Annotated in this window: 100 protein-coding genes and 1 pseudogene (2 of these 101 cut by a window edge); 48 read left to right on the plus strand and 53 right to left on the minus strand. The window is 58.6% G+C overall.

Annotation, left to right across the window (positions count from 1 at the left end; all coding sequences use genetic code 11):
- Both AD668_RS04345 and yejK read right to left on the minus strand, forming a co-directional pair.
- Positions 1-112 carry the start of a glutaredoxin family protein gene (locus AD668_RS04345; RefSeq protein WP_053155076.1) on the minus strand. It extends 239 nt beyond the left edge of the window, so 112 of the gene's 351 nt are visible here — the first part of the coding sequence; its start codon is at positions 110-112; the stop codon falls past the left edge of the window.
- Positions 112-1,116, minus strand: a complete 1,005-nt coding sequence (yejK, locus tag AD668_RS04350) for a nucleoid-associated protein YejK (RefSeq protein WP_053155078.1) — start codon at positions 1,114-1,116, stop codon at positions 112-114. Before yejK ends, AD668_RS04345 begins: the two co-directional genes overlap by 1 nt.
- Before the next feature lie 396 nt (positions 1,117-1,512).
- On the opposite strand from yejK, the gene AD668_RS04355 reads away from it, so the two are divergent.
- Entirely contained in the window at positions 1,513-1,794 is a 282-nt protein-coding gene (locus AD668_RS04355; RefSeq protein WP_007905514.1) for an HU family DNA-binding protein, read from the plus strand.
- A gap of 235 nt (positions 1,795-2,029) precedes the next feature.
- Positions 2,030-2,467 (plus strand): DUF3757 domain-containing protein, encoded by a 438-nt coding sequence (locus tag AD668_RS04360; RefSeq protein WP_053155079.1) that lies wholly within the window; start codon positions 2,030-2,032, stop codon positions 2,465-2,467.
- A gap of 89 nt (positions 2,468-2,556) precedes the next feature.
- Here AD668_RS04360 and rlmF read toward each other — a convergent pair whose 3' ends face one another.
- The 5 genes from rlmF to AD668_RS04385 all read right to left on the minus strand — a co-directional run bounded on the left by rlmF (position 2,557) and on the right by AD668_RS04385 (position 10,551).
- Positions 2,557-3,588 carry a 23S rRNA (adenine(1618)-N(6))-methyltransferase RlmF gene (gene rlmF / locus AD668_RS04365; RefSeq protein ID WP_053155081.1) on the minus strand — a complete coding sequence of 344 codons (1,032 nt, stop codon included), beginning with the start codon at positions 3,586-3,588 and terminating at the stop codon, positions 2,557-2,559.
- 166 nt (positions 3,589-3,754) lie between these two features.
- Positions 3,755-6,601, minus strand: a complete 2,847-nt coding sequence (locus AD668_RS04370) for a valine--tRNA ligase (protein ID WP_053155084.1) — start codon at positions 6,599-6,601, stop codon at positions 3,755-3,757.
- 232 nt (positions 6,602-6,833) lie between these two features.
- Positions 6,834-8,150, minus strand: a complete 1,317-nt coding sequence (locus AD668_RS04375) for an MFS transporter (protein WP_053155086.1) — start codon at positions 8,148-8,150, stop codon at positions 6,834-6,836.
- 334 nt (positions 8,151-8,484) lie between these two features.
- On the minus strand, positions 8,485-9,726 hold the full coding sequence (locus AD668_RS04380) for an HlyC/CorC family transporter (RefSeq protein WP_053155087.1): 1,242 nt from the start codon (positions 9,724-9,726) through the stop codon (positions 8,485-8,487).
- 12 nt (positions 9,727-9,738) lie between these two features.
- Positions 9,739-10,551 (minus strand): inner membrane protein YpjD, encoded by an 813-nt coding sequence (locus tag AD668_RS04385; protein WP_053155089.1) that lies wholly within the window; start codon positions 10,549-10,551, stop codon positions 9,739-9,741.
- Positions 10,552-10,761: 210 nt separating this feature from the next.
- Here AD668_RS04385 and ffh point away from each other — a divergent pair, with 210 nt between their 5' ends.
- The 5 genes from ffh to rplS all read left to right on the plus strand — a co-directional run bounded on the left by ffh (position 10,762) and on the right by rplS (position 14,333).
- Positions 10,762-12,138, plus strand: coding sequence for a signal recognition particle protein (gene ffh, locus AD668_RS04390; protein WP_053155091.1), 1,377 nt, complete (start codon positions 10,762-10,764; stop codon positions 12,136-12,138).
- 250 nt (positions 12,139-12,388) lie between these two features.
- Positions 12,389-12,640: a 30S ribosomal protein S16 gene (rpsP, locus tag AD668_RS04395; RefSeq protein WP_003198088.1), complete on the plus strand. Its 252-nt coding sequence runs from the start codon at positions 12,389-12,391 to the stop codon at positions 12,638-12,640.
- Positions 12,641-12,645: 5 nt separating this feature from the next.
- Complete coding sequence (gene rimM / locus AD668_RS04400) at positions 12,646-13,182, plus strand: ribosome maturation factor RimM (RefSeq protein WP_053155094.1); 537 nt, start codon at positions 12,646-12,648, stop codon at positions 13,180-13,182.
- 2 nt (positions 13,183-13,184) lie between these two features.
- Complete coding sequence (trmD, locus tag AD668_RS04405; RefSeq protein WP_053155096.1) at positions 13,185-13,937, plus strand: tRNA (guanosine(37)-N1)-methyltransferase TrmD; 753 nt, start codon at positions 13,185-13,187, stop codon at positions 13,935-13,937.
- Positions 13,938-13,982: 45 nt separating this feature from the next.
- Entirely contained in the window at positions 13,983-14,333 is a 351-nt protein-coding gene (rplS, locus tag AD668_RS04410; protein ID WP_003175895.1) for a 50S ribosomal protein L19, read from the plus strand.
- A gap of 154 nt (positions 14,334-14,487) precedes the next feature.
- Here rplS and AD668_RS04415 read toward each other — a convergent pair whose 3' ends face one another.
- On the minus strand, positions 14,488-16,290 hold the full coding sequence (locus tag AD668_RS04415; RefSeq protein WP_053155098.1) for a sodium:proton antiporter: 1,803 nt from the start codon (positions 16,288-16,290) through the stop codon (positions 14,488-14,490).
- 107 nt (positions 16,291-16,397) lie between these two features.
- On the opposite strand from AD668_RS04415, the gene xerD reads away from it, so the two are divergent.
- The 6 genes from xerD (at position 16,398) to AD668_RS04445 (ending at position 23,041) form a co-directional block, all read left to right on the plus strand.
- Positions 16,398-17,294: a site-specific tyrosine recombinase XerD gene (xerD, locus tag AD668_RS04420; RefSeq protein ID WP_053155100.1), complete on the plus strand. Its 897-nt coding sequence runs from the start codon at positions 16,398-16,400 to the stop codon at positions 17,292-17,294.
- Between the two features lie 191 nt (positions 17,295-17,485).
- The gene (gene dsbC, locus AD668_RS04425; RefSeq protein ID WP_053155102.1) at positions 17,486-18,217 is read left to right on the plus strand and encodes a bifunctional protein-disulfide isomerase/oxidoreductase DsbC; all 732 of its coding nucleotides are present in this window, start codon (positions 17,486-17,488) and stop codon (positions 18,215-18,217) included.
- Positions 18,218-18,349: 132 nt separating this feature from the next.
- Positions 18,350-19,654: a homoserine dehydrogenase gene (locus AD668_RS04430; protein ID WP_053155104.1), complete on the plus strand. Its 1,305-nt coding sequence runs from the start codon at positions 18,350-18,352 to the stop codon at positions 19,652-19,654.
- A gap of 68 nt (positions 19,655-19,722) precedes the next feature.
- Complete coding sequence (gene thrC / locus AD668_RS04435; protein WP_053155106.1) at positions 19,723-21,132, plus strand: threonine synthase; 1,410 nt, start codon at positions 19,723-19,725, stop codon at positions 21,130-21,132.
- A 118-nt stretch (positions 21,133-21,250) separates the two neighbouring features.
- Positions 21,251-22,591 carry a transporter substrate-binding domain-containing protein gene (locus AD668_RS04440; RefSeq protein WP_053155108.1) on the plus strand — a complete coding sequence of 447 codons (1,341 nt, stop codon included), beginning with the start codon at positions 21,251-21,253 and terminating at the stop codon, positions 22,589-22,591.
- A gap of 162 nt (positions 22,592-22,753) precedes the next feature.
- Positions 22,754-23,041 carry a DUF3509 domain-containing protein gene (locus AD668_RS04445; RefSeq protein WP_053155110.1) on the plus strand — a complete coding sequence of 96 codons (288 nt, stop codon included), beginning with the start codon at positions 22,754-22,756 and terminating at the stop codon, positions 23,039-23,041.
- A gap of 170 nt (positions 23,042-23,211) precedes the next feature.
- Here the strand turns inward: AD668_RS04445 and AD668_RS04450 are convergent, their stop codons facing one another.
- Both AD668_RS04450 and AD668_RS04455 read right to left on the minus strand, forming a co-directional pair.
- Complete coding sequence (locus AD668_RS04450; protein ID WP_053155112.1) at positions 23,212-24,180, minus strand: TIGR02285 family protein; 969 nt, start codon at positions 24,178-24,180, stop codon at positions 23,212-23,214.
- Positions 24,134-25,333 carry a CaiB/BaiF CoA-transferase family protein gene (locus AD668_RS04455; RefSeq protein WP_053155115.1) on the minus strand — a complete coding sequence of 400 codons (1,200 nt, stop codon included), beginning with the start codon at positions 25,331-25,333 and terminating at the stop codon, positions 24,134-24,136. The genes AD668_RS04450 and AD668_RS04455 overlap by 47 nt, the downstream gene beginning before the upstream one ends.
- 147 nt (positions 25,334-25,480) lie before the next feature.
- Between AD668_RS04455 and AD668_RS04460 the strand changes: the two genes are divergently transcribed.
- The 3 genes from AD668_RS04460 to AD668_RS04470 all read left to right on the plus strand — a co-directional run bounded on the left by AD668_RS04460 (position 25,481) and on the right by AD668_RS04470 (position 29,175).
- A complete protein-coding gene (locus tag AD668_RS04460; RefSeq protein WP_053155117.1) occupies positions 25,481-26,023 on the plus strand; it encodes a YaeQ family protein in 543 nt (180 codons plus the stop codon).
- A gap of 57 nt (positions 26,024-26,080) precedes the next feature.
- A complete protein-coding gene (gene recJ / locus AD668_RS04465; RefSeq protein WP_053155119.1) occupies positions 26,081-27,790 on the plus strand; it encodes a single-stranded-DNA-specific exonuclease RecJ in 1,710 nt (569 codons plus the stop codon).
- A 278-nt stretch (positions 27,791-28,068) separates the two neighbouring features.
- On the plus strand, positions 28,069-29,175 hold the full coding sequence (locus AD668_RS04470) for an NADH:flavin oxidoreductase/NADH oxidase (protein WP_053155121.1): 1,107 nt from the start codon (positions 28,069-28,071) through the stop codon (positions 29,173-29,175).
- Positions 29,176-29,241: 66 nt separating this feature from the next.
- Here the strand turns inward: AD668_RS04470 and glpD are convergent, their stop codons facing one another.
- From glpD to AD668_RS04490, 4 genes are all read right to left on the minus strand, one after another.
- A complete protein-coding gene (gene glpD / locus AD668_RS04475; RefSeq protein WP_053155123.1) occupies positions 29,242-30,780 on the minus strand; it encodes a glycerol-3-phosphate dehydrogenase in 1,539 nt (512 codons plus the stop codon).
- Between the two features lie 260 nt (positions 30,781-31,040).
- Complete coding sequence (locus AD668_RS04480; protein ID WP_053155124.1) at positions 31,041-31,796, minus strand: DeoR/GlpR family transcriptional regulator; 756 nt, start codon at positions 31,794-31,796, stop codon at positions 31,041-31,043.
- A 95-nt stretch (positions 31,797-31,891) separates the two neighbouring features.
- Entirely contained in the window at positions 31,892-33,397 is a 1,506-nt protein-coding gene (gene glpK / locus AD668_RS04485; protein WP_053155126.1) for a glycerol kinase GlpK, read from the minus strand.
- A 75-nt stretch (positions 33,398-33,472) separates the two neighbouring features.
- A complete protein-coding gene (locus tag AD668_RS04490) occupies positions 33,473-34,324 on the minus strand; it encodes an MIP/aquaporin family protein (protein WP_053155129.1) in 852 nt (283 codons plus the stop codon).
- Positions 34,325-34,675: 351 nt separating this feature from the next.
- On the opposite strand from AD668_RS04490, the gene ybaK reads away from it, so the two are divergent.
- Together ybaK and AD668_RS29390 are read left to right on the plus strand one after the other, a co-directional pair.
- Positions 34,676-35,146, plus strand: coding sequence for a Cys-tRNA(Pro) deacylase (gene ybaK / locus AD668_RS04495; protein WP_053155131.1), 471 nt, complete (start codon positions 34,676-34,678; stop codon positions 35,144-35,146).
- Between the two features lie 3 nt (positions 35,147-35,149).
- A pseudogene (locus tag AD668_RS29390) lies at positions 35,150-35,245 on the plus strand (isomerase); the annotation flags it as partial.
- Between the two features lie 87 nt (positions 35,246-35,332).
- Here AD668_RS29390 and AD668_RS04500 read toward each other — a convergent pair.
- Both AD668_RS04500 and argF read right to left on the minus strand, forming a co-directional pair.
- Positions 35,333-36,442, minus strand: a complete 1,110-nt coding sequence (locus tag AD668_RS04500) for an ABC transporter ATP-binding protein (RefSeq protein WP_053155132.1) — start codon at positions 36,440-36,442, stop codon at positions 35,333-35,335.
- Positions 36,439-37,359, minus strand: coding sequence for an ornithine carbamoyltransferase (gene argF / locus AD668_RS04505; RefSeq protein WP_053155134.1), 921 nt, complete (start codon positions 37,357-37,359; stop codon positions 36,439-36,441). The genes AD668_RS04500 and argF overlap by 4 nt, the downstream gene beginning before the upstream one ends.
- A gap of 452 nt (positions 37,360-37,811) precedes the next feature.
- On the opposite strand from argF, the gene AD668_RS04510 reads away from it, so the two are divergent.
- Both AD668_RS04510 and grxD read left to right on the plus strand, forming a co-directional pair.
- A complete protein-coding gene (locus tag AD668_RS04510) occupies positions 37,812-39,920 on the plus strand; it encodes a molybdopterin oxidoreductase family protein (protein ID WP_053155136.1) in 2,109 nt (702 codons plus the stop codon).
- Positions 39,921-40,017: 97 nt separating this feature from the next.
- Positions 40,018-40,359 carry a Grx4 family monothiol glutaredoxin gene (gene grxD / locus AD668_RS04515; RefSeq protein ID WP_053155138.1) on the plus strand — a complete coding sequence of 114 codons (342 nt, stop codon included), beginning with the start codon at positions 40,018-40,020 and terminating at the stop codon, positions 40,357-40,359.
- Positions 40,360-40,554: 195 nt separating this feature from the next.
- On the opposite strand, the gene bfr is transcribed toward grxD, so the two are convergent.
- Positions 40,555-41,031: a bacterioferritin gene (gene bfr / locus AD668_RS04520; RefSeq protein ID WP_053155140.1), complete on the minus strand. Its 477-nt coding sequence runs from the start codon at positions 41,029-41,031 to the stop codon at positions 40,555-40,557.
- 198 nt (positions 41,032-41,229) lie between these two features.
- Complete coding sequence (locus AD668_RS04525) at positions 41,230-41,448, minus strand: bacterioferritin-associated ferredoxin (RefSeq protein ID WP_008053520.1); 219 nt, start codon at positions 41,446-41,448, stop codon at positions 41,230-41,232.
- 302 nt (positions 41,449-41,750) lie between these two features.
- Between AD668_RS04525 and AD668_RS04530 the strand changes: the two genes are divergently transcribed.
- Complete coding sequence (locus tag AD668_RS04530) at positions 41,751-42,353, plus strand: peroxiredoxin (protein WP_008057532.1); 603 nt, start codon at positions 41,751-41,753, stop codon at positions 42,351-42,353.
- Between the two features lie 181 nt (positions 42,354-42,534).
- On the opposite strand, the gene rnt is transcribed toward AD668_RS04530, so the two are convergent.
- Positions 42,535-43,212 (minus strand): ribonuclease T, encoded by a 678-nt coding sequence (gene rnt, locus AD668_RS04535; RefSeq protein ID WP_053155142.1) that lies wholly within the window; start codon positions 43,210-43,212, stop codon positions 42,535-42,537.
- The gene (gene pyrC, locus AD668_RS04540; protein ID WP_053155144.1) at positions 43,209-44,255 is read right to left on the minus strand and encodes a dihydroorotase; all 1,047 of its coding nucleotides are present in this window, start codon (positions 44,253-44,255) and stop codon (positions 43,209-43,211) included. The genes rnt and pyrC overlap by 4 nt, the downstream gene beginning before the upstream one ends.
- A gap of 159 nt (positions 44,256-44,414) precedes the next feature.
- Between pyrC and AD668_RS04545 the strand changes: the two genes are divergently transcribed.
- A complete protein-coding gene (locus tag AD668_RS04545; protein WP_053155146.1) occupies positions 44,415-45,320 on the plus strand; it encodes an OmpA family protein in 906 nt (301 codons plus the stop codon).
- A 129-nt stretch (positions 45,321-45,449) separates the two neighbouring features.
- A complete protein-coding gene (locus tag AD668_RS04550) occupies positions 45,450-46,667 on the plus strand; it encodes an argininosuccinate synthase (protein ID WP_007938916.1) in 1,218 nt (405 codons plus the stop codon).
- 142 nt (positions 46,668-46,809) lie between these two features.
- Here AD668_RS04550 and AD668_RS04555 read toward each other — a convergent pair whose 3' ends face one another.
- On the minus strand, positions 46,810-47,496 hold the full coding sequence (locus tag AD668_RS04555) for a hypothetical protein (protein WP_053155147.1): 687 nt from the start codon (positions 47,494-47,496) through the stop codon (positions 46,810-46,812).
- A gap of 533 nt (positions 47,497-48,029) precedes the next feature.
- Here AD668_RS04555 and AD668_RS04560 point away from each other — a divergent pair.
- Positions 48,030-48,656 carry a response regulator transcription factor gene (locus tag AD668_RS04560; protein ID WP_053155149.1) on the plus strand — a complete coding sequence of 209 codons (627 nt, stop codon included), beginning with the start codon at positions 48,030-48,032 and terminating at the stop codon, positions 48,654-48,656.
- Between the two features lie 87 nt (positions 48,657-48,743).
- On the opposite strand, the gene AD668_RS04565 is transcribed toward AD668_RS04560, so the two are convergent.
- The 8 genes from AD668_RS04565 to metG form a co-directional block, all read right to left on the minus strand.
- Entirely contained in the window at positions 48,744-48,923 is a 180-nt protein-coding gene (locus tag AD668_RS04565) for a PA3496 family putative envelope integrity protein (protein WP_053155151.1), read from the minus strand.
- Positions 48,924-49,028: 105 nt separating this feature from the next.
- Positions 49,029-49,667: an endonuclease III gene (gene nth / locus AD668_RS04570; RefSeq protein WP_053155153.1), complete on the minus strand. Its 639-nt coding sequence runs from the start codon at positions 49,665-49,667 to the stop codon at positions 49,029-49,031.
- 21 nt (positions 49,668-49,688) lie between these two features.
- Positions 49,689-50,276: an Rnf-Nqr domain containing protein gene (locus AD668_RS04575; protein ID WP_053155155.1), complete on the minus strand. Its 588-nt coding sequence runs from the start codon at positions 50,274-50,276 to the stop codon at positions 49,689-49,691.
- Complete coding sequence (locus AD668_RS04580; RefSeq protein ID WP_053155157.1) at positions 50,269-50,880, minus strand: RnfABCDGE type electron transport complex subunit G; 612 nt, start codon at positions 50,878-50,880, stop codon at positions 50,269-50,271. Before AD668_RS04580 ends, AD668_RS04575 begins: the two co-directional genes overlap by 8 nt.
- A complete protein-coding gene (locus AD668_RS04585; RefSeq protein WP_053155160.1) occupies positions 50,877-51,863 on the minus strand; it encodes an RnfABCDGE type electron transport complex subunit D in 987 nt (328 codons plus the stop codon). The genes AD668_RS04580 and AD668_RS04585 overlap by 4 nt, the downstream gene beginning before the upstream one ends.
- Entirely contained in the window at positions 51,850-52,857 is a 1,008-nt protein-coding gene (gene rsxB / locus AD668_RS04590) for an electron transport complex subunit RsxB (protein ID WP_053155162.1), read from the minus strand. Before rsxB ends, AD668_RS04585 begins: the two co-directional genes overlap by 14 nt.
- Positions 52,854-53,423, minus strand: a complete 570-nt coding sequence (locus tag AD668_RS04595) for an electron transport complex protein RnfA (protein WP_053155164.1) — start codon at positions 53,421-53,423, stop codon at positions 52,854-52,856. Before AD668_RS04595 ends, rsxB begins: the two co-directional genes overlap by 4 nt.
- A 182-nt stretch (positions 53,424-53,605) precedes the next feature.
- Positions 53,606-55,657: a methionine--tRNA ligase gene (metG, locus tag AD668_RS04600; protein WP_053155166.1), complete on the minus strand. Its 2,052-nt coding sequence runs from the start codon at positions 55,655-55,657 to the stop codon at positions 53,606-53,608.
- 250 nt (positions 55,658-55,907) lie between these two features.
- Here metG and apbC point away from each other — a divergent pair, with 250 nt between their 5' ends.
- Positions 55,908-57,002, plus strand: a complete 1,095-nt coding sequence (apbC, locus tag AD668_RS04605; RefSeq protein ID WP_053155168.1) for an iron-sulfur cluster carrier protein ApbC — start codon at positions 55,908-55,910, stop codon at positions 57,000-57,002.
- Positions 57,003-57,119: 117 nt separating this feature from the next.
- On the opposite strand, the gene AD668_RS04610 is transcribed toward apbC, so the two are convergent.
- Positions 57,120-57,878, minus strand: coding sequence for an SDR family oxidoreductase (locus AD668_RS04610; protein WP_053155169.1), 759 nt, complete (start codon positions 57,876-57,878; stop codon positions 57,120-57,122).
- Between the two features lie 152 nt (positions 57,879-58,030).
- Between AD668_RS04610 and AD668_RS04615 the strand changes: the two genes are divergently transcribed.
- The 4 genes from AD668_RS04615 to groL all read left to right on the plus strand — a co-directional run bounded on the left by AD668_RS04615 (position 58,031) and on the right by groL (position 61,539).
- Positions 58,031-58,762 carry a HugZ family protein gene (locus AD668_RS04615; protein ID WP_053155171.1) on the plus strand — a complete coding sequence of 244 codons (732 nt, stop codon included), beginning with the start codon at positions 58,031-58,033 and terminating at the stop codon, positions 58,760-58,762.
- A 66-nt stretch (positions 58,763-58,828) separates the two neighbouring features.
- Positions 58,829-59,305, plus strand: coding sequence for an FxsA family protein (locus tag AD668_RS04620; protein ID WP_053155173.1), 477 nt, complete (start codon positions 58,829-58,831; stop codon positions 59,303-59,305).
- Positions 59,306-59,550: 245 nt separating this feature from the next.
- Positions 59,551-59,844: a co-chaperone GroES gene (locus tag AD668_RS04625; RefSeq protein ID WP_047532658.1), complete on the plus strand. Its 294-nt coding sequence runs from the start codon at positions 59,551-59,553 to the stop codon at positions 59,842-59,844.
- Positions 59,845-59,892: 48 nt separating this feature from the next.
- Positions 59,893-61,539 carry a chaperonin GroEL gene (gene groL, locus AD668_RS04630; RefSeq protein WP_008053540.1) on the plus strand — a complete coding sequence of 549 codons (1,647 nt, stop codon included), beginning with the start codon at positions 59,893-59,895 and terminating at the stop codon, positions 61,537-61,539.
- Between the two features lie 174 nt (positions 61,540-61,713).
- Here the strand turns inward: groL and AD668_RS04635 are convergent, their stop codons facing one another.
- Positions 61,714-62,457 carry a phosphatase PAP2 family protein gene (locus AD668_RS04635; protein WP_053155175.1) on the minus strand — a complete coding sequence of 248 codons (744 nt, stop codon included), beginning with the start codon at positions 62,455-62,457 and terminating at the stop codon, positions 61,714-61,716.
- A 218-nt stretch (positions 62,458-62,675) separates the two neighbouring features.
- Here AD668_RS04635 and colR point away from each other — a divergent pair, with 218 nt between their 5' ends.
- The 5 genes from colR (at position 62,676) to AD668_RS04660 (ending at position 66,401) form a co-directional block, all read left to right on the plus strand.
- Complete coding sequence (gene colR / locus AD668_RS04640; protein WP_053155177.1) at positions 62,676-63,359, plus strand: two-component system response regulator ColR; 684 nt, start codon at positions 62,676-62,678, stop codon at positions 63,357-63,359.
- Positions 63,349-64,629, plus strand: a complete 1,281-nt coding sequence (locus AD668_RS04645; protein WP_053155179.1) for a HAMP domain-containing sensor histidine kinase — start codon at positions 63,349-63,351, stop codon at positions 64,627-64,629. The genes colR and AD668_RS04645 overlap by 11 nt, the downstream gene beginning before the upstream one ends.
- 155 nt (positions 64,630-64,784) lie before the next feature.
- The gene (locus AD668_RS04650; RefSeq protein WP_053155181.1) at positions 64,785-65,453 is read left to right on the plus strand and encodes a class I SAM-dependent methyltransferase; all 669 of its coding nucleotides are present in this window, start codon (positions 64,785-64,787) and stop codon (positions 65,451-65,453) included.
- 4 nt (positions 65,454-65,457) lie between these two features.
- Positions 65,458-66,171 (plus strand): lipopolysaccharide kinase InaA family protein, encoded by a 714-nt coding sequence (locus AD668_RS04655; protein WP_053155183.1) that lies wholly within the window; start codon positions 65,458-65,460, stop codon positions 66,169-66,171.
- Between the two features lie 2 nt (positions 66,172-66,173).
- Entirely contained in the window at positions 66,174-66,401 is a 228-nt protein-coding gene (locus AD668_RS04660) for a hypothetical protein (RefSeq protein ID WP_053155185.1), read from the plus strand.
- 147 nt (positions 66,402-66,548) lie between these two features.
- Here the strand turns inward: AD668_RS04660 and AD668_RS04665 are convergent, their stop codons facing one another.
- The 10 genes from AD668_RS04665 to AD668_RS04710 all read right to left on the minus strand — a co-directional run bounded on the left by AD668_RS04665 (position 66,549) and on the right by AD668_RS04710 (position 80,590).
- Positions 66,549-69,587: a multidrug efflux RND transporter permease subunit gene (locus AD668_RS04665; RefSeq protein WP_053155187.1), complete on the minus strand. Its 3,039-nt coding sequence runs from the start codon at positions 69,585-69,587 to the stop codon at positions 66,549-66,551.
- A 13-nt stretch (positions 69,588-69,600) separates the two neighbouring features.
- On the minus strand, positions 69,601-70,749 hold the full coding sequence (locus tag AD668_RS04670) for an efflux RND transporter periplasmic adaptor subunit (RefSeq protein ID WP_053155190.1): 1,149 nt from the start codon (positions 70,747-70,749) through the stop codon (positions 69,601-69,603).
- 201 nt (positions 70,750-70,950) lie between these two features.
- The gene (locus tag AD668_RS04675; RefSeq protein ID WP_053155192.1) at positions 70,951-72,051 is read right to left on the minus strand and encodes a DUF1513 domain-containing protein; all 1,101 of its coding nucleotides are present in this window, start codon (positions 72,049-72,051) and stop codon (positions 70,951-70,953) included.
- A 14-nt stretch (positions 72,052-72,065) separates the two neighbouring features.
- A complete protein-coding gene (locus tag AD668_RS04680; protein ID WP_053155194.1) occupies positions 72,066-73,130 on the minus strand; it encodes an imelysin family protein in 1,065 nt (354 codons plus the stop codon).
- Between the two features lie 27 nt (positions 73,131-73,157).
- Positions 73,158-74,585, minus strand: a complete 1,428-nt coding sequence (locus AD668_RS04685; protein WP_053155196.1) for a di-heme oxidoredictase family protein — start codon at positions 74,583-74,585, stop codon at positions 73,158-73,160.
- Between the two features lie 238 nt (positions 74,586-74,823).
- Positions 74,824-76,179, minus strand: coding sequence for an imelysin family protein (locus AD668_RS04690; protein WP_053156044.1), 1,356 nt, complete (start codon positions 76,177-76,179; stop codon positions 74,824-74,826).
- 242 nt (positions 76,180-76,421) lie between these two features.
- Complete coding sequence (locus AD668_RS04695) at positions 76,422-78,473, minus strand: bifunctional diguanylate cyclase/phosphodiesterase (protein ID WP_053155199.1); 2,052 nt, start codon at positions 78,471-78,473, stop codon at positions 76,422-76,424.
- A gap of 333 nt (positions 78,474-78,806) precedes the next feature.
- A complete protein-coding gene (locus tag AD668_RS04700) occupies positions 78,807-79,403 on the minus strand; it encodes a superoxide dismutase (protein WP_027619760.1) in 597 nt (198 codons plus the stop codon).
- A 176-nt stretch (positions 79,404-79,579) separates the two neighbouring features.
- The gene (locus AD668_RS04705; protein ID WP_053155202.1) at positions 79,580-80,182 is read right to left on the minus strand and encodes a LysE/ArgO family amino acid transporter; all 603 of its coding nucleotides are present in this window, start codon (positions 80,180-80,182) and stop codon (positions 79,580-79,582) included.
- Between the two features lie 6 nt (positions 80,183-80,188).
- Entirely contained in the window at positions 80,189-80,590 is a 402-nt protein-coding gene (locus AD668_RS04710; RefSeq protein ID WP_053155204.1) for an ACT domain-containing protein, read from the minus strand.
- A 95-nt stretch (positions 80,591-80,685) separates the two neighbouring features.
- On the opposite strand from AD668_RS04710, the gene AD668_RS04715 reads away from it, so the two are divergent.
- The 4 genes from AD668_RS04715 to AD668_RS04730 all read left to right on the plus strand — a co-directional run bounded on the left by AD668_RS04715 (position 80,686) and on the right by AD668_RS04730 (position 84,562).
- Positions 80,686-81,579 (plus strand): LysR family transcriptional regulator ArgP, encoded by an 894-nt coding sequence (locus AD668_RS04715; RefSeq protein WP_053155206.1) that lies wholly within the window; start codon positions 80,686-80,688, stop codon positions 81,577-81,579.
- Between the two features lie 54 nt (positions 81,580-81,633).
- Entirely contained in the window at positions 81,634-82,626 is a 993-nt protein-coding gene (locus AD668_RS04720; protein ID WP_053155207.1) for an NAD(P)-dependent oxidoreductase, read from the plus strand.
- A 117-nt stretch (positions 82,627-82,743) separates the two neighbouring features.
- On the plus strand, positions 82,744-83,616 hold the full coding sequence (locus tag AD668_RS04725; RefSeq protein ID WP_053155209.1) for an ATPase: 873 nt from the start codon (positions 82,744-82,746) through the stop codon (positions 83,614-83,616).
- A 97-nt stretch (positions 83,617-83,713) separates the two neighbouring features.
- The gene (locus AD668_RS04730; RefSeq protein WP_053155212.1) at positions 83,714-84,562 is read left to right on the plus strand and encodes a cache domain-containing protein; all 849 of its coding nucleotides are present in this window, start codon (positions 83,714-83,716) and stop codon (positions 84,560-84,562) included.
- Between the two features lie 90 nt (positions 84,563-84,652).
- On the opposite strand, the gene AD668_RS04735 is transcribed toward AD668_RS04730, so the two are convergent.
- Both AD668_RS04735 and pobA read right to left on the minus strand, forming a co-directional pair.
- On the minus strand, positions 84,653-86,170 hold the full coding sequence (locus AD668_RS04735; RefSeq protein WP_053155214.1) for an MDR family MFS transporter: 1,518 nt from the start codon (positions 86,168-86,170) through the stop codon (positions 84,653-84,655).
- Positions 86,171-86,248: 78 nt separating this feature from the next.
- Positions 86,249-87,442, minus strand: a complete 1,194-nt coding sequence (pobA, locus tag AD668_RS04740) for a 4-hydroxybenzoate 3-monooxygenase (protein WP_053155216.1) — start codon at positions 87,440-87,442, stop codon at positions 86,249-86,251.
- Between the two features lie 181 nt (positions 87,443-87,623).
- Here pobA and AD668_RS04745 point away from each other — a divergent pair, with 181 nt between their 5' ends.
- Positions 87,624-88,520, plus strand: coding sequence for a helix-turn-helix domain-containing protein (locus AD668_RS04745; protein ID WP_053155218.1), 897 nt, complete (start codon positions 87,624-87,626; stop codon positions 88,518-88,520).
- 327 nt (positions 88,521-88,847) lie between these two features.
- Here AD668_RS04745 and AD668_RS04750 read toward each other — a convergent pair whose 3' ends face one another.
- Positions 88,848-89,753 (minus strand): LysR family transcriptional regulator, encoded by a 906-nt coding sequence (locus tag AD668_RS04750; RefSeq protein WP_082344423.1) that lies wholly within the window; start codon positions 89,751-89,753, stop codon positions 88,848-88,850.
- Positions 89,754-89,964: 211 nt separating this feature from the next.
- Between AD668_RS04750 and AD668_RS04755 the strand changes: the two genes are divergently transcribed.
- Positions 89,965-90,849 carry an MBL fold metallo-hydrolase gene (locus tag AD668_RS04755; RefSeq protein ID WP_053155221.1) on the plus strand — a complete coding sequence of 295 codons (885 nt, stop codon included), beginning with the start codon at positions 89,965-89,967 and terminating at the stop codon, positions 90,847-90,849.
- A gap of 201 nt (positions 90,850-91,050) precedes the next feature.
- Here the strand turns inward: AD668_RS04755 and AD668_RS04760 are convergent, their stop codons facing one another.
- Complete coding sequence (locus AD668_RS04760; protein WP_053155223.1) at positions 91,051-91,932, minus strand: LysR substrate-binding domain-containing protein; 882 nt, start codon at positions 91,930-91,932, stop codon at positions 91,051-91,053.
- A 161-nt stretch (positions 91,933-92,093) separates the two neighbouring features.
- Here AD668_RS04760 and AD668_RS04765 point away from each other — a divergent pair, with 161 nt between their 5' ends.
- The 6 genes from AD668_RS04765 to AD668_RS04790 all read left to right on the plus strand — a co-directional run bounded on the left by AD668_RS04765 (position 92,094) and on the right by AD668_RS04790 (position 99,549).
- The gene (locus AD668_RS04765; protein ID WP_053155224.1) at positions 92,094-93,731 is read left to right on the plus strand and encodes a 5-guanidino-2-oxopentanoate decarboxylase; all 1,638 of its coding nucleotides are present in this window, start codon (positions 92,094-92,096) and stop codon (positions 93,729-93,731) included.
- Positions 93,728-95,176 carry an aldehyde dehydrogenase family protein gene (locus AD668_RS04770; RefSeq protein WP_053155226.1) on the plus strand — a complete coding sequence of 483 codons (1,449 nt, stop codon included), beginning with the start codon at positions 93,728-93,730 and terminating at the stop codon, positions 95,174-95,176. Before AD668_RS04765 ends, AD668_RS04770 begins: the two co-directional genes overlap by 4 nt.
- Positions 95,177-95,472: 296 nt before the next feature.
- Positions 95,473-96,576, plus strand: coding sequence for an extracellular solute-binding protein (locus AD668_RS04775; RefSeq protein ID WP_053155228.1), 1,104 nt, complete (start codon positions 95,473-95,475; stop codon positions 96,574-96,576).
- Between the two features lie 147 nt (positions 96,577-96,723).
- Positions 96,724-97,632: an ABC transporter permease gene (locus tag AD668_RS04780; RefSeq protein WP_053155230.1), complete on the plus strand. Its 909-nt coding sequence runs from the start codon at positions 96,724-96,726 to the stop codon at positions 97,630-97,632.
- Entirely contained in the window at positions 97,629-98,477 is an 849-nt protein-coding gene (locus AD668_RS04785) for an ABC transporter permease (RefSeq protein ID WP_053155232.1), read from the plus strand. Before AD668_RS04780 ends, AD668_RS04785 begins: the two co-directional genes overlap by 4 nt.
- Positions 98,478-98,493: 16 nt before the next feature.
- Complete coding sequence (locus AD668_RS04790) at positions 98,494-99,549, plus strand: ABC transporter ATP-binding protein (protein WP_053155234.1); 1,056 nt, start codon at positions 98,494-98,496, stop codon at positions 99,547-99,549.
- A gap of 132 nt (positions 99,550-99,681) precedes the next feature.
- On the opposite strand, the gene AD668_RS04795 is transcribed toward AD668_RS04790, so the two are convergent.
- Positions 99,682-100,611 (minus strand): AraC family transcriptional regulator, encoded by a 930-nt coding sequence (locus tag AD668_RS04795; RefSeq protein ID WP_053155236.1) that lies wholly within the window; start codon positions 100,609-100,611, stop codon positions 99,682-99,684.
- Positions 100,612-101,022: 411 nt separating this feature from the next.
- Here AD668_RS04795 and AD668_RS04800 point away from each other — a divergent pair, with 411 nt between their 5' ends.
- Positions 101,023-101,376, plus strand: coding sequence for a putative quinol monooxygenase (locus AD668_RS04800; protein ID WP_053155238.1), 354 nt, complete (start codon positions 101,023-101,025; stop codon positions 101,374-101,376).
- 40 nt (positions 101,377-101,416) lie between these two features.
- Entirely contained in the window at positions 101,417-101,647 is a 231-nt protein-coding gene (locus AD668_RS04805; RefSeq protein ID WP_053155240.1) for a hypothetical protein, read from the plus strand.
- Here the strand turns inward: AD668_RS04805 and AD668_RS04810 are convergent, their stop codons facing one another.
- From AD668_RS04810 to AD668_RS04840, 7 genes are all read right to left on the minus strand, one after another.
- Complete coding sequence (locus tag AD668_RS04810; protein ID WP_053155242.1) at positions 101,648-102,277, minus strand: flavin reductase family protein; 630 nt, start codon at positions 102,275-102,277, stop codon at positions 101,648-101,650.
- A gap of 233 nt (positions 102,278-102,510) precedes the next feature.
- Positions 102,511-103,830, minus strand: coding sequence for an MFS transporter (locus tag AD668_RS04815; RefSeq protein WP_053155244.1), 1,320 nt, complete (start codon positions 103,828-103,830; stop codon positions 102,511-102,513).
- Positions 103,831-104,120: 290 nt separating this feature from the next.
- Complete coding sequence (locus AD668_RS04820; protein WP_053155246.1) at positions 104,121-105,446, minus strand: sigma-54 dependent transcriptional regulator; 1,326 nt, start codon at positions 105,444-105,446, stop codon at positions 104,121-104,123.
- Positions 105,440-107,206, minus strand: a complete 1,767-nt coding sequence (locus tag AD668_RS04825) for an ATP-binding protein (protein WP_053155248.1) — start codon at positions 107,204-107,206, stop codon at positions 105,440-105,442. The genes AD668_RS04820 and AD668_RS04825 overlap by 7 nt, the downstream gene beginning before the upstream one ends.
- A 90-nt stretch (positions 107,207-107,296) precedes the next feature.
- The gene (locus AD668_RS04830) at positions 107,297-110,041 is read right to left on the minus strand and encodes an RHS repeat domain-containing protein (RefSeq protein ID WP_053155250.1); all 2,745 of its coding nucleotides are present in this window, start codon (positions 110,039-110,041) and stop codon (positions 107,297-107,299) included.
- A complete protein-coding gene (locus AD668_RS04835; protein ID WP_053155252.1) occupies positions 110,026-114,660 on the minus strand; it encodes a SpvB/TcaC N-terminal domain-containing protein in 4,635 nt (1,544 codons plus the stop codon). The genes AD668_RS04830 and AD668_RS04835 overlap by 16 nt, the downstream gene beginning before the upstream one ends.
- A gap of 150 nt (positions 114,661-114,810) precedes the next feature.
- Positions 114,811-115,343, minus strand: the 3' end of a protein-coding gene (locus AD668_RS04840) for a fumarate hydratase (RefSeq protein ID WP_053155254.1). It continues 991 nt past the right edge of the window; the window shows 533 of its 1,524 coding nt (coding positions 992-1,524); its start codon lies off the right edge, out of view — the gene reads right to left on this strand; the stop codon is at positions 114,811-114,813.

A 115,343-nucleotide genomic window follows, 5' to 3' on the forward strand; every position in this document is an offset into this window, starting at 1 on the left:
GCTCGGACACCACTTGCGAGGGGTTGAACGCCCGCTCGATCTTGCCCCAGTTCTGATAGACCACGACCACCAGCAGGATCAGCAGGAACTTCTTCAGTATGCCGGCGAGCATCAGTTGCGTCGCTTGAGCTGGTCGGTGAGCGAGGTCGGAAGGCCCTTGATGATCAACGTGCCGGCTTCTTCGTCGTACTCGATCTTGGAGCCCAGCAAGTGCGCCTCGAAGCTGATCGACAGGCCTTCTGCGCGACCTGTGAAGCGGCGGAACTGGTTGAGGGTGCGTTTGTCGGCCGGAATCTCGGGCGACAGGCCGTAGTCTTTGTTACGGATGTGATCATAGAAGGCTTTCGGACGTTCCTCGTCGATCAGCTCGGAGAGTTCTTCCAGGCCCATCGGCTCGCCGAGCTTGGCCTGGCTACTGGCGTAATCCACCAGGGTCTTGGTTTTCTCACGGGCGTCTTCTTCAGGCAGGTCTTCGCTTTCGACGAAGTCACTGAACGCTTTGAGCAAGGTGCGGGTTTCACCTGGACCGTCGACCCCTTCCTGGCAGCCGATGAAGTCGCGGAAATACTCCGAAACTTTTTTCCCGTTCTTGCCTTTGATAAAGGAAATGTACTGCCTGGACTGTTTGTTGTTTTGCCACTCGGACACGTTGATCCGCGCCGCCAGGTGCAATTGGCCAAGGTCCAGGTGACGGGAAGGCGTGACGTCCAGTTCGTCTGTCACAGCCACGCCTTCACTATGGTGCAGCAGGGCGATGGCCAGGTAATCGGTCATGCCTTGCTGATAGTGGGCGAACAGCACGTGGCCACCGACCGACAGGTTTGACTCTTCCATCAGCTTTTGCAGGTGCTCCACTGCCACGCGGCTGAATGCCGTGAAGTCCTTACCGCCCTCGAAGTATTCTTTCAACCAGCCGCTGAAGGGGTGCGCTCCTGACTCGGCATGGAAGAATCCCCATGCCTTGCCTTGTTTGGCGTTGTAGCTCTCGTTGAGGTCGGCAAGCATGTTTTCGATGGCGCCGGACTCGGCCAGTTCAGAGTCGCGGGCGTGGAGAACTGCGGGCGTGCCGTCGGGTTTTTTGTCGATCAGGTGGACGATGCAATGACGGATCGGCATGGGCTTCTCGGCTGAATGAAGAGAGGAGGGCGTGCTCCCCCGAAAAAGCGCCCAGTGTACCGCAACCACTGGTTTTGGCGCGGCGTGGAGGGTGATTCAGGGCTGACCGGCGGCGTGGAGGCTGTTTTTTACTGTTTTAGCACAATAAAGCTGACCAATCGGGTAGCTAGAGGCGGATATTTCCACGTCTGTGTGCTAGCTTTGCCCGGTCTTGCGCGAAGTCACTGCGTTAAGCCTGCAGTCAGCATGTGTCAGGTCGAACCAAACCCTGATTTCGGTATCTATAACCCCGATCCCGAGGTTATTTGGCCGAGGGTGCCGGATCCAAAAGATCGGGCTCGATGGCTGACATTGCACTCTGCAATCCATATGAATTTGATAGGGAAGGAACACTAAATGGCTCTTACTAAAGACCAACTGATCGCCGACATCGCTGAAGCTATCGACGCGCCGAAAACCACCGCGCGTAACGCTCTGGACCAACTGGGCCAAATCGTTGCCGATCAGCTGGAAAACGGCGGCGAAATCACTCTGCCAGGTATCGGCAAGCTGAAAGTGACTGAGCGTCCTGCCCGTACTGGCCGCAACCCTTCGACTGGCGCTGCCATCGAAATCGCTGCCAAGAAAGTGATCAAGCTGGTTGTGGCCAAAGGCCTGACTGACGCTGTTAACAAGTAAGACTTGTTAAAAAAAACCGTGCGCCGGAGCAATCCGGGCACGGTTTTTTTGTGGGCGTTGATAAATGGAGTCACGTTCGAAGAATGTCGGCACTTTCTCTATGTAAGCGTTGAACTTTCCTACAGCCTTATTGATTGCTCATGCGCCATGGATAAGTAATATCAATGGGGTGCGGCGCTAGGCTTTGCGTAAAAAGCTGAACCTTAATTTCGCTGTTGGTTACAGGGAAGTAATTATGAGAGTCAAACAGTTAGTAATGTGTGTGCCATTTCTTTTTTCCGGTCATGTTCTGGCTGATGAGGGCGAACATTGTCCGAACCCTTCGGTCATCAAGGAGTTCACCGCTGGAACCTACAAAGCGCCAACAACCAGCGGCGGCGGGGAGTGGTATGGCGTTTCGCAGAGCGGCCGGGGTCCGGTGGGTGAGTTCGATGTCGCCATTTTCAGGCCTCACGAAGAGGTTGAGGGCGGCGCTGTCGTCGGTGAGATCCTGCGCTGTGGATACCGACTGCAGGGAGGCGGTGCGCTGGACATGAAGTTCAAGAACGAAGGAACACTGGTGCGTATCGGTACCAATGGGCCGTGGGCCGAGTGGTATAACCAGTACTATTGCGATAACAAGGAAGAGCGAGCCTGTCTGTTCAAGGAAATCGTACGACCGACGAGGCGTTGATGTATTCGATATTTAAATGTTTTTTCAAACCGTGCGCCGAACTCATCCGTGCACGGTTTTTTGTTGGCGCAGAAAAAGCCTTCTGCTGATTATTCAGTCGTTGTCTTGCTCCAGCGTACCTGACGCCAGGTTTGTTGTTGTGCCTGGGTATGGAAAGTCCAGGCGACGAAGCGGCTTTGTTTCTGGCCCTGGGACATCTCCACGACCTGGCTCTGTAGTGCGCCGGCCTTTTTCAGCGCGACCTGGATCGCGGGCAAATTTGAAGCCTTTGACACCAGCGTGCTGAACCACAAGACTTGCTGGCCCACCTGCGCGCTCTCACTGATCAGTTGCGTGACGAACCGTGCCTCGCCACCTTCGCACCACAATTCGGCGGCCTGTCCGCCAAAATTCAGCACCGGCAGTTTTCGCTTCGGATCGGCCTTGCCCAGGGCGCGCCATTTGCGTGTGCTACCTCGAGTGGCCTCATCCAGTGAGGCATGGAACGGTGGATTGCACATGGTCAGATCAAAACGCTCGGCGCTTTCCAGCAAGCCCAGCAGGATCTGTTTGCTGTTGGTCTGTTGGCGAATCTGGATGGCCTTGCTCAAGCCATTGGACTGAACAATTGCTTTGGCCGCGGCAATGGCGGTGGCATCAATTTCAGACCCCAGGAACTGCCAACGATAATCGCTATGTCCGATCAGCGGATACACGCAGTTAGCGCCCATCCCGATGTCAAGAACCTTCACTGCAGCGCCTCTCGGGACCACGCCCTCGTTGACACTGGCCAGCAGGTCGGCAAGAAAGTGCACGTAATCGGCGCGCCCGGGAACCGGTGGGCACAGGTAGTCAGCAGGAATGTCCCAATGGGCGATTCCATAGAAGGACTTGAGCAGTGCTCGGTTGAACACCCGTACCGCGTCCGGGCTGGCGAAGTCGATGCTTTCCTTGCCATACGGATTGATGATCACGAACTTTTTCAGTTCCGGAGTACTTTTGATCAGTGCCGGAAAGTCGTAGCGACCTTGGTGGCGATTGCGTGGGTGCAGGCTGGCTTTCTCGCGCGGCTCCAGAGCTTTGGCCGGGGTGGCGGGTGAGGGCTTTTTGCGCGCAGGTTTGGGGGGGCGAGGAGCGGTCATGGCGGTGGTCGATTCGGGTATGGCCAAAAGTGGCGAGCATTGTCCCACATTGATAGCCCATGCGCCGAACCTGTGTAGGAGCGCCTTCGGCAGCTCCGGGGGATTGGTGGCGTTTGAACAAAAAAGGGAGGCCACCCGGGCCTCCCTTTTTCATTGCGATTTGCCGTTACAAACTGGCAATCCGCGCATGCTGCTCGGCCAGCTTGCCAAGAGCCTGTTCGGCTTCGGCCAGTTTGGCGCGCTCTTTCTCGATGACTTCAGCTGGCGCCTTGTCGACGAAACCCGCGTTGGACAGCTTGCCGCCGACGCGTTGTACTTCGCCTTGCAGGCGCTGGATTTCCTTGTCCAGACGCGCAAGCTCGGCGCCTTTGTCGATCAGGCCGGCCATCGGCACCAGCACTTCCATCTCGCCGACCAAGGCGGTGGCGGACAGCGGTGCTTCTTCGCCAGCAGTCAGCACGGTGATCGATTCGAGGCGGGCCAGTTTCTTTAGCAGCGCTTCGTTTTCGGTCAGGCGACGCTGGTCTTCGGCGCTCACATTTTTCAGGAACAGCGGCAACGGTTTACCTGGGCCGATGTTCATTTCGCCTCGGATGTTACGGGTGCCGAGCATCAGGCCCTTGAGCCATTCGATGTCATCTTCGGCCGCCTGATCGATGCGCGCTTCATTGGCCACTGGCCAAGGTTGCAGCATGATCGTCTTGCCTTCGATGCCGGCCAGCGGCGCGATGCGCTGCCAGATTTCTTCGGTGATGAACGGCATGAACGGGTGCGCCAGGCGCAGGGCGACTTCCAGTACGCGAACCAGGGTACGACGGGTGCCGCGCTGGCGTTCGACCGGAGCGTTTTCGTCCCACAGCACTGGTTTGGACAGTTCCAGGTACCAGTCGCAATATTGGTTCCAGATGAACTCGTACAACGCTTGTGCGGCCAGGTCGAAACGGAACTGGTCGAGTTGACGGGTCACTTCGGCTTCGGTGCGTTGCAGCTGCGAAATGATCCAGCGGTCAGCCAGAGACAGCTCAAAGGCTTCGCCGTTCTGGCCGCAGTCTTCGCCCTTGTCCAGCACGTAGCGCGCCGCGTTCCAGATCTTGTTGCAGAAGTTGCGATAGCCTTCGACGCGGCCCATGTCGAACTTGATGTCGCGACCGGTGGACGCCAGCGAGCAGAAGGTGAAGCGCAGAGCGTCGGTGCCGTAGCTGGCGATGCCTTCGGCAAATTCGTCGCGGGTCTGCTTCTCGATCTTCTTCGCCAGCTTCGGCTGCATCATGCCGGAGGTGCGTTTCTGTACCAGGGCTTCGAGTTCAATGCCGTCGATGATGTCGAGCGGGTCCAGGACGTTGCCCTTGGACTTGGACATCTTCTGGCCCTGGCCATCACGCACCAGACCGTGAACGTAGACAGTCTTGAACGGAACCTGCGGCGTGCCGTCTTCGTTTTTCACCAAGTGCATGGTGAGCATGATCATCCGGGCGACCCAGAAGAAAATGATGTCGAAGCCAGTCACCAGGACGTCGGTAGAGTGGAATTTCTTCAGGAATTCGGTTTTTTCCGGCCAGCCGAGGGTGGAGAACGTCCACAAGCCCGAGCTGAACCAGGTGTCGAGAACGTCGTTGTCCTGTTGCAGCGCAACGTCCGGGCCGAGGTTGTGCTTGGCACGCACTTCGGCTTCATCGCGACCGACGTAGACCTTGCCCGACTCGTCGTACCAGGCCGGAATCCGGTGGCCCCACCACAGCTGACGGCTGATGCACCAGTCCTGGATGTCGCGCATCCACGAGAAGTACATGTTTTCGTACTGTTTCGGCACGAACTGGATACGGCCGTCTTCAACGGCGGCAATCGCAGGCTCGGCCAGAGGCTTGGTGGATACGTACCACTGGTCGGTCAGCCACGGCTCGATGATGGTGCCGGAGCGGTCGCCTTTCGGTACTTTCAGGCCGTGATCGTCGACGCTGACCAGCAGGCCCGCGGCTTCGAACGCAGCAACGATCTGCTTGCGCGCTTCGAAACGGTCGAGGCCGGCGTATTCGGCCGGGATCTTGCCGTCGATGGTCTCGTTCAGCGTCCCGTCGAGGTTGAACACCTGGCAGGCCGGCAGAACGGCGGCGTTCTTGTCGAAGATATTCAGCAGCGGCAGGTTATGGCGCTTGCCGACTTCGTAGTCGTTGAAATCGTGGGCCGGGGTGATTTTCACGCAGCCGGTGCCGAATTCAGGATCGCAGTAATCGTCGGCGATGATCGGGATGCGGCGGCCAACCAGTGGCAGCTCGACAAATTTTCCGATCAGGGCTTTGTAGCGCTCATCGTTCGGGTTAACGGCCACGGCGGAGTCGCCGAGCATGGTTTCCGGGCGGGTGGTCGCGACGATCAGGAAATCGTTGCCTTCGGCGGTTTTGGCGCCGTCGGCAAGCGGGTATTTCAGGTTCCACAGGAAACCTTTCTCGTCGTGGTTCTCCACTTCGAGGTCGGAAATCGCCGTGTGCAGCTTGGTGTCCCAGTTGACCAGGCGCTTGCCGCGGTAGATCAGGCCGTCTTCGTGCAGGCGTACGAACGCTTCCTTAACGGCTTCCGAGAGGCCATCGTCCATGGTGAAGCGCTCACGGCTCCAGTCGACGGACGAGCCGAGGCGGCGGATCTGACGGCTGATGTTGCCGCCGGACTCATCCTTCCACTCCCAGACTTTCTCGAGGAATTTCTCGCGGCCCAGGTCGTGGCGGCTCTGGCCCTTGGCTTCGAGCTGACGCTCCACCAGCATCTGTGTGGCGATGCCGGCGTGGTCGGTGCCCGGCTGCCACAGGGTGTTGCGACCCTGCATGCGGCGAAAACGGATCAGGGCGTCCATGATCGCGTTGTTGAAGCCGTGACCCATGTGCAGGCTGCCGGTGACGTTCGGCGGCGGGATCATGATGGTGTAGGACTCGCCCGCGCCTTGCGGGGCGAAGTAATTCTCAGACTCCCAGGTGTTGTACCAGGAAGTTTCAATGGCGTGCGGCTGGTAGGTCTTATCCATGCGCGGCGGGACCCTATTGGCATTTATTCAGGAAAAGCCGGGAAGTATAGCGGGGATGAGCCGATGCGCGTAGAGCGAGGTGACAGTGGGCGGGGGAAAAGTTGAGGTTTTGTGTTTTGTCAGCGCAGGCCCCTTTGCGGGCAAGCCAGCTCCTACAGGTTATGTGTCGTACAGCTATTTTGTGATCGACACCAAACCCTGTGGGAGCTGGCTTGCCAGCGATGGCGGTCTATCAATCGATGCGATTCAAATCGTTATGCCGCGTTTCCTTCAGGCACAGCACGGCAATCAAGCTCAGCACTGCCGCCGCGGACACATACCCGCCGACATAACTCAACCCACCCATCGCCACCAGCTTCTGCGCGAAAAACGGTGCAGCGGAAGCCCCGACGATACCGCCCAGGTTGTAGGCCGCCGAGGCGCCGGTGTAGCGAACTTGGGTGGGGAACAGCTCTGGCAGCAACGCGCCCATCGGGGCAAATGTCACGCCCATCAGGAACAGCTCGATGCACAGGAACAGCGCCACTCCCCAGGTCGAGCCGTGGGTCAGCAGCGGCTCCATCAGGAATCCGGACAAAATCGCCAGCACGCCTCCAATGATCAGCACCGGCTTGCGCCCGTAACGGTCACTGGCCAAGGCTGACAACGGAGTAGCGGCCGCCATGAACAGCACGGCAATGCACAGCAGTCCGAGGAACGTTTCGCGACTGTAGCCAAGCGTCGACACACCGTAACTCAGCGAAAATACGGTGGAAATGTAAAACAGCGCGTAGCACACCACCATCGCACCGGCTCCCAGCAATACAGGCAGCCAGTATTGACCGAACAGTTCGAACAGCGGGATTTTCACTCTCTCCTGGCGTGCCACGGCGTTGGCGAACACCGGTGTTTCATGCAGCTTGAGGCGCACGTACAGGCCGACCATCACCAGCGCTGCACTGAGCAGGAACGGGATGCGCCAGCCCCACGAGCGGAACTGTTCGTCGTCGAGCAGCATGGCCAATGTCAGGAACAAGCCGTTCGCGGCCAGGAAGCCGATGGAAGGGCCGAGCTGCGGGAACATGCCGAACCATGCGCGTTTGCCTTTGGGGGCATTTTCCGTGGCCAGTAGCGCCGCGCCGCCCCATTCACCGCCCAGTCCCAGGCCTTGGCCGAAACGCAGCACGCAGAGCAATATCGGCGCCCATGCCCCGATACTGTCGTAGCCCGGCAGCACGCCGATCAGCGTGGTGCACACGCCCATCAGCAGGAGGGAGGCGACGAGGGTCGATTTGCGCCCGATGCGGTCGCCGAAGTGGCCGAACAGGGCAGAACCCAGGGGGCGCGCGAGGAAAGCGATGCCAAAGGTAAGAAACGCCGAAAGCATCTGGGCAGTCCCGGACGTTTGCGGAAAGAACACCGGCCCGATGACCAGCGCTGCTGCGGTGGCATAAACGTAGAAATCGTAGAACTCGATGGCGGTGCCGATGAAACTCGCCGTGGCCACGCGGGTGGCGGAGTTGGTCGGTTGTGCAGGAGCGGAGTCGCTGTAAGTCGTGCTGGTCGTCATGCGGTTATCCCTGACAGTCATGTGCTCCGATGGAGCGAATTATTATGGTCGAGAACCCAGGGATGTGGGTGGGGGCGCGGTCGCTGTTCCAGGTAGGAGCAATCGTCGGCTTGCTGCGGATGTGGCTGATGGTCAGGCCGGAAGCTGCGCGGTGCGGGGTAAGCACGGGCCCGGCGAGGCTTGGGTAAGCGAATCGATTATAGGAAGGTAGCTAACGATCAAACAAGTGAGAAGTTTTGAGAGGTTTTGAGAGGATCGCAGCCTCGCTTCGCTCGACAGCTCCTACGGTGAGCGGCGTTGTAGGAGCTGTCGCGGGCTGCGATCTTTTGGCAACTCAGCGGATAGAAACCGCGGGGGGTGAACTGGTCTGCCAGATGAGCACCCGCGTAACACGATTGTCTTCGGTCTCGAGGATTTCCAGGCGATAGCGGCCGATCTTCAGGCATACGGTGCTTTCGGGAATGGTTTCCAGGGCTTCGGTCACCAGGCCGTTCAGGGTTTTCGGGCCGTCGCTCGGCAGGTGCCAGCCGAGGCTCTTGTTCAACTCGCGGATTGACGCAGCGCCGTCGATCACCAGGCGTCCATCGGCTTGAGGGTGAATGTGCGGATTATCGAGCCTGTGCTGGCTTTCGAACTCCCCGACGATTTCCTCAAGAATGTCTTCCAGTGTGACGATGCCCAGCACTTCACCATATTCGTCGACCACCATGCCTAAACGCCGCTGTTGCTTGTGGAAGTTGAGCAGTTGCAGTTGAAGAGGGGTGCTTTCCGGGACGAAATACGGTTCGCGACTGGCTGCCAGCAGCGCTTCTCGGGTCAGGCTCGCATCAGGTAGCAGGTGGAGGATGTGCCGGGTGTTGAGCACGGCTTCGACCTGATTGATATCGCTGTGGAATACCGGCAAACGAGTGCGTCTGTTGTGTCGCAATTGTTCGATGATTTCGTCGATGGGGTCGTCAAGGTTGATCCCGTCGACATCGCTGCGAGGGACGAGAATGTCATTGACCGTGATGTTGTCCAGGGCGTGGATGCCCGACAACGGGTGAGGGCGGCAGATAACATTTTCGGCGGTGTCCTGCCGTTCAGTCAGTGCCTCCTCTTCACTTTGTTGTACCACTTTGACTTTGCGAGCAAATGGCCGCACCAGTAACTGGCTGATGCCTTTAAGCAACCAGGCGGCGGGATAGACGATTTTCAGGGGGACGCGAAGCAGGTTGTTGCCTTGGGCCAGGATCGCCTCGGGATAGCGGGCAGCAAGGGCGCGGGGCAGGTAATCGGCGAACATCAGCACGACTGCGCCCGCTCCCAGACAGGCAATCCATGGGCCGTTTTCGGACCAGGTAAAAATCGCCAGCAGGGTGCTGATGACCACCACGAGAGCGCGGCACAGGGTATTGCAGAAGATCAGGCTGTCGAGGGGGAAGCTCAGTTTCGCCAGTGGCTTATCGCTGGAACGCGTTGCCGTGCGCTGGGCCAGCAGATGCTGGTGCGCCGTTTCGATGGCCGTAAACAGCCCCGACCATAAAATCAGCAGGGCCACTACTGCGAGCATCGGCCCTATGGGCAAGTCGTCCATTAATGCCGCCCGTCAGATATGCAGGATGTATTCACGAACCAGCTTGCTGCCGAAGTACGCCAGCATCAGCAGGCAAAACCCGGCCAGGGTCCAGCGAATGGCTTTGTGACCGCGCCAGCCGAGACGGTTGCGACCCCATAGCAGAACACTGAAGACAATCCAGGCCAGGCACGCCAGCAAGGTTTTATGCACCAGGTGCTGGGCGAACAGGTTCTCGACGAACAGCCAGCCAGAAATCAGCGACAGCGACAGCAGCGTCCAGCCGGCCCAGAGGAAACCGAACAGCAGGCTTTCCATGGTTTGCAGCGGCGGGAAGTTTTTGATCAGCCCGGACGGGTGTTTGTGCTTGAGCTGGTGATCTTGTACCAGCAGCAGCAAGGACTGGAAAACCGCAATGGTGAACATGCCGTAGGCAAGGATCGACAGCAGGATGTGCGCGAGGATGCCCGGCTCCTCGTCGATGATCTGTACCGTGCCGGCCGGGGCGAACTGCGCCAGCAACACGGTCAAGGCGCCGAGCGGGAACAGCAACACCAGCAGGTTTTCCACCGGAATTCGCGTGCAGGCCAGCAGACTCAAGGCAATGACGGCGGCGGCAATCAGGCTGGCGGCACTGAAAAAGTCCAGGCCCAGACCGATCGGGGTCAACAGATGGGTGAGCAGGCTGGCGCTATGGGCCAGCACGGCAAGCACGCCGAGCGTAACCAGCAGGCGCTTGTTGGCCTTGGCGCCGGAAGCCAGGCGAGTGCCCTGGTAAATGGTCGCAGCGGCATATAAGCAGGCGGCGGCGAGGGTCGTAAGCAAGCTGGGTGACAAGGGGAGCATAAATCCTGTTAGGCAAGCCCGAAAGTCGCTGAGTTTGGCATAGAACCCCCGCCACACGAAAGACCGCGCAAGCTGACAGCGAGGTGTCCGTTGGCCGCAGTCTTCGCTATAATCCGCGACCTGCCCACGCCGCAGGCTCGCCGAGCACACGTTTAGTCCGGTCCGGGCCGCCATTATCCCGGTCTACACAGGGCCTGAAAGGATCGCGCAATGTTTGAAAACTTAACCGACCGTCTCTCGCAGACGCTGCGCCATGTCACCGGCAAGGCCAAGCTGACCGAAGACAACATCAAAGACACCCTGCGTGAAGTGCGCATGGCGTTGCTCGAAGCCGACGTCGCCCTGCCGGTGGTGAAGGACTTCGTCAATTCGGTGAAAGAACGCGCTGTCGGCACCGAGGTGTCGCGCAGCCTGACGCCGGGCCAGGCCTTTGTGAAGATCGTCCAGGCCGAACTCGAAAGCCTGATGGGCGCGGCCAACGAAGACCTGAACCTGAGCGCAGTGCCGCCAGCGGTCATCCTGATGGCCGGCTTGCAGGGTGCGGGTAAAACCACCACCGCCGGTAAACTTGCGCGCTTCCTTAAAGAGCGCAAGAAGAAGACCGTCATGGTCGTGTCCGCCGACGTTTACCGTCCTGCGGCGATCAAGCAGCTGGAAATGCTTGCCGGTGAGGTTGGCGTTACCTTCTTCCCGTCCGACCTGAGCCAGAAGCCGGTCGAGATCGCGCAAGCGGCTATCAAGGAAGCAAAACTCAAATTCATCGACGTGGTCATCGTCGATACCGCCGGTCGTCTGCACATCGATGAAGAGATGATGGGCGAGATCAAGGCGCTGCATGCCGCGATCAATCCGGTCGAAACCCTGTTCGTGGTCGACGCCATGACCGGCCAGGATGCCGCCAACACGGCCAAGGCTTTCGGCGACGCGCTGCCGTTGACCGGTGTGATCCTGACCAAGGTCGACGGCGACGCCCGTGGCGGTGCTGCGCTGTCGGTCCGTGCAATCACCGGCAAGCCGATCAAGTTCATCGGTATGGGCGAGAAGAGCGAAGCGCTCGACCCGTTCCACCCTGAGCGTATTGCCTCGCGTATTCTCGGCATGGGCGACGTGCTCAGCCTGATCGAGCAGGCAGAAGCGACTCTCGACAAGGACAAGGCCGATAAACTGGCCAAGAAACTGAAGAAAGGCAAAGGCTTCGACCTTGAAGACTTCCGCGATCAGCTGCAACAAATGAAGAACATGGGCGGCCTCGGCGGCCTCATGGACAAGCTGCCGAACATGGGCGGCGTGAACCTGGCGCAAATGGGCAACGCTCAAGGTGCGGCAGAGAAGCAATTCAAGCAGATGGAAGCCATCATCAACTCCATGACCCCGGCCGAGCGCCGCGACCCTGAGATGATCAGCGGTTCGCGCAAACGTCGGATTGCCATGGGTTCCGGCACTCAGGTGCAGGACATCGGTCGCTTGATCAAGCAGCACAAGCAGATGCAGAAGATGATGAAGAAATTCTCCGCCAAAGGCGGAATGGCCAAGATGATGCGCGGCATGGGCGGTATGTTGCCCGGCGGCGGCATGCCGAAGATGTAAAGAATCCGCGCCGGCCATCGGGTCGGCGCTGCCCCACACGGACGTGGGATACACAGCAAACCCGCACTTGGCGGGAGCTGATCGGCCGTTTTCAACGACGGCTCTATAGCAAATCTGCATGGCGACCGATAGGCCGCCAGAAAAAGACATTTGCAAAAGTCCGGATATTCCTTAGAATATGCGGCCTTTCGGGCACCTATGCCCGCTGTGCCTTTAGATTTGCAGCACCGACTACAGGAACGATGTTCACATGCTAACAATCCGTCTTGCCCTTGGCGGCTCCAAAAAGCGCCCGTTTTACCACTTGACCGTAACCGACAGCCGCAACCCGCGCGACGGTTCGCACAAGGAACAGGTTGGTTTCTTCAACCCTGTTGCTCGTGGTCAAGAAGTCCGTTTGTCCGTGAACCAAGAGCGCGTAGCCTACTGGCTGAGCGTTGGTGCACAACCTTCTGAGCGCGTTGCTCAGTTGTTGAAGGAATCTGCTAAGGCTGCGGCCTGAGCAATATGAACGCGACGCCAGCTGTTGCTGATGATTTGATCGTTATCGGCAAGATTTACTCGGTTCACGGCGTTCGCGGCGAAGTGAAGGTGTACTCCTTTACTGATCCGATTAAGAACCTGCTGGAATACAAAACCTGGACGCTCAAGCGTGACGGCAATGTAAAGCAGGTAGAGCTGGTCAGCGGACGCGGGAACGACAAGTTCCTGGTCGCAAAGCTCAAGGGTCTCGATGATCGCGAAGAAGCTCGTCTTCTGGCCGGTTATGAGATCTGTGTGCCGCGCAACCTGTTCCCTGAACTCACCGACGGCGAGTACTACTGGTACCAGCTGGAAGGTCTCAAGGTCATCGACACCCTCGGACAATTGTTCGGGAAGATCGATCACCTGCTGGAGACCGGCTCGAATGATGTAATGGTGGTCAAGCCATGCGCTGGCAGCCTGGATGATCGCGAACGCCTGTTGCCCTATACCGAGCAATGCGTGTTGGCCATCGACCTGGCAGCAGGTGAGATGAAGGTGGATTGGGATGCGGACTTCTAAGCGTGGCTAACTTGCGCGTAGAAGTGATCAGTTTGTTTCCCGAGATGTTCTCCGCCATCAGCGAGTACGGCATCACCAGTCGTGCGGTGAAACAGGGGCTCTTGCAGCTGACCTGTTGGAATCCGCGAGACTACACGACGGATCGACATCACACTGTGGACGATCGCCCGTTTGGCGGTGGTCCGGGCATGGTGATGAAGATCAAACCCCTGGAAGATGCTCTGGTTCAGGCCAAGGCAGCAGCCGGGGAGGCGGCGAAGGTGATTTACCTGTCCCCCCAAGGCCGTCAACTGAATCAGTCGGCGGTACGCGAGTTGGCGAATCTGGATGCACTGATCCTGATTGCCGGCCGCTATGAAGGCATTGACGAGCGTTTTATTGATGCTCATGTCGATGAAGAGTGGTCGATTGGCGACTATGTACTGTCTGGCGGCGAGCTGCCGGCGATGGTCCTGATCGATGCGGTTACACGACTGCTGCCTGGAGCTTTAGGGCATGCGGACTCCGCAGAGGAAGATTCCTTTACGGATGGTTTGCTGGATTGCCCGCACTACACCCGACCGGAGGTGTATGCGGATCAGCGTGTTCCCGACGTATTGCTAAGTGGCAATCACGCGCACATCCGGCGTTGGCGTTTACAGCAGTCCCTTGGTCGGACCTATGAACGACGCGCCGATCTTCTGGAAAGCCGCTCGCTTTCTGGAGAAGAGAAGAAGCTGCTCGAGGAATACATCCTCGAGCGGGACGATAGTTAACAACGTATCGATGGTAGATCCGACGATTTACCTTAGGAGCACAGCATGACTAACAAAATCATCCTTGCACTCGAAGCAGAGCAGATGACCAAAGAGATCCCTACCTTTGCCCCGGGCGACACCATTGTCGTTCAGGTGAAAGTGAAGGAAGGCGACCGTTCGCGTCTGCAAGCGTTCGAAGGTGTTGTTATCGCCAAGCGTAACCGCGGCGTAAACAGTGCATTCACCGTTCGTAAAATCTCCAACGGTGTTGGCGTAGAACGTACTTTCCAGACCTACAGCCCGCAAATCGACAGCATGGCCGTTAAACGTCGCGGTGACGTACGTAAAGCCAAGCTGTACTACCTGCGTGACCTGTCTGGTAAAGCAGCTCGCATCAAGGAAAAACTGGCTTAAGTCCAGCTTCCGATGCAGAAAAAAGCAGCCTACGGGCTGCTTTTTTGTTGCCTGCGATTTGGTGCCTGGTTGAAAAGATCGCAGCCTGCGGCAGCTCCTACAGATTGAATTCAGATCTCCCGTGGGAGCTGCCGAAGGCTGCGATCTTTTGGATTTACGCCGTCTCCGGCTGGATCAGCGCCAGCAGCGTCCACCCAGCCGCAAGCTTGAGCGTACTGTCGGGTGTCACCACATGCACCCAGCCACTGTCATCGCGCACGAACAGCAAGGTCGCCCGATCACCATGCAGTGCGCGGTAGTCGTTCCAGCCAAAGCCATCCGTCAACGTCGTGCTGTACAGTTCGGAACCCTGACTCAACTGACTCGCAAGCTTGGCGTAGGTCAGTGCTTCACTGCCCAGTTGATTGCCCCGATGTTCCAGGCTGGTGCGATGTTTGTCTGTGCGACGGTTTTCCTGGCCGCTGGCCAGACCGAACATCCGCTGATGGCCCAGTTCATGACGAAAGCGCATCAGCGCCAGCGTGTTCATTTCACCGGACGGTGAGAGGGCCAGAAGATGTCCCAGTCCGACCAGATCCAGATGGGCATCGGCGTGTTGCGAGGCCGGGTTGCCGAAGTAGGTGGGCAAGCCCTCCATTCGCGCGGCGCGAATGTTCTCCCAGCTTGAGTCTGTCAATAACACTCGGCTGCCCAATTGTTGCAGTGCTTTGCCCAGCGTGCGCGCAGGTCCGTTGGCCCCAATGATCAAAAAACCGCTCGGTGCCGGTTCCGCGACGTTCAGCAAGCGCGCCAGCGGCCGGGCTGTCGCACTTTGCAAAACAACGGTGCCGATAATCACCGCGAACGTCAGCGGCACCAGCAGCAACGCACCTTGATGTCCTGCCTCGTGCAAGCGAATGGCGAAGATTGCCGACACGGCCGCCGCAACAATCCCCCTCGGAGCAATCCACGCCAACAGTGCGCGTTCGCGCCAGCTCAGGCTCGACCCGGCCGTACTGAGCAGCACGTTCAAAGGGCGCGCGATGAACTGGATGATCAGCAGCAGAATCAGCACCAGAGGCCCGAGACCGATCATCGCGTTCAGATCCAGTCGTGCCGCCAGTAGAATGAACAGCCCCGAAATCAGCAGGACGCTGAGGTTCTCCTTGAAATGCAGGATATGCCGCACGTCCACGCCTTTCATGTTGGCCAGCCACATGCCCATCAGCGTGACGGCGAGCAAGCCGGATTCGTGCGTGACTTCGTTGGAGGCGATAAAAATCCCCAGAACGGCGGCGAGCGCTGCCAGGTTATGAAGGTATTCCGGCAGCCACTGGCGGCGCATCAAAGTACCGAGCAACCACCCACCAAATATCCCGAAAAGACTGCCACACAGAATCACGCCGCCGAAAGTCAGCAAGCTCTCTTTAAGGCCGTTACCTTCGGTGTTGGCAATGATGAAGCTGTAGACGACCACGGCGAGCAGCGCGCCGATAGGATCAATGACGATACCTTCCCAGCGAAGGATGTTGGCAATCGACGCCTTGGGCCGTACGACGCGCAACATGGGTACGATCACGGTCGGCCCGGTGACCAGGGTCAGGCTGCCAAAAAGAATCGACAGCATCCAGTCGAAACCCAGCAACCAGTGTGTGGCGACGGCAATTACAATCCAGGTTGAGAGCGCGCCCAGTGTCACCAGTCGATGAACGACACTGCCGATTTCACGCCATTCCGACAGATGCAGCGTCAGGCTGCCTTCAAACAGAATCAACGCTACCGCCAGCGACACCAATGGCATCAGCAATGGGCCAAACATTTCCTGCGGGTCGAGCAAGTGCAGCACCGGCCCGGCCAGAATGCCGGTCAACAGCAAAAAAAGAATCGCCGGCAGCTTCAGGCGCCAGGCTAACCACTGGCAGCCCAGTGCCGCCGCACCGATACCGCCAAACGCCAACAATATTTGCTGCTCGCTCATTGCTGCTCCCTGTTCCTTGAGATGGCGGCCTATGAAAGACTAGCGGCCAATTCCCTGTCCATTTTTAATTTTGTGCGCAGCTTTGAGGCTACGCGACTTGAGTGCCCATGCCTGCCATCGATCATCCGCTGATAGACCAATTCCTCGATGCCCTGTGGCTGGAAAAAGGCCTTTCCGATAACACCCGCGATGCCTATCGCAGTGACCTGGCCCTGTTCAACGGCTGGTTGCAGGAAAAAGGCCTGGAGTTGATCAATGCCGGGCGCGAGCTGATTCTCGATCACCTTGCCTGGCGGCTGGAGCAAAACTACAAGCCTCGGTCCACGGCACGATTTCTCTCCGGTGTGCGTGGCTTTTATCGCTATCTGTTGAGGGAAAAACTGATCTCGGTCGATCCCACCTTGCGTGTGGATATGCCGCAACTCGGTCGTCCATTGCCAAAATCCCTGTCGGAAGCCGATGTGGAAGCACTGCTCAAAGCGCCGGATCTGAGCGAAGCCATCGGTCAGCGTGATCGCGCCATGCTCGAAGTGTTGTATGCCTGTGGCCTGCGTGTGACGGAGCTGATCAGCCTGACACTGGAGCAGGTCAATCTGCGCCAAGGGGTTTTGCGGGTGATGGGCAAGGGCAGCAAGGAACGCCTGGTGCCGATGGGCGAGGAAGCGATTGTCTGGGTCGAACGCTACATGCGTGATGCACGTTGTGAGCTACTCGGCGGACGCCCCAGCGATGTGTTGTTTCCCAGCTTGCGTGGCGAGCAGATGACCCGCCAGACCTTCTGGCACCGGATCAAGCATCAGGCCAAGGTGGCGGGGATCGGCAAGTCGTTGTCGCCGCACACGCTGCGCCATGCCTTCGCCACGCATCTGCTCAATCACGGCGCTGATTTGCGGGTGGTGCAGATGCTGTTGGGACACAGCGATTTGTCGACGACACAGATTTATACCCACGTTGCCAGGGCGCGGTTGCAAGACCTGCACGCCAAACACCATCCCCGCGGCTGACGACGTACTCTACAGGGGAACATCATCCATCTATGCGTCATGCGTCGAGCTCGTGTTGTCTGGCGACAGGCGCATTCGGCCACACGGACCTTATGTGATAGGCTTTGCCGGTTTGCACGATGGGCGGTTATGACCCGGTGTTTCGGCACGGGTGTTCTAGTCGTCCCATATGTTCGCCTTCAGGAGTTCTCATGCGTCTGACCCAGATTATCGCCGCCGCAGCCATTGCGTTGGTCAGCACCTTTGCCGTCGCCGACGACGCGGCCGACAAAGCCATTCGTAAGAGTCTGGAAAACCTCCAGCTCGAAGTGCCGGTAGAAACCATCACCGCCAGCCCGCTGCCGGGCCTGTACGAAGTCAAACTCAAGGGCAGCCGCGTTCTCTACGCCAGCGCCGACGGCCAATACGTGGTTCAGGGCTACCTGTTCGATCTCAAGGGCGGTAAGCCAGTCAACCTGACCGAAAAAACCGAACGCCTGGGCATCTCCAAACTGGTCAACGATATTCCGGTCGCCGAAACCGTGGTGTACCCGGCCATTGGCGAAACCAAGTCGCACATCACCGTATTCACTGACACCACTTGCCCGTACTGCCACAAGCTGCATGCGGAAGTGCCTGAGTTGAACAAGCGCGGCATTGAAGTGCGCTACGTCGCGTTCCCGCGCCAGGGCCTGGGTTCGCCGGGTGACGAGCAACTGCAAGCAGTGTGGTGCTCCAAAGACAAGAAAGCGGCCATGGACAAAATGGTCGATGGCAAGGAAATCAAGGCCGCCAAATGCGATAACCCGGTTTCCAAGCAGTTCGCTCTGGGTCAGTCGATCGGCGTGAACGGCACACCGGCCATCGTTTTGGCCGACGGTCAGGTCATTCCGGGCTACCAGCCTGCGCCACAAGTCGCCAAACTGGCGCTGGGCGCGAAATAGATTCGCATTGTCAGGGCCAGCCTTGACGATCATGGTCCGGCAGCGACATCGCCGGGCCATTAATAGAGAGCCGCGAGCACGCGGTTGTTTTCACGGCCGGCCTTGAGTCGGTCGTTTTATGGGGAGTTCACAGTGAAACCGGTCAAAGTAGGCATCTGTGGGTTAGGAACCGTCGGTGGCGGTACCTTCAACGTACTTCAGCGCAACGCCGAGGAAATTGCTCGTCGTGCCGGGCGTGGGATCGAAGTGGCACAAATTGCCATGCGCACGCCAAAGCCTCAGTTCCAAACGACCGGTATTGCGATTACCAACGATGTCTTCGAAGTGGCCACGAACCCTGAGATCGACATCGTGATAGAGCTGATGGGCGGCTACACCGTTGCCCGCGAGCTGGTACTCAAGGCCATCGAGAATGGCAAGCATGTGGTCACCGCGAACAAGGCTCTGATTGCCGTTCACGGTAACGAAATTTTCGCCAAGGCTCGCGAGAAGGGCGTGATTGTCGCGTTCGAAGCGGCCGTGGCCGGTGGCATCCCGGTGATCAAGGCGATCCGTGAAGGCCTGTCCGCCAACCGCATCAACTGGGTGGCCGGCATCATCAACGGCACCGGCAACTTCATCCTCACGGAAATGCGCGAGAAGGGTCGCACCTTCGAAGACGTATTGGCCGAAGCCCAGGCACTGGGTTATGCCGAGGCTGATCCGACCTTCGACGTTGAGGGTATCGACGCCGCTCACAAGCTGACGATCCTGGCATCCATCGCGTTCGGCATTCCGCTGCAATTCGACAAGGCCTACACCGAAGGCATCACCAGGCTGACCACCGCTGACGTGAACTACGCCGAAGCGCTGGGCTACCGCATCAAGCACCTGGGCGTGGCGCGCAGCACTGCAGCCGGTATCGAGTTGCGCGTGCACCCGACGCTGATCCCGGCCGATCGCCTGATCGCCAACGTCAACGGCGTGATGAACGCGGTGATGGTCAACGGCGATGCTGCCGGTTCGACCCTGTTCTACGGCGCCGGCGCCGGCATGGAGCCGACCGCTTCGTCGGTGATCGCCGACCTGGTGGACGTGGTTCGCGCCATGACGTCGGACCCGGAAAACCGCGTGCCGCACCTGGCATTCCAGCCGGATTCGCTGTCGGCTCACCCGATCCTGCCGATCGAAGCCTGCGAAAGTGCCTACTACCTGCGCATTCAGGCCAAGGATCATCCGGGTGTGTTGGCACAGGTCGCGAGCATCCTCTCGGAGCGCGGCATCAACATTGAGTCGATCATGCAGAAGGAAGCCGAGGAACACGACGGCCTGGTGCCAATGATCCTGCTGACCCACCGCGTGCTGGAACAGCACATCAACGATGCCATCGCTGCTCTGGAAGCCCTGGCGGGTGTGGTCGGTCCGGTTGTACGGATTCGTGTCGAGCACCTGAACTAAGTCGTAGTCGTTACCGGGCGTCGTTGCAGGCGCTCGGCATTGCGAACACTGTCCCAATGGAGTCAGTCATGCGTTACATCAGCACTCGCGGCCAGGCACCGGCCCTTAATTTCGAAGACGTCCTGCTGGCAGGTCTTGCCACCGACGGCGGTCTGTACGTCCCGGAAAACCTGCCACGTTTCACCCAGGAAGAAATCGCTTCCTGGGCCGGCCTGCCGTACCACGAGCTGGCTTTCCGAGTCATGCGCCCGTTCGTGACCGGCAGCATTCCGGACGCCGATTTCAAAAAGATTCTTGAAGAAACCTACGGTGTGTTCGCCCACAGCGCCGTTGCGCCGCTGCGTCAACTGAACGGCAACGAGTGGGTGCTGGAGCTGTTCCACGGCCCGACCCTGGCGTTCAAGGACTTCGCCCTGCAACTGCTCGGTCGCCTGCTCGACTACGTGCTGGAAAAGCGCGGCGAGCGTGTGGTGATCGTCGGCGCCACCTCCGGTGACACCGGCTCTGCCGCCATCGAAGGCTGCAAGCACTGCGAAAACGTCGACATCTTCATCCTGCACCCGCACAACCGGGTGTCTGAAGTGCAGCGTCGGCAGATGACCACCATTTTCGGTGAGAACATCCACAACATCGCCATCGAAGGCAACTTCGATGATTGCCAGGAAATGGTCAAGGCGAGCTTCGCCGACCAGGGCTTCCTCAAGGGCACTCGCCTGGTCGCTGTGAATTCGATCAACTGGGCGCGGATCATGGCCCAGATCGTTTACTACTTCCATGCAGCCCTGCAACTGGGCGGTCCGGCGCGTTCGGTGGCGTTCTCGGTGCCGACCGGCAACTTTGGCGACATCTTCGCCGGTTACCTGGCCCGCAACATGGGCCTGCCGATCAACCAGTTGATCGTCGCAACCAACCGCAACGATATCCTGCACCGCTTCATGAGCGGCAACCAGTACGTCAAGGAAACCCTGCACGCCACTCTGTCGCCGTCGATGGACATCATGGTGTCGTCGAACTTCGAACGCCTGCTGTTCGACCTGCACGGTCGCAATGGCGCGGCAATCGCCGGGCTGATGGATTCGTTCAAGCAGGGCGGTGGTTTCAGCGTCGAGCAAGAGCGCTGGACCGAAGCCCGCAAATTGTTCGACTCGTTGGCTGTGGATGACGCGCAAACGTGCGAAACCATCGCCGAAGTCTACGAGCAGACCGGTGAAGTACTCGATCCGCACACCGCGATTGGTGTCAAAGCCGCACGTGAATGCCGTCGCAGCCTGGACATTCCAATGGTGATCCTGGGCACTGCCCATCCGGTCAAATTCCCGGATGCCGTGGAAAAGGCCGGTGTAGGAAAATCGCTTGAACTGCCTGCACATCTTTCTGATTTGTTTGAGCGAGATGAGCGTTGCACCGTATTGCCGAATGACCTGAAAGCCGTACAGGCCTTTGTCAGTCAGCATGGCAACCGTGGCAAGCCGTTGTAACGGTCAAAGCTGTCACATTTTGAAGCCCGTCTCCTGACGGGCTTTTTCATTTCTGCATGCACACTTGTCGTGTTGTCGCCCAGAAAGGAGGGGCGAGTCAATCACGAAGGATGTGGCAATGCTGTTTTCAAAAGAGGTTAAACCGGCCGCGTATTGGCTATTTCTGCTCGCAGTCATGAGCATCGGCCAATGGGGTATTGCGGCGCCGATGGACATGCAGGAGAGCGATGCGACGGTCACGCTGGATGCGCAGGAGTTGCAGTGGATCGCGACTCACCCGCGCGTCGTCGTCACGGCACTGGATTATCCGTTGTATCTGTTCAAGGACAAGCAGGGTCAATGGAGCGGCTTGCACTCTGATGTACTCAAGCGCATCAGCGTGATGACGGGGTTGCAGTTCGTTTTCGAGGAGTCGTTTTCTACCGATCAGATGCTGGTGAAGCTGGAAGGTGGCAGGGCGGATTTGAGTTCAATGCTGTCGATGAACGACGAGCGCAAGACGTTACTGGATTTCAGTCATGCGTTTGGTGGTGCCGGTTGGGTATTTGTCGGACGAGTCGGGGCGCCGCAGGTGCAATCGCTGGAAGAACTGGCGAAACGGGTGCTGGTGCTGCCGGCCCGGCATGCACTGGAAGCGGCGATCCGTCGCGACTACCCGGCCATTGAGTTGCGTACGGTGAAAACCAACGCCGAGGCACGTGCCTGGGTTGAAAGCGGTGACGCCTACGCCACCATCGAAAATGAAGTTGGAGCGCAGCTCTATCCCTCCGGATTGTTGCAGGTCGGTGCCGTGGTACCGGGCATATGGGACGCGGATTACCTGTCGGTGCGCAAGGGGCAGCCGCAATTGTTAAGCATCCTGAACAAGGCCCTGAATGCTTTTCCTCCCGAAGAATTGCGTGCCATTCGCCTGAAGTGGTTCAGTGGCGTCACGCCATCTGAGGTGCCCGGTCTGTGGCAGAAGCTGCGCCATTGGATGTGCGAAGGAATCGTTATCGCCAGCGTATTCGGCCTGTTGTCGCTGCTGTGGAACCGGCGTTTGACGGTGCTGGTCAGGCAGCGGTTCGAGGCCGAAAAGAGCCTCAGTGATCAACTCGCCTTCCAGCACGCATTGCTGGACGCCATGCCTGATCCAATGTTTGTCCGTGACCTGCAAGGGCGATTGGTTATGTGCAATAAAAGCTATGAGGAGGTGTTGTCGACCCGGTTTGATCAGGTTCAAGGTCGACAGTTGATCGAGGTCGACGTCTTGCCGAAACGCACCGCTGAGCTTCTGCATGCCGAATTCATGAGCCAGCTGGAAACACGCCGGACTCGTTTTATTGAGCGGCAATTAAGGTTCAAGGACGGTATCAGGGATGTCTACCAGTGGACGGTGCCGTTTTATGGCGCAGACGGGCAGTTGCGTGGGTTGCTGGGCGGTTGGGCCGAAATCGATCGACGAAGCCGACAGGCGTGACGGCGGCGTTTTTTCTCTGTCATGTTCGCCGTGCATGCTCACTTGACTTGATTCGCGGGTGCGCCCTGCGGTCAATCTCCAGAACTTTCTTCTCGGGCCCGTGGTCATTTATTGCAGACACGCCCAAGGCACGTTGTTTCGGACTATTGAGTGGAGATCGGGATGGAAAGTATCAGTCTATTGCTCGGTGAGGCGCTGAGCCCGTATCAAGTCACAATGACCCCTTCAGGCATTCATGGCGAATGTTTGGTAACCCTGAAGAATTCGATGGGCGCCACGGTCGTCAAGCGTGTGTTCAATCAGGCCCAGTTGAACGACAAGCGCTTGCTGACGGACGTGGTCGATGGATTGCATCGCGACGTGCTGATTGCGGAGGGACGCCTGGAGCCCTGTGTCATCGCAGCGTTGCGCAATGCTGCTCAGGACAAGTTGATGGCCAGCCGCAATTGAAGGGATTTCGCTGGGAACCTTCCTGCGCGCAGGTCTGTCAGATCGGGTAATAGCAGGATCAAGCATTGTGCTCCGGTGCTTGTAGCTTGCTACTACGGGTCTTTATGTAGGCCACGTTTAACCCCGGGTAGTCTCCCCACTGCTCGGGGTTTCTTTTTGCCCGCGATTAATCAGTGCCTGTCCTGTTCCTCAAAAAATGCCCTGGCAGCCTTCAGATAATCGCTGCGGCTTTCCGGATCGAGCCAGGCCGCGTACGCCTCGCTCAATGGCTCACGGGACAGGGCGCGTAGCAGTCGATTGATCTCGATAATCGCCTGTCGGCCCTGTGGCGTGTCGGTACAGCCGATGTAGCCTGACAGGTACTTACCTGTGCCGCGAATCGGGTAGAACTGCAATTCATCCTCTGCGATCCCCTCCTGCTGCGCCTGGTAGCGAATCTCCGGACGATAGCCCAACAGCAGTTGCAAGCGTCCCAGGCGTTGCATTTGCAGCAGGCTGCCCAAAGCGTCGTTGCCGTAATGGAGTGCAAGCGACTGGGGCGGCGCTTGTTTCAAGAGTGCGTCGAGGTATTCGCCGTAGTTGCGCTCGGCAACAATTCCCAGAGTGACGCTGCCGGTCGCCAACAGCGCCGACAGGTCCACCTCGCCGTCCTTGATGAACGGGGTCAATACGTCGCGATCAGCACGCCGCACGGCCAGACCATTGCTCATGGCACGAAAGACCGGGCTGGAGAACGCGATCCAGGTTTCGCGCTCCTTGCTCCAGTTCAGCGCCGCATCGCACGTGAACGTTGACTCATGGAGCATTTGCAGGCCGCGTGCGCGATTGACCATCATCACGCTGTGTTGGTATTGAGGCATGCTGGTAATCAATTGCGTTAACAGCTGATCGATGACGCCCTGATCTTTTTTTGGTCCTTCGAAAATGAACAGCGGCGGCAAATCGCGCTTGAGCCAAACCAGGGTTTCCCTGGGTTGCGCCAGCGTCGAGGGAGGCAGGGCGGCGATCAGGAGCGCGCCTGCCATGGCGCACATCGCCGGTCCGTTTCGCCACCGGCAGTGCTTGATGACTCTCGCAAACAGACGCTTCAGCTCAGATGGCTCCGTCTTTGCGCAGTTGTGTGATCTGCGACGCGTCATAGCCAAGTTCCTGGAGTACCTGCGCGTTGTGCTCGCCCAGTTGAGGCCCTACCCATTCACAATCACCGGGTGTCTCAGAGAGTTTCGGCACAATTCCCGGCATCTTGAAATCTTTGCCATCCGGCAGCTTGGCTTGCAGGAACATTTCCCGGGCGAGGTACTGCGGATCGCTGAACATGTCTTCGGCACTGAAGATCCGGCTGGCCGGTACTTCGGCTTGATTCAAACGTTCGATGACAGTGTCCAAGGGCAGCGAGTTGACCCAGCGATCGATGACCCCGTAAAGCTCATCGCGGCGGGTATCACGGCCGTCGTTGCTGGCAAGTAGAGGATCGTTGGCCAGGTCTTCGCGGCCAATGATCAGCATGAAGCGTTTGAAGATCGCGTCGCCGTTCGCGCCGATCTGCACGTGCTTGCCGTCAGCGCTGGTGTGAATCGAAGACGGAGTGATGCCGGGCATGATATTGCCAGTGCGCTCGCGGATGAAGCCGAATACGTCGAACTCCGGGACCATGCTTTCCATCATGGCGAAGATCGCTTCATACAGCGCCACATCGACCACCTGGCCTTGGCCACCGTTGACTTCTCGATGACGCAAGGCCATCAGCGCCCCGATCACGCCCCACAGTGCGGCTATCGAGTCCCCGATGGAAATACCGGTGCGCACCGGTGGTCGGTCCTCGAAACCGGTGATATAGCGCAGGCCGCCCATGGATTCACCGACGGCGCCAAAGCCTGGCTGGTCTTTCATCGGGCCGGTCTGGCCGAATCCCGAGAGCCGCACCATGACCAGTTTCGGGTTCAACGCGTGCAGGACCTCCCAGCCCAGACCGAGTTTTTCCAGTACACCAGGGCGAAAATTCTCGATCAGGATGTCCGCTTCGCCCAGCAGCTTTTTCAGAATCGCCAAGCCTTCCGGATGCTTCAAGTTCAGGGTCAGGGACTTTTTGTTGCGTGCCTGAACGAACCACCACAACGAAGTGCCTTCATACAGCTTGCGCCATTTTCGCAGCGGATCGCCGCCATCCGGGGATTCGATCTTGATCACATCGGCGCCGAATTCAGCGCAAATCCGCGACGCAAAGGGACCGGCGATCAGTGTCCCCAATTCGATGACTTTCAGACCTGAGAGCGGTTTGGCGGTGAGCGGCATGCTGGTTCCTGTAGGACAAAGGTTGAGCGAGTACAGCGTTTTAACATAGCCGACTGTCAGGCGCCCAAGGTTGATCGCCATCTATTCGTGGAATGCTTGCCGCATCGGTTAGACTTGCCGCCTTTCCCCGTATCAAGAAGCCCGTTCATGGCCCAGCCGTCCACGACCTACAAGTTTGAATTGAACCTCACCGACCTCGACCGCAGCGTCTACGAGAGCGTCAAGCAGACCATCGCCCGACATCCTTCGGAAACCGAAGAACGCATGACCGTGCGCCTGCTGGCCTACGCCCTCTGGTACAACGAACAGCTGTCTTTTGGCCGTGGTCTGTCAGAAGTGGATGAACCGGCCCTGTGGGAAAAAAGCCTGGATGACCGTGTCCTGCACTGGATCGAAGTCGGCCAACCCGATGCCGATCGCCTGACCTGGTGCTCGCGCCGCACTGAGCGCACCAGCCTGCTGGCCTACGGCAGTTTGCGCGTCTGGGAAGGCAAGGTAATCCCGGCGATCAAGAATCTGAAAAACGTTCATATTGCGGCAGTCCCTCAGGAAGTCCTGGAGACCCTGGCCAAAGACATGCCTCGCGTGATCAAGTGGGATGTGATGATCAGCGAAGGGACGATTTTCGTCACCGACGACCGTGGTCAGCATGAAGTCCAGTTGCAATGGTTGTCGGGTGAGCGCGGCTGATCCCTCGCCGCTCATCCGGTTTTACCCTACCTAATCAAGAGAAGCCCCTGTCACCCCATGCGCATCGAACCCCGCCTGCTGCCCGACACCCTGCCATTTCTCGGTGATATTCCGCCGCTGCTGACCCGCCTGTATGCCGCGCGGGGCGTGCAGTCTGAAGCCGAACTGGACAAGAGCCTGGCGCGACTGATTCCGTTCCAGAAGCTCAAGGGCATCGAGGCGGCGGTGGATTTGCTGGTGATTGCGCTCGAGCAGCGTCAGCGGATCCTGATCGTTGGCGACTTCGACGCCGACGGCGCCACGGCCAGTACCGTGGGGACCTTGGGTTTGCGCTTGCTGGGTGCGGCGCATGTCGATTACCTGGTCCCGAATCGCTTCGATTACGGCTACGGCCTGACACCGGAGATCGTTGCCGTGGCGCTGGAACGTCAGCCTCAGTTGCTGATCACCGTGGACAACGGCATCTCCAGTGTCGAGGGTGTAGCGGCGGCGAAGCAGGCCGGGCTCAGTGTACTGGTCACCGATCACCACTTGCCCGGTGACGAACTGCCTCTGGCCGATGCCATCGTCAATCCGAATCAGCCCGGCTGCGAGTTCCCGAGCAAGGCGCTGGCGGGTGTCGGGGTGATTTTCTATGTGCTGATGGCCTTGCGTGCGCGATTGCGCGAGCTCGGCTGGTACGCGAACACGCCGCAGCCGAACATCGGCGAATTGCTTGATCTGGTGGCTTTGGGCAGCGTCGCCGACGTGGTTCCACTGGATGCCAACAACCGGATTCTGGTGCATCAGGGCCTGGAGCGCATTCGTGCTGGACGTGCCCGGCCGGGGATCAAGGCGATCCTCGAAGTGGCCAAGCGTGACCACACGCGCATCACTTCGACCGACCTGGGCTTCATCGTCGGCCCGCGCCTGAACGCGGCGGGGCGACTGGATGACATGAGCCTGGGCATCGAATGCCTGCTGACCGACGACGCCGGGCTGGCACGCGAAATGGCGGCTCAACTGGATGGCATGAACCAAGACCGCAAATCCATCGAGCAAGGCATGCAGCGTGAGGCGCTGGCGCAGCTCAAGGATTTGCCGGTGGAATCGATGCCGTTCGGTTTGTGTCTGTTCGATCCCGAGTGGCATCAGGGCGTCATCGGCATCCTCGCGTCGCGCATGAAAGAGCGTTACTTCCGACCGACCATTGCCTTCGCCGATGCTGGCGATGGCTTGCTCAAAGGCTCGGGACGTTCGGTCCAGGGCTTTCACATTCGTGATGCCCTGAGCGTGGTGGCGGCGCAGCATCCGAACCTGATCACCAAATACGGTGGTCATGCGATGGCGGCCGGCCTGACACTACCGGAAGCGAATTTTCCGCTGTTCGTCGAAGCCTTTGATGCTGAAGTGCGTCGGCAACTGCGCGAAGAAGACCTGACCGGGCGCTTGCTGTCGGACGGCACGCTGGCGGTGGAAGAGTTTCACCTGGAACTGGCCCGCGCCCTGCGCCATGCGGGTCCTTGGGGCCAGCATTTTCCTGAACCGTTGTTTCACGGTGTGTTCCAGTTGGTCGAGCAGCGCGTTGTCGGTGAACGGCATCTTAAAGTCGTGCTGAAGAGCGAGTGCGGCTCGGTCAAACTCGATGGCATTGCCTTCGGGATCGACCGCGACATCTGGCCCAATCCAACGATCAAATGGGTAGAACTGGCCTATAAGCTCGACCTCAACGAGTTTCGTGGGAACGAGACGGTTCAACTGATGATTGCCCACATCGAACCGCGTTGACCCCACACCTGTAGGAGCGAGCTCGCTCGCGATGGACGTGAACGATGGCGCTGGGAACCTGATACACCGCGGTGTCCTGTCGTCCATCGCGAGCGAGCTCGCTCCTACAAGGGGGCGACATCCCCCGATGTCGACTAGGCTCTAAGCACTGCTTGATTATCCTTGTGACGTTTTGTCCATTTTTTGCCCGCGGGGGCGGGTGCTGTAGCTTTTTCCTGTCACTCGTCGACTTTTCAAACAGAACCCTGGAGCCTGCCCACTGATTCGAGAGGTGCCCCATGAGTCTGCTGCTTGAACCCTATACCCTTCGCCAATTGACCCTTCCCAACCGTGTCGCGGTCTCACCAATGTGCCAATACTCAAGTGTTGACGGCCTGGCCAATGACTGGCATCTGGTCCACCTCGGCAGCCGCGCGATCGGCGGGGCCGGGCTGGTGTTTACCGAAGCCACGGCGATCACTGCCGACGGGCGCATCACCGCGCAGGACCTTGGCCTGTGGAACGATGAACAGATCGAGCCTTTGCAACGCATCACTCGCTTCATCGCGGCGCAAGGCGCCGTAGCCGGTATTCAACTGGCCCATGCCGGTCGCAAGGCCAGTACTTACAGACCGTGGCTGGGCAAGCACGGCAGCGTCAAACCCGACGAGGGTGGCTGGGTTCCGGTCGGCCCTTCACCGATTGCTTTCGATCCCCAGCACACCCAGCCCAAGCAGCTGGATGAAGGCGAGATCGCCACCGTCATCCAGGCCTTTGTCGAAGCGGCCAAGCGCGCGCTGACTGCAGGATTCAAGGTGGTCGAAGTCCATGCCGCCCACGGTTACCTGTTGCATCAATTTCTTTCACCCTTGAGTAATCAACGCCGCGATCAGTACGGCGGTTCGTTCGAAAACCGCATCCGGCTAGTGCTCCAGGTCACCGAAGCGGTGCGTGCGGCGTGGCCGGAAGAGTTGCCAGTGTTTGTCCGCGTCTCGGCGACCGATTGGGTGGAGGACGGTTGGAACCCGGATGAAACCGTGGAGCTGGCACGGCGCCTCAAGAACCTGGGTGTGGATTTGATCGATGTTTCTTCGGGTGGCACAGCGGTGAACGCCGAAATCCCCACAGGCCCCGGCTATCAGACCCGATTCGCCGAGCGTGTGCGCAAAGAGTCAGGCATCGCCACCGGCACCGTCGGCATGATTACCGAGCCGGCCCAGGCCGAGCACATTCTGCGCACCTGTCAGGCGGACATCATTTTCCTGGCGCGTGAATTGTTGCGCGATCCGTACTGGGCGCTGCATGCGGATGACGATCTGGGCGGACGCAAGGCGGTCTGGCCGGCGCAGTACCAACGAGCGACCCATCGCGAGCAGCCGATCCACGAGTCGGATCTGCGCGACTAAAACCATCGGCATGAAAAAGCCCCTGAATCGAGAGATGCAGGGGCTTTTCTTTGCGCCGAATGCCAATCAGGCCGCTTGAATTTTGCTGCGGTTCTGCTCGACTTTATTCAGGTAGTCCTTGAGTTTTTCCTGCTCCGCGGCGGTGGTGAACAAACCGAGCTTGCTGCGACGCCACAGGATGTCGTGGGCGGTGGTGGCCCATTCTTCGCTGCACAGGTAATCGACTTCGCGGGTGTAGAGACCGCCGCCGATGTGTTCGCCCAGATCCCTCAGACTCTCAACGCCTTCGAGCATGCGCCAGGTGCGGCTACCGTAGGTCGTGGCCCAGCGGCGCGCGATTTCGCTTGGGACCCAGTCGAACTGGTCGCGAATGCGCGAGCTCAGGGCTTGCGGCGTGGTCATGTCTTCACCGCCCGGCAGCGTGGCGTTGGCGGTCCAGCTCGGCTGGATGTGCTTGAAGTACGGTGCCAGTTGCGTCAGCGCCGACTCGGCCAGTTTGCGGTAGGTGGTGAGCTTGCCGCCGAACACCGACAACAAAGGTGCCTCTTCGCCGGCGCCGGACAGTGCGAGGGTGTAGTCGCGGGTCACGGCGGACGGGTTATCGGATTCGTCGTTGCACAGCGGCCGTACGCCGGAATAGCTGTGCAGGATATCGTCGCGGCCGATCTGCTTTTTGAAGTGTGCGTTGACCACCTTCAACAGGTAGTCGGTCTCGCCGTCGGTAATCGCCACTTTCGCCGGATCGCCGGTGTACTCGCGGTCAGTGGTGCCGATCAGGGTGAAGTGGTTCAAGTACGGAATGGTGAACACGATGCGCTGATCTTCGTTTTGCAGGATGTGCGCGTGTTCGCCTTCGTACAGCTTCGGAACGATCAGGTGGCTGCCCTGAATCAAGCGAATGCCGTAAGGCGATTCCATCTTCAGATCGTCGCGAATGAATTTGGCAACCCATGGGCCGGCGGCGTTCACCAGTGCCTTGGCGCGGATGGAAAACAGGCTGCCGTCGGCACGCTCCAGATGCAGATGCCATAGGCCTTTGGTGCGGCGCGCGCTGACGCAACGGGTCAGGGTATGAACGTGAGCGCCTTTTTCCCGGGCCGCCATGGCGTTCAATACCACCAGACGCGCATCGTCGACCCAGCAGTCGGAATATTCGAAGCCTTTGGTGATCTCACTTTTGAGCGCGCTGTCCGGTCCGAATTTCAGGCTTTTCGAACCTTCAAGCTGTTCGCGCTTGCCCAGGTTGTCATAGAGGAACAATCCGGCGCGGATCATCCAGGCCGGGCGCAGGTGAGGGCGGTGTGGCAGCACGAAGCGCATTTGCTTGACGATGTGCGGTGCCTTGGCCAGCAGCACTTCGCGCTCAGCCAGGGCTTCGCGAACGAGACGGAATTCGTAATGTTCCAGGTAACGCAGGCCGCCATGGATCAGCTTGCTGCTGGCTGAAGAGGTGTGGCTGGCCAAATCATCCTTTTCGCAAAGGAACACCGAAAGCCCTCGGCCGGCAGCATCCGCTGCGATCCCCACGCCATTGATCCCGCCACCGATGACAGCGATATCGTAGACCTCGGAAAGAGGGGGCGTAGGCAAGGTAGAAGTGGGCATCGGCTCGGGCCTCGGAATTCTTTGGTGTTCTGTATTTGAATTCGAACATTTATGTTCATTTGCGAAAATACTAGCCCATAAAGACGCGCACAGCCAGCCGGCTTCGATTGAAAATACTCATCAAAGGGCCATTAAAGGAAAATTTACGAACATTGTCTTGAGGGGGATTGATTGTAGGAGTTGGCTTGCTGGCGATGGCGCTCTTGAAAACGCCATCGCGAGCAAGCCGGCTCCTACAGGTTGTTTAACCGCCTTCGGCGTTAAACAACTTCCAGCCGAACCTTGTGCTGGTTCAACAACTGCGCCAGCGCCGGGGACGGCTGCTGATCGGTCACCAGGCAATCGACCAGGCTGATCGGCCCCAGGCGAATCATGGCGTTGCGCCCGAATTTGCTGGAGTCGGCCGCCAGGATCACCTGCCGAGCGTTAGCGATGATCGCTTGGGATACCCGCACTTCCTGATAATCGAAGTCCAGCAGGCTGCCGTCTTCATCAATGCCGCTGATCCCGACCAGGGCGAAATCGACTTTGAACTGGTTGATGAAATCGACGCTGGCCTGACCGACGACACCACCGTCGCGCCGCACGTTGCCCCCGGTCAACAGAACGTCGAAGTCGTCCTTGGCACTGAGCATGGAGGCGACATGCAGGTTATTGGTGATGATCTTCAGGTGATTGTGATTGAGCAGTGCACGGGCAATGGATTCTGTGGTCGTGCCGATGTTGATGAACAACGAGGCATGGTCGGGAATCTGTGCGGCAATCGCTTCGGCGATTCGCTGCTTTTCATCGCGCATCTGATCGGCGCGCATGGCATAGGCGGTGTTTTCGACACTGGAGTCGTAAGCCGCGCCGCCATGGTAGCGCCGCAACAGATTGGCTTCCGCGAGCTGGTTGATATCGCGGCGAATGGTCTGCGGAGTGACAACGAACAGCGTGGCCATTTCCTCGATGCTGACGTAGCCGCGTTCACGGACCAGTTCGAGGATTTGCTGCTGACGGGGAGGCAGATTCATGGGGCGTCCTTTGGGCTGCCGTGCAAAATTTGCCCATGATGCCGCAGGAATCGGCTCCCGACCAGTTACATACAGATACGAGTCTGCATCCTGCCTTATTCAGCTTCGTCTTCGGCCGCCCAATCGCGGGTCCGGCTGACGGCTTTTTTCCAGCTGGCGTAGAGTTTTTCCTTCGCCGATTCGTCAAGGGTGGGTTCGAATTGACGTTCAATCACGGCCTTGCCACGCAACTCTTCCAGGCTGCCCCAGAATCCACAAGCCAGGCCCGCCAGGTATGCGGCGCCCAACGCGGTGGTTTCGCGCATTTGTGGTCGTTCGACTTGGGTGCCGAGGATGTCGGCCTGGAACTGCATCAGGAAATTGTTCGCCACGGCGCCACCGTCTACGCGCAGGGCCTTGAGTCGTTCGCCGGAGTCCTGCTGCATGGCATCGAGAACGTCGCGAGTCTGATAGGCGATCGATTCCAGCGCTGCACGAATAATGTGATCCACTCGAACGCCGCGGGTCAGGCCAAACAGTGCGCCACGTGCATACGGATCCCAGTAGGGTGCGCCAAGGCCGGTGAAGGCCGGCACCAGGTATACGCCATTGCTGTCCTTGACCTTGTTGGCAAAGTACTCGGTGTCGTGGGCGTCGTTGATGATCTTCAGTTCGTCGCGCAACCACTGCACGGTGGAGCCGCCGTTGAACACCGCGCCCTCCAGGGCATAGGCCACTTCGCCGCGGGGACCGCAAGCGATGGTGGTGAGCATGCCGTGCCGGGATTTCACCGCTTTGTCGCCGGTGTTCATCAACAGGAAGCAGCCGGTGCCGTAGGTGTTTTTCGCCTGGCCGGGCTCGACGCACATTTGCCCGAACAGGGCGGCTTGCTGGTCACCGGCGATACCGCCGATGGCAATGCCGCTTTTGGTACGGCCATAAATCTCAGAAGACGACTTAACTTCCGGCAACATTTCGCGGGGAATATCCAACACCTCCAGCATCTTCGCATCCCACTCCAGCGTGTGGATGTTGAAGAGCATGGTGCGCGAGGCGTTGGTGTAATCGGTGACATGCACCTTGCCGCCGGTAAATTTCCAGATCAGCCAGCTGTCGACAGTACCGAACAGCAGCTCGCCGTTGCGCGCACGCTCACGGCTGCCTTCGACGTTGTCGAGGATCCACTTGAGTTTGGTGCCGGAGAAGTACGGGTCGGTGACCAGGCCAGTGGTGTCGCTGATGTATTGCTCGTGGCCATCGCGTTTGAGCTGCTGGCAGATTTCGGTGCTGCGCCGGCACTGCCAGACGATGGCGTTGTAGATCGGACGACCGGTGTTCTTGTCCCAGACCACGGTGGTTTCACGCTGGTTGGTGATGCCGATGGCCGCGACCTGATCGTGATGCAGGCCGGCTTGCGCCAGGGCCTCAACCATCACTGCGCTTTGGGTGGCGAAGATTTCCATCGGGTCGTGTTCGACCCAGCCGGCTTGTGGGTAATGCTGTGCGAACTCCCGTTGGGCGGTGCAGACCACGTTTGCGTCACGGTCGAAAATGATCGCACGGGAGCTGGTCGTACCCTGATCGAGGGCAATGATGTAGTTCTTATTCTGTGTGTCGGTCATGTCGATTGCCTTGGACGAAATAAGGGAGTGAGGTCTGGCGCGTGATCAAAGGGCAGGGGGCACGCGCCAACGGTATCAAGAAGTTCTGGGTTTGCCGTCAATGGCAGCTGTTGCTTCCTTTGTAGCAGGTACGGCGCTCGGCAGATGGCGGGCAATCAGCCCGCGATAGGCGGCGGCACCCAGGCAGGCGCCGACAATCGGCGCGAAAACCGGAATCAGGAAGTAAGGAGTATCGCGTCCGCCAGTGAGGGAAATTTCACCCCAGCCAGCGAAGAATGTCATCAGCTTTGGACCGAAGTCCCGCGCCGGGTTCATCGCGAAGCCAGTCAGTGGTCCCATTGAGCTGCCGATCACGGCAATCAGCAGACCGATCAGCAGCGGCGCCAGCGGGCCTTTTGGCAACCCGTTGTTGTCGTCGGTCAGGGACATGATCACGCCCATCAGGATGGCGGTGATGATCACTTCGACCAGAAATGCCTGGGCAGTGGTCAGAGCAGGGTTCGGGAACGTGGAGAAAACCGACGCCAATTCAAGGCTGGCCTGGCTGCCGCGAACCATATTGTGAAGCTGTTCGAAATCGAAGAACAGGTTGCTGTAGAGCGTATAAACCAACAACGCTCCACAGAAGGCTCCCGCGACTTGGGCGAGAATGTAGAAAGGCAATTTGCGCTTTTCAAAGCCGGCGAAAATGCTCAGTGCGATGCTGACGGCGGGGTTCAAATGAGCACCGGAAACCCCGGCGGTCAAGTAAATCGCCATGCTCACGCCGACGCCCCAGATAATGCTGATTTCCCAAAGGCCAAAACTGGCACCCGCGACCTTGAGCGCAGCAACGCAGCCTGTACCAAAAAATATCAGCAGCGCGGTACCCAGAAACTCGGCCATGCACTGGCTCGAGAGCGACGGTTGTTGTAAAGCGGTCGTCATTGAAACCTCGTTGTTTTTGTTGTCTGACGCTTTCTAGCCATCATGGTCGAAGCGCGTTTTCACCGTGGCAGGAATCCCATCCTAGTCGCGGTTAACTGCCGTGTATTGCTGTAGGAAATTTCGCTTTGTTTCATAAACGAAAAAATATAGACAAGAAACGCTGCTGTCAAAGGTCGAAAGTGAACTGTCGGTCATAAAGAAACTATTCGTCGCGTGAATGAACGAATGACTGGATGGCCGTGAGTGCGAAGTACACAAGCTGAAACAAAGCCGCCATAGAGCCTTTTGTGGACCAATGTCCTAGAATCCGGCGCAGTGTTTTTCATCTGCCGACCCGTCTGGAGCTGTCTCATGACCCCTGCATTGGATTTGTTGAAAAAGGTTCGGGCCGAACACCGCGTGCACAGTTACGCACATGACCCGAAGGCTGCGTCCTATGGCCTGGAAGCTGCGGAAAAACTGGGTCTCGACCCGGCTCAGGTGTTCAAGACACTGTTGGCAGCCAGTGAAAAAGGGGAGTTGTTGGTGGCGGTTGTCCCGGTGGTAGGAACGCTGGATTTGAAGGGGTTGGCTCAGGCGGCTGGCGTGAAAAAAGTTGAAATGGCCGACCCGGCGGCGGCACAGCGATCCACCGGCTACCTGCTGGGCGGCATCAGTCCGCTGGGCCAGAAGAAGCGCTTGCGCACGTTTATCGACAATTCGGCCCAACCGTTTGCGAGTATTTATGTCAGTGCAGGCCGGCGGGGGCTGGAAGTTGAATTGGACCCCGCGGTGCTGGCTGAGCATACCCAGGCGAAGTTCGCTGATATTGGTCGTGCCTGAAGGCGGGGCGGGGAGCTGTTCTGTCGGCTGGAAGGTGATCGGGTGAAGATTGGCGGGAATGCGACGCTGGTGGCCAGCGCAACCCTGATGTTGGGCTGAAAGCAAAAGATCGCAGCCTTCGGCAGCTCCTACAGGTGTGCACAATCCAGGTAGGAGCTGCCGAAGGCTGCGATCTTTTAATTCGTATCAATTAGCGGTGCTGTACCGCCGGACACCTGACTCGACGACCGGAATCTGCGCCGCCGTGCTGCCGGACGCCTGGAACAGCACCAAATGTTCCGCCGCGACACGGATACCGACCTCAGCGCCAATCAAATGATCGACATGACTCGGAAAGATCGACTCCAGTTGCGCGCCGGTTGGCAACTGCAGGCGATAGAGCGTCGACGCGCCCTGGAACGACTTGCCGACAATTCGCGCCTTCAGTGCGCTGTCCGGGGCATAAACGATGTCGTCCGGACGCAATAACACATCCACCGCACCGCCGACCGGCCAGGTGTAGGCGCGGTTACCGCGCAACTCTCCCAACTCGGTCTGCACCGACTCCGGGCTGCTCAACTGACCACGAATGAAGTAACCCTGGCCGATGAAGCTGGCCACATATGGTGTCAGCGGTTCGTGATACAGGTTGTAGGGCGTATCCCACTGCTCCAGACGACCTTCCTTGAACACGCCGACATGATCGCTGACGGCAAAGGCCTCTTCCTGATCGTGGGTCACCAGAATCGCACTGGTGCCACGAGCCTTGAGAATATCGCGAACCTCGTGGCTGAGTTTGCGGCGCAATTCGCCATCGAGGTTGGAGAACGGTTCGTCGAGCAGCAGCAATTGCGGCTCCGGCGCCAGGGCGCGGGCCAGGGCGACACGTTGCTGCTGACCACCGGATAGTTCATGGGGAAAGCGTTTGCCGAGGCCTTTGAGGTTGACCAGTTCCAGCAGCTCTTCGGTCACGCGATCCTTTTGCGGATGCTTGCGAATGCCGAAGGCGATGTTGTCGGCCACGCTCAGGTGCGGAAACAGCGCGTAGTCCTGGAACACCATGCCGATGCGACGCTTCTCCGGCGCGAGGGTGAAACCGGCGCTGGAGATGGTCTCGCCCGCCAGTTGGATATCACCTTCGTGCACCGGTTCGAAACCGGCAATCGCCCGCAGGGTGGTGGTCTTGCCGCAGCCCGAAGAGCCGAGCAGGCAACCGATGTCACCGGCGTTCAAATGCAGGTTGAGGTTCTGTACCACGCGCTGGTCTTGATAGCCGCAGGCTAGGTTTCGCAGGTTCAACAGTAATGGCTGGCTCATGCGTGGTGGTACGCCGGTTCAACGAGAAATTCCAGCAGCGCCTTTTGTGCGTGAAGACGGTTTTCTGCCTGATCCCAGGCCACCGAGCGCTTGTCGTCGAGCAGGTCGAGGCTGATTTCTTCGCCACGGTGGGCGGGCAGGCAATGCATGAACAGTACGTCATCAGCCGCCAGGTCGAGCAGCGCGCGGTTCACCTGGTACGGTGCGAAAAGCTCAAGGCGCTTGGCGGTTTCTTCTTCCTGACCCATGGAGGTCCAGACGTCGGTGCTCACCAGATGGGCGCCCCGTACGGCGTCCTTCGGGTCACGAACGATGGTGACGCGGTCACCGGCCTTGGCCACGAACTCGGGGTTGGGCTCATAGCCTTCCGGACAGGCAACGCGCAACTGGAAGTCGAACTGGATCGCCGCTTCTATATAGCTGTTGCACATGTTGTTGCCGTCGCCGATCCAGGCCACTGTCTTGCCCTGGATGGAGCCGCGGTGTTCGAGGAAGGTCTGCATGTCGGCCAGCAACTGGCACGGATGCAGGTCATCGGACAGACCGTTGATGACCGGTACGCGCGAGTTAGCGGCAAATTCGGTCAGGTTGCTGTGGGCAAAGGTACGGATCATCACCGCGTCGAGCATGCTCGACATGACGATGGCGCAGTCGCCGATTGGCTCGCCACGGCCCAGTTGGGTGTCACGGGGCGACAGGAAAATTGCCTGGCCACCGAGCTGGATCATGCCGGCTTCGAACGAGATACGGGTGCGGGTCGAGGACTTCTCGAAAATCATCCCGAGCACGCGGTTTTTCAGAGGCTCGAACAGTACGCCGCGGTTACGCAGGTCCTTGAGCTCAACGCCTCGACGGATCACGCTGACCAGCTCTTCGGGCGTGCAATCCATCAGGGAGAGAAAGTGCCTTGCGCTCATCATTGACTACCTTTTTGTTACAAACCGCAGATGCTCAAAGCCTTGTTTAACGGAACAACGGGCGAGACCTGCGGCGTAAGCCGCACGGGGCGACGAAATAGGGGAAGGCGCGATCTTATAATTAAATGTCGCGTCTTACCAATAGGGCTACAGTTTTAGGGGAATTCAGAGGGGCTACGGGATCACCGCAATAGCACTTTTGAAGCCTTTTTCCTGACAGCAGTGGCTCATTTGTACACCGGCCTCTCAGGGCTTGGCAATCCAACGGCGCGGGGATGACGTCTGGCGGGTCGTTTTCTGACCTTTCGTCCGGGTTGTTGGCCGGTGGTCATCGGCTCTCCTGATAGTCGCCGATTCACAAGACGAACGTCGCTGGCGTGGTAGCAGGGCAGGCGCCATAGTTTTGTTCCCGCGGCAAATACTGCCCGCCCAGAACAAGACAGAGACTGGCCATGACCAAGACTCTCCATCACCGTGCGTGCCATCTGTGTGAAGCCATTTGCGGGTTGACCATCGAGACCACCGAGGTCGACGATGGCAGCGTGCAGATCACTTCGATCAAGGGCGACGCCCTGGATACCTTCAGTCGCGGGCATATCTGCCCCAAGGCTGTCGCCTTGCAAGACATCCAGAACGATCCGGACCGGTTGCATCAGCCCATGCAGCGGGTGGGCAACGAATGGCAGCCCATCGAGTGGGAGGCAGCCTTCAATTTGATCGCCGAGCGTCTGGCGCAGATTCAGGAACATCACGGGCAAAACGCCGTGGCGGTCTATCAGGGCAACCCCAGCGTGCACAACTATGGGCTGATGACGCACAGCAATTATTTTCTCGGCCTGCTGAAAACCCGTAACCGGTTTTCCGCCACTTCGGTCGACCAATTGCCCCATCATTTGACCAGCCATTTGATGTACGGCCACGGTTTGCTGTTGCCGATTCCCGATATCGATCACACCGACTTCATGCTGATTCTGGGCGGCAATCCGCTGGCTTCGAACGGCAGCATCATGACGGTGCCGGACGTGGAAAAACGCTTGAAAGCGATTCAGGCCCGGGGTGGCAAAGTGGTGGTGGTCGATCCCCGTCGCAGCGAAACGGCGGCAATCGCCGATCAGCACCTGTTCGTGCGCCCCGGTGGCGATGCGGCGTTGTTGTTCGGTCTGCTCAATACGCTTTTCACAGAAGGGCTGACCCGCAACAGTCATTTGCCGGTGGACGGTCTGGATTACGTGCGCGAAGCCATCGCATCGTTCACTGCCGAGGCCATGGGACCGCTGTGCGCCGTACCGGCCGAACAGATTCGCCAGTTGGCGCGAGACTTCGCCGCAGCGCCGAGCGCGGTTTGTTACGGCCGCATGGGGGTCTCGACCCAGGCTTTCGGTACGCTGTGCCATTGGCTGGTGCAGTTGATCAACCTCGTATCCGGCAACCTCGACCGCGTTGGCGGTGCGTTGTGCACCGAGCCGGCGGTGGACCTGGTGGCCTCGACATCGGGCGGGCATTTCAATCTGTGGCAGAGCCGGGTGTCCGGTCGCCCGGAATATGCGGGCGAATTGCCGGTGTCGGCACTGGCCGAGGAAATGCTCACCGAAGGGGAAGGGCAGGTCCGCGCACTGATCACCGTGGCGGGCAACCCGGTGCTGTCCACGCCCAACGGTCGAAAGCTCGAACAGGCGCTCGATGGCCTCGAGTTCATGGTCAGTATCGATCTGTACATCAATGAAACCACGCGTTATGCCGACCTGATCCTGCCGTCTACCTCGGCGCTGGAGAACGATCATTACGACACGACGTTCAATATGTTTGCGGTGCGTAACGTCAGCCGCTTCAACCGCGCGATCCTCGCCAAGCCTGAAGGCGCGCTGCACGATTGGGAGATCTTCGTCGGGCTGGCCAAGGCGTTTGCCGCTCGAACCAACAAGGAGCTGAAACCCACCATTGCTCCGGCGCAAATGATCGATCGCGGCCTGCGCATGGGCATGTATGGAGACGCGTCGGCGCACAAGCTGTCGCTGGATACTTTGTTCGATCATCCCCATGGTGTCGATCTGGGGGCGCTCAAACCCAACCTGGTGCCACGCCTGAAAACCGCCAATCAGCGAGTCCAGGCGGCCCCTGCCGCGATCCTTGCCGACCTGGCTCGTTTCGCCGCCTTGCAGGCACCGGCTGCCGATGAGTTGCTGATGATCGGTCGACGCCATGTGCGCAGTAACAACTCGTGGATGCACAACTATCATCGTCTAGTGAAGGGCAAGCCGCGTCACCAGTTGCTGATGCACCCGGACGATCTGGTCAGTCGCGGGCTCAATGACGGGCAGCGAGTGCGGATCAGTTCGCGGGTTGGCGTGATCGAGGTCGAAGTGCTCGGCAGTCTGGACATGATGAAAGGTGTGGTCAGCCTGCCGCATGGTTGGGGGCATGCCAGGCCCGGCGTGCAAATGGCGATTGCCAGCAGTCAGCCGGGCTCCAGCGCCAATGACCTGACGGACGAATGTCAGCTGGATGAGTTGTCCGGGAACGCGGCGCTCAACGGCGTTCCGGTGACAGTGGTCGCCGCGTGATTTAGTCTGACGGAGAGACCGAGCAGGGGGCTCGGCTTTCCGTTACAATGCGCCACCGTGCCGACCCGTGAGTCGGAAAGTTCAGCCGAGGTGCTCCATGGATATCATCGAAACGATTAAAGAGCAGATTGCCAACAACACCATTCTGCTTTACATGAAAGGTTCGCCGAATGCCCCGCAGTGTGGCTTCTCCGCGAAAGCTGCGCAGGCCGTGATGGCGTGTGGCGAAAAGTTTGCGTACGTGGATATCCTGCAGAACCCGGAAATCCGCGCCAACCTGCCAAAATATGCCAACTGGCCAACCTTCCCGCAGCTGTGGGTCGGCGGTGAGCTGGTCGGCGGTAGCGACATCATGATCGAGATGGCTGCAGACGGTTCCCTGCAAACCACCATCAAGGCTGCTGTTGAAGCCGCTGCGGCTAACAAGTCCGAAGCCTGATTCGGTCCCTGCTTCCTGTAGGAGCGAGCATGCTCGCGATGGTAGTCAACGGTAACGCTCGGACTCTGGTTCTCCGCGGCGTTCTCTAGTTCATCGCGAGCAAGCTCGCTCTTACAGTAAAAGCAGGCACAAAAAAGCCCCGCCTCTTCAAAAGAGAGCGGGGCTTTTTGTTGTATCGAGATTAGCGGTACGACGTTATTCGTCTTCGCCCATCTGCGATTGCAGGTAATTTTCAAGACCCACTTTATCGATCAGGCCCAGTTGGGTTTCCAGCCAGTCGATATGTTCTTCTTCGGACTCAAGGATATCTTCAAGCAATTCACGGCTACCGAAGTCGCCAACTTTTTCGCAATGGGCGATGGCCACTTTCAGATCGGCGTGGCCGATTTTCTCGATGCGCAGGTCACACTCAAGCATTTCCTTGGTGTGTTCGCCGATGTGCAGCTTGCCCAGATCCTGGACATTCGGTAGGCCTTCAAGGAACAGGATGCGCTTGATCAGCTTGTCCGCGTGCTTCATCTCGTCGATGGATTCGTGGTACTCGTGCTTGCCAAGCTTGTTTAGGCCCCAATCTTCGTACATGCGTGCATGCAGGAAATATTGATTGATCGCGACCAGCTCATTGGCAAGGATCTTGTTGAGATGCTGGATGACTGTAACGTCGCCTTTCATGATGGGGTCCTGCCCTTTATTAACTGTCTATAAGGCAGAGTTTGAGCCGCCTATTTAATAGTGTCAAACCTAAGTTATTGAAACTTATATGAAAATTAATCGGAATAAGAATGTTTGTGTTCCGCGTCTAGCGCTTAACTAGTTGATTTTCAGGCATAAAAAAACCGGACTAGAGTCCGGTTCTTTGACATTCTGTATTTAGGCGGCGGTAAATTCAGCGGGAAAGGGAATCGCTGCTTGAGCCGTTTGCAGTTTGGTCAGCGTTTCGCGGACCACTTCCTTGGCAAGGCAGGCACATTTACCGCATTGGCTGGCAACGCCGGTGGCCACGCGGACTTCCTTGTAACTGCAGCATCCTTCATAGATCGCATCGCGGATTTGACCGTCGGTGACACCAGTGCAGAGGCAAACATACATAAGGGAAGACCGTCGCTTGTTTATGTCTCGAATGCGATGGATCTTAATGTTAACGAGAATGATTGTCAAAGTGCTTTGCCGTCACTTTAGCCCAAGGCTGACGAACGGTTTTCCTTCAGGGTGCGGCTGCCATTATGCAGCGGCGATTTTGCGTCCTCGGGAAAAACCGTTGAGGACAGGTCAAACGCGCAGTGTATGATGGCCGGTCTTTGCGACCCGGGTTCGTGTCACAGGGCTGCCATCTGAGGGTGGCAGGCTGACGCGAACCTTGTTCTTCACGCTATTACACCAGGAGATATCCAATGAGCGTACTCGTAGGCAAACAAGCCCCTGACTTCACCGTACCGGCCGTACTCGGCAATGGCGAAATCGTTGACAGCTTCACCCTGTCGTCGGCCATCAAAGGCAAATACGGCCTGGTGTTCTTCTATCCGCTGGACTTCACCTTCGTTTGCCCGTCCGAGCTGATCGCTCTGGACAACCGCATGTCCGAGTTCAAGGCGCGCAACGTTGAAGTGGTCGCTGTGTCGATCGACTCGCACTTCACCCACAACGCCTGGCGCAACACCCCGGTCAATGATGGTGGTATCGGCGCAGTCCGTTACACCATGGCTGCCGACATCAAGCAGGAAATCATGAAGGCCTACGACGTTCAGTCCGCTGACGGCGTGGCTTTCCGTGGCGCGTTTCTGATCGACGACAAAGGCGTTGTCCGTTCGCAGATCATCAACGACCTGCCGCTGGGCCGTAACATGGAAGAGCTGCTGCGTCTGGTCGACGCTCTGCAATTCCACGAAGAGCACGGCGAAGTCTGCCCTGCCAACTGGAAAAAAGGCGACAAAGGCATGAACGCTTCACCAGAAGGCGTTGCTGCTTACCTGACCGAGCACGCTGCCGCGCTGTAAGGCACGTTCCAGGTACAAAAAAACCGGCCATCGAGGCCGGTTTTTTTATGGGTGGAATTGGTCAGATTTCTGTGGGAGCGAGCCTGCTCGCGACGGACTCTGGAACGCCGTGGGGTATCAGGCACCCAGCGTCATCGTTGACGACCATCGCGAGCGTGCTCGCTCCTACAGACAAGCCAGATCAATCGTCGAAATCTTCCCATCCGCCCATTTGTTTCCAGCGATTGACGATGCCGCAGAAAAGCTCTGCCGTCTTCTCGGTGTCATAGCGAGCCGAGTGAGCCTCGCGACCGTCGAAGTCGATATCGGCGGCCTGACAAGCCTTGGCCAGCACGGTTTGACCGTAGGCCAGACCGGCGAGCGTCGCGGTGTCGAAGCTGGAGAACGGATGGAACGGGTTGCGTTTCATGTCCAGTCGCGCAACCGCGGCGTTCAGGAAGCCCAGGTCGAAGCTGCTGTTGTGCCCGACCAGGATTGCCCGTTTGCAGCCGTTGGCTTTCAATGCCTTGCGCACGCCACGGAAAATATCGTTAAGAGCCGACTCTTCACTCACTGCCATGCGAAGAGGGTGATCAAGTTTGATCCCGGTGAACTCCAGGGCCGCCGCTTCGATGTTCGCGCCTTCGAACGGCTCGACACGGAAGAAGTAGGTGTGATCAGGGTACACAAAACCCTTTTCATCCATGGCGATGGTCGTCGCAGCGATTTCCAGCAGGGCGTCGGTGGCCGAGTTGAAACCACCGGTTTCTACGTCGACGACAACGGGCAGGTAGCCACGAAACCGTGCGGCCATTGGGTGACGGGAACCGCCGCCACCGCCTTGACCTTCCTGTTCGTCGTCGAAATGGTCTTCACTCACGCGTGTTCCTCCAGCAGGCGCCAGCGCAGTTTTTCACCGGCGCGCAGCGGGATAACGGTCAGCTCGCCAAACGGCAGGCTGGTTGGGGCAGTCCATTCTTCGCGGACCAGGGTGATGCGATCGGTGTTTGCCGGCAGGTCATAGAACCGTGGGCCGTTGAGGCTGGCGAAGGCTTCGAGCTTGTCCAGCGCATTGCGCTGTTCGAAGGCTTCGGCGTACATCTCGATGGCTGCATACGCGGTGTAGCAACCGGCGCAACCGCAAGCGGCCTCTTTAGCGTGCTGGGCGTGGGGCGCCGAGTCGGTACCGAGGAAGAACTTCTTACTACCGCTGGTGGCAGCGTCGAGCAGGGCTTCCTGGTGCGTGTTGCGCTTGAGGATCGGCAGGCAATAGAAGTGCGGCCGAATCCCGCCCACCAACATGTGGTTGCGGTTGTATAGCAGGTGATGCGCGGTGATGGTCGCGCCAACGTTGGCCGAGGCCGAGTTGACGAACTGCACGGCGTCTGCAGTGGTGATGTGTTCGAACACCACTTTGAGGGTCGGGAAACGCTCGACCACACGACGCATGTGTTCATCAATGAAAATTTTCTCGCGGTCGAACACGTCGACATCGCCTCGGGTGACTTCACCGTGAATCAACAACGGCATCCCGACTTCGGCCATGGCCTCGATCGCAGGGAAAATCTTGTCGATGCTGGTGACGCCAGAGTCCGAGTTGGTGGTCGCGCCGGCCGGGTACAGCTTGGCGGCGTGAACGAACCCGCTGGCCTTGGCCTCGCGAATTTCTTCTGGCTGAGTACGGTCGGTGAGGTACAGGACCATCAGCGGTTCAAATGAGCTTCCAGCCGGGCGGGCAGCGAGAATCCGCTGGCGATAGCCGTCGGCTTCAGCTGCGTTGCGGACCGGAGGGACCAGGTTGGGCATGATGATGGCGCGACCAAAGGTGCGCGCGACATCCGCGACGGTATTGGCCAACACGGCACCATCGCGAAGATGAATGTGCCAGTCGTCGGGACGCAGCAGGGTCAGGCGGTCGGACATGAGGGGATTCCAGGCGGGTCAAACTGAAGGGAATGCTACCGGAAAAGACTCTTGCAGGCACTCGCTATCAAGTTTTGCACGAAGCTTCCGATATCCAACAGGTATGCCGTGAACATCTGTGTGTCGGTCTTTTTGTTGCAGAAGCCAGTGGAGCCTCCCGTGCGCCAGCGTTATTTAGCCTTGCTCAGTGTGTTTGCCAGCCTTCCCGCGATGGCGCTCACTTTCCAGACACGGATGGAGAGCACCGAGTGGACGGTCGAGGGCGACAAGTTCGAGTGCCGCCTGACTCAGCCGATTACCGATTTCGGTTCGGGGCAGTTCGTGCGTCGCGCTGGCGAGCAGGCGACATTTCGTCTGAATGCCTATAACGCGATGATGGGTGGTGGTTCGGCGACTCTGTTGGCCGCCGCAGCGCCATGGCAACCGGGGCGGGGTGACATTAACCTGGGCTCGGTCAGAATCGGCAGCGGCAATGTGTTGTTCAACAGTTCACAGGTTCAGGCCGGACGACTGATCAGCGGTCTGATTGACGGTCGCAGTCCGGTGGTGCGGCATTCTGCGGGGGATGGCCGGATATCGGAAGTGCGCCTTTTGCCGGTCAAGTTCAACAAGGCATTTGCCGACTACCAAGGTTGTGTGGCGAAGTTGTTGCCGCAGAATTTCGATCAGGTGAAACAGTCTCAGGTCAGTTTTCCCGGGGGCGGCATTGATCTGGATGCAGCCGCCAAGGCCAGGTTGCAGGTGATGCTGGAGTACATGAAGGCCGACCCGACAGTCAATCACATCGAACTCGACGGCCACTCCGACAATAGCGGCAACCGCCTGACCAACCGCGATCTGTCACGGCGCAGGGCTCTGGCAGTCATGGATTTTTTCAAGGCCAATGGCATTCAGGAATCGCAGATCACCCTGCGCTTCCACGGTGAGCGTTATCCGTTGGCACCGAACAGCAATAATGCCAATCGCTCGAAGAATCGTCGGGTAGCGATTCGTCTGGAGCGGGGAGCACCGCCGGAACAAGTAGCTCCGCAAGCCACGAAGCCGGATGCCTCGGCAACTTCCTGATCCGCTGATCATGGTCGCTCTCTCGACATGTTCTGTCGCTTCGTCGTCATAAGCTGTCGCGCCACTGTAAATTATTCTGCATGAGCGGTAGACTTCCCGGCTTTCCGTAGAACCCCGTGGAGTGATGGCATGGCGGACGTAAACAAGGTCGTTCTGGCATATTCCGGCGGCCTGGACACTTCGGTGATCCTCAAGTGGCTGCAGGATACTTATAACTGTGAAGTAGTGACCTTTACCGCTGACCTGGGTCAGGGCGAAGAGGTCGAGCCGGCCCGCGCCAAGGCACAGGCCATGGGCGTAAAAGAAATCTACATCGACGATCTGCGCGAAGAATTCGTGCGTGATTTCGTGTTCCCGATGTTCCGCGCCAACACCGTTTACGAAGGCGAGTACCTGCTGGGTACTTCCATCGCTCGTCCGTTGATCGCCAAACGCCTGATCGAAATCGCGAACGAAACCGGGGCTGACGCCATTTCCCACGGCGCCACCGGCAAGGGCAACGACCAGGTTCGTTTCGAACTGGGCGCTTACGCCTTGAAACCAGGTGTAAAGGTGATCGCTCCCTGGCGCGAGTGGGACCTGCTGTCCCGCGAGAAGCTGATGGATTACGCCGAGAAGCACGCGATCCCGATCGAGCGCCATGGCAAGAAAAAATCCCCGTACTCGATGGATGCCAACCTGCTGCACATCTCCTACGAGGGTGGCGTGCTGGAAGACACCTGGACAGAGCACGAAGAAGACATGTGGCGCTGGACCGTCTCTCCGGAGAACGCTCCTGACAAGCCACAGTACCTGGAACTGACCTACCGCAACGGCGACATCGTCGCGCTGGACGGTGTCGAAATGACCCCGGCCACCGTATTGGCGACCCTGAACCGTATCGGTGGCGAACACGGTATCGGTCGTCTGGACATCGTCGAGAACCGTTACGTGGGCATGAAGTCCCGTGGCTGCTACGAAACCCCAGGCGGCACCATCATGCTGCGCGCTCACCGTGCAATCGAGTCGATCACGCTGGATCGCGAAGTGGCTCACCTCAAAGACGAGTTGATGCCGAAATACGCCAGCCTGATCTACACCGGTTACTGGTGGAGCCCTGAGCGTCTGATGCTGCAACAGATGATCGATGCGTCCCAGGCTCACGTGAACGGCGTTGTACGTCTGAAACTGTACAAGGGCAACGTGATCGTTACCGGTCGCAAGTCCGACGAGTCGTTGTTCGACGCCAACATTGCCACCTTCGAAGAAGATGGCGGCGCCTACAACCAGGCCGACGCAGCGGGCTTCATCAAGCTCAACGCCTTGCGCATGCGCATTGCAGCAAACAAAGGTCGGAAGCTTTTCTGAAGCCTTTGAGCTTGTAATGGGAACTGCGGCCTCGTATCAACGAGGCCGTAGTTCTGAATGAGGGGGCGTTTTGCCCTGAATTGCGATACCACGTTCATTCTGCTGACGCCTTTCTGTGCGCCGGTTGGCGCTGCGGCGTCAATTACTGCTGGTTGCTGGCGAGTGCTCCCTCCTGGCCTATGACCGTCAATTCATGAGAACTCAAATTGTAAGCAACATAGAATGTTGCGTTGCGTTTGCGTGCCGGTCGTGAATGCCTGAGCGCGACAGCTTTCAATAACGTCTCCGTTTCGGTACACGTGATGAACATCACCGTGCTCGCCGGTTTCTCCTGGTGCTTTTGGAACTTTTCCAGCAGAGCGCTAAACTCGACTTTTCTGTCCATGCAACGTGCATCAATGATGTAGAGATCTTTGACATGCTCGGGAAGATGAATATGGTGCTCGACAGAAAACCGAGTATGTAAACTTATCCCGGTTTGTGAGTTAGGGGGAAGTTGGTGGTCACTTATCGATGTAACAGGTTTGGGCGCACTTAACGTCTCTTTAGGTGTCTTGTTTTCCGAGTGCTCGGTATTTTCCATGATTTTAATGAAGTGTTTTCCCTTTTCAAAGTCGGAAGGGGCATACAGTGATCGATGGTTGAAGTTGAGCGTCGCGAAAAACAACAAAAGTAAATAGAACGGAAAGCTGATCAAAAACCACACATAGAGTTCTCTTTCGTCATCATCGAGGAAGGGCAAGGATATTGCTGCCGAGGTTTCAGACAGGACAGCAAACATCCCGATAATTGTCATGGGGTTCGTGATGAGGCTTTGAGGTCTTATCATGCTTTATGCTCATGTTAATGTGATTTTCTCGATGGCTTACAGGTTTGGTTTTCGGGTGCAGGGTGGATCTGTGGAGCTGAACGTTTTTCTTAGTGATTTTTATTTAATACCTTTGTCGGTTTTTTCGAAGGGTTGAATTGTTACTTTTATCATCCTTTAATGAGTTTTTTTTGCTGTAAGATTAAGATGATAGTTGGCGTGTGATATTTCTGGTACGAATGTTGATTCTGAAAATATCCGTTACTTTTGTATTGGCGGTAGGGTGCGCTGCTTTCAGAACACGGCTTTTGGCTCACGTTACTCGTTGATTTTTGTTAAAGGTCGATACAAAAAATGATTTAAGGAGGTGTGATCTCCACTCGGATACAGTTTTCAGTTCAGGGTGTTCGAGGTTTTTTTGTAAGAATAATCTGTGATGTTTGTAGGGAATGTCTCTCGGTGCAGGTGCTCGGGAAGGCCGACATGCAATGGGTGAAACGACTAGGCTATTGTGCGGGCTCTAAAAATTCGAACAGCGAAAATTGGACTTGCCCATGAATAAAGTGCTGATCGTCGATGATCACCCCGTCATTCGTCTTGCGGTGCGTATGCTGATGGAACGTCATGGCTACGAAGTTATTGCGGAAACCGATAACGGCGTGGATGCATTGCAACTAGCCAGAGAACTAATGCCGGACATTGTCATTCTGGATATTGGAATTCCAAAGTTGGATGGCTTGGAAGTTATCGCACGTTTGTCATCAACAGCAATGCCGATGAAAGTGTTGATACTGACATCTCAGGCACCTGGTCATTTTTCCATGCGGTGTATGCAATCGGGGGCTGCAGGATATGTTTGCAAACAACAGGATCTGACCGAGTTGCTCAGTGCAATCAAGGCCGTACTGTCAGGTTACAGCTACTTTCCAAATCAAGCCTTGCACACAGTACGTTCCAGTCTGGGGAACGCCAGCGAAGCCGATATGGTGGACCGTTTATCGGGGCGGGAGATGATGGTCTTGCAGCAGTTGGCACGAGGCAAGACCAACAAGGAGATTGCAGACGGAATGTTCCTGAGCAATAAAACGGTCAGCACTTACAAGACTCGCCTGCTGTTGAAACTCAATGCGCGGTCGTTGGTGGATTTGATTGAGCTGGCGCAACGTAATGGTTTGGTGTGACGGCAGAACTGCCTGACGGGGAGAAAAGGGGTTCCTCTAATTCGGGCTCATAATAAAAAGCCTCCGTTTTCGGGAGGCTTTGAGGCGTCACATATCAAAATCGTAATCGGCCAATTGCTTTTGCAGTCGGCGCTCCTCCAGCAGATTGTCGATGGTGCGGCGTTTGCTCAGATTGGTTTTCGCTACTTCGACCACCGGTTCGGCATCATCAGCCTCCACGGTACTGAAGTCGTCTTCTACGTCCAATTGCTCTTTGCCAGTACTCATTTAGCTACTCCAGGCTAAGAAGGCCTTTGGCGCTCTTATATCGACATTCTACCGGCGGGTAAAAAAGATTTTTTCAATCAGCCATCGAGTAAATCCAATAGTGCGTCAATCGTCCGAGGTTTTTTGTTTGTATTCGCACAAGTCTTCAATCCGGCAACTGCCACAGCGGGGCTTGCGAGCCAGGCACACGTAGCGTCCGTGGAGGATCAACCAGTGATGGGAGTCAAGCAGGAACTCTTTGGGCACAAACTTCATCAGCTTCTTTTCGACTTCAACAACATTCTTGCCCGGTGCAATGCCGGTGCGATTGCTGACACGGAAGATGTGGGTATCGACGGCCATAGTCAGCTGGCGGAACGCGGTATTGAGTACCACGTTGGCGGTTTTGCGGCCGACACCGGGCAGGGCTTCAAGCTCCTCGCGGGTTTGCGGCACTTCGCCAGCGTGAAGCTCCACCAGCATGCGGCAGGTCTCGATGACGTTTTTTGCTTTGCTGTTGTACAGCCCGATGGTCTTGATATATTCCGACAGACCTTCAACACCCAGGGCATGGATCGCTGCCGGGGTATTGGCTACGGGGAACAGTTTTGCAGTGGCCTTGTTGACGCCGACATCGGTCGATTGCGCCGAAAGGATCACCGCGATCAGCAATTCGAAAGGCGACGAATACGCCAGTTCGGTTTTCGGTTCCGGATTGTCTTCATGTAGCCTGCGGAAAATTTCCAGACGTTTTGCGGCGTTCATGGGCAGTGCGTTTCCTCAAGGTCAGTGTGAAGGGGGCGAACGATGCCAGGCCTGCCACGCAGCCAACAGCAGCCCCAACAAAATGAAACCGCCGGGAGCCAGTGTCACCAGGCGCAAGCCACCGTCGGCGAGCAGTAGCCAACCCTGCCAGTCTGGCTGTTTCGCGCCGGCCAGCCAGGAAAAATGATTGCCGAATGTCCCGTTGCCGATGAATTCGCGCAACAGGCCAAAACCCGTCAGCAATGCGCCGGACAGAGCGCACAACTTCAGACGTTCCACCCGGGCGCGGCGGAAAAAGCCAGCATGCTCCAGTACAACGCATTGCAAGGCGACCAAGCCTGCATAGATTCCCAAATGCTGGTGCCATGGCAGCGACCAGATTTGCGCGGCGAGTTGCGCACAGTTGGTCCACGTAGCGGCGAGCAGAACGCTGGCCAGTAAATGAGTAGTCGGCAGCATTCGCGCTCGTAGTACAGCCATGCTCAGGCCAAAAGCGGTGACCACCAGGACGAACAACAACCACAGACCCAAAGCAGTCACCAGCGTGTCGGTGATCCCAATCAGGGGCGCAAGCATCAGCGTGCCCTGCAGGCGGAGTGATTTATTCATGTGATGGGCTCCCGAGTAACGCTTGCCGGTGCCCATCGAAGTAGCGCAGGGCGTCGTGGGTGGCGTTGATCACGGCTCTTGAAGTGATGGTCGCCCCGGCGATCTGATCGAATTGACCCTGATCCTTTTTCAGGGCCCATCCAGCGTCGGCAAGCTCGGTTCGGGATTTATCGGATAAATCCTGAAGCCAGGTATTGGGCCAGTCTGCGATGCGCGCGCCAAGCCCCGGGGTTTCTGATTGCTTGAGAGTTTTGACACCTATCAGCCTGCCGTTTGCATCGATTGCAATCAGCAATTCAATGGCGCCAGCGTAGCCTAAAGTTTTACTGCGCAATAACACGGCGCAAGCCTTGCCGGCTTTGGATGCACGGTAGCCGGTCAGCAGCGTGCTGTTTTCGAGTTTGGTGTTTTCGAGCGGGAGAGGTTGTTCGAGTGGCTGATTGTCATAGCTGTCCGCTGCTAGCAAATCCAGCAGGTTGCGAGTGTCGATCAGACGCTGGTCGGCTGCAATACGCGGCGCGCTGCTGTACTGTGCAAGCCAGGTCAGACCGATGCCGAGCGTTGCCAGTAACACCAGGATTGCTATGTTCGATGCTCGGCTCATGGGGAAGCCTGCTGCTGTCTGGCCGCGACAAAGCGCTCCAGGGCGGGCACGCAAAGATTCATCAAAAGGACGCCAAACGCCACGCCGTCCGGATAACCGCCCCAAGTGCGAATCAAATATGTCAGCAGCCCGACACCTGCGCCAAACAGCAGTCGCGCTCCAGTGCTTTTGGCGCCGGACACCGGTTCAGTCACAATGAAAAACGCCCCCAGCATGCTCGCGCCGGTGAGGAGATGAAACAGCGGTGAGCCATGGGTATCGGAGCCCGAACCGTTCCAGCACAGCAAGCTGATGATGAAAAGGCTGGCGAGCATGCCGACTGGCGCATGCCAGCTGAAGACGCGGCGTTGCAGTAGGAACAGGCCTCCTGCCAGAAACGCCAGACTCACCCATTCCACGCCACGGCCACCGAGATGACCGAACGCTGGGTTCGCCGAAAACAATTCATCGATGGTCAGGCTTTTGTTCATGCGCAGGCTGTCCAGCGCAGTGGCCTGAACCCAAGCGTCCGGAAGCTGACCGAATGCGAATGCCTGTTGCAATCCACCCAACAAGTCCATGCCGTGAGAAGACGGCCAATGGGTCATCTGCTGAGGAAACGTGATCAGAGCGAAAGCGACGCCAAGCATTGCGGGGTTTAATGGGTTCGAACCCACTCCGCCATACAAGTGCTTGCCAAATACCATCGCGAACGCGGAAGCGCTGATGGTCAGCCACCACGGACAATAGGGGGGGAGGGCCAGGGCCAGCAATGTTGCGCTGACCAGCGCGCTGCCATCACTCAAGGTCGGTTTGAATGGCCGCTTGCGCAAATGCAGCACGCTCGCCTCAACGGCGAGCGCCATTGCAATGGCCAGAATCAGATTGATCAGCACGCCCCAGCCATATAGCCAGAAGGACGCCAGCAGTCCCGGCAGGACGGCCAGCAACACCAGTTTCATGGCTTGCTGCAAGCGATCGTCAACCGATTCAAGGGGTGGCATAGGCGTCCACCTGACGTTCGGCTTCACTGACCGCACGCAACAGCGCTTCAACCTGTTCGGCGGAGGCTTCGCTGTTTTGAGCTTTTTTGAGTTCGGCGCGGCGCATGGCCAGCTGAATTTTTGCCCGTTTCAGCTCGACATCGTTCTTGGGCGTTGCAACGGACGTGGGCGTTGGTGGTTCGGTGCTTTCCAATTGCGCCAAGGCTTGTTCGGCCGCTTCGAACTGCTGTTGCAGGATGATCAATTGCGATTGTTGTTCGAAGGTCGGAGGATGCCCGAAGGCCTTCAGCGATTTGGTCAGTTGGGCGCGGCTCATCGCGACATCGATCCTGGCTTTTTTCAGCGCCGCGTCGACATTCGCGGCTTTCTGGGTGCGCACGCGATCGAGGGCTGCTTGTATCGGGTCGAGTGTCACCTCCACCGGGTGGGCGGCACGTTGGCGGGCCTGTCGTTCGGCTGTTTTCTGTTGTTCTTCACGCTGCAAACGGGCGTTGCGCTGCTCAAATCGGCGCCGGGCGTGATTGCGCTTGGTGGTACGCGCCTGTTGTTCTTCCTGCGTGAATGCCAGGCCACCGACAACCGGTACTACTGTGGTGGGCGGCAACGGACGCATTTCAATGCAATCCACCGGGCAAGGCGCCACGCAAAGGTCGCAACCGGTGCATTCGTCGATGATGATTGTGTGCATCAATTTGGCCGCGCCGACGATGGCATCGACCGGGCACGCCTGAATGCATTTGGTGCAACCGATGCACTCGGCTTCGCGGATATAGGCGATTTGAGCAGGCGCCGCCCCCCGACTGATGTCCAGTTCCAGCACCGGCACTTTCAATAACTGCGCCAGCGCGGCGATGGTTTCGCTGCCACCAGGCGGGCACTTGTTGATCGGCTCGCCACTGACGATGCCTTCGGCGTAGGGCTTGCATCCGGGATGACCGCACTTGCCGCACTGAGTCTGTGGCAATAGGGCGTCGATGCGTTGAATCAGACTCATGTTTTGATCAGTCCGCTGAATCCTAGAAAAGCCACTGCGATCAGTCCGGCGCCGATCAGATCGATCGGCAGGCCACGAAAGGGCAGGGGAATATCGTTATCGAGTGTACGTTGGCGCAAATCTTTGAACAGGCTCAGCACCAGCCAGAATCCCAGCCCTGCGCCAAGGCTCAGAGCTGTGGCATGAAATAATCCCTTATCCGCCTGGGCGTTGAGCAGCGCTACCCCGAGCACGCCTGCATTCCCTAGCAGCAACGGCCAGAGGCCTTCAAAAGACCACTTCGGGAGCGCCGTAGAAAGGACGTTCAGCAGGGGGCTGATCAGCAAAACGCTCAGTGGCAAAAACACGAACAGATGCAGGGCGGTCAGTTCCAGTGGCGCCAGCAGCCAGTGGTAGAGCGCATAACCGAGCATGCCGACGATCAGCATCAGGCAGGTTGTTGCAATGCCCAGCGCATGGACCTGGCGGCGCTCGCTTGCCAACAGTGGATCGACACCCAGCGGCCAGTGCAACACGAGGTTGTTGATCAGGGCGGTGCTGATAAGCGTTAGCAGGGTTTCGGTCATGATCGTCCGTATTCCGCTACTGGATCACTGCGTAGGAGCTGCCGCAGGCTGCGATCTTTTGATCTTTAAAAGCAAAGTCAAAAGATCGCAGCCTGCGGCAGCTCCTACGGACATTATGGGCCAGACATGAAAATCCCACAGTCGCGCCAGGCACGGCTGTGGGATCGGATTGCCGCACAAATTTACTTGATGCGCTGACCAGGCTTGGCGCCGCTGTCAGGGCTGAGCAGATAGATTTCTTCACCGCCAGGGCCCGCCGCCATCACCATGCCTTCGGAAATGCCGAACTTCATTTTCCGCGGCTTGAGGTTGGCGATCATCATGGTCAGGCGACCATCGAGCTTCGACGGGTCCGGATAGGCACTCTTGATTCCGGAGAACACGTTGCGGGTCTCGTCGCCGATGTCCAGCGTCAGGCGCAACAGTTTGTCGGCGCCTTCCACATGCTCAGCCTTGACGATCAGCGCGACGCGCAAATCGACTGCGGCGAAGGTATCGAACTCGATTTCCGGCGACAGCGGGTCTTTCGCCAGTTCCCCGTTGCCCGCTGGTGCAGCTTCGCCGGTGTCGGTCTGGCTGGCGGTCAGGTCTTCTTTTGACGCGTCGGTCATGGCTTGCACCTTGACCGGGTCGATGCGGGTCATCAACGGCTTGAACTCGTTCAACTGATGGTTGCTGAGCAAGGTCGCATGGTCGTTCCAGGTCAGGGGCGCGACATTCAGGAACGCCTCGGCGTCAGCGGCCAGCAATGGCAGCACCGGCTTGAGGAAGATCACCAGTTGGCGGAACAGGTTGACGCCCGTAGCGCAGATGGCCTGGACTTCATCCTGCTTGCCTTCCTGTTTGTTCAGCGACCAGGGCGCCTTGTCGGCGATCCAGGCGTTGGCGCGGTCGGCCAGGCCCATGATCTCGCGCATGGCGCGGGCGAAATCGCGGGCTTCATAGGCGTCGGCGATGCTTGGCGCGGCGGCCAGGAAGGCATCAGTCAGTTCAGGCGCTGCGTTGGTGTCGACCATGACGCCGGCATTGCCCTTGTTGATGAAACCGGCACAGCGGCTGGCGATGTTGACGACTTTGCCCACCAGGTCGGAGTTGACCTTCTGCACGAAGTCTTCGAGGTTCAGGTCCAGGTCGTCGACGCCACGGCCGAGCTTGGCCGCGTAGTAGTAACGCAGGTATTCCGGCGACAGGTGATCCAGGTAGGTCCGGGCCTTGATGAAGGTGCCGCGGGACTTGGACATTTTCTGACCGTTGACGGTCAGGTAGCCGTGGACGTTGATGCCGGTCGGCTTGCGGTAGCCCGCGCCTTCGAGCATGGCTGGCCAGAACAGGGCGTGGAAGTTGACGATGTCCTTGCCGATGAAGTGGTAAAGCTCGGCGGTGGAGTCCTTGCCCCAGAACGCGTCGAAGTCCAGCTCCGGCGTGCGGTCGCACAGGTTCTTGAAGCTGGCCATGTAGCCGATTGGCGCATCCAGCCACACGTAGAAGTACTTGCCCGGTTCGTCGGGAATCTCAAAACCGAAGTACGGCGCATCGCGGGAGATGTCCCATTGTTGCAGGCCGGCATCCAGCCATTCGGCAATTTTGTTGGCGACAGCGTCCTGCAGGGTGCCACTGCGGGTCCAGGTTTGCAGCATTTGCTGGAAGTCCGGCAGCTTGAAGAAGAAGTGCTGGGAATCCTTGAGCACCGGGGTGGCGCCGGAGATTGCCGACTTCGGATCCTTCAAGTCTGTCGGAGCGTAGGTTGCACCGCATTTTTCGCAGTTATCACCGTACTGGTCTTCGGTGCCGCATTTCGGGCAGGTGCCCTTGATGAAGCGGTCGGCCAGGAACATTTTCTTTTCCGGGTCGAAATACTGGGTGATCGAGCGCGTGGCGATGTGCCCGGCGTCGCGCAGCTTCAGGTAGATCTGGCTCGACAGCTCACGGTTTTCTTCAGCGTGAGTGGAGTGGAAGTTGTCGAAGTCCACCAGGAACTCGGCAAAGTCGGCGCTGTGTTCAGCCTGGACGTTGGCGATCAATTGTTCCGGGGTGATGCCTTCCTTTTCCGCGCGCAGCATGATCGCCGAACCGTGGGCGTCGTCGGCGCAGACGTAGATGCATTGGTTGCCGCGGTGCTTCTGGAAGCGCACCCACATATCGGTCTGGATGTATTCCAGCATATGGCCGAGGTGAATCGAACCATTGGCATAGGGCAGGGCGCTGGTGACGAGGATCTTGCGTGGCTCGGACATGGGGCTCGGCTACTTGATGAAACGGAGGTCGGCCACTATAAAGCGCCGGCGCATATTTTTCACCCTGTGAGCCTGTTTCATTGGATGAGCGAACTGTAGGAGCCCGGCTTGCCGGCGATAGCGGTCTTGGGTATGCCATCGCCGGCAAGCCGGGCTCCTACAAAAGCGCGATCTTTTGAGCATCCCGCCGAACGCTTAGAACAGGTACGATACCCCTCATCCTTTCCAAGTCCTGTTTTCGGAGTTGCCCATGAGCGCCGTCAATCGCGCAGCGGTGGAAGCCGTTCTTCGCCAATACACCGATCCTTACCTGAACCAGGACCCGGTCAGCGCCGGGTGTGTGCGCAACATCGACATCCAGGGCGATCGCGTCAGTGTTCAGCTCGAGTTGGGTTACGCCGCCGGCCTGTTCAAGAGTGGCTGGGCGCAGATGCTGCAAATGGCCATTGAAGGGCTGGATGGTGTGGCAAGCGCCCGTGTCGACATCTCCAGCGTGATTGCCGCGCACAAGGCTCAGGCACAGATACCGGGCCTGGCCAATGTCAAGAACGTAGTGGCCGTGGCATCCGGCAAGGGCGGCGTGGGTAAATCCACCACCGCTGCCAACCTGGCATTGGCCCTGGCCCGTGAAGGCGCCAAGGTGGGGATTCTCGACGCGGACATCTACGGTCCGAGCCAAGGCATCATGTTTGGTATCCCGGAGCGCACCCGTCCCGAGGTCAAGGATCAGAAGTGGTTTGTGCCGCTCAAGTCCCATGGCGTCGAAGTGATGTCCATGGCCTTCCTGACCGACGACAACACACCGATGGTCTGGCGCGGACCAATGGTTTCCGGTGCCCTGCTACAACTGGTCACGCAAACCGCGTGGGGCGATCTGGATTACCTTGTCATCGACATGCCACCAGGCACTGGCGACATCCAGCTGACCCTGGCGCAGAAAGTGCCGGTGGCCGGTGCGGTCATCGTCACCACGCCACAGGACCTGGCATTGCTGGACGCGCGCAAGGGTGTGGAAATGTTCCGCAAGGTCAACATTCCGGTGTTGGGTGTGGTGGAAAACATGGCCGTGCACATCTGCTCGAATTGTGGACATGCCGAGCATCTGTTCGGTGAGGGTGGTGGTGAGAAGCTGGCGACCCAGTATGGTGTCGAACTGCTTGCTTCGTTGCCGTTGGCGATGGAAATCCGCGAGCAGGCCGATGGTGGCAAGCCAACCGTGATCGCCGAGCCAGATTGCCCGATCGCCATGGTTTACCAGGAGCTGGCCCGCCATGTCGGTGCGCGGATCGTGTTGCAGGAAGCGTTGACGCCGGCGATGCCGAATATCAGCATCAGCGACGATTGATTTGCGGCGCCTATAAACAGATCGCAGCCTCGCTTCGCTCGACAGCTCCTACATTGAATTGGCCTACACCTGTAGGAGCTGTCGAGCGAAGTGAGGCTGCGATCTTTTGATCTTGCTTTAGATACGCAACCCGCCATCCATCTCCAATATCCGACCGGTGTAGTAGTCGTTCTCGAAGATGTAAGCCGCCGAATGGGCGATCTCTTCAGGCTTGCCCATGCGCTTGAGCGGAATCCCGGCAGTCATCTTCTCCAGCGCTTCAGGCTTCATGCCCAAGGTCATTTCGGTTTCGATGAAGCCTGGTGCAATGCCGGCAACACGGATGCCGTAGCGCGCCAGTTCCTTGGCCCAGGTCACGGTCGCGGCTGCAACACCGGCCTTGGCGGCGGAGTAGTTGGTCTGACCGACGTTGCCAGCGCGGGAAATCGACGAGATATTGATGATCGCGCCGCTGTTGTTCAGTTCGACCATTTTGGCCGAGACTTCACGGGTGCACAGGAACACGCCGGTCAGGTTGACGTCGATCACCGCCTGCCATTGGGCCAGGCTCATCTTGGTCATTTCGCCGTCCTTGACCTTGAGCAGCAGGCCGTCACGCAGGATCCCGGCGTTGTTGATCAGGCCATGGATCGCGCCGAAGTCTTCGGCAACCTGGGCGACCATATGAGTCACTTGCTCTTCATTGGCAACGTTGCACAGATAAGCGCGGGCTTCGACGCCCTTGGCCTTGCAGGCAGCGACGGCGTCGTCGAGTTTTTCCTGGTTCAGGTCCACCAGCGCCAGTTTCGCGCCTTTATTCGCGAAATACTCGGCCATGGATCGGCCTAAACCCTGGCAACCGCCAGTGATAATGATTACTTTGTCAGTGAGTTGCATTCGCCTGCCCCGGTAAATGGTCTGGGTTTTTTCATAGGCATCTTCTCCATCACGCCTACCTTGGCACATGAGAACTGCCCCTAATGGCGCGCTGGAACTTTTGCCAGTCGCTGTCCGTTTTTTCTGACGGATTCTATTCAAGGAGTCATAAATTGAGCGTTGAAGCGGCTAAGCATGCACGAGAATTGCTTCTCAAGGAATACCGTGGCGTGCTCTCCACGCACTCCAAATCGATGCCCGGCTTTCCATTCGGCTCTGTGGTTCCTTACTGCCTGGACGAGCAGGGTCGGCCCCTGATCCTTATCAGCCGCATCGCCCAGCACACTCATAACCTGCAAAAAGATCCGAAATGTTCGCTGTTCGTGGGCGAGCGCGGGGCGGAAGATGTGCAGGCCGTTGGTCGCCTGACTTACCTGGCCGAGACGCAACAACTGGAAGGCGAAGGGGTCATCGCAGCGGCGGCCGAACGTTACTACCGCTACTTCCCGGAATCACAGAGCTACCACACGGCGCATGATTTTGATTTCTGGGTGCTTGAGCCGGTACGCCACCGTTACATCGGTGGTTTCGGCGCGATTCACTGGGTCAACGACCTGACTCTGGCCAACCCGTTTGCCGGCAAGGCCGAGGTGAGTATGGTCGAACACATGAACGCCGATCATGCCAAGGCCATTGCCCATTACGTCGATCTGGCCGGTTTGCCGAAAACCGCAGCGGCGCAAATGGTCGGTATCGATACCGAAGGCATGCACCTGCGTATCGGTCAGAGCCTATACTGGTTGCCGTTCCAGGCACCTTGTAATACGCCGACACAAGTCCGCGAGGCCTTGGTTTCACTGGCTCACGCCGAACATTGGCCAAAAAATGAAGTGGCCGACGCTTGAATTCACGAAACGGCGACGTCATCTAAGGTGAACTGGCAAGGCATTCTTGCGTTGAGGAACCATTTGATGCGCCCTTTTTTGTTGCTCTTTCTGCTGTTCCCGGTGTTGGAGCTGTTCGTATTCGTAAAGGTGGCAGGATCGATCGGGTTTTTCCCGGCCCTGCTGCTGGTCATTCTCGGCTCGATGTTCGGTGTGTTCGTGCTGCGCATCGCCGGACTGGCTACAGCGCTGCGTGCCCGTGAAAGCCTGAACCGCGGTGAGCTGCCGGCCCAGACCATGCTCGAAGGCCTGATGCTGGCGTTAGCCGGTGGTCTGTTGATCCTGCCGGGTTTCATCAGCGACGTGATTGGCTTGATCATGCTGTTGCCGATCAGCCGTCGCCTGCTGGCCAATAAAATGCGCCGGCGTGCCGAAGAGCAGGCCATCCGCCAACGTGCGTTCGCCGATGATCTTCAAGCCCGGGGCGGTCCCGCGCCGCGCGAGCCGCTGGGGCGTGAGCCCAATGTGATCGAAGGCGAGTTCGAACACCGCGACACCAAGTAATAGCTTCGACTCACGGCACCTTCGGGTGCCGTGTTCGTTTAAGGGGGTGAAAGGAAAAATTTTCGATCCCTGCCCTTGTAATCAGTTTGTACGCCCTTATGTAACGGTCACCGCAAGGTTTCTGGCGATCACGCCAGACAGACTTCCGCGGTTCGCTTGACGAACCGCACCCGGCACCGCCGGACTTTGTTAAACCCGCCGGGACTACACCGGCCGATGAAAACCACAATTAGGAGAGATCGACAATGAAGCTTCGTCCTCTGCATGACCGCGTCGTCATCCGTCGCAGCGAAGAAGAAAAGAAAACCGCTGGCGGTATCGTTCTGCCAGGTTCGGCTGCTGAAAAAGCCAACAGCGGCGAAATCCTCGCTGTCGGCACCGGCCGCGTACTGGACAACGGTGAAGTGCGTGCACTGGCCGTCAAGGTTGGCGACAAGGTTGTGTTCGGTCCTTACTCCGGCAGCAACACTGTGAAAGTCGACGGCGAAGACCTGCTGGTAATGAGCGAGAACGAAATCCTCGCTGTTATCGAAGGCTGATTCCCCGTTCATTTTCCGCTACTACAAAGTATTTAAGGAATATCGATCATGGCTGCTAAAGAAGTTCTGTTTGGCGATTCCGCCCGCAAGAAAATGCTCAAAGGCGTCAACGTCCTGGCTGACGCGGTAAAAGCGACCCTGGGCCCGAAAGGCCGTAACGTGATCATCGAGAAGAGCTTCGGCGCTCCGACCATCACCAAGGACGGCGTTTCCGTCGCCAAAGAAATCGAACTCGAAGACCGTTTCGAAAACATGGGCGCGCAGCTGGTCAAAGACGTTGCCTCCCGTGCCAACGATGACGCTGGTGACGGTACTACCACCGCTACCGTTCTGGCTCAGTCGATCGTCAACGAAGGCCTGAAAGCCGTCGCTGCCGGCATGAATCCGATGGATCTGAAGCGCGGTATCGACAAAGCGACCATCGCTATCGTCAAAGAGCTGAAGAACCTGTCCAAGCCTTGCGCTGACACCAAGGCAATCGCTCAGGTAGGCACCATCTCGGCCAACTCCGACAACTCCATCGGCGACATCATTGCCGAAGCCATGGAAAAAGTCGGTAAAGAAGGCGTGATCACCGTTGAAGAAGGCACTGGCCTGGAAAACGAACTGTCGGTTGTAGAAGGCATGCAGTTCGACCGTGGCTACCTGTCCCCGTACTTCGTCAACAAGCCGGAAACCATGGTTGCCGAGCTGGACAATCCGCTGGTTCTGCTGGTCGACAAAAAGATCTCGAACATCCGCGAAATGCTGCCAGTGCTGGAAGCCGTTGCCAAAGCTGGCCGTCCACTGCTGATCGTTTCCGAAGACGTTGAAGGCGAAGCCCTGGCGACTCTGGTCGTGAACAACATGCGTGGCATCGTTAAAGTCGCAGCCGTCAAGGCTCCAGGCTTCGGCGACCGCCGCAAGGCCATGCTGCAGGACATCGCCGTTCTGACTGGCGGTACCGTTATCTCCGAAGAGATCGGCCTGAGCCTGGAAGCAGCCACCCTGGAAAACCTGGGTAGCGCCAAGCGCGTGACCATCTCCAAGGAAAACACCATCATTGTTGACGGTGCTGGCGTAGCAGGCGACATCGAGTCCCGCATTGCTCAGATCCGTGCTCAGGTTGCCGAAACTTCCTCGGACTACGACCGTGAAAAACTGCAAGAGCGTCTGGCCAAACTGTCCGGCGGTGTTGCAGTGATCAAGGTTGGCGCTGGTTCCGAAGTAGAAATGAAAGAGAAAAAAGCCCGCGTTGAAGACGCCCTGCACGCTACCCGTGCAGCCGTTGAAGAAGGCGTGGTACCTGGCGGTGGCGTTGCGCTGATCCGCGCTCTGCAAACCCTGAACGATCTGAAAGGCGACAACGCTGATCAGGACGTAGGTATTGCTGTTCTGCGCCGTGCCGTTGAAGCACCGCTGCGTCAGATCGCTGCCAACAGCGGTGACGAGCCAAGCGTTGTGGTCAACGAAGTCAAGAACGGCAAAGGTAACTTCGGTTACAACGCTGCGACTGGCGAGTACGGCGACATGATCGAAATGGGCATCCTGGACCCAACCAAGGTAACCCGTTCCGCTCTGCAAGCTGCATCGTCGATCGGCGGTCTGATCCTGACCACCGAAGCCGCTGTTGCTGATGCACCGAAGAAAGACGGCGGTGCTGGCGGCGGTATGCCAGACATGGGCGGTATGGGCGGCATGGGCGGCATGATGTAAGCCAGCCTCACCCCTGTACTAAAAACCCCGCCTGCGAAAGCAGGCGGGGTTTTTTATTGTCTTCGATTTTTTTGGGGGGGCTGGAGATCGCGTCGCCCCCATCGCGGGCAAGCCACGCAACCACAGGAACTACATCGTCCATGTAGAAGCAAGCTTGCTCGCGATGGCGTCAGTTCATACGCTGACCGGATCCGCCTTGGCCACTCGCTCAGCGTTCACCACCGGTCGATAAAGAATGTAGTAGTACGACCCCAGGCAAATCAGCCAGCAGAAAATCGCCGTCCAAACGTTGTGCGAAAAAAAGTGCGCCCCCTGCATCATCCGGCCGATGGAAAACACGCTGCCCAGGGCAAAGGCGAACACAAATGCTGAGCGAGCCAAACGCGGGCGGCGGTCACGCAAGACGAAATACAGGGCAAACAATGTGAACCCGGTCGCCGCATGTCCACCCGGCCAGCAGCGCCCGGGTTTGTCGGTAGCAGGGCGCGGGCTCAGCAATTCGCTGTAGGTCTCGTGACCGCCGAATTGCTCAAGGCTCCATGGACATTGCACCGCCGTCACCGCTTTCATCGGTGTAACAAAAGAGGTCGCCAGTGCCAGAGACAGCACAAGACAACCCAGTTCCCGTTTGAATGGCTTGAGCCTTGCGATGAAAAACGAGCCGATGAAACCGAGGATGGCAAACACCGAGAAGGCGATGACCACTTGTTTAGCGCGGTCGTGCAGGATGTCTTCCAGGAAGTAACTGTGGCGCCCGATGAATTGTCCGGCGACCGGGTCGTAGAACAGCTTGGCCAGGTCCATGTCCAGGTTGGTCAATTCAAGCAATACCAAAATGATCGCCGCAATGACGGGGACCCCAAGGCACACCCAGAAATTGAGCGGGCGAGAGGCGGGGCGTGCAAGGGTCGAAACCATGCGAGTTCCTTGGTCAGTGAAATGTTCTGAAATGCGCAGTCGCGCGGAGTTTGTGCCCGATTCTGTCGCCAGCGTGTGAATCGATAGTGAAAAACTTGTTAAGGCCGTAATCGGTCAGTTTCTATATTTTTGAGCTTCACTCAGTCCTAGCCGTGAGCCGAACTTGGCCTTAAGCTGCGCGGGCCAAGACGGCCGTTACTGTGTACGGAGAGATGCCCATGCGAATTTTATTGGTTGAAGACAATCGCGATATCCTCGCCAACCTGGCCGATTACCTGGGGCTCAAAGGCTATACCGTAGATTGCGCACAGGACGGATTGTCGGGCCTGCATTTGGCGGCCACCGAGCACTACGATTTGATCGTGCTCGATATCATGTTGCCCGGTATCGACGGTTACACCCTGTGCAAACGCCTGCGTGAAGATGCCCGTCGTGACACGCCGGTGATCATGCTGACCGCACGCGATCAACTGGACGACCGTCTGCAAGGATTCAAGTCCGGTGCCGACGATTATCTGATCAAACCGTTCGCCCTGTCAGAGTTGGCGGCCCGGGTCGAAGCGGTCATGCGCCGTACCCAGGGTGGCGGACGTCGCACCTTGCAGGTTGGCGATTTGAGCTACGACCTCGATACGCTTGAGGTGACCCGCGAAGGCCGCCTGCTGAAGCTCAACCCGGTGGGCCTGAAGTTGCTGGCCGTGCTGATGCAGAAAAGCCCCCACGTGTTGCGCCGGGAAATTCTCGAAGAAGCGCTGTGGGGCGACGACTGCCCGGACAGCGACAGCTTGCGCAGCCATGTCCACCAACTGCGCCAGGTGATCGACAAGCCATTCGCCAAGCCGCTGCTGCAAACGGTGCACGGCGTGGGCTACCGCTTGGCCGAGGGGCGTGATGGAGTTTAAACAGAGCCTTTCCCAGCGGATCATCATCGCCTTTGCGCTGATGAGCGCGCTGGTGGCGGGTGCTTTCGCCATGGGCATCATCGCGACGGTGCATCTGGTGGAAGAAAAACTTATCTCGGCCGGTCTGGGAGGCGATTTGCAGCGGTTGCTGCTGATGGACAGTGTCTCGGACTGGAGCCATCGGCCCGAGCCGGATCAGCTGTTCTATTTCAGCGGTGGTCCGGGCGACTTTGAATTGCCCAAGGATTTGCGTCATCTGGATCCGGGTTTTCACGAAGTCTTCCGCGACCAACTGTCGTATCACGCGATGGTCGAAATCGTCGACGGTCGGCACTACGTCCTGTTGCAGGACCAAAGCGACTTTGAAGAGCGTGAACGGGTGTTGTTTGCGGTGGTGCTGGTGGGATTCGTGCTGAGCCTGGCACTGGCCGTGTTTCTTGGCTGGGTCCTGGCACGCAAAGTGATGGCACCGGTAGTACGCCTGGCCCGCCAAGTGCGCCATCGCGATCAGCTGTTAGGTCTGGCACCCCCGCTGGCACCGGATTACGCCGCAGACGAAGTCGGCGAATTGGCCGTGGCATTTGACGCGACTCTTGGGCGTTTGCGCCAGGCGTTGAGCCGCGAGCGCCTTTTCACCAGTGACGTCAGCCATGAACTGCGCACCCCATTGATGGTTCTGGCCAGTTCCTGCGAACTGTTGCTCGAAAATCCCGGTCTTGATCTACGTGGCCGTGCTCAGGTTGAGCGGATCGCCCGGGCTTGCGAAGAAATGCGCGAGCTGGTGCAAACCTTTCTGATGCTGGCGCGTGCGCAACGTGAAGACGTCAATATGTCGCCTCAGCAGACCCTTGGCGCAGTGGCTGATGGTCTGCTCGGTCTTTGGCGCGAGCCGATCGAAGCCAAGGGATTGAAGCTGATTTTCGAGTCCGGGCACCCGCCGATTACTTGTTACAACGCCACGCTGCTGCATGCCGTGATGGGCAACCTGCTGCGTAACGCATTGCATTACACCGAGAGCGGGTTCATCCGCTTGACCCTGACATCCACTGGCTTTCTGGTAGAAGACAGCGGTGTTGGCATTCCTGAGGAAAAACGCGAAGCAATGTTCGAGCCTTTTGTGCGCGGAAACGAGAAACGCGGGGAAGGATTGGGGCTTGGTCTGTCGCTGGTGCAGCGGATCTGTGAAAACCAGGGCTGGAATGTCAGCCTGACAACCATGGAACCTCATGGCTGTCGTTTTCAAGTGGAACTGATTCAACTTGAGGCCTAATCTCAATAAGTGAAGGTCATATCGATTGGAACTATTTCTGAAAAACCTTGTAATAATTTGAGGTTTTTTTAACGAAATTTTCACAATTGCATGACCTGATGCTGACACGGCGCTACCTAATGTGGCTGTCATCAGAAGTTCAGGAGACTGTGATAATGGATGGCCCGATCAAACTAGATTTTTCCGAAAAGTATGACGATCAGCACGCGCAACGCTATTTGCGCAAGCATCAGGATGGTCTCGGTCGTCGCTTGTCTCACTGGCGTGACGTGCAAATGGCACGCAAGGCGCTGGCCCTGGTGGGAGAACCGGGCCTGGTTCTCGATTTGCCCTGCGGAGCAGGGCGTTTCTGGCCAATGCTGGCCGAAAAGCCAAACCGTGTGATCATCGGCGCCGACAACTCGGAGTCCATGCTGAAGATCGCCACGCAGTCGCAACCTGCCGATGTGGTGAAACGGGTACAACCCTTGCACACCTCTGCATTCGACATCGCCTTGCCTGATAACGCAGTCGACAGCATTTTCTGTATGCGATTGCTCCACCACATAGGTGAAGCCGAGCATCGACTGGCGATTTTGCGGGAATTCGAGCGTGTATCCCGCGATAGCGTGATCCTTTCGTTGTGGGTTGATGGCAATTTCAAAGCCTGGAAACGCAAGCGCGCAGAGAAGTCCCGTGAGCAGGAAGGTTACCAAAACCGATTTGTGTTACCGGCCGCTACTGTAGAAAAGGAATTTGAGCAGGCGGGTTTCCGCATCCAGGAACAACTGGACTTTATTCCGCTCTATGCCATGTGGCGGGTTTACGTATTACGCAAGAGGTAACAGGATGGCAGTGCAGTGTGCAGCAGAAACGGAAGTCCCTTCTCAGGACCGCTTTGATTACTTCTGGAATCAACGCGGTGAGTGGGTGGAGGAACCCAACGTCCGTCGCGGTGGGGAGAGTGGCGTTCAGCGAGTAACCGGCAGTGATGGTCAGTTGCTCTATATCAAGCGCCAGACCGGACACATCCATCGTAGTTGGCTGCATCCGTTTGGTCGTCCTACGGTGTTGCGTGAGCGTGATGCGCTCACCGGGGTGACCGCGCTTGGAGTTCGCGTTCCACACATGGTTTTCTGCGGTGCACAGCGCGATCCCGTTCATAAATGGAGGGCGCTGCTGGTAACCAAGTCCCTGGACGGCTTCGAGGAAATCGAACACTGGTACGCCGGCGGTGGTCGCGAGCGTCACGGTGAAGCAGTCCATGACCGAGTGCTGAAGGATCTGGCCGAAAACCTGGCCCGCATGCACAAGGGGCGTTGGCAACACAGCTGTATCTACATCAAGCACGTTTTTGTTCGTGTGACGGGTGAGGGCGATTCGGCGAATGTCGAGATCGCACTTATCGACCTGGAGAAGTGTCGACAGCGCTTGACCGCCTATCGCGCCGCTGCTCACGACATGAAGCAGCTGCGTCGCCACTCGTCGTTCGATCCGGCGGACTGGAAGAAACTCGTCTACTTTTATGAGACGGCGTTTGGCAGCGCTATCAAAGGTTTGTAGCAATGAAACTCGAAATTGCACGAGGTTTGTTTCTAGTAGGAGCCTTGGCAGTTGCGTCGATCGCGGTGGCAGCGTGGGAGCAGCCTCGCACCCAGGTTCTCAGCTCGATCAACGCAGAAGAGCATTGTCCGTTGCCACGGGTAGCCAAGGCATCCGTGGCCACTCAGCCCGACCATGATTTGTTGCTGTTCATGTTCGGACTTTCTCAAGGAATGAGGCCGCAAAGTTGACTCGATCGAAGCAAGAATAAAAAGGCCTCGCTAATGCGAGGCCTTTTTTTGTCACTGATTGCCCTCCTGCAACTTCCCTCTATAGAAGTTGGCTCGGATGGTGTACCAGCCCCATTGCTGTCACTGACACGCCAACGCGAGCAAGTTTTAAGGCTGGACCACAGCCTTGTCGGGTTTTGCCAACAACGTGTACACGCACGGCAACACAAACAGGGTGAACAACGTGCCGATCGACATGCCCGTGGCGATCACTGTGCCAATGTCGAAACGACTGACCGCACCCGCACCCGTGGCGATGATCAACGGCACCATGCCGAACACCATCGCCGCGGTGGTCATCAATACCGGACGCAGACGAATGGCGGCGGCTTCCTCCACCGCTTCCCGTGCAGTCAACCCCTTGTCCTTGCGCAGTTGGTTTGCAAACTCGACGATCAGGATCCCGTGCTTGCTGATCAGGCCTATCAACGTCACCAGTCCGACCTGGGTATAGATGTTCATGCTCGACCAGCCCAGGAAAAGCGGAATCAACGCGCCGCAAATTGACAGAGGTACGGTGACCAGGATGACCAATGGGTCGCGGAAGCTTTCGAACTGCGCGGCCAGCACCAGGAAGATGATCGCCAGTGCCAGGCCAAACGTGACCCACAAGGCGCTACCTTCCTGAACGTATTGCCTCGATGCGCCGGCATAATCGAAGGCAAAGCCTGCGGGTGCTTCTTCGCTGGCGATCTGGTGCACGGTGTCAATGGCTTCCCCCATGCTCACCAGTGGCACGCCAGACAGGATGGCAGAGTTGAGTTGCTGAAACTGATTCAACTGCCTTGGACGTGCGCGGTCGGTCACGGTAATCAGGGTAGACAAGGACAGTAGCTCGCCAGTGGTGTTTTTGACGTAGTAGTTGTTCAACCATTGCGGGTTATCGCGGAAAGGGCGTTCGACCTGGGCGATGACTTTGTAGCTGCGACCTTCAATGGTGAAACGGTTGATTTCGGCTTCACCGAGTAACGTCGCGAGCGTCCCTCCCAGGTCCTGCATCGATACCCCCATTTGCGCAGCCTTGGCGCGGTCTATGTCTACCACTACTTCAGGCTTGTCGAACGCCAGGTCGACGTCGACGAACGCAAACTTGCCGGATTCCATCGCGCGTTTCTTCACCCGGTCGACCACCTGTAGCAGCAATTCGTAATCGTTGGCGGAGTTGATGACGAACTGGAAGGGCAACCCTTCGCCGGTGCCCGGCAGGGAGGGCAGGTTGAACCCGAAAATCTGCAGGCCCGGAATGCTCTCGAGTTTGGCCTGGACCTCCGGAAGGATCGCCATTTGCGTGCGACTGCGATCATTCCACGGCTTGAGCAGGAAGCCGCCAATCCCGGACTGCACACCGTTGAAGCCATTGATCTGGAACGACGAGTAATACTCGGGAAACGATTTGAAGATGTTGATGAATTCGTCGGTGTAAGTGTTCAGGTAGTCGAGGTTGGTCGGTTGGGGGGCATTGGCCAGCATGAAAATGATGCCCTGATCCTCATCCGGCGCGAGTTCCGACTTGGTGAACTTGAGCAATACCGGAATCAGGCACAGCACGATGACGGCAAACACCAGCACCACCGGCCGAGTGTTGAGGGTGCCGTGCAACATGCTCTGATAGCGGCGCTTGAGACCTTCAAAAATCCGGTCCAGGCGATGGGCCAGCCCGCTGGGGTTTTCATCGTGGCGCAGCAGCAGGGCGCACATCATCGGCGACAGGGTCAGCGCGACAATGCCGGAGATCACCACCGCTCCCGCCAGGGTCAGGGCGAACTCCTTGAACAGTGCCCCGGTGAGACCGGTCAGAAAGCCAATGGGCGCATATACCGCCGCCAGGGTGATTGTCATCGAGACCACCGGCATGGCGATTTCCCGGGCACCCTCGATGGCTGCATCCAGCGGTGTCTTGCCTTCCTCAATATGACGGTGGATGTTTTCCACCACCACGATGGCGTCGTCCACCACCAGACCAATGGCCAACACCATTGCCAGCAGGGTCAGCAGGTTGATCGAGTAGCCCATCATCTGCATGAAGAACATCACACCGATCATCGACAGCGGGATGGTCACGACCGGGATCACCACCGAGCGCAGAGCTCCGAGGAACAGGAACACCACCACGATCACAATCAGTACCGCTTCAAACAGGGTTTTCACCACTTCGTCGATCGAAGCCTGAATGAACAGGGTGGCGTCGTAGGCGATTTCTCCCTTGAGGTTGGGCGGTAATTGCGCCTCAAGGTCCGGCATGATCTTGCGCACTTCCTTGATCACTTCCAGCGGGTTGGCGCCGGGCGTGGCCTTGATCCCGATGTACACCGAGGGGGTGCCACCAAAGGAGCTGATGGTGTCGTAGTTTTCTGCACCCATTTCCACCCGTGCCACATCGCGCAGCAGTACACGACTGTCGCCATCGACCTTGAGCGCAATCGCGCCGAAGGCTTCAGCGGACTTGAGCTCGGTATTGGCGTTGATGCTGGTGACCACATACTGGCCTTTCACTTCGCCGGCGGCGGAAAGGAAGTTGTATTGGCGCACGGCGTTGGTCACGTCGCTGGCACTCAGGCCGAATCCCGCCAGTTTCACCGGGTCCAGCCACAATCGCATGGCAAACACCTGATTGCCGAGAATCTCGGCTTCGGCCATGCCGGGCAGGGTCGCCAGTTTCGGTTGGATGACCCGCGACAGGTAGTCGGTAATCTGCGGGTTGCTCAGTTCCTTGCTGAAGAAGCTGATGTACATCAGCGCCGAGGCATCAGCCGCTTCTTTGCTCAGAACCGGGTCTTCGGCGTCCTGGGGCAGCTGGTTTTTGACCTCGTTGGCCTTGGCCAGCAGTTCAGTGAACAGGCGGTCGCTGTTGGCGCCAATGCGCGCATAGATCGAGATCACCGAGAAGTTTTGCCGACTGACCGAGGTCATGTAGTCGATGCCTTCGGCGCTTGCCAGGCTCTGTTGCATCGGTTGAGTGATGTAGCCCTGGATGGTTTCGGCGTTCGCCCCGGGGTAGGCAGTGGTCACCGTGATCAGGGCGTTTTCCATCTGTGGGTACTGTCGCAACGGCAGCTTGCTCCAGGCTTGAAAGCCCAGCAGCACAATCAGCAGGCTGACCACGGTTGCGAGAACCGGACGGCGGATGAACGGGTCGGTAAAAGCCATGGGGATTCCTTGATCAGTCCGCGCGGGGCGGGCTGTTCTTCTCGCCTAGAGTCTTGTCGTCGCTGATGGCAATGTGCGCGCCGTTGTCCAGTTTGATCTGGCCGGCCGTGACCACTTTTTCGCCGTTCTGCACGCCTTTGGTGATCATCACCTGGCCGTCACGGCGTTCGCCGGTTTCGACAAATCGCCGTTCGGCGATCAGCACGGGCTGGCCCTTGTCGTCTTTTTCCAGACTGCCGTCTTCGGCCTTTTTCTGAGCGGCGACATACACCGAGTTGCCATAAAGCGTATAGGCGATGGCGCTTTCCGGGACGACGATGCGGGGCTGCGGGTCGGGCAGCAGCACCTGCAAGCTGGCAAACATTCCCGGCAATAATTTGCCATCCGGGTTGGCCAGGGTCGCACGGACTTGCACGTTGCGGGTGCTGTTCTCGACTTTCGGGTTGATCGCGCTGATGGTGCCGGGGAACACCTGCGTCGGATAGGACGCGACGATGATCTGCACCGCTTGCCCCACGGCAATCTTTGGTACTGACTGTTCAGGTACGAAAAAGTCGACGTACAGGCTGCTGAGGTCTTGCAGCGTGGCAATCATGGTGCCGCTGGCCACGTAGTCGCCGACGTCCACCTGGCGAATGCCGATCGTGCCGCTGAAAGGCGCGAGAATGCTTTTTTTGCCGAGAGCGGCCCTGAGTTGATTGACCGTGGCCTTGCTCTTTTTGTAGACCGCCGAGAGTCGGTCGAACTCACCTTTGGAAATGGCCTGACTACCCACCAGCTGACTGCCGCGGTTGTAGTCAACCTGGGCCAGTCCAAGGTCGGCCAGGGCGGTTTCAAGCAAGGCGCTTTCCACTTTGCTGTCGAGCTGGACGATGGGTTGGCCGGACTTGACCTTTTGCCCTGACTCGAATTGCACATCAATCACGGTGCCGTCGGTTTCCAGGCTCAGGTCGACACCTTGCAGCGCCTTCAGGGTTCCAACCGTGGGCAGCCGGGCTTGCCACGGTCGTTCGGTAGCCGTGGCGACGGCGACACTGATTGGTGGTTTCGGCGCGGAGAAGCCTTGGATCATCGTGTAAATGGAGAAGGCTTTATAGGCGGCCAGGACCAGCACGATCAGCAGAACAACACCCAACATGATCAGCATGCGGCGACGCAGCATATTTCCAGTTCCTTGGAGAAAATCAGGTGAGACAGTGGGGCACATTACCGCGACTGGGAGGGGGAAACCAACTGCCAGTTTTTACAGGGTATGAGATTTTAGAGAGATACAATTGCGAAAAGATCGCAGCCTTCGCCAGCTCCTACAAAATGCACATCATTCCAATGTAGGAGCTGCCGAAGGCTGCGATCTTTTGGCGTTTCATGCCATCAGGTGAAGATGGTTGTCCCAGAGCCCTGCCGGCAGTTCCAGCGGTTTCGCAACGAGGTTTTCCTGACGACAATCGTAGTAGCGGCAACGCCCTTGGCCCGAGGAAACGACAAAGCCGTCGGCCACCGCGCCAACCCCGGCGCAATCGGGAAGCGGCGCATCCAGGCGCACTTCTGCGCTGTCCAGATCCCAGATGAAAAAGCGGTTGCTCCGTGGTGCGGTCAATGCCACCAGGCGCAAGTCACTGTGCACAGCGACGCTGGCGGTGTAGTGCCCCATGGCCTGCAACTGGTGTTCGGGCACCGGGAACGCCACGAACGGTTGACCGGGACGCTTGATCGCCAACAATTCCGACGATTCGTGCGCCGCGCCCATGAATTGTTGTCCGGCGACGATGGTGCCGTCGCTGGCAATACCCAGGTGGCGCACGCTGTTCATCTGCTGGGCGAGGGTTTCCTTGCTCAGCAGAGTGCCGTCCCGTTGCATCAGGACCAGGCTGGGCTCCATGGCGTTGAGGTTCATCTCGACCCGGCTTTCGGCCTCGGTGCGAATCCCGCCGTTGGCCACGACCAGGGTTTCGCCGTCGGGCATCCACGACACCTGATGCGGGCCGATGCCATGGGTGGAAATCTCGCCGCTGTGCACCAACCGTTCGCCTTCGAATTTGTACACACCGAGCAGGCCGCGACCCGGATCGGAGGTGTCGTTTTCGGTGGCATAGAGCCAGTCGCCGCTTTGGTGAATCACCGCATGACCGTAGAAGTGCCGGTTCGGTTGCGAGGTCACGGTTTGCAGCAGCGTGCCATCGCGCAGGTCGACCAGGTAACTCTCGGTGCCCGGGCGACGGGCGACAAAGAGCGCGATCGGCAGCGCCGGGTGGTTAATGATGTCGTGGCAACGCTGGCCGACCTGGGTGGCAAACACCTGAGTGCCATCCAGCCGATAACCCACGGCGTAATGCTTGCCGTCGGTATCGTCCCGCGCTGAAAGCAGCAGCGGGCTTTGGTCCTTTTGCCTGAACAGCTTCCAGCCGCCCAGCGTCACTGCGCCCAGCAGCAAACTACCTAATGTCAGAGCCTGGCGTCGCAGCATGGAAGTCGCCCTCATCAGTCACCGTCGTTGGCGTTGAAGCCCAGTTGGATGCCCAGCGCCTTGGCCAGTTCGCCCTCGTGCAGGCGGTGGACGACGTTGAGGCTGTCGTAGAGTTCATTGAGCTGTTGGCGACCGGCCTCGTCATTGAGCATGTCGGTCAGCGAGCGCTTGTTGCCGGCGAACTGTTTCAGCGCGGCGTCGTAGGCGGCGTCGATCTTGTCGGCCAACGGCTTCTGCTCGCTCGGCAGCAAGTTGCGCAGACCCTTGTTGTCCACACCTTCCCAGACTGTTTTGGCCGCCGCAAGGCTGGCTTCGAGACCTGCCAGGGACGATTGGCTGCGCCAGGCATCAGCCTGGAACGGCTGTGGAACGCCTTTGGTCTGGCGACCCATCGGGGTGCCCAGTTTTTTCTTCAGGGTGTCGAGTGCGGTGACTTGCACGCGCAGCAGATCGGCGATGGCTTCGTGAGAATCGGCGTAGCGCTGGTTCGGAAATTTGCTCATTTGCGCGAGCATGCCGTCGGTGTTGTTCCAGCTTTTCAGAATCTCTTCGGCCAATTGCTTCTGACGCTCGCCAATGGCGATCAACAGTGGGCAGTACCTGGCTTTCTGTTCGGCGTTGGCCACATCAGGCTTGCTGTCGAACAGGATGTATTCATAGGCCGAGAGGCCCTGTACCACGACGCTGGATTTTGCCAGCGTCGCCGCATCGATCTGCGGTTGCGCGGTGACCAGTTGTTCGACCTGACGGCCGACGAGGTTTTTCTTGTCTGGCCAGAACTGCACTTGCCATGCGCGGTTGCCTTCGGCCAGCGGCCCGATCAGCAGCGGTTGCAGCTCGGCCCAGGCTTTTTGCGCGTGCAGGAAATCGGCGCGGGCAGTGTCCAGGGTTTCCTTGCCTTCACAATAGGCGAGGGCGCTGACGGCCAGTTGGCGGTCAGCCTCGACCCAGCGGGTGTAGGTCGGCAGGATCACCGATTTGGCGATGGCTGCCGAAGTGACCGCTTGCGGGTCCTGGGGCGAGCAGGCACCCAGAGCGAGTGCGGCAAGACTGGTGAAAAGCAGTTTGGGACGGAACATGTCGGGCTCCCGCTGAATAAGTGCGTGTTAAAGGGAATTCAAAAACGCCAGCAACGCCGCGCGTTGCCCGGCATCGAAAGACAAAACCTGTTGCTGCGCCGCTGCCGCTTCACCGCCATGCCAGAGCACGGCTTCGAGCAGGTTACGGGCGCGGCCGTCGTGCAGGAACTGAGTGTGGCCGCTAACCGCCTGCGTCAGGCCGATGCCCCACAACGGCGGCGTGCGCCAGTCGCGGCCGCTGGCCTGGAATTCGGTTCGGTTGTCGGCCAGGCCGTCGCCCATGTCGTGCAGCAGCAGATCGCTGTAGGGGCGAATCACTTGATTGGCCAGTTCAGGTTCGGCGGCGTTGGCGGCGGTGGTGTATTTCGGTGTATGACAGGTCTGGCAACCGGCCTGATAAAACAGGGTCTTGCCGGCCAGGACTTCGGGTGCATTGACGTCGCGACGGGCCGGTACGGCGAGATTACGACTGTAGAACAGCACCAGGCGCAGGATGTTGTCACTGACTTCCGGCTCGCCATCGGGACCGTTGCCATTGGGTGCCTGCGTGCAGGCGATTTGCGCGTCGGTGCAGTCATCAAAGGGTCTCAGGCTGGTCGTGAGGCCCATATCACCAGAAAACGCGTGAACATTTTGTTGATTGAGATTGGGTTGCCCGGCTTTCCAGCCGAATCGTCCGAGAACGGTTTTCTTCTGTTCGTCGTCCCAGACCCGGTTCGGACGTCCGGCGATGCCGTTTTTGGCCTTTGCCTGAGCTTCGGCGTTGGCCAGGATCGCTTCTTCGGGGATCGCTTCGAGCAGGCCCAGGCCGATCATCGGGGGGGCGACCCGCGCCGAGAAGCGGGTGTCGGGGTGCATCGGTCCATAATTCAACCGGGTGATGTTCAAGTTCGGCTTGCGCAATTCGATCTCGGTGCCGTCCTTGAAGCGAATTGGCACGGGGGTGTAGTCAACCCGCACTTTGCCTTCCGGGGCCACCCCAGGTACGGCCATGTCCTGAAACTGGCCGCCGTAAACGGGTTCGGGGACGACCCCAAGTTGTTCGATGACATTGGCGTAGGCTGGCGCATCGGGGATCGACAGGCGCACCAGCATCGACACAGCGTTCTGTGCGCCGGCCTCGGGTGGATGACCGCGGCCATCCTTGATGTGGCAACCCTGGCAGGCGTTGGTGTTGAACAGCGGGCCGAGGCCATCGCGAGCAGTGGTGGTCGAGGGGGCGATCACCCAGGGGTTGCGGAAGAAACTGTTGCCGACGCTGAAATCCACACGCCGTGACGGCGGCAGATTGGCAGAAGGCAGGGAAAATGAGTTCTGGTCGGTCTTGCGCACGGTCGCACTGCCCCCGGAGCGGGCTTCACCGGGTTCGGCCTGGGTGAATTTCGGGGCGTCATCGCAGGCACTCAGGCCCAGGGCCAGAAACAGTGCGGACAAGCGAAGAAGCAGCGAGGGCATCAGACATCCTGCAAGACGAGCAAAACAAGGGCGCAAAGTCTAACAGGGCAGGGGAATTTGAATAAGAGGAATTATCGTTTGCTTGGATTAGTAGGCGGTGGCGCAGGTTGCGATCTGTTGATCTTGCCTTTGAAAAGATCGCAGCCTCGTTTCTCTCGGCAGCTCCTACAGGATTAGCGGTGTTCCGGACAATAAAAAGGCGACCCGAAGGTCGCCTTTTTTATCCAGCCAGCGTTGATCAGAATTCGTGATCAGCGTTGTCCGGGTTCAGGTCGCTGATGCCCAGCTTGCCCGCAGCGGCTTCGATCGAACCGGTCTGCTTGACCAGGGAAGCGATAGCGTCGCGAACGATCTGGTTGCCAGCGGTGTTGCCGGCGGCGATCAGTTGGTCGTAGTGCTCACCCTTGTTGGCATGGTCGACGATCACTTGCATCTTCGCTTCGGTCGCCGCGAGGTCCGCTTTGAGCGCGGTGTCGGCAGCCGGATCGGCCTTGGCCACCAGGGAGGAAAGGCTGGCGCCGGTCATTTTGGTACCGTCGACGCGGGTGTATTCACCCAAGTACACGTTACGAATGCCTTTGGCATCGTAGAACTGCGAGTTGTGGGTGTTATCGCTGAAGCAGTCGTGTTCGTCTTCAGGGGAGTTGGCCTCCAGGGAAACCTTCATGCGCTCGCCCGCCAGTTCGCCCAGGGACAGGCTGCCCATGCCGAACAGCATCTTGCGCAGGCCGGTTTCAACAGGTTCGGCTTCCAGGGTGGCGCGGTAGTTGTCAGCCACGTTCGGCTTCCAGTTGCCGACCATTTCTTCCAGATCGCTGACCAGCAACTGAGTAACCGACTTCAGGTAAGCGCGACGACGATCGTTATGACCGCCGGTGGCGCCTTTGCCTTCAAGGTAGTCGGAAGCCGGACGGTTGCCAGCGCCTGGGCCGGTGCCGTTCAGGTCCTGGCCCCAAAGCAGGAATTCGATGGCGTGGTAGCCAGTGGCAACGTTGGCCTCGGAACCGCCCAGCTCGTTCAGGCTGGCGAGTTTTTCCGGGGTGATGTCCTTCACGTCAACCTTGTCTTCGCCGACCTGGATTTGCGTGTTGGCGATGATATTGGCGGTAGCGCCAGGGTTACCCAAGGCATGTTCATAGGACTTGTCGACATAGTCGATCAGGCCTTCGTCCAGCGGCCAGGCGTTCAGCTGACCTTCCCAGTCGTCGATGATGGTGTTGCCGAAGCGGAACACTTCACTTTGCAGGTAAGGAACGCGCGCCGCGATCCAGGCAGCCTTGGCGGCTTTCAGGGTGTCGGCGTTCGGCTTGGCGAGGAAGGCGTCGATGGCGGTTTGCAGGGTCTTCGCAGTGGATTCGGCATCGCTGTAGACGGCGAAGACGATGTCGGCGTAATGCGCGACAACGGCCTTGCCGGCGGCTTCGTCGACTTTACCGGCCGCGGCAGGTGCAGCGGCTGGAGCAGCCGGGGCAGCAGCAGTGCTGGCAGCCGGCGCAGGAGTGGCGGCTTTTTCTTTGTCTTTGCCTTCACCGCAACCGGCGAGGGAAATAGCGATGGCCAACAGACTGGCGGTAGCCAGAGGCATACGAATCATGGCGAACATCCTGCTTCGATAAGGGGTGGTAGGGCGCTGACAGCGCGCAAAACTGCGACATAATGCAAATCTTTCGCATTATGTGTAAAGGGTTGTAGGTGGAAATATTTCTTATTCATGGGGGTGCACGCTCACTCTGTAGGAGCAAGCTTGCTCGCGATGAACGTGGGGACAGCGCGTTTTTTCAGGCCAAACGCGTCATCATTCACGACCATCGCGAGCAAGCTCGCTCCTACAGGGGGTCACAAGATAGCGGCGTTGGTGCGCTGGGCCTGCTTCAAGTAAGCGCTCAATTCCCGAGACTGCAGGGGTTTACTGTAAAAGTAGCCCTGACCTTCGTGACAGCCCTCAGAGATGATGTAGGCCTCTTGCTCGGCGGTTTCCACGCCTTCTGCAATTACCTGCATGCCCAGGCTCTTGCCCAACTGGATGATGGCGCGAACGATGGTCGCATCGTCGTCGTCATCGAGCAGGTCCTGCACGAAGCTCTTGTCGATCTTGATCTTGTCCAGCGGCAGGCTTTTCAGATAGCTCAATGACGAATAGCCGGTGCCGAAGTCGTCGATGGCAATCAGTGCGCCGGAGCGGCGCAGGCTGAGCAAATGCTGGGCCGCGGTGCTGATGTCTTCCATCAGGCCGGTTTCGGTGACTTCGAGTTCGAGGCTGCGCGGTGGCAGGCGGTACATCTGCATCAGGTTGTTGACCACCCGTGGCAATTCGGCGTGATGCAACTGCACGGTAGACAGATTCACGGCCATGCGCAGGTCGCTGAAGCCCTGGTCATGCCATTCGCGCAATTGCCTGCACGCCTGATCCAGCACCCATTCGCCGATGGCAATGATGGTGCCGTTCTGCTCCGCCAGCGGGATGAACTGGTCCGGCGGGACCAGCCCGTGGTCGGGATGCTGCCAGCGAATCAATGCCTCGACACCGACCACGCGGTGATCGCGATAACTGATCTGCGGTTGGTAGACGAGATAAAACTGGTTGCGGGTCAGTGCATCACGCAGGTCTTTTTCCAGCTCGCGCCGGCGACGCATCTCAGTGTCGACACTGGCGATATAGAACTGATAACGGTTGCGCGAGCGAGTCTTGGCCAGGGTCATGGTCTGCTCGGCTTTTTGCAACAGCTTCTCGGTGCTGTCGCCGTCCTCCGGGAACAGTGTGATGCCGATGGTGGCGCGCAGGCGGATCTCCTGGTGATCGAGGGCGAACGCCGCTTCGAGGTCATCAAGGATGCTTTGCGCCAGTTCGGCGGCTTCATAAGGCTGTTCGATATCGGCCTGCACCAGCGCGAACTGATCACCCCCGAGACGAGCGAGGGCGCCGAGACGCCCGCTGTGGCCTCGCAGCCGATCGGCGAGGGCCAGCAACAACTGGTCACCGGTCTGGTAGCTGAATTGCTCGTTGATGCCCTTGAAGTCATCGAGCCCGACACACAGCACTGCGACCCGTCGCTGCAGCTTGCCGGCGTCGATGAGGATCTTGTCCAGTTGCGTTTGCAATTGCTGGCGGTTGGGCAGGCCGGTGAGGAAGTCGTACTGGGCCATGCGCAGGAGGCTGTTTTCCGCTTCGTGGCGCAGATGGGTGTTGCGTTCGATGGATTCGAGCAATTGGTTGGCGGTGTTGATCCAGATGCCCAGTTCGTTTTTCTCGTGTCCCTTGAGCAGAGGAATCTTGTGTTCGCTGGGGCGGTCCGGGTTGATTTCCGTCAGGTGCTCGATGATTCGCGACAGCGGTTTGGTCAACAGCCAGTGGTAGACCAGATACAGTACCAGTCCCATTGCCAGGGCTCGCAACACACCGGAGATAAAGATGATCACTGAACTGACAATGAACCCTTGGCCATAGGTGGCGGTATCGAGGGTGATGCTCAGGTCGCCGTAATATTCGCTGTAGGGGCCGCGTCCCACCAATTGGGTGGTGAACGTGCGTTCCTTGCCGAGGATCAGGTCGGTCAGCCAGCGACTGTTGGATTGCTGCAACTCGCGAGACTTCTGCGCAAGCATGGCTTCGTTGGGATGGCCGATGGAGGCCTGGCGCACTGCATCGTCCTGAAACAAACCTTCGATCACCTGCATGCCCATTTCCCGATCCAGGCTGTAGACAGCCTGGGTCGAGGGATCGCGAAACATGTCGAGGATGCGCCCGGCATCGTCGGCGACGGCCTGACGGGTTTTATAGGCGTCGAAAACAATCTGCGCGCAGCTCAAGACCACACCGACGATCAATGCCGACAGGAGCACGACCCGGAGCAACTTCACCGACAAGCTGTTCTTGAGTTCCAGCTTCAAAGGGTTATTCCTTGTTCCGTGCAGATAGCATCAAGTTGCCATGAGTATTGGCAATCCCGTGATGCCAGTCAAAGGGACAATCATCCTTGGGAGATTTTGCCTGCAGCTTGGCCGATTTGCAGTTATTTGAAATATCTGGCGAATTAGCACTGTGTCGGTTGTCGAGTCCTTCAACTTGAGGGGCGGGTATAGATATTTTCCATGCGTTTGATGTTAGACGTCTGTGGCGCAGGGGCAAGGGCGATGGCGCCTGTTTCATTGTCGGAAAAATTACCTTGTATATGGCGAAAAAAAACCCGGCATGAAAGCCGGGTTTTTTGACTGGCATCGAGCTTAAGCGGTGAAGGTTTTGCCTTCGAACTGCTCAGCCACGAACTTCCAGTTGACCAGGTTCCAGAACGCTTCGACATACTTTGGACGAACGTTGCGGTAGTCGATGTAGTAAGCGTGTTCCCAGACGTCGCAGGTCAGCAGCGGAGTGTCGCCGTTGGTCAGCGGGTTGCCGGCGCCGATGGTGCTGGCCAGGGCCAGGGAACCGTCCGCCTTTTTCACCAGCCAGCCCCAGCCGGAACCGAAGGTGCCGATGGACGTCTTGCTGAATTCTTCCTTGAACTTGTCGAACGAACCGAAAGCCGCGTTAATGGCTTCAGCCAGTGCGCCGGTTGGTTGACCGCCGGCGTTTGGCGCCAGGCAGTTCCAGTAGAAAGTGTGGTTCCAGACCTGAGCGGCGTTGTTGAAGATACCGCCCGAGGAAGTCTTGACGATTTCTTCCAGGGTCTTGCCTTCGAACTCGGTGCCAGGCACCAGGTTGTTCAGGTTCACGACGTAGGTGTTGTGGTGCTTGTCGTGGTGAAATTCCAGAGTTTCTTTGGAAATGTGCGGCTGCAGGGCATCGTGTGCGTAAGGCAGTGGCGGCAATTCGAAAGCCATGGTGAATCTCCTAATCAGGTCAGGTGCGGTGAGCGCAAGGCCGATCACGGGCGGCCAGACAAGCGCCGGGGAGTTTGTACTCTTTGCGGCGCAGGTGTCGGATCATAGCACCGGGGGGGCGGCATAACCACGCAACAACTGTGTGGAATAGAGGTTCCAGAGCAGTTTGGAATAACTCACCCGGCACTGATCAGCTGCAATGCTACTGCGAACATCATCACCGCGACCAATAGGTCAAGAATTCGCCAGGTACTCGGACGGGCGAGCCAGGGAGCCAGCCAGGCTGCACCGAGCGCCAGGGTGAAAAACCACAGCAAAGACGCACTGGCCGCGCCCATTACGTAGGCACCAGGCTCGGTTTGTTGCGCTCCCAGGGAGCCGATCAGCAGTACGGTGTCCAGATAGACATGCGGGTTAAGCAATGTCACCGCCAAGGCACTCAACATGACCGCTCGCAATGAACGCACGGTTTGATTTTCGCCCTGTTGCAGGCTTTGTTTCGAGAAGGCCCGACGCAGGGCCTGGCTGCCGTACCAGATCAGAAAGGCTGCGCCACCCCAGCGGGCAATCGCCAGCAACGTCGGGTTCTGCGCCAGCACCGTCGCCAGACCGAACACGCCGGCAGCCACGAGCAGGGCATCGCAGGCCACGCAAAGCGCTGCGACCGGCAGGTGATGTTCACGCCTGAGGCTTTGCGCCAGCACAAATGCATTCTGCGTACCGATCGCCATGATCAGGCCAAAGGCCACCAACAGGCCGTTTACATAACTTTGCCACATAGCGTTTTACTCCCCGTTGGACGCCAGATCCCGCAGTACCTGCACGGCGCGCTCGGCATCGGCCTGGCCGACGAACAAATGATCGTGGTAGTAGCCGGCGATTACGTTGCAGCTGATGTTGGCCTTGCCCAGTGCAGTGGCGAACGCCGCCGTAAGACCGACGGCTTCGAGGGCCGAGTGCACATTTAGGGTGATCCAGGCAGCGATGTAGTCGAAGCTGAATCCGGCCTGTTCGGCGTGGGAGCGTTCCAGAATAACGGTCAGACCTTCCGTTTCGCGAAAGCTGCCGATGATTTCCAGACCGGTAGGCAATTTCCCGTCACGCAGGGTACAGAACACGTATTCGCCGGCATTGAGTTGCGGGCTCATGCTGCGCAGCAGCGTTGCCAATGAAGTTTCGCCAGCCATGGGATGATCCTTGTTAAAGAGTTCTTGTCGGGCATTCTCCCCGTGAACGCTGTATAAGAAAAACCAATCATACTGATCGCTCATTAGGAAAACTGATGTTCGACTATAAATTGCTTTCTGCGCTGGCTGCGGTGGTCGAGCAGGCCGGGTTTGAACGGGCAGCCCAATTGCTGGGATTGTCTCAATCGGCGATTTCACAGCGCATCAAACTGCTGGAGGCTCGGGTCGGCCAGCCGGTGCTGGTACGCGCTACGCCGCCAACTCCGACTGAAATCGGTCGCCGGCTGCTCAACCATGTGCAACAGGTACGGTTGCTTGAGCGGGATTTGCAAAGCCTGGTGCCGGCACTCGATGAACAGGGTTTACCGGAGCGCCTGCGGATAGCCTTGAACGCCGACAGTCTGGCCACCTGGTGGGCGCAGGCCGTGGGGGAGTTTTGCGCGCAGCAAAAGGTCTTGATGGATCTGGTGGTCGAGGACCAGACCGTCGGCCTCAAGCGCATGCGTGCCGGCGAAGTGGCCGCCTGCCTCTGTGCCAGTGAGCGCCCTGTGGCCGGGGCACGCAGCGTTCTGTTGGGAGCCATGCGCTATCGCGCACTGGCCAGTCCGGCCTTTATTACCCGGCACTTTCCTGATGGCGTTCGCGCCGATCAGTTGGCCAGAACTCCGGCACTGGTGTTTGGTCCGGACGATTTCCTGCAACATCGATACCTCGCTTCTCTCGGCGTGGACGGTGGATTTGAACACCATTTGTGCCCGTCTTCCGAAGGATTCATCCGCCTGACCGAGGCCGGTCTTGGTTGGGGGCTGGTCCCTGAATTACAGGTGCGCGAGCAACTGGAAAGCGGCGTTTTACTGGAGCTTTTGCCAGATAAACCGATTGATGTGCCGCTGTACTGGCATCATTGGCGCAACGGCGGTCAACTGCTGGGGTTACTCACGGATCAATTGGTGCGCACTTCCAGGCAATGGCTGGTGCCGTTGGACTGACGGGCAGCGTCAAGACCTCACGTACTACGCAAAACGAAATATTCGGAGCACTACATGAAAATTCTGGTCACCGGCGCAAGCGGCTTCATCGGCGGGCGCTTTGCGCGTTTCGCCCTGGAGCAGGGCCTGGACGTACGGGTCAACGGTCGCCGGGCCGAGAGCGTGGAACATCTGGTGCGCCGTGGCGCCGAGTTCGTCCCGGGTGATTTGAGCGACCCGGAACTGGCGCGCCAGTTGTGCTCGGACGTGGAGGCCGTGGTGCATTGCGCCGGAGCCGTCGGTTTGTGGGGGCGTTATCAGGATTTTCATCTGGGTAACGTCCAGGTCACCGAAAACGTGGTCGAAGCTTGCCTCAAGCAGCGAGTTCGCCGACTGGTGCACTTGTCGTCACCGTCGATCTATTTCGATGGACGCGACCACCTGGGCCTGACTGAAGAACAGGTGCCCAAGCGCTTCAAACATCACTATGCCGCGACCAAATACCTGGCCGAACAAAAGGTCTTCGGCGCTCAGGAGTTCGGCCTCGAAACCCTGGCTTTGCGTCCGCGTTTCGTCACCGGCGCTGGCGATATGAGCATTTTTCCGCGCCTGCTGAAGATGCAGCGCAAGGGCCGCCTGGCGATCATCGGCAATGGCCTGAACAAGGTCGACTTCACCAGCGTCCAGAACCTCAACGAAGCGTTGCTCAGCAGTTTACTGGCCACCGGTTCTGCCCTTGGCAAGGCCTACAACATCAGCAACGGCACGCCGATTCCTTTGTGGGACGTGGTCAACTACGTCATGCGCCAGATGGAAGTCCCGCAGGTCACGCGTTACCGTTCCTACAGCCTGGGCTACTCGGTGGCTGCGCTCAACGAGGGCGTGTGCAAGTTGTGGCCGGGGCGGCCCGAGCCGACGCTGTCGCGGCTGGGCATGCAGGTCATGAACAAAAATTTCACCCTGGACATCAGCCGCGCCCGGCATTATCTGGATTACGATCCGAGGGTCAGCCTGTGGACGGCGCTGGATGAGTTCTGCGGTTGGTGGAAGGCTCAAGACATTCGCTGACGACGGGCTGCCGGTCACCTGTTGAACCGAGGACCGGGGTTCGGGGTCAATGGATGCGGCCGTGAGGGTTATAATGCACGGCACAAAGCCATCATCTGTTTCACAAAGGTTGATTCAATGTCCATGCGTAACGATGCCAACGACGACTTCGATGATGTACCGAGCCTGCGTGCAAACGTTCTCGATGACGATGATTTTCCCTCCACTGCCCGCACAGTCGTGCACTCGCGCTCGGCACCGGTGGTCAAGGTCAAGGCCGCGAGCACCGGCCCGCTCTGGGCGTTGGTCGGCGCGTTATTCTTCGCTTTCGCAGGTCTTGCCTGGTGGAGTTTTCAGCAGATTTCCCTGATGGAACAGCAACTGGTAGCGACCCAGGAAAGTTTCGCGCGAATCAGTGAGGAGGCGGCGGGACGCTTGCAGGACATTTCCGGCAAAGTGGTCGCCAGCCAGACCAATGTCACCTCCGACAGCGAAGCCCTGAAGCTGCAGATCAAACAACTGGAAAGCCGGCTGCTTGAGCAGAGCACGCAGCAGCAAGGTGTTGCAGGTCAGGCTTCGGATCTCGACAAGCGTCTGGCGCAGATGAGTGCGCAGACAGCCGAACTGGATAAGCGCCTCGCGCAGATGACGACCCAGAACACCGAGCAACAGACCGCCAACACGCAATTGCAGGCGCAGGTCAAAACGCTGGGCAGCGAGTTGACCACGCTGAAAAATGCTCCGGCGGACACCGAGAAGTTCGATGCGCAACTCAAGAGCCTGGGCGCCGATATCGTCGCGCTGAAGAAGCAAGGCAACCCGAGTGCTGCCATCGAGCGACTGGAGCAAGATATCCTGATACTCAAAAGCCAGCAGGACAACCGCCCGTCTGCCCCACAAGGTGGGAACACCGCCGAGTTCGATGCGTTCCGTGGCCAGGTGACCCGCAATATCAACACCCTTCAGGCGCAGATCCAGAATCTGCAACAGCAATTGCGCGCTCGGCAGTAATTGGCACAGAGGCTGGTCACAACCATTACCTGAATACTCATGCATGCCCCATTGCCGTCTACGCTCTTGAAACACCAACAGGAACGAGGGACGCGTAATGGGGTTTCTGCAAAAGTTGACCTGGCTGTGCGGCATGCTTGTGCTGTGCCTGGGCCAGGCGCAAGCCGCCGGTACCGAGAAGGAAGACAGTAAGGCTGCCATCGCCTTGCTGGAAAAAGCCCTGGCCTATTATCACGAGAATGGCGACAAGGCTTTTGCGGCGTTCAGTCGTCAGGGCGAATTTGTCGACAAGGACCGTTATGTCTTCGTGCTCGATACCAAGGGCGTGATGCTTGCCAGCGGCGGACCGTCCGCGGCGTTGATCGGCCGGGACGTGTCGGAAACCCTCGGGCCGGACTTGCAGAAAACCTTCAAGGACGCCCTGAACGTGCCGGAAGGCAATGGCATTCAGCAGGCGGAATATCACTGGCAGAACTGGGCGGACGGCAAGGTCGAGCGCAAGCACGTGTACTATCAGCGCATCGGGCAACGGATTCTTGCGGTCGGTTACTACCTGCCACGGGCGTCAGCGGAGCAGGCCATGGCCTTGCTGAACAAAGCGGCAACCGATCTGGCCAAGGACGAAAAAGGCACCCTGACGGCAATCAATTCCCTCAAGGGTGGATACCTGCAGGATGATCTTTATGTGTTTGTCGTCGACCTCAATACCCAACGGTATGTGGCTCATGGGACCAACTTGCGGCTGATCAACACCGATTTCAACAAGGTCGAAGATCCGGAAGGCAAACCGGTCGGCGAGCCGATACTGGCACTGATGGCCAAGCAGGATTACGGCGATTACGAGTACCGCTGGAAAAACCCGGTGACCGGCAAGGTCGAGAACAAGCATGCGTACCTGAAGAAGGTCGGGCATTTCCTGGTGGCTGTCGGGTATTACAGCCCTTGAATGTCAAAAGATCGCAGCCTGCGGCAGCTCCTACGCGGTGAGGCGTTAATTTGTAGGCGCTGCGGCAGGCTGCGATCTTGACTTTTGTGCTTATCGCGCCTTGTCCTCGCGCCCGCGCAACAACATGTTCGGCATCGCAATTGCCGCCGCCAGCCCAAGCAGCGACACGGCGGCGCTGACCATCAGCAAGTGCCGGAACGTGAGCAGCAGTTCCGCACGCAGGGCGTCTTGCGCATCCCCTGGTGCGGCGTTCAAGCCATCCAGCAGCACATTCCCGGAATGACCTTCGGCGATCAGCGTCGAACCGGCCAGATGGGCGAAACTCGAATCCTGCAACAGCGCCAGCAGCAGTGCCGACATCAACGCCACGCCCACCGCACCGCCCAGCGAGCGGAAGAGGTTGGTGGTGCTGGTGGCCACGCCAATATCCCTCTGTTCAACCGAATTTTGCGTCCCCACCAATGAAGTCGGGAACTGCATGCCCGCGGCGATCCCGCAGAGCAACATGAACAGGCTGCTCAGCACAAAGGCCAGGGGGGGACTGAATGCCATGCCCAGAATCGAGATCGGCATCAGCACGGCGCCGGCGAGGATCATCGGCTTGTAGCGCCCGGTCACAGAAGTGCGCCGACCGGCGAAATAGGCGCCGATCGGCAAGCCCATGGCCAGCGGCAGCAAATGCAGGGCAGCGCTGTCGGCACCGGCACCGGTCACGCTCTGGAAACGCAATGGCATCAACACGATCAACGAGATGGCCTGGAAACTGGTGAAGAAGATCGTGCACCAGCACAGGATCGCATTGCGGTTGGCGAACAGATGCATGGGCAACAATGGCTCGCGCGCACGCCGTTCATGGACAACGAACAATCCCAGAACCAGTACCGCACAGGTCAGCAACGCGAGCACTTCGGCGCTGCGCCATGAATGGCCCTGGCCGACCTGGGTGATACCGAGGAGCAACGCGGTCAGGCCGATGATCATCAGCAGGGTGCCGAGGTAATCGATGATCGGTTTGCGTTGCGGGATCGGTAGGCCGACCAGCGTACGATTGGCCACCAGCCACGCGCCGAGGCCCAATGGCAGGTTGATCAGGAATACCCAGCGCCAGGACAGGTACTCGGTCATGTAGCCGCCGAGCACCGGACCGGCCACGCTCGCTACCGCGTACATGCTGCTGAAGTAACCCTGATAGCGACCACGTTCCCGGGGCGGCACGATGTCGCCGATGATCGCCTGACTCACGGAAATCATCCCGCCAGCGCCGATGCCCTGAAGAATCCGCGCCAGCACCAATTGCTCCATGCTCTGGGCCAGGCCACAGAACATCGAGGCCAGGGTAAACAGGCCCATGCCGAACAGCATCAACTTGCGCCGCCCGTACAGATCACCCAGTTTGCCGTAGATCGGCACGGCCACTGTCATCGCCACCATGTAGCCGGAGATGACCCAGGCCAGCAGGCTAACGTCCTTGAACTGCGCGGAAATGGCCGGCATCGACACGGCGACGATGGTTTGGTCCAGTGCCCCAAGGAAAATCGCCAGCATCAGCGCGATCAACACACTGCGGATGGCCGGTTTGGGCGTTTCAGGCTGCTGGAGATTAGTCACGTGGAGTCCTGCGGGCAAAGATTGACCCGCAAGGGGCATGGCGAGCGGGGATGCTCGCCAGTGTAAATCGATAGCAGGCTATTCGATAGCCTCGTACGGGAGACCGACGTAGTTTTCCGCAATGGTTTTGCGGCCCGCTTGCGAGCTGACAAAATAATCCAGCTCCGATTCGGCAATGCGCTGGCTGAACGCATCATGGTCGTCGAAGCGGTGCAGCATCGACGTCATCCACCAGGAAAACCGTTCGGCCTTCCACACGCGACGCAGACAGATTTGCGAGTACTTCTCCAGCAAATCGAGGCGATCGTCGCGGTAAACCTTGACCAGTATGTTGAACAGGGTACTGACGTCACTGGCCGCCAGGTTCAGGCCTTTGGCGCCGGTGGGCGGGACGATGTGCGCGGCGTCGCCGACCAGAAACATGCGTCCGTATTGCATGGGCTCGACGACGAAGCTGCGCAGCGGGGCGATGCTTTTTTCGATGGACGGGCCGGTTACCAGTTTTTGTGCAAGATCGGCCGGTAGACGATTTTTGAGCTCGTCCCAGAAGCGTTGATCGGACCAGTTCTCGACGTTTTCATCAGCGGGCACTTGCAGGTAGTAACGGGTACGCGTTGCCGAACGCATGCTGCACAGGGCAAAACCGCGTTCATGGCGGGCGTAGACCAGTTCTTCGTGGACTGGCGGCGTGTCAGCCAGAATGCCCAGCCAACCAAACGGATAGACGCGTTCAAACACGTTCAGACAGTCGGCGGGAATCGATTGCCGCGCCACGCCGTGGAAGCCGTCGCAACCGGCGATGTAATCGCAATCGACCCGATAAGTCTCCCTGTCCTTCTCAAAAGTGACAAACGCTTCATCGGTTTTCATGCCGTGGGGGACGACGTTGCAAGCCTGGTAAATCGTCTGCGCACCGACCTCCCGACGAGCGGCCATCAGGTCACGAGTGACCTCGGTCTGGCCGTAGATCATCACGGTCTTTCCACCGGTCAACGCTTGCAGATCAATGTGCACCTGACGTCCGTCGAGGGCCAGTTCGAAGCCGCCGTGAACCAAGCCTTCGGCGTCCATGCGCTGACTTACTCCAGCCTGACGCAACAGCTCTACCATGCCTTGTTCGAGCACGCCGGCGCGGATTCGGCCGAGTACGTAATCAGGGGTTTGACGTTCGAGAATGAGGGTGTCGATGCCGGCGTTGTGCAGCAACTGACCGAGCAGCAAACCAGAGGGTCCAGCACCGATAATGGCAACTTGGGTTTTTAGCGTTTTCATTGTTTTTATGACTCGCAAGCTCCACACGACCAGGGCCGGTGAATTATTTTTATGGATCGAGTGCTTGCATTTTTCACTTGCGAGTCTGTCAATTGAAGGTGAAAACTGAGCCGATACCTGTACATTCTGCCAATCGGTGCGATTATCGCCCGACACCTATTCCGAAGCCTGGATTGAAGTGATGAACAAGCCTGACCTGCCTTCGATTCCGGTGTTCAAGCTCTACGGTGAAAGCCTGGATTGGCCCACCCCGGACTTGTTGCACTGTGAAACCATTTCCAAACGCAGTCGCGAACATCATTGGGAAATAAAACCCCATCGCCATGCTGATTTGTGTCAGCTGCTCTTCGTGTTCAAAGGTCAGGCCGCGCTTGAAATCGAAGGCCAACGCACGCAACTGAACGAACCGGCGATCCAGATCCTGCCGCCGCTCTCGGTTCACGGCTTTCGTTTTTCCGAAGATGTAGAAGGCTTCGTGGTGACGTTGGCTGCGCCGCTGATCGCCCATTTGCAGTTGCAACTGGGGCATTCGGTGAATGCTCTGGCCCAGGCGGAAAGTTACCCGGCCGGCAAAGATGCCGAGTACCTCAATAGCCTGTTCAGCGCATTGCAGAACGAATACACCAGCCACCAGCCAGCGCGAGAGATGCTCATGCATTCGCTGGTCAGCGTGATCATGGTGTGGGTCAGCCGTCAGGTGATCCAGCGGCGAACGGCAATGGCGCGCCCGCAGCGCGCAAGGGAATACCTCAACGGGTTTATTCAACTGGTGGAGGAAACCTATCGCCAGCACGTCAAGGTCGAAGACCTGGCGCATCGGTTGGGGATTTCCGTGTCCCACCTCAATGGCACGTGCCGTGAGCTGGCGGGACAACCGGCGTTGCAGATCATGCACGAACGGCAATTGCTGGAGGCCAAGCGTTTGCTCACCTACACCAGCATGACCATTTACGAAATGTCCGACGTGTTGGGATTCTCGGACCCGACCAACTTCACACGCCTGTTTCGGCGTCGTGTGGGGATTTCGCCAAAGGCGTTCCGCGACCGATTGAAGTCCGATCAGGGCAACGAGACCTGATCCCCTTCGTTATCGGAGGGTACTGAGGGTCGCGTTGTGGGGGATGCAGTGCCCGAAATTGCAGCTCGCGGCGTCGCGGGGCAGATCGCGCAACTGCTCGACTCGCCAGGCCGCGGCGCCATACAGCCCGAGCGTGACTGCGCAGGTGACGAAAATGGCGAGGTATCTTCTTGTTCTTATGTTCACGGTATTGGCCTCTGAACGAATACTCTTCGGTATTACTCTGAGCATAGGTCATCGCGGGTGAGTTACCAACCCCTGACGCGTGCTATTCAACCGCTGATGACCCCGTAGGAGCAGGCTTGCCAGCGCCCAAGGGGGCGTTGCTTACAGGCCAGCGTCCCACGCCGGTTCCTGGGGAAATCTCACCACCAGAAAATCCAGCAAACTGCGTAACGCCGCCGGCATGTGCTTGCGTGAGGCATATACCGCGTACACGTTCATTGGCCGAGGTTCGGCGGCGGGCAACAGACGGACAAGCTCACCGCTGTGGATATGCACCCCGGCCTGATAAGTCGGCAACATTGCCACCCCGGCGCCTGCCATCGCAGCACGCAACAACGTGCTGGCCTCATTGGCGCTGATATTGCCCTGTACCGGCACCGAAATCTGTTCGCCGTCCCGCTCGAAATGCCAGAGGCTTTTGCCGAAGTAGGAATGGGTGAGGCAGTTGTGCTGGCTCAGGTCTTCTACCCGTTGCGGTGCCGGGTGCTCGCGCAGGTAGGCGGGGGAAGCGCAGATCACTGACCGGCAGACGGTCAGGCGGCGGGCGATCAGGTTCGGGTCCAGGTCATTGCTGGTGCGGATCGCCAGGTCGATACGCTCGTCCACCAGGTTCACGGTGCGGTCGAGCATTTGCATGTCGATGCTGACCGCCGGATAGCGCTTGACGTACTCGGCCATGGCATCGGCCAGTTGGGCCTGACCGAATGAAGTGCTGACGCTGATTCGCAACAATCCGCGCGGCGCGTCTTCCGGGACGCTGACGGCGGCTTGCATGTCGGTGGACAGTTCGAGCATCTGCCGGCAGCGGGGCAGCACTTCGTTGCCGGCGGCGGTGAGGCTCAACTTGCGCGTGGTGCGGTGCATCAGGCGTGCGCCTACCCAGTCTTCCAATTCCGCCAGATAACGCGAAACCACTGGCCGCGACAGCTCCAGATGATCGGCCGCGGCGGATTGGCTGCCGAGGTCGACCACCGTGACGAACACGCGCATTGCTTGTAGACGATCCATGATTTGCCCGATTTCAGAAACAAACTATGTTCAAGGATCGCATTTTTTGTACTGAGTCAGGCAACTAAGCTCCCTCCATCTTCTGTAGGAGCCGGCTTGCTGGCGATGCTGTCCCAGGCGCCGCGCTTTCCCGGTCAGCATGGGTTTTCTTTAAAGACCATCGCCAGCAAGCCGGCTCCTACAAAGGCGTATTTCAACCAAGGAGCAACAGATGATCGGTTTCACCACGTTTAAGCGTATTTTACTGGCCAGCGCCGCTCTCGGTTTTGCCGCCCACGCCAGTGCATCGACGCTGACGCTGGATGTCTACAACCCCGGCGAAAAGGCAATTTTCCCGGTGACGTCCGTACTGGTCAGTGGCGACAAAGACGCGATCCTGGTGGACGCGCAATTCGGCAAATCCCAGGCCGAACACGTGGTGGAGAAAATCCGCGCCAGCGGCAAGCAATTGACCACCATCTACATCAGCCACGGCGACCCGGACTATTACTTCGGCCTCGACACCCTGATGGCTGCATTCCCCAAGGCCAAAGTGCTCGCTTCGCAGCCGACCGTAGACCACATCAAGAAAACCGTCGACGGCAAACTGGCCTTCTGGGGGCCGAAGATGGGCGCGGACGTACCGGCCAAAACCATCGTGCCGGACGTACTCAAGGGCAACAGCCTGATCCTCGAAGGGCAGAAGTTGCAGGTGGTGGGCCTGGAAGGCAAACAGCCTGATCGCAGCTTCGTCTGGATTCCGTCGATCAAGGCTGTGGTCGGTGGCGTGGTCGTGGCAGAAAACATCCACGTGTGGATGGCCGATACCCAAACTGCACAGTCCCATGCCGATTGGTTGGCTACGCTGCATGCCATTGAAACCCTGAAACCGAAAACCATCGTGCCCGGCCACTACCTCGGCGAGAGCGCCCGTTCGCTGGCCGCCGTGCAGTTCACCGCCGATTACATCAAGGCTTTCGACGAAGAAACCGCCAAGGCCAAGGACGCTGCCGAACTGATCGCCGCCATGAAAAAACGCTTCCCGACCCTGGGCGAGGACAGCTCCCTGGCGCTGAGCGCCAAAGTCGCCAAGGGCGAGATGAAGTGGGGTGAGTGAGCTGATGCGGTGAGGCGTTGAAGGTGCTTTTTGTGGCGAGGGGGCTTGCCCCCGTTGGAGTGCGAAGCGCTCCCCTGCAATGTGACAAGTACACCGCGTTTTCAGGTCTTACGACTGCTGCTCAGCCGAGCGGGACGGTGCGGCGATCCGACAAGCCCCCCTCGCCATATTCGCCAGCAAGCCGGCTCCTACAAGGGCAGCTCAGCGTGACTGAGCCTGTTCCACCAACCACCCCATCAACTCACGCAGCTTCGACGAAGGCAGGGGTTTTTCGGGGAATACCAGGTAATACGCCAACCCCGTTTTCACCTTCAATTCAAAGGGCATGACCAGCCGTCCGGCGTTCAGGTCATCGCCAATCAGCGACCAGTCGCCGATCGCCACGCCTGTCCCCTGGGACGCCATCGACATCGCCAGGTCCAGTGTTTCGAAATGCTGGCCTTTGCCGACATTGGTCAACTGCACATCCGCCGCTTTCAACCAGGCCTTCCAGTCACGCTCGTCGCGGGTCGGGTGCAGCAGCAGGTGCTGTTGCAGGTCGGCGGGCGTTTGCAGGGGCATGGGGCCTTCGAGCATGGGCCTGGAACACACCGGTGTCAGTTGCTCATCGAACAGTTTTTGCGCCATCAACGCACTGTCCGGCGGCGTGCCGTACATCACCGCCGCATCGAATTGTTCGCGATGAAAATCCACACCGTGTTTGACCGTTGTGGTCAGTTCCACCGGCACGTCCGGGCGTTCCTTTTGCCATTGCAACAGTCTCGGCAGCAGCCACCGCATGACACAGGTCGGCGCCTTGAGCTGCAGGGTTTCGCGCTTCTCGCCGATCTGCTCCACGGCCTCGTCGATCAGGCCGAAAATCTGCTGGACCCGTGGCAGCCATTCCCTTCCCTCGGCCGTGAGATCGAGACCCCTGGCCTGACGGATGAACAGCTCATAACCCAGATGATCTTCCAGACCGGCGATCTGTCGACTCACCGCGCCTTGGGTGATGTGCAGTTGCTCGGCAGCCCGGGTGAAATTGCAGCACTGCGCGGTAATCAGAAATGTGTGCAGCGCCGGCAGGGGAGGCAGTCGTTTCATTGGGATCCAAGGTATGACGTGAGGACATGGCTAGTATGACTTTTTATCCATTGTTGCGGCTATGTGTCGCCCGTTCCAATGAGGCCATCCCTGGACCTGCGAATCCATCATAAACACTGCGCAGGCCCGGCGTCTCAAATCGAACAAGAAGGGCAATTCACATGGCGACGTGCGGCGAAGTATTGGTCAAATTACTCGAAGATTACGGGGTCGAGCAGGTGTTCGGCATTCCCGGTGTCCACACCGTGGAGCTGTATCGCGGGCTGGCCCGTTCGAGCATCAACCACGTCACACCGCGTCACGAACAGGGCGCCGGGTTCATGGCCGACGGCTATGCCCGCACCCGCGGCAAACCGGGCGTGTGCTTCATCATCACCGGCCCTGGCATGACCAACATCACCACCGCGATGGGCCAGGCCTATGCCGACTCGATCCCGATGCTGGTGATTTCCAGCGTGCAATCGCGCAGCCAGTTGGGCGGCGGTCGCGGCAAGCTGCACGAGTTGCCGAACCAGGGCGCATTGTGTGCCGGTGTCGCGGCGTTCTCCCACACCCTGATGTCGGCGTCGGAATTGCCGGGCGTGTTGGCCCGTGCCTTTGCGCTGTTCCAGGCGGGTCGTCCGCGTCCGGTGCACATCGAAATTCCGTTGGACGTATTGGTTGAAGACGCCGACGAACTGCTCAACAGCCTGCCGGTCCACATCGACCGCGCCGGTGCTTCGCCGTCCGCCGTTTCGCGCATGACTGACCTGCTGGCCGGCGCCAAGCGTCCGTTGATCCTCGCCGGTGGCGGTGCCATCGACGCCGCCGCCGAGCTGACAGAGCTGGCCGAGCTGCTGGATGCTCCTGTGGCACTGACCATCAATGCCAAAGGCATGCTTGAGTCCGCTCACCCGTTGCTGATCGGTTCGACTCAAAGCCTGGTCGCGACCCGTGCGCTGGTCGCCGAGGCCGATGTCGTGCTGGCCATCGGTACGGAACTGGCCGAGACCGATTACGACGTGACCTTCGCCGGTGGTTTCGAGATTCCTGGCAAGCTGCTGCGTGTCGACATCGACCCGGACCAGACCGTGCGCAACTACCCGCCGCACGTGGCGCTAGTGTCCGACTCGCGCAACGCTGCCCAAGCCTTGCTCACTGCGCTGTCGCACAAATCCTTGGCCGAACGTCGCAACGATTGGGGCCAGGTTCGCGCCGCCCGTTTGCGTGAAGACCTGGCCGCGACCTGGGATGCGCCGACCCTGGCCCAGACCCGTTTCCTCGAAACCGTTTTGCATGAACTGCCGGACGCTGTGTTCGTCGGCGATTCGACCCAACCGGTATACACCGGAAACCTGACGTTCAACCCTGAGCGTCCGCGCCGCTGGTTCAACTCGTCCACCGGTTACGGCACCCTCGGTTACGCCTTGCCGGCAGCAATTGGCGCGTGGCTCGGTGGCGGCGTTGAAAGCGGCACTCGTCCGCCGGTGGTGTGCCTGATCGGTGACGGCGGCCTGCAGTTCACCTTGCCGGAATTGGCCAGTGCCGTTGAAGCACGCACCCCGGTGATCGTGCTGCTGTGGAATAACCAGGGCTACGAAGAGATCAAGAAATACATGGTCAACCGCGCCATCGAGCCGGTGGGCGTCGACATCTATACCCCGGACTTCATCGGTGTGGCCAAGGCCCTGGGCTGCGCCGCCGAAGCGGTCAGTGGCGTCGAGCAACTGCGCGGTGCGCTGCGTGCGGCGACAGATCGCCAAGGCCCGACACTGATTGAAATCGATCAGACCGAGTGGATGAAGGCGGTGTCGAAATGACCTTTCCAACCAACCTCGATGGCCTGTACATCAACGGCCAATGGTCGGCGGGCAACGAACACCTGCGAGTGATCAATCCGGCGACCGAAGCCCTGTTGACCACTGTGAATGGCGGCGATGATCGCGCTGTTGATCAAGCCGTGAGCGCAGCCACCGAGGCTTTTGCCGACTGGTCGAAAACCACCGGCGCCGAGCGCGGCGCGATCCTGCGCAGGATCGCCAATGGCGTGCAGGCCCATCGCGAAAAGCTGATGCACTTGCAATCGAGCAACAACGGCAAGCCACAGTTCGAAGCCGCGATTGATGTCGATGATGTGATCGCCACGTTCGAGTACTACGCCGGTCTGGCCGAGGGACTGGACGCCAAGCAAGACAGCAATGTCGAGCTGCCGACCGATGACTTCAGCGCGCGTGTGCGCCGCGAAGCCTGCGGTGTGGTTGGTCTGATCGTGCCGTGGAATTTCCCGATGGTCACCACTGCGTGGAAACTCGCGCCAGCCCTGGCCGCCGGTTGCTGCGTGGTACTCAAGCCTTCGGAAGTGACGCCGCTGCCGGAGCTGGAACTGGCCGCGATCATCGCGGATGCCGGGTTGCCCGCGGGCGTGTTCAACCTGGTGTGCGGCACCGGCCTGGCCGTTGGCGCTCCGTTGTCGGCTGACTCGCGCATCGCGAAAATCTCCTTCACCGGCAGCAACGCGGTCGGTGTGCAGGTCATGCAACGGGCGGCGGAAACCGTCAAAGGCGTGAGCCTGGAACTGGGCGGCAAATCTTCGCTGCTGGTGCTCGCCGACGCCGATCTCGACCTGGCGGTGGAAGTGGCCTGCGGTGGTGGTTTCTTCAATGCCGGGCAAATGTGTTCCGCCACCAGCCGCGTGCTGGTCGCCGATGAATTGGCCGATGAATTCCTCACACGGGTGAAGGCCCGTGCCGAAGCAATTCGCGTGGCCGACCCGTTCGACCCGGACGTGGAAATGGGCGCGCTGGTCAATCAGGCGCAATACCAGCGCGTACTCGGCCACATTGATCGTGGTCTGAGCGTTGGCGCCAAGCTGGTTTGCGGTGGCAATCGCCCGGCCGACCTGCCGCGCGGATATTTTTTACAGCCGACGGTGTTCACCGAAGTGCCCCTCGACAGTGCGCTGTGGTGTGAAGAGATTTTTGGTCCGGTGATTTGCGTACGCAGTTTCACCTCCGAAGCCGAAGCGATTGCCCTGGCCAACGACAGTCAGTTCGGTCTGGTCGCCAGTGTGGTGACGCGCAATGCACAGACGGCTGATCGTGTTGCCAACGCGTTGCAGGCGGGGCTGGTGTGGATCAACGCGCCGCAGGTGATCTTCCCGCAGACCGCCTGGGGCGGCTACAAGCAGAGCAGCATCGGCCGTGAATTGGGGCCGTGGGGCTTGCAGGCTTTCCAGGAAATAAAACATGTGATTCGGGCCGTCTGACGACCCTTTCCTGTAGGAGCGAGCCTGCTCGCGATGGACGTCAACGATGACGTGGGGTGCCTGAATGTACGCGGCGCCTTTGCACCCATCGCGAGCAAGCTCGCTCCTACATGAGGCATGCGCAGGCGTCATGGCTTCAATGAGTTTTTATCGATAGTCAGGTGTTTTACACGACCTCAGGATGAACTCACTGGTTCAACCAAACCCCCGAAAACAGAGGGGCCAGCGCTGTTCCAGTTGCGCAGTACCAACAGTTTCGACCTGCCTTATACCTACAAAAACAAAGGGAGTCCGTAATGGGCGAGCATGATCTGAACAGACGTCAATTCATCAAGACCGTGGGCGTAGCCTCGGTTGCCGCGGCGGCCATGAGCCTGCCGTTCGTCAAGGCCAATGCCAGTGACACACGTTTCACTGGCAAGACCCTGCGTTTGTTGACCTGGTCTGATGACACCGGCCTGGCTGCACTGCGCAACATCGCCGCGACCTTCGAAGACAAGTACGGCTGCAAGGTCATCGCCGACCGTACCGGCAGTACCTCGGAAATGGTCGCCAAACTCAAGGCCGGCGCTGATCGTGCGCAATACGACATCATCACCCTGGCCGGCGTCGGCGCTGAGGGCCTGGCCGCCGCCAACCTGCTGGAAAAACCCGACCTCGACCGCATTCCCAACATCGTCGATGTGCCGGAGAAATACCGCACCGGCGCCAACGGTCACGGCATCGGTTACCTGTTGTGGTGCAATAGTCTGGTCTACAGCACCCGCACCCAGAAAGAAGTCCCCACCAGCTACGCCTCGCTGTGGGATGCCGACGCTGCGCCGAACATTTTTCTGCCGCCGCCGAACTGGACCGAGGCCATGGACCTGATCATCATCGCCGCCAAACTGGCCGGTGGTGACGAACACAACATCGAGCCTGGCTTCAAGAAGCTGGCCGAGCTCAAGGACCGCGTGGTGACCCTGGGCGAAAACCCGAACCAGATCGCCGAACTGTTCCGCACCGGTTCCCTGGACATGGGCGGCTTGTACGCGCCGGCGTTCTTCCCGAAACAGATCCGCGATCCGGCCTACGGTCTGGGCGCCACCTTCGGCATGAAGGAAGGTTTCTACACCGACCTGATGCTCTCGGTAATGCCGAAGAATCGTCCGGGCGATACCGATATGGCCTACGCCTTCATCAACCACTCTCTGGACCCGCTGGTGCAGGGCAAGATGGCGGAAGACATCTACAACGGTCCGGTCAACGCCAAGGCGATCATCTCTGCCGAAGCGCGCAAGAGCCCGTACATCCTCACGCCGGAGCAGATTGCCGAGAAGGCGATCATGCACGACAACGCCTTCCTGGCCAGCGTGCATGACCAATGGATTCGTCGTTACACGGAAATCTTTTCTTCCTGATCTGAATGACAGGGAGGCTCTTCGAGCCTCATCGCCAGCAAGCCGGCTCCTACAAGAACAGCGCATGACCTGTAGGAGCTGGCTTGCCAGCGATCGAGTGCGCAGCACTCGCCATGCGCCTGATCTTCCATTGACGAGACCTTTGCTATGGAACACCAACCTTTGACTCATTCGGTCAGCGTCGCTGAGTCGCGCCCGCGTCGGGGTGTTTCGCCGACCGCGCGCGCCTGGCTTTTCCTCACGCCGTCGATGCTGTTTCTCGGCGTGCTGATCGCCGCCAGCCTGCTGGTCCTGCGCATGAGCGTGGGCACCAAGGGCGCGGAATGGTCAGGTTTCAGCCTGGCCAGCTATGCCCAATTGCTGGAACCCTACTACCTCAAATCCTTGATGCTGACCCTGCGCCTGGCGCTGATCAGCGCGGTGATCGCCGTGATTCTGGCGATCCCGGTGGCCTACACCATGTCGCGCCTGACTTCGCCGTTCGTGCGGCGGATTTTCCTCGCAGCGGTGTTGCTGCCGTTGCTCGTCAACCTGCTGCTGCAAAGCTACGGCTGGCTGGTGATTCTCGGACCGGGCGGCATGCTCAACCAGACACTGATGGGCCTGGGCCTGATCAAGCGTCCGATCATGCTGCTGTACAACCAGAACGGCGTATTGATGGGCCTGGTGCAGACGGCGTTCCCGTTGGCTGTGCTGCCGATTGCCAGCGCCATGCGCGGTGTCGCCCGCAGTTACGAAGAGGCTGCCGCCACCTTGGGCGCCAGTCGCTTCCAGGTGTTCCGCCAAGTGGTATTGCCGATGAGTTTGCCGGGCATCATTACCGGTGCGACGCTGGTGTTCGCCTACAACGCCAGCAGTTTTGTGGTGCCCTTGCTGCTCGGTGGCCGACGCGTGCCGATGCTGGCGGTGATGGTGCATGACCAGATCGCCCCGCTGATGAACTGGCCCGCTGCGTCCGCTGCCGGTGTGGTGCTGATCGTCACCACGCTCGCGATCATGACTTTGTCCGAATACATCACCGGCCGTCGTCGGCGCATGCTGGAGGCTTCGCAATGAGTACCTTGACCAAGAAGCGCCAGTCGCTGATGCCGGGTGACACCGGCAAGTTCGCCGGCATCCTTTCAGGTTTCATCCTGCTGCTGGCGGTGCTGCCGATTTTAACCATGATCGTCATGTCATTCAGCGGTGCGTCGAACCTCGACTTTCCGCCGAGCAGCTACAGCCTGCAATGGTACAAGGCTGCCTGGAACACCTTTGTGTCGCCGGACTCCAGTGACGTATTGAGCCTCGGCCAGGCCATGACCACCAGCTTGATGGTGTCGTGCCTGACCATGGTCTTCGCCACGATCATCGCGGTGCCGGCCGCGTACGCGCTGACCCGTTGCGAGTTCCGTGGCAAGGCCGTGGCGCTGCAACTGATGTCTCTGCCACTGGTCTTCCCGATGGTGGTATTGGGTCTGGCGCTGTTGCTGGTATTCGACAGCCTGCCGTTCCACATGACCACGTCTCGCCTGGTGATTGCCCACGTGATCCTCGCCTTGCCGTTCGTGGTGAAAAACTGCACGGCGGCGATGCTCTCCATCGGCAGCGAAGTCGAGGAGGCCGCACAGATGCTTGGCGCTTCACCGCTGCGGGCTATTGTCGATGTGGTGGTGCCGTTGATGAAGTCGGGGATTCTGGCGGGCATGCTGCTGGCGTTCATCGTCTCGTTCAACGAATTCACCGTGACCTACTTCCTCTACACCATCGACGTCATGACCGTGCCGATCTGGATGTACAGCCGCACTGTGTCCTCGCTCGACCCCACCGTATTTTCGTTTGCCGTGCTGATCGTGTTGATCGACTTCGTCCTGATCTGGGCGCTCGAAAAACTGGTGGGTGAAGGTGGCGTTTCGTTCTGATTTCTTGAGGTGATTTATGTCTGGTCTGATTCTGGAAAACGTCGAGAAACACTACGGCTCGGCGTGCGCGGTAAAGGATGTAAACCTGCATTTGCCGGAAGGCAAACTGGTGTGTTTCCTCGGCCCGTCGGGCTGCGGCAAAACCACTTTGCTACGGATGATCGCGGGGCTCGAAACCCTGAGCGGTGGCGAGATTCGCCTGGACGGCGAAGACATCGGCAACACTCCGGCGCATTTGCGCAACTTCGGCATGGTGTTCCAGTCCCTGGCGCTGTTTCCGCACATGACTGTGGGCGAGAACATCGCCTATCCGCTGAAACTGCGCGGGGTCAGCAAGGCTGATCAGCAGGCGCGGGTGGTGGAGTTGCTGGAGCTGATCCAGCTGCAACCAATGATCAATCGCCCGGTGGCCAAGCTCTCCGGCGGCCAGCGCCAGCGCGTGGCGATTGCCCGGGCGATTGCTTCGCACCCGAAAATCCTTTTGCTCGACGAACCGCTGTCGGCGCTGGATGCCAAGCTGCGCGAGTCGATGCAGGTGGAAATCCGTCAGTTACAGCAGCGCCTGAACATCACCACCATCATGGTGACCCACGATCAGCGCGAGGCCATGACGATGGCCGATATCGTTGTGGTGTTGGGTGAGCACAAAGTGCAGCAGGTGGGCACGCCGATCGAAATCTACCGCCATCCGGCGAACGAATTCGTTGCGGACTTCATCGGCTCAGGCAACATTTTTCCGGCCACTGTGCTGGGCAACGGCAAAGTGAGTCTGCCGGGCGGCGATGCGCTGCAAGTGCCGATCTGCAGCAGCATTGTGGTCGGTGAAAAAGTGAAGATGCTGATTCGTCCGGAAGACCTGCAACTGTCGGCACCACAGGCGACGGCGGGGAACCGATTGCTGGGCAAAGTGACGTTTGTGCGGGATATCGGTGCGACCATCGAGACGACGGTGGAGTGTTCCGGGGTTTCGTTTACCGCGCTGAGCACGCCGTGTCAGGGCTTTGGTTTAAGTATCGGGCATCCGGTGTCGGTGACGTTGCCGGTGGAGGCTTGCCGAGTGTTGGGAGCTTGATCCGGATTTGATGTTGGCCTTTCTGGCCCCATCGCTGTCAAGCCAGCTCCTACAGGTTCTGTGAGCGCCACAGATCACTGTAGGAGCTGGCTTGCCAGCGATAGCGTCATCCGCAACGCCACAACCACTTGATCAAACCGTCAACCGCAACCGCGCCAAATCCCTTAACGGCGGAGCCCCGAACAATCGGCTGTACTCCCGGCTGAACTGCGAAGGGCTTTCATAGCCGACCCGATACCCCGCCGCCGAAGCCTCAAGCCCCTCGGCCAGCATCAACCGCCGCGCCTCCTGCAAGCGCAGCTGCTTCTGATACTGCAACGGACTCATCGCCGTCATCGCCTTGAAGCGGTGATGCAGTGTCGACACGCTCAGGTTCACTTCCTTCGCCAGATCGTCAATGCGCAGCGGCTGTTCAAAATTGCCGTTGAGCCATTTGATTGCCTGACTGATGCGATGGCTCTGGCTGTTGGCGATGGCGATTTCGTACAGCCGATGGCCCTGTTGACTGCGCAGCAGCCGATAGAGAATCTCCCGGCGAATCAGCGGCGCGAGCATGGCGATGTCTTTCGGGGTCTCAAGCAAACGTGCCAGGCGCAGCACGGCGTCGAGCATCGCGCTGTCGAGTTTTTCGACATACAACCCGCGCCCGGTCGGACGGGTGGGGACGCCCATGGGCCCGGCGTCGGCGATCAGCGCGGTGATTTCCGCCGGATCGATGTCCAGGCGCAGGGCGAGGATCGGTTCGTCGGCCGAGACATTGACCACTCGACCGCTGAGCGGCATCGAGACCGAGACCATCAGGTAATTCAACGGATCGTAGTTGAAGTACTCATTGGCCAGCTGAACTTCCTTGCGACCCTGGGCCATGATGCACAGCGCCGGTTGTGCCAGTACCGGGGCGAACTCGTGGGACCGGCTGTGGCGCGACATGAACAACGAGCCGATGGCCGTGGCGTAGCTGCCATCTTCGGCGGTGTTGCGGCGGATGATTGCCGCCAGCTCGGCACGCTGGTGCTCCATGTCGGTGTCCAGCGGGGCTTCAGAGTGATCGAGTGACGACATGCACGGCATCCTCGGCAAGGCATGGAAGGGAATGGAGCTGAGCATACGTTTGTGCAAGTGGCAGCGGTAGACACATCCTGCCCGATGCTTGCCTGATTCTGCACGGGGAGGGTTTCGTCCCCAAACACGGCCAACCCGCCGACAACCCCGATAACCCCGCAGGAGCTGCCGAAGGCTGCGATCTTTTGACGTTTTCTTTCAAAATCAAAAGATCGCAGCCTTCGGCAGCTCCTACACAAAACGCGATGGCAGAACCGTGACAGGTTTTTACAGGCTGCTGATGCAGTCTCGCAGGATTGTGCAACGCACCGGCAGGAATCGACTAACGACTGACCCATCGTGGCCCTTAACCTTTGATCCTGTTGCAGCCCGTCCCCCGGCTGCCACGCGACTCCCCGGGAGGGTTGAACCATGTCCAAGCAAATCCCAGTCAGTCATATGGCTTTCGTTCGAGCGCGCGCTGGACGTTCGGCGGAGCTCGGCCTGCGCCTCAGCGCCCTGATCGAGCCGTCCCGCGCTGCGCCAGGTTGCCTGAATTTTGCCTTGCAGCACTCGCAATGCGATCCGCAGTTGTGGCTGGTGTCCGGTTTCTGGAGCAATCAACAAGCCATGATCGCCTATTTCAGTACTCCGGCAATGGAGGTTTTTGCCGAGCTGGTGCAGGAACTGTTGGTCGACAGCCTGGATTTCCATACGTTCAAGGATGTGTCGGCGGCCCAGGCCTTGCACCAGTCAGGGGCGGCAGTACACAAACTGGCCGGTTGAGGGTTTAATGCAGCATTCTCAACTAGCCAGGAAGCGCGACATGGCACGCAAAGCCTTTGAAACCTTCGAAGCCGTATCGGCCGTCGTCCCCCGTGAAGGCGGGTACTACGCGGCAATCGCCACCAAAGCCATCGGTGCTTCCGGTGCGCCTCGTTTCAACAAATTGCTGGAAGAACAAACCTTCAAGACCGCCAAGGAAGCGGACGAAGCCGCTGCCTTGAAACTGACCCACCTCAAAGGCGTCGACGAAGACGGCGGGCTGATCTGGTAGTTACTTGACCGCCCCGGGACGGTACATCTTGAACAACGCCTCACGACCCAGCTGGAAATAATCCGCTGGCCCACCGCCGCGCAGAATCGGTTCTGCCGCGGCGGTGTCGTACACCCCATCCTTCAACAGCCATTTGGCGATGTGCACGGCGACCACTTCGCCGAGAATCAACCAGCTCGGCACCACGTTTCCATCGGCCCGTTGCAACTGAATGATCTGTGTGACCTTGCATTCGAAGGACACCGGACTCTCGGCGACGCGTGGTACCTGAATGACTTTCGAAGCAGCTGTCGTCAGCCCGGACAATTCGAATTCATTGACGTCTGGCCCGACCATCGCGCAGCTCTGATTCATTTGCTCGGCCAGTGGCCGGGTGGCCAGGTTCCAGGCGAATTCACCGGTCTGCTCGATGTTGTTCAGGCTGTCTTTGCGCCCGACGCTGGAGAACCCGATGATCGGCGGAATGTAGTTGAAGGCGTTGAAGAAACTGTAGGGCGCCAGGTTCAAGCGCCCCTCGGCATCCTGTGACGAAATCCAGCCGATAGGGCGCGGGCCGACGATGGCGTTGAACGGATCGTGGGGCAGGCCGTGGCCGTTGGCGGGTTCGTAGAAATGGATGTCGTCGGGCATGAAGGAGTTCCAGGGGGCGTTATTCGGATGGCGTTCATAGTGCAAGGATGAGCAGCTGATTTCCAGTCGACTCTACCTCTGTAGGAGCGAGCCTGCTCGCGATGGAGTGTCAGTCGACAACAACTGATCTGATACACCATCGCCGGCAAGCCGGCTCCTACAGGGTGGGATGTTGATTCAATGAAAAAGGGGCAGACCCCGGTGAGGTCTGCCCCTTTTCTTTGCCGCTTGATTTAGTCCGTGACGATCCGCGAATGTTTGCGGGTGTCTTTCATGGTGATGTACACCAGCAACGACACGGCGATGCAGGCGGTGACATACCAGTAGTAACCGGATTCCATGCCGATGCTCTTGAACCACAGTGCGATGTATTCAGCGGTGCCGCCGAAGATCGAGACGGTCAGTGCGTACGGCAGGCCGACGCCCAGGGCGCGGATTTCAGTCGGGAACAGTTCGGCTTTCACCACGGCGTTGATCGAGGTGTAGCCACTGACGATGATCAGCGCCGCCATGATCAGGAAGAACGCGCCCCACCAGGTCGTGATGGTGTGCAGGGTGGTGAGGATCGGTACGGTGAACAGCGTACCCAGGACGCCGAAGGCAATCAAAATCGGCCGGCGACCGATTTTATCCGACAGCCCGCCGATGATCGGTTGCAGGCACATGAACAGAAACAGCGTGGCGGCGGAAATGGTGGTGGAGTCGGAGATGCTCATGCCGACGGTGTTCACCAGGTATTTCTGCATGTACGTGGTGTAGGTGTAGAACGCCAGCGTACCGCCCATGGTCAGGCCGACCACGGTCATCAGTTCCTTCGGGTGGCGCATCAAGGTGCGCATCGCGCTTTCCTTGGCCTTTTCTTTCTTGGTGAAGGACTCGGTTTCTTCCATGCCACGACGCAGGTACAGCGCGACCACGGCACACAGTGCGCCAATGGCGAACGGGATGCGCCAGCCCCAGGCGTACAGCTCCTCGGTGGTCAGGAAGTTCTGCAGGACAATCAGTACCGCCAAAGCGATGAGCTGACCGGAAATCAGGGTCACGTACTGGAAGCTGGAGTAGAAACCACGACGTTCCTTGGTTGCCATCTCACTGAGGTAAGTGGCCGAGGTGCCGTATTCGCCACCGACCGACAGGCCTTGCAGCAAACGTGCGAACACCAGCAGGATCGGCGCGCCGATACCGATGACTTCGTAGCTCGGGCTCAGGGCGATCAGCAGCGAGCCGAAGCACATCAGGTACACCGAGGCCATCAACGCTTTCTTGCGCCCGACTTTGTCGGCATACAGGCCCATCAACCAGCCACCGATCGGGCGCATCAGGAAGCCCACGGCGAAGATCGCGGCGGTGTTCAGCAGTTGTGCGGTGGTGTCGCCTTTAGGGAAAAAGGTCTTGGCGAAGTACAAAGAGAAGGCGGCATAGACGTACCAGTCGTACCACTCGACCATGTTGCCGACAGAACCGCTGAAAATCGATTTGATGCGACTGGCGGTGGTTCTTTCTTTAGCCGGCGTGGCAGCCGACCCAAGGGGCAGGGCGTTGGAGTTATCCATTGAAGGATCCTTCATTTAATTGTTTTTGTGGAGCGCGATTAAACGCAGCCTGCTGGGGCTATAGCAGGAGCTGTGCCAACGGGGAGAGGGCCGGTTTAGAGGGGGTAGGGTGTTTCGGTGAGCGGAAATCCGCTTATGTTCGGCTGGGGATGAGCGGAAAACTGCTGATTGGTTCGTGAATTTGCAGTGCCTGTTCTGGCCTCATCGCTGGCAAGCCAGCTCCCACAGAGGATCTGTGTACTCCGCACATTGTAGGAGCTGGCTTGCCAGCGATGAGGCCCGTCCAAACGCTACAAAAACATCTCTCGGCTCAACCCATGCCGTTGCATCTTTTCATTGAAGGTCCGACGCGGCAGTTGCAGTTCTTCAAGCACCGCTTTGATGTCGCCCTTGTGTCGGGTCAGCGCTGCGCGCAGGCATTGCGCTTCGAACGCTTCCTGCTGCGCCGCCAGTGATTGCCCGGGTTCGATGCCTACGGGTGTCATCTCGCCAAGCCCCAATACCTGCCGCTCGGCCACGTTCGCCAGTTCGCGCACGTTGCCCGGCCAGTCGTGGCTCAGCAGATGGCTCAATTGCGGACCACTCAATGGTGCAAAGCTACGGCCCAGCCGCTCCGCAGCACTTTGGGCAAACGATTCGAACAATAACGGAATGTCTTCACGGCGCTCGCGCAACGGCGGCAAACGCAATTCGGCAACGTTCAAGCGATAGGCCAGGTCCTCGCGGAAACGACCAGCCCGAGCTTCGTCGAGCAGGTCTGGTTTGGTCGCGGCAATGATGCGCAAGTCCACGTGGATGCTTTGATTGGAACCCAATCGTTCAAGCTTGTGTTCCTGTATCACCCGCAGCAGTTTCACTTGCTGGGCCAGGGGCATGCTTTCGATCTCATCGAGAAACAGCGTGCCGCCGTCGGCGTATTCGAGCTTGCCGATACGCTTGCCTTGGGCGCCCGTGAACGCGCCGCTTTCGTGGCCGAACAACTCGGCTTCGAACAGTTGCTCCGGGATCGCTGCACAGTTGAGTGCGACAAAAGGTTTGTCGGCCCGCGGTCCGAAGTCGTGCAGGCAGCGGGCGACCAGTTCCTTGCCGCTGCCGGTTTCGCCGCGGATCAGCACATTGACCGGCAACGTCGCCAGGTCGAGCACTTGCCGGCGCAAGGTCTGTAAACCCTTGGAGACGCCCAGCAGGGTCGTATCGAGTTTGGCGCGGTTGTCGGCCTGTTCGTGCAGTGCGCGGTTTTCCAGAACCAGCCGACGCTTGTCGAGGGCGCGGCGCAGGCTGCCGAGCAGGGTCTCGGGGCTGAAGGGTTTTTCGAGGAAGTCGTAAGCACCATCGCGCATGGCCTCGACGGCCATCGGCACATCGCCGTGGCCGGTCAGCAGAATCACCGGCAAGTCGGCGTCGCGGCGTTGTACTTCGGCCAGCAGTTCCAGACCGGTCATGCCGGGCATGCGCACGTCGCTGAGAATCACCCCGGCAAAGTGCTTGGGCAGCTGCGCCAGGCATTCATCGGCGCGACTGAACAATTGCACCTCGAACCCCGACAGGCTCAACCATTGTTCGACGGCGCTGCGGATGCTGCTTTCGTCGTCGACCACCATCACTGCGTTCAGCATGGTTCAGGTGCCTCCTGGTCGATGGGCAGGGTCAGGGTAAACACCGCGCCGTTGTCATGATTGTCGGCGCTCAGACGACCGCCCGATTCGTGCACGATGGCGAAAGACACTGCCAGTCCGATACCCAGGCCATCGCCCACCGGTTTAGTGGTGAAGAACGGATCGAACACCTTTGACAGGTTCTCTTCGGCGATGCCGCCACCGTTGTCGATAACGCTCAGGCGCCACAAGTGTTCGTCGGCTTCGAGGCGGATTTCCAGACGCTTGCAGGGTTTGTCCTGCATCGCATCCAGCGCATTGCGCAGCAGATTGATCAACACCTGCTCCAGACGAATCGCATCGCCACGCACCCAAGCCGGGCGGGTCAGGTGCAGCACCGTACTGACTTGCTCGTCGCGCAGTCGTGTCTCGAGCAATTGCAGCGATTGATCCACCACGGCAGCCAGGTCCAGGCGTTCGCGCAAGCCGCTGGGGCTTTTGCGGGCGAAGGTTTTCAAGTGGCCGGTGAGGGCCGCCATGCGCGTGAGCATATCGTCCACCGGCTTGAGCGCCTTGTAGGCGTCGTCGACCCGGCCATGGTCGAGCAGCAGACGCAGGGTTGCCAGCTGCATGCGCTGGGCGGTCAATGGCTGGTTGATTTCATGGGCAAGGGCGGCCGACATCTGGCCAAGTGCGGCGAGTTTGGCCGATTGCACCAGGCCTTCCTGTGCGGTGCGCAGGTCACGGGTACGCTCCTGTACAAGCTGTTCGAGCTCTTCGCGACTGCGCTGGCGCATTTTTGCCAGGCGCCAGCGCTGATTGAGGAACAGCAACAGAAACACCACTGTCAGCCACAAACCGGCGGCGGCAAGGGCGGCGTTGCGGCTGTCTTCGAAGGCAACCTGTGGGCGGCGCAGCAGGTGCAGCGTCCAGCCTTCGGTGCTCAGGGGCAGCGACTCCCATAGATAATCCGCTTTGCCATCGGGGCCATCGACCCGCGCCAGATCGCTGTTGTCGTCGAAACGTCGCAGCGACTCAAATGCGAGCGGGGTCAGGGTTTGTTTGTCGTATTGACGGGTGGTCTTGAGCTCGGCGTGATCGCTGTCGCTCAACGGCTGGAGCACGCGATAGCGCCAGCCTGGCTGGTTGGCGATGAAGATGATCCCGCGCTTGTCGCTGACCAACAGCGTGTCGCTGCCCTGGCGCCACTCGCGTTCCAGCTCCGGAAATTCCAGTTTTACCACCATGGCGCCGAGGAACTGGTTTTCTTCATCCGTCACGGCGCTGGACAGGAAGTAGCCGGGAATCCCGCTGGTCACGCCCACGGCATAAAAGCGCCCGGTGCCTTGGGTGCGGGTCTGATTGAAATAAGGACGGAAGCCGTAATTGTGCCCGACGTAACTACTGGGCAGGCGCCAGTTGCTGGCCGCGATGGCCAGGCCGGTGCGATCGAGCAGTTCGAGGGTCGAGGATTCGGCGGCGCCGTTGATTTTTTCCAGTTTGCGGTTCAGCGCATCCTGTTGTTCAGGGCTCACCGACCCCTTGAGCGCCGAGCGCAATTCCGGGTCCAGCGCCAGCACGGCGGGCAGGGCGCGGTAGCGTTCGATCAGGGTGTGCAGTGAGTTGGCGTACAGCGCCAATTGCTGATTGGCCCGGGCCGCGTCTTCGACCATTGACTGGCGCACGGTGTGGCGCATGGCCAAGGTGGCGGCGATGGCGGCGCTGGCGAGGATGAGCAGGGTGAACAACGTCAGGCGCAGGAATCTGGAGGTCGGGAGCATTGAACCGAAATCGGATTGAAGACTGGACGCGCAAGATAGCATGTGAACCTTTTTGCGCCAGGTCTCATCTGCTTGGGTGAAGACTTGAGTTCAACGATTCATGCTTAGGCGCATTTGTATCATTTCATCCACCAGTTGCCCCATCGAGAAAACTCTGCTCTCTTTTTTATCCAGGTCCATGCGATCCAAGTCATCAAAGTTCAAGTGCGCTTCGTGCATCCTATTGGCCTCCCCGGTCTGCTCAGACGGGCTGCCACCAGCATCTGCGTTGAGATGTACGAGCATTCTCGGACTGTTCAATACCAGGTTTTCAAGCAAGGACACGCCACCAACGTTGCTGGCATCGATTTCATAGAAGTAATAGGGACGGCCAGCTTGGGCTGCATAAAACATTGCCCCTTCAAGCGTCTCTGCGACAATCAAGGAATCCCCACTGACCATTTTATCAACCGCAGTGAATTCCTCTGAAGGTTTGAATCCCTCCTTTTTTAACTCTTCAGGGCTACGCAGGTCTGCACGGTAGACCTTGCCACCAAAACTGGTTCTTTGCAGCAGGTTCCTGCTGTTCCAGAAATGGTCGGACAAATTGGGGTTTGCATCCTGAATGTTGAGCACAATATTTTGATCATCGGTTGGCGCCGGTGGACTGCCAGGACTGTTTTCAGAGTCTGAACGACTTGATTCACTGCGTGAGCGATTGGTGTCGGGAGATACGGGCGAGGTTTGGTAGTCCATTGATTCATCAACGGCTTCAATCGGTTCCAGGCTATAGGCGGCTCTCAAGTCGGGTTCGACCCTTAAAAAATCGTCCATAGTCTCGTCGTCGTATGGCTGCCACATACGCCCATCAGGATCAATCCTGCAGACTGGGTTGTTTCCACAGAATCGATACAAATTCAGTCCGTTAATCGAGCCAAACGGATCCGGATTAATCCACCGACACAACCACGGCGCGTAATACCTCAACCCATAGTCATACAACCCGCTCGCATCCCGCTCCTTGCCCGAATACCGAACGGTTTTGTAATCGGCCTCGACCTTCGATCGGGCCGCCCACCACGCCGTGCCGCCGTAGGGGTAATAGCCTTCATGGCTGATGATTTCAGCCTGGTCGTCCAGCTCCAGGGTGCTGGAGCCCAGATGATCGTTGAGGCAAAAGCGTAATTGATCCTGCCGGATGCCGTCGGGCGGTGGGGTGACCCAGTGCAGACACCGCACCTGACCTCGTTCGGTCTGTACGGTGATGACTTCCAAGTGTTCGCCATCATCCTGCGTGCGTATCTCCAGCCCCGGCAGATAGCGAACGTTGCGCACATGCGTCATGCCGCTGGCGACGCAACGTTGGTGTTTGCGTACTCGCAGGTGCTGGTGGTCATACACGTAATATTCAGCGTCGTCCTCGTTGTCTTTGCGGCTGATGACTGTGATCTGTTGCAGTTGGTTTTGCCCACTCCAAAGCAGGTGCTGACCATGGGGATGCAGCGCTTGCAGGTTGCCGTTGAGATCGAAACCTTTACCGAAATCGGGCAACAGCTGTTCATCCCAGGGCAGGGCGCGGTTGCTCTCGTCGGCGACTTTGAATGCTCTGCGATGCGCCTGGCCGGGATGACCGCTTTGGTGGCGCAACAACGTCAGGTTGCCGCCCTTGTCGTATTCATAATGTTCGGTGTAGTTGAGAAGCCGGGAACTGTCACCCGGACCGAGCGTCAATTCCGGCAGCTCCGGGCGAATGTTTTGACCCGGGACTTCACGACCCGACGCACTGATCAACCGGGACAGGCTGTCGTAGACATAGTGATTGGTTGATTCAACGAGCTGGTTGGCAAAGTAGTGCGTGGGTTGTGCGTGATCTTGCAGTTCCACCACGTTGCCGGCCGCATCATGCGTATAACCGAGGTCCTGCAACTGTCCTCGACCGACACGTTCGGTCACCAGGCGTTGCAAACGTCCATTGGCAGGGTCGAACTGCGAGTGGGTCGTCGTACCATTGCCGCTGGTTTGCGATTCGGTCTGGCCTTGGGCGCTGTACCCAACACTGTGCAGCATTACTTTTTCCGCGACGTCGTCCTTGAGTTGCAAGCGAACCTGTTGAAGTTGACCGGCCCGATCAAAATGCCAGGATTGGCGATGGCTCCGGGCATCGGTCTGACGAACCAGATCGTTGCTGGGGCTGTAATCTCGGCGAGTCTGGAAACCCTCGCCAGGTTCGAGCAATTCGTTGCGGGCTTCTGGTAATAGCGGCCAGTCGGGGCTTTGCAGGGTTTTCAGAAAGTGTCGCCGCTGGACAAGCCGTTGACCGAGCAAACCGTACGCCTCTGAATGCAGGGTGCCAGCGGTGTCATCGAAACGGATCAACTGTCCACACTGATTTTGCGCAGCGAACCCGGCCCGATTGTCAGCATAAGTCAGGCGCTCAATCGTTCGAAACGCCGAGCCGCGGGTCTGCTCATGTGTCGCGGTCAGTCGTTGCATTGGGTCGTAGTCGTGTTTCCAGTGGCTGCCTCGGCTATCCCAATGATTGCGGATCAGCCCGGCTTCGCCGGCCATCTGCAAAGTCCAGCCAGAATCGACACTGGACCTGGATACCTCCTTCCCCGCGAGACTGAACACCGTGGCCATGTTCGGACCGACCGTGTGCGCCAGAAAACGGGGATCGCGCTGCGCCACCAAACGTCCTGCGCTGTCGTGTTGTTGAGCGGTGACAAGCGCCTCAGGGATGAGCTCGGTAATCTCCCGTCGCCAGTAGCTCACTTGGCGCACTGGCAAGCCACGGCTGTCGAAGGCTGCCAGCTGTGGAGTGTGGGAGTGAATGTTCCGGTTCAATGCAGTGTCCATCCATTGCGCGTTTTCACCGGCGGTGTTGGGTCAAACAGATCGTTCTCATCGAAGAACAGGTCGTACCAGCAGCGATAGCACTGTTCCCGTCTTAAGGGCTTGAGTTCCGAGTTTTCTCCCTGGGGCATTTTTTTGGCCAGTACCGTCTGCGTCGGCCGGCCGGCGGCGTCGTAGAATTGTTGATCGTGATAGGCGAACTGGCGTAACGACTCGTCGTTGATACGGCGAAACTGATCGGCGAAGTACGGCCGGTAGATCCGCACTGTCTGGCCCTTGTTGTTGTATTCGACCGGTTCGCTGACCCGCCAGCGCCGCGTGGCTTCGGCTTCCTCAGGGGTACCATCCTCCTTGAGTTTCAGTGTGCCGTCCGGCTTGACCACCCAGGCTTTGCCACGCTCGACTTCCTGCTTGCTTTGCAGCACGCGGCCGAAGCCATCCTGATGGATGATGGCAATGCGAATCTGCAACTCCGGGTCACCCGGATAACGGTCGGCCTGCAAGGTGGCGACGTGCACCGGTTCTCGATGAGCGGCCTCAATATATTGCTGGAGAAGCCGTTCAAACTCGTTCGGGTCTTCGAGTTCCCGCAGATGCTGGCGGGCGCGGTCGCACAGGTGGCCACTGGGAAGCACGAAGCCTTCTGCTCGAGCCCAGGCCAGCCATTCGTCACTGGGTTGGGTGTCCGTTGGGACCCGGCCCATCCAGCTGAAAGCATCGCTGAACATCGCCATGGCGTAGTTGCCGATGGCCTCCAGAGGCGATTCGATGGCGTGCGCCGGGCTGCGGTCGTCGGGTCGCACGTAATCGTCGAGGGGATCGAAACCGACTTCCACACCCAGTTCGGTGCCAAAAAAGCTGGTGACCAGCCCTTCACCAAAGGCGTTGTAGCACGCCTGCCGGGTATTGCGATTGGGGTCTTCGATGGACGCAGGCAAAAACGTGCAGTAATCGGTGTTCAACGTTTGGGTGATACAGCCGTCCGGCAATTCGATGGCGGTGTGCAGGCACCCGTAGGGGTCATTGGTGACTTTGGTGATGCCGTGGCTCTGGGTCTGCTGGAAAAAATCGACATTGTAGAAATCCTCCAGGCCAAGGTAGTGCGCGAAGCCGCGGTGCACCGACCACAGGTAGTTTTTTGCATCGGTTGGGTCTTCGGGTTCGGACAGTTCAACCTCGGGCAAGAACCACTCCATGATGTGGTAACCCACCTCTTCGAGTTTTTCCTTGAGGTTGAACGGCATGTTGCCGTTTTCGTCCTTGAGCTTGTCGTAGGCGCTCAGGGCGGTGGCATCCAGCTCGGCGATTTTCACGTAACCGGGCAGCGCATGGTACGTCGCAGATCCCTTGTCCATGGTCTGACCGGTGTCGGGATCGATGTAGTACTGCATGGACATGCTGGCAAGCACTGCCTTTTTCGCCCATTCCCCGTCGTCCGTGCTCCATTCCAGAAACTTTGCGTGGTGGATGTCCTTGCTGCTCAGCTGCCCTTTTTCCAGTACCAGCGCATTAGTGCGTTCCCGATAGGGCAGACCCAGTCGATAGCGCACTCCCGGTTTCCAGGCGTCTTCATCGTAGATATCGATGTATTCGGCTTTGGACTCGGTCAAATACCAGCGCTGTTGTGACTCATCGTGGGCGTCCGTCCAGTATCGGCTTTCATGTTCGTCGTCGAAGGGCGGTGTTTCGGCGGTTCTGCGTCGGGCGTAATAGACGATGAAAGCATGCAGTACGCTGCCGAACTCGTCCCATCTCAGATTGAGCGTGTGTTCGCAGCGCGGATCGTCGGGCAATTCAGGTTCGTACTGATAGCTGATCGATTCCAGTGCCATGGGTTGCAGCACGGTATAGGGATAGTGAAGTCCTTTTGCGCGCAGTATGCGCACCTGATAGCGGTTTTCTTTCACTGCATAGGGCACTTCCGGTTTATCGGCAGCGAACACCTCAGTTCGCAACTCTACGCCGCTCAGTGCGCGTGCAATCTCGCGAGATGTTTCTTCGTCCTGCGGTCCAACGGGTTCTGCCGCTTTGTCCCGACGATGAAACTGCTCCAGTTTTGTTGGCAAAAGGGCGATAGCTTCCGTATCGCCCGGGTAATAGCCGTCCCTGGGCTGATCAATGGATTTACCCGTGTGAAACCAGGTTTTACTCAGAGAAGGCGCGGTAAAGCCCAGGGTTGAGCGTTCCGCCTCAGTGGCTTCGGTGTCAATCTGCATGACCAGGCCAAAGCCCCGGAACTCCCGTTCAATGGGGTCGTAGTAGCCCTGGCGATAGCTCATGACCTGAGTCAGTCGATTACGGGTGATTTCATCGAACCGGGTTTGACGCTTGACCAGATGCATCGCGAACGGCACTTCGGATTCGAAGACCTTGTCTTTATCGATCTGGTGTTGTTCAAACTCCTCATCCAGGAGTTCCTGCGCTGAACTGCGATACTCGATGCAGCTGCGAGCCCCCATGTTGTTGTTGCTGCTATCGATCAGGTAGGGTTTGGCATGGACAAAATCATAACGCCAGTGCTGTGGGGTCATGTGGGGAACAGTCAGCACCAGGCTGGAACAGCCCAATCCCAGCAGATCGGCAATGGTGACCTGGCACAAATTGTCGTAACGCACGCCTTCCGGCCAGGGAATATCAATGGATTGCTTGGCAAAGCCCTTGCCGCATTGGTTCATGAACACGCGGAAGCAATCGGATTCCAGGCAGATCAAGTCGGCTGCGCCCGAGCCGTCCAGGTCGGCGAGCAGCACCCGGGAAGCGTTGAACGCCTCATAAAGAAACGTCGGGGTGCTGAGCAGGATTTTTTTGCCAAAGCGACCATGGCCGAGGTTCGGCCAGCACTCCAGGCTGTCGTGACTCAGGCGAAACAAGTGCTGTTTGCCGCTGCCCAACACATCGCTGAAACCCACGACTTGCGTTTGCGAATTGCGCGGCTGTGGCAGTGCGTCGTCCTTGTGTGGCACGTCACGCCCAATACTGAAGCCGTTGTCCTCGCCCAGGTTGGTGTACAAACGCACACTGTTGTTGCCGATCATGGCCAAATGAGTTCGACCATCGCCCACCAGATCGGCCATTTGCGCCTGGGGATGGAAGTACTCCAGCGGGAAGGCTTTATAGGTGACGAACGTTGACCATTGGCGGTCGGGGTTCAGGGTAAAAAAGCCATTCATGGTCGGGGCGTGCACGCCCCATTCCAGTTTGCCATCACCGTTGAGGTCGCTGAGGGTCTGGCGCAGTGCCTTGCTGCTGTCGGCCACCGGAATGGAGAGTAACTCCGTTAACTCGCCATAGCACACGTCATCGCCACCGCTTTGGGCCCGTAACACGTCGCGGTAATACCAGGCTTTGTCGTAGCGGCACAACACACCCGGCATACCCTTGCCGTACAGATCTACCAACTGGTAGCGCTGGCCGTCGTTGAGCCCCGGCATCTGCGGGAAAGATTTCCAGCCCGGTTGTTTGCCAGCGAGATCGAAAGGCGCGTAGTTGAACTCCTTCGGCGGCCGGCTCTCGACCTTGCCTTGGCGGTCATAGGCCTGAAGGTGCGCGGCCGTCAGTTGGTTGTATCCCAGTGGGCTCTCGTGGTGCTCCAGCAGCAAGCGCTGCACCAGCTTCGGTGAACCACTCAGTTCCCCGGGGAAATGGTGGAACATCAACACTTGGCGGCACAGTTGCCGAGTGCCCAGTGCGAATCCGTAGTCGTGATTCCAGAACGGATCGCTACGCCCGCCCCATTCACCGAACTCTTCGCCTTCCTGCATGTAAGGAGGGCCGTAGACCGGTGTGATCGTCAGGTCATGGCTGCGTTCGCCATAATCGAACACCAGATGAAAGTGAAAATCCACGTTCTTCCAGCCATCGGTATTCCAGGAATACAGCTCCGACTCCGCTACTGCGTTGCCATACAGCACCCGATGCAGATAGCGCTGGGCGCGATAGTCGCGAAAATCTGGCGGAGCGGGTTCTTCGGTTTCGGCCTTGTACTCGAAGACCATGTGTTCGCCGCGAACATTGACGCTCTCGTCCAGCAGCCACACACCGACACGTTCGGGTTCGGTTGGTTTGTTCGGGTCTTTGGGTTCGGCCCGGCGCGAGGCGAGCGTCTTGCCATACATCTGGATGCTGCCATCGGGGCCGTGAATCAGCCAGAAACCTGCCCTGTCGCTGTCAGTGAACCATCGTTCGATCCTGACGAAATCGCCCTCGATCCGAGGCTGGTAACGGACTACCTGATAGGATATTCCTGCGACGGTTTCCGCTCTTTCAATGATCTCTCCTTTACCGTCAAGCTCCGGCATCCAGACTTCGCCGTCGGGGCCGACGGGCAAATCCTTGCCGTCATAAAGCGGAACGCCTTTGCTCGTACGCAACGTGATGGCGTTAACGGTCAAGTGCCAGCCGATGCCAAACATACTATTGCCAACATGACTGCCATAGCTGAGCGAAAGGGCCGGTGCCAGATCACGATTGGGAGCTTTGGAAATGGGCAGCGGCAATGAAAGCGAGGCGGCACCCAAGGTGCCCACCGCGCCCCACCCCCCAAAGCTGGCAATGGCGCCGCCAATTTTTGGTTGGGCGGGGGCGGAAATATTGATAGTGCCTTTTTGTTCTTCCGTGGCCATTTCGGTTCCCACCTGACAAGGGTGCACAAGTGCATTCAACTTATCAGAGGGCTTGCGGCCTGTGACCTGTCATATCTGACAGGTCAGCCCAAAAAAAACCGGCCTGTCGTTGCCGACAGGCCGGTTTTATACTTGGGGTTTAAGCGCCGCTTACTGCACTTCCACCGCCAGGCTTTCACTGATTTTTTGCTGCCAGATGGCAGGACCAGTGATGTGTACCGACTCGCCCTTGCTGTCAACCGCGACGGTCACCGGCATGTCCTTGACGTCGAACTCATAGATCGCTTCCATGCCCAGTTCGGCGAAAGCGACTACACGGGACTTCTTGATCGCTTGCGCCACCAGGTAAGCCGCGCCGCCGACAGCCATCAGGTAGACGGCCTTGTGGTCCTTGATCGCTTCGATCGCAGTCGGGCCGCGCTCGGATTTGCCGATCATGCCCAGCAAGCCGGTCTGCTCGAGGATCTGACGGGTGAACTTGTCCATCCGCGTTGCGGTAGTCGGGCCAGCCGGGCCAACCACTTCTTCGCGCACCGGATCAACCGGGCCGACGTAGTAGATGAAACGACCCTTGAGGTCTACCGGCAGGGTTTCGCCCTTGTTCAGCATCTCGACCATGCGCTTGTGCGCGGCGTCGCGACCGGTAAGCATCTTGCCGTTGAGCAGGACGGTTTCGCCCGGCT

Source organism: Pseudomonas sp. P1.8 (assembly GCF_001269805.1).
Classification (GTDB): Bacteria; Pseudomonadota; Gammaproteobacteria; order Pseudomonadales; family Pseudomonadaceae; genus Aquipseudomonas.

Excerpts from the sequence above, each read along its gene's own strand:
- yejK (WP_053155078.1), bottom strand. The coding sequence starts at position 1,116 with ATGCCGATCCGTCATTGCATCGTCCACCTGATCGACAAAAAACCCGAC.
- AD668_RS04355 (WP_007905514.1), top strand. The coding sequence starts at position 1,513 with ATGGCTCTTACTAAAGACCAACTGATCGCCGACATCGCTGAAGCTATC.
- AD668_RS04360 (WP_053155079.1), top strand. The coding sequence starts at position 2,030 with ATGAGAGTCAAACAGTTAGTAATGTGTGTGCCATTTCTTTTTTCCGGT.
- rlmF (WP_053155081.1), bottom strand. The coding sequence starts at position 3,588 with ATGACCGCTCCTCGCCCCCCCAAACCTGCGCGCAAAAAGCCCTCACCC.
- AD668_RS04370 (WP_053155084.1), bottom strand. The coding sequence starts at position 6,601 with ATGGATAAGACCTACCAGCCGCACGCCATTGAAACTTCCTGGTACAAC.
- AD668_RS04375 (WP_053155086.1), bottom strand. The coding sequence starts at position 8,150 with ATGACGACCAGCACGACTTACAGCGACTCCGCTCCTGCACAACCGACC.
- AD668_RS04380 (WP_053155087.1), bottom strand. The coding sequence starts at position 9,726 with ATGGACGACTTGCCCATAGGGCCGATGCTCGCAGTAGTGGCCCTGCTG.
- AD668_RS04385 (WP_053155089.1), bottom strand. The coding sequence starts at position 10,551 with ATGCTCCCCTTGTCACCCAGCTTGCTTACGACCCTCGCCGCCGCCTGC.
- ffh (WP_053155091.1), top strand. The coding sequence starts at position 10,762 with ATGTTTGAAAACTTAACCGACCGTCTCTCGCAGACGCTGCGCCATGTC.
- rpsP (WP_003198088.1), top strand. The coding sequence starts at position 12,389 with ATGCTAACAATCCGTCTTGCCCTTGGCGGCTCCAAAAAGCGCCCGTTT.
- rimM (WP_053155094.1), top strand. The coding sequence starts at position 12,646 with ATGAACGCGACGCCAGCTGTTGCTGATGATTTGATCGTTATCGGCAAG.
- rplS (WP_003175895.1), top strand. The coding sequence starts at position 13,983 with ATGACTAACAAAATCATCCTTGCACTCGAAGCAGAGCAGATGACCAAA.
- AD668_RS04415 (WP_053155098.1), bottom strand. The coding sequence starts at position 16,290 with ATGAGCGAGCAGCAAATATTGTTGGCGTTTGGCGGTATCGGTGCGGCG.
- xerD (WP_053155100.1), top strand. The coding sequence starts at position 16,398 with ATGCCTGCCATCGATCATCCGCTGATAGACCAATTCCTCGATGCCCTG.
- dsbC (WP_053155102.1), top strand. The coding sequence starts at position 17,486 with ATGCGTCTGACCCAGATTATCGCCGCCGCAGCCATTGCGTTGGTCAGC.
- thrC (WP_053155106.1), top strand. The coding sequence starts at position 19,723 with ATGCGTTACATCAGCACTCGCGGCCAGGCACCGGCCCTTAATTTCGAA.
- AD668_RS04440 (WP_053155108.1), top strand. The coding sequence starts at position 21,251 with ATGCTGTTTTCAAAAGAGGTTAAACCGGCCGCGTATTGGCTATTTCTG.
- AD668_RS04445 (WP_053155110.1), top strand. The coding sequence starts at position 22,754 with ATGGAAAGTATCAGTCTATTGCTCGGTGAGGCGCTGAGCCCGTATCAA.
- AD668_RS04450 (WP_053155112.1), bottom strand. The coding sequence starts at position 24,180 with ATGACGCGTCGCAGATCACACAACTGCGCAAAGACGGAGCCATCTGAG.
- AD668_RS04455 (WP_053155115.1), bottom strand. The coding sequence starts at position 25,333 with ATGCCGCTCACCGCCAAACCGCTCTCAGGTCTGAAAGTCATCGAATTG.
- AD668_RS04460 (WP_053155117.1), top strand. The coding sequence starts at position 25,481 with ATGGCCCAGCCGTCCACGACCTACAAGTTTGAATTGAACCTCACCGAC.
- recJ (WP_053155119.1), top strand. The coding sequence starts at position 26,081 with ATGCGCATCGAACCCCGCCTGCTGCCCGACACCCTGCCATTTCTCGGT.
- AD668_RS04470 (WP_053155121.1), top strand. The coding sequence starts at position 28,069 with ATGAGTCTGCTGCTTGAACCCTATACCCTTCGCCAATTGACCCTTCCC.
- glpD (WP_053155123.1), bottom strand. The coding sequence starts at position 30,780 with ATGCCCACTTCTACCTTGCCTACGCCCCCTCTTTCCGAGGTCTACGAT.
- AD668_RS04480 (WP_053155124.1), bottom strand. The coding sequence starts at position 31,796 with ATGAATCTGCCTCCCCGTCAGCAGCAAATCCTCGAACTGGTCCGTGAA.
- glpK (WP_053155126.1), bottom strand. The coding sequence starts at position 33,397 with ATGACCGACACACAGAATAAGAACTACATCATTGCCCTCGATCAGGGT.
- AD668_RS04490 (WP_053155129.1), bottom strand. The coding sequence starts at position 34,324 with ATGACGACCGCTTTACAACAACCGTCGCTCTCGAGCCAGTGCATGGCC.
- ybaK (WP_053155131.1), top strand. The coding sequence starts at position 34,676 with ATGACCCCTGCATTGGATTTGTTGAAAAAGGTTCGGGCCGAACACCGC.
- AD668_RS04500 (WP_053155132.1), bottom strand. The coding sequence starts at position 36,442 with ATGAGCCAGCCATTACTGTTGAACCTGCGAAACCTAGCCTGCGGCTAT.
- argF (WP_053155134.1), bottom strand. The coding sequence starts at position 37,359 with ATGAGCGCAAGGCACTTTCTCTCCCTGATGGATTGCACGCCCGAAGAG.
- AD668_RS04510 (WP_053155136.1), top strand. The coding sequence starts at position 37,812 with ATGACCAAGACTCTCCATCACCGTGCGTGCCATCTGTGTGAAGCCATT.
- grxD (WP_053155138.1), top strand. The coding sequence starts at position 40,018 with ATGGATATCATCGAAACGATTAAAGAGCAGATTGCCAACAACACCATT.
- bfr (WP_053155140.1), bottom strand. The coding sequence starts at position 41,031 with ATGAAAGGCGACGTTACAGTCATCCAGCATCTCAACAAGATCCTTGCC.
- AD668_RS04525 (WP_008053520.1), bottom strand. The coding sequence starts at position 41,448 with ATGTATGTTTGCCTCTGCACTGGTGTCACCGACGGTCAAATCCGCGAT.
- AD668_RS04530 (WP_008057532.1), top strand. The coding sequence starts at position 41,751 with ATGAGCGTACTCGTAGGCAAACAAGCCCCTGACTTCACCGTACCGGCC.
- pyrC (WP_053155144.1), bottom strand. The coding sequence starts at position 44,255 with ATGTCCGACCGCCTGACCCTGCTGCGTCCCGACGACTGGCACATTCAT.
- AD668_RS04550 (WP_007938916.1), top strand. The coding sequence starts at position 45,450 with ATGGCGGACGTAAACAAGGTCGTTCTGGCATATTCCGGCGGCCTGGAC.
- AD668_RS04555 (WP_053155147.1), bottom strand. The coding sequence starts at position 47,496 with ATGATAAGACCTCAAAGCCTCATCACGAACCCCATGACAATTATCGGG.
- AD668_RS04560 (WP_053155149.1), top strand. The coding sequence starts at position 48,030 with ATGAATAAAGTGCTGATCGTCGATGATCACCCCGTCATTCGTCTTGCG.
- AD668_RS04565 (WP_053155151.1), bottom strand. The coding sequence starts at position 48,923 with ATGAGTACTGGCAAAGAGCAATTGGACGTAGAAGACGACTTCAGTACC.
- nth (WP_053155153.1), bottom strand. The coding sequence starts at position 49,667 with ATGAACGCCGCAAAACGTCTGGAAATTTTCCGCAGGCTACATGAAGAC.
- AD668_RS04575 (WP_053155155.1), bottom strand. The coding sequence starts at position 50,276 with ATGAATAAATCACTCCGCCTGCAGGGCACGCTGATGCTTGCGCCCCTG.
- AD668_RS04580 (WP_053155157.1), bottom strand. The coding sequence starts at position 50,880 with ATGAGCCGAGCATCGAACATAGCAATCCTGGTGTTACTGGCAACGCTC.
- AD668_RS04585 (WP_053155160.1), bottom strand. The coding sequence starts at position 51,863 with ATGCCACCCCTTGAATCGGTTGACGATCGCTTGCAGCAAGCCATGAAA.
- rsxB (WP_053155162.1), bottom strand. The coding sequence starts at position 52,857 with ATGAGTCTGATTCAACGCATCGACGCCCTATTGCCACAGACTCAGTGC.
- AD668_RS04595 (WP_053155164.1), bottom strand. The coding sequence starts at position 53,423 with ATGACCGAAACCCTGCTAACGCTTATCAGCACCGCCCTGATCAACAAC.
- metG (WP_053155166.1), bottom strand. The coding sequence starts at position 55,657 with ATGTCCGAGCCACGCAAGATCCTCGTCACCAGCGCCCTGCCCTATGCC.
- apbC (WP_053155168.1), top strand. The coding sequence starts at position 55,908 with ATGAGCGCCGTCAATCGCGCAGCGGTGGAAGCCGTTCTTCGCCAATAC.
- AD668_RS04610 (WP_053155169.1), bottom strand. The coding sequence starts at position 57,878 with ATGCAACTCACTGACAAAGTAATCATTATCACTGGCGGTTGCCAGGGT.
- AD668_RS04620 (WP_053155173.1), top strand. The coding sequence starts at position 58,829 with ATGCGCCCTTTTTTGTTGCTCTTTCTGCTGTTCCCGGTGTTGGAGCTG.
- AD668_RS04625 (WP_047532658.1), top strand. The coding sequence starts at position 59,551 with ATGAAGCTTCGTCCTCTGCATGACCGCGTCGTCATCCGTCGCAGCGAA.
- groL (WP_008053540.1), top strand. The coding sequence starts at position 59,893 with ATGGCTGCTAAAGAAGTTCTGTTTGGCGATTCCGCCCGCAAGAAAATG.
- AD668_RS04635 (WP_053155175.1), bottom strand. The coding sequence starts at position 62,457 with ATGGTTTCGACCCTTGCACGCCCCGCCTCTCGCCCGCTCAATTTCTGG.
- colR (WP_053155177.1), top strand. The coding sequence starts at position 62,676 with ATGCGAATTTTATTGGTTGAAGACAATCGCGATATCCTCGCCAACCTG.
- AD668_RS04645 (WP_053155179.1), top strand. The coding sequence starts at position 63,349 with ATGGAGTTTAAACAGAGCCTTTCCCAGCGGATCATCATCGCCTTTGCG.
- AD668_RS04650 (WP_053155181.1), top strand. The coding sequence starts at position 64,785 with ATGGATGGCCCGATCAAACTAGATTTTTCCGAAAAGTATGACGATCAG.
- AD668_RS04655 (WP_053155183.1), top strand. The coding sequence starts at position 65,458 with ATGGCAGTGCAGTGTGCAGCAGAAACGGAAGTCCCTTCTCAGGACCGC.
- AD668_RS04660 (WP_053155185.1), top strand. The coding sequence starts at position 66,174 with ATGAAACTCGAAATTGCACGAGGTTTGTTTCTAGTAGGAGCCTTGGCA.
- AD668_RS04665 (WP_053155187.1), bottom strand. The coding sequence starts at position 69,587 with ATGGCTTTTACCGACCCGTTCATCCGCCGTCCGGTTCTCGCAACCGTG.
- AD668_RS04670 (WP_053155190.1), bottom strand. The coding sequence starts at position 70,749 with ATGCTGCGTCGCCGCATGCTGATCATGTTGGGTGTTGTTCTGCTGATC.
- AD668_RS04675 (WP_053155192.1), bottom strand. The coding sequence starts at position 72,051 with ATGCTGCGACGCCAGGCTCTGACATTAGGTAGTTTGCTGCTGGGCGCA.
- AD668_RS04680 (WP_053155194.1), bottom strand. The coding sequence starts at position 73,130 with ATGTTCCGTCCCAAACTGCTTTTCACCAGTCTTGCCGCACTCGCTCTG.
- AD668_RS04685 (WP_053155196.1), bottom strand. The coding sequence starts at position 74,585 with ATGCCCTCGCTGCTTCTTCGCTTGTCCGCACTGTTTCTGGCCCTGGGC.
- AD668_RS04690 (WP_053156044.1), bottom strand. The coding sequence starts at position 76,179 with ATGATTCGTATGCCTCTGGCTACCGCCAGTCTGTTGGCCATCGCTATT.
- AD668_RS04700 (WP_027619760.1), bottom strand. The coding sequence starts at position 79,403 with ATGGCTTTCGAATTGCCGCCACTGCCTTACGCACACGATGCCCTGCAG.
- AD668_RS04705 (WP_053155202.1), bottom strand. The coding sequence starts at position 80,182 with ATGTGGCAAAGTTATGTAAACGGCCTGTTGGTGGCCTTTGGCCTGATC.
- AD668_RS04710 (WP_053155204.1), bottom strand. The coding sequence starts at position 80,590 with ATGGCTGGCGAAACTTCATTGGCAACGCTGCTGCGCAGCATGAGCCCG.
- AD668_RS04715 (WP_053155206.1), top strand. The coding sequence starts at position 80,686 with ATGTTCGACTATAAATTGCTTTCTGCGCTGGCTGCGGTGGTCGAGCAG.
- AD668_RS04720 (WP_053155207.1), top strand. The coding sequence starts at position 81,634 with ATGAAAATTCTGGTCACCGGCGCAAGCGGCTTCATCGGCGGGCGCTTT.
- AD668_RS04725 (WP_053155209.1), top strand. The coding sequence starts at position 82,744 with ATGTCCATGCGTAACGATGCCAACGACGACTTCGATGATGTACCGAGC.
- AD668_RS04730 (WP_053155212.1), top strand. The coding sequence starts at position 83,714 with ATGGGGTTTCTGCAAAAGTTGACCTGGCTGTGCGGCATGCTTGTGCTG.
- pobA (WP_053155216.1), bottom strand. The coding sequence starts at position 87,442 with ATGAAAACGCTAAAAACCCAAGTTGCCATTATCGGTGCTGGACCCTCT.
- AD668_RS04745 (WP_053155218.1), top strand. The coding sequence starts at position 87,624 with ATGAACAAGCCTGACCTGCCTTCGATTCCGGTGTTCAAGCTCTACGGT.
- AD668_RS04750 (WP_082344423.1), bottom strand. The coding sequence starts at position 89,753 with ATGGATCGTCTACAAGCAATGCGCGTGTTCGTCACGGTGGTCGACCTC.
- AD668_RS04755 (WP_053155221.1), top strand. The coding sequence starts at position 89,965 with ATGATCGGTTTCACCACGTTTAAGCGTATTTTACTGGCCAGCGCCGCT.
- AD668_RS04760 (WP_053155223.1), bottom strand. The coding sequence starts at position 91,932 with ATGAAACGACTGCCTCCCCTGCCGGCGCTGCACACATTTCTGATTACC.
- AD668_RS04765 (WP_053155224.1), top strand. The coding sequence starts at position 92,094 with ATGGCGACGTGCGGCGAAGTATTGGTCAAATTACTCGAAGATTACGGG.
- AD668_RS04770 (WP_053155226.1), top strand. The coding sequence starts at position 93,728 with ATGACCTTTCCAACCAACCTCGATGGCCTGTACATCAACGGCCAATGG.
- AD668_RS04775 (WP_053155228.1), top strand. The coding sequence starts at position 95,473 with ATGGGCGAGCATGATCTGAACAGACGTCAATTCATCAAGACCGTGGGC.
- AD668_RS04780 (WP_053155230.1), top strand. The coding sequence starts at position 96,724 with ATGGAACACCAACCTTTGACTCATTCGGTCAGCGTCGCTGAGTCGCGC.
- AD668_RS04785 (WP_053155232.1), top strand. The coding sequence starts at position 97,629 with ATGAGTACCTTGACCAAGAAGCGCCAGTCGCTGATGCCGGGTGACACC.
- AD668_RS04790 (WP_053155234.1), top strand. The coding sequence starts at position 98,494 with ATGTCTGGTCTGATTCTGGAAAACGTCGAGAAACACTACGGCTCGGCG.
- AD668_RS04795 (WP_053155236.1), bottom strand. The coding sequence starts at position 100,611 with ATGTCGTCACTCGATCACTCTGAAGCCCCGCTGGACACCGACATGGAG.
- AD668_RS04800 (WP_053155238.1), top strand. The coding sequence starts at position 101,023 with ATGTCCAAGCAAATCCCAGTCAGTCATATGGCTTTCGTTCGAGCGCGC.
- AD668_RS04805 (WP_053155240.1), top strand. The coding sequence starts at position 101,417 with ATGGCACGCAAAGCCTTTGAAACCTTCGAAGCCGTATCGGCCGTCGTC.
- AD668_RS04810 (WP_053155242.1), bottom strand. The coding sequence starts at position 102,277 with ATGCCCGACGACATCCATTTCTACGAACCCGCCAACGGCCACGGCCTG.
- AD668_RS04815 (WP_053155244.1), bottom strand. The coding sequence starts at position 103,830 with ATGGATAACTCCAACGCCCTGCCCCTTGGGTCGGCTGCCACGCCGGCT.
- AD668_RS04820 (WP_053155246.1), bottom strand. The coding sequence starts at position 105,446 with ATGCTGAACGCAGTGATGGTGGTCGACGACGAAAGCAGCATCCGCAGC.
- AD668_RS04825 (WP_053155248.1), bottom strand. The coding sequence starts at position 107,206 with ATGCTCCCGACCTCCAGATTCCTGCGCCTGACGTTGTTCACCCTGCTC.
- AD668_RS04830 (WP_053155250.1), bottom strand. The coding sequence starts at position 110,041 with ATGGACACTGCATTGAACCGGAACATTCACTCCCACACTCCACAGCTG.
- AD668_RS04835 (WP_053155252.1), bottom strand. The coding sequence starts at position 114,660 with ATGGCCACGGAAGAACAAAAAGGCACTATCAATATTTCCGCCCCCGCC.